Origin of the sequence: Streptosporangium sp. G11 (genome assembly GCF_051192615.1) — a bacterium.
GTDB lineage: Bacteria > Actinomycetota > Actinomycetes > Streptosporangiales > Streptosporangiaceae > Streptosporangium.
Map to the genome: position 1 here is coordinate 1 of NZ_JBPJUQ010000036.1, position 100,380 is coordinate 100,380.

Annotated in this window: 78 protein-coding genes; 42 read left to right on the forward strand and 36 right to left on the reverse strand. The window is 70.4% G+C overall.

Annotated elements, in window-relative coordinates:
- The coding region (locus ACSDR0_RS28450) for a TetR family transcriptional regulator (protein ID WP_435291963.1) at positions 1-683 on the forward strand (683 nt) is incomplete at its 5' end.
- 109 nt (positions 684-792) lie between these two features.
- A complete protein-coding gene (locus ACSDR0_RS28455; protein WP_435291964.1) occupies positions 793-2,367 on the forward strand; it encodes an MDR family MFS transporter in 1,575 nt (524 codons plus the stop codon).
- A gap of 163 nt (positions 2,368-2,530) precedes the next feature.
- On the opposite strand, the gene ACSDR0_RS28460 is transcribed toward ACSDR0_RS28455, so the two are convergent.
- Entirely contained in the window at positions 2,531-4,876 is a 2,346-nt protein-coding gene (locus tag ACSDR0_RS28460; RefSeq protein ID WP_435291965.1) for a HelD family protein, read from the reverse strand.
- Positions 4,877-5,759: 883 nt separating this feature from the next.
- Entirely contained in the window at positions 5,760-6,455 is a 696-nt protein-coding gene (locus tag ACSDR0_RS28465; protein ID WP_435291966.1) for a TetR/AcrR family transcriptional regulator, read from the reverse strand.
- Positions 6,456-6,570: 115 nt separating this feature from the next.
- Here ACSDR0_RS28465 and ACSDR0_RS28470 point away from each other — a divergent pair, with 115 nt between their 5' ends.
- A complete protein-coding gene (locus ACSDR0_RS28470) occupies positions 6,571-7,710 on the forward strand; it encodes an FAD-dependent oxidoreductase (protein ID WP_435291967.1) in 1,140 nt (379 codons plus the stop codon).
- Here ACSDR0_RS28470 and ACSDR0_RS28475 read toward each other — a convergent pair.
- Entirely contained in the window at positions 7,688-7,867 is a 180-nt protein-coding gene (locus ACSDR0_RS28475) for a serine hydrolase (protein WP_435291968.1), read from the reverse strand. The two genes, ACSDR0_RS28470 and ACSDR0_RS28475, sit on opposite strands and share 23 nt — an antisense overlap.
- A gap of 365 nt (positions 7,868-8,232) precedes the next feature.
- The gene (locus tag ACSDR0_RS28480; protein WP_435291969.1) at positions 8,233-8,685 is read right to left on the reverse strand and encodes a winged helix-turn-helix transcriptional regulator; all 453 of its coding nucleotides are present in this window, start codon (positions 8,683-8,685) and stop codon (positions 8,233-8,235) included.
- Positions 8,686-8,762: 77 nt separating this feature from the next.
- Here ACSDR0_RS28480 and ACSDR0_RS28485 point away from each other — a divergent pair, with 77 nt between their 5' ends.
- Positions 8,763-11,012: a molybdopterin-dependent oxidoreductase gene (locus ACSDR0_RS28485; protein WP_435291970.1), complete on the forward strand. Its 2,250-nt coding sequence runs from the start codon at positions 8,763-8,765 to the stop codon at positions 11,010-11,012.
- Positions 11,013-11,632: 620 nt separating this feature from the next.
- Here the strand turns inward: ACSDR0_RS28485 and ACSDR0_RS28490 are convergent.
- Positions 11,633-13,099, reverse strand: coding sequence for a hypothetical protein (locus tag ACSDR0_RS28490; RefSeq protein WP_435291971.1), 1,467 nt, complete (start codon positions 13,097-13,099; stop codon positions 11,633-11,635).
- A 151-nt stretch (positions 13,100-13,250) separates the two neighbouring features.
- Here ACSDR0_RS28490 and ACSDR0_RS28495 point away from each other — a divergent pair, with 151 nt between their 5' ends.
- The 7 genes from ACSDR0_RS28495 to ACSDR0_RS28525 all read left to right on the forward strand — a co-directional run bounded on the left by ACSDR0_RS28495 (position 13,251) and on the right by ACSDR0_RS28525 (position 19,124).
- Positions 13,251-13,913 (forward strand): response regulator transcription factor, encoded by a 663-nt coding sequence (locus tag ACSDR0_RS28495; RefSeq protein WP_435291972.1) that lies wholly within the window; start codon positions 13,251-13,253, stop codon positions 13,911-13,913.
- Positions 13,910-15,025 (forward strand): sensor histidine kinase, encoded by a 1,116-nt coding sequence (locus ACSDR0_RS28500; protein WP_435291973.1) that lies wholly within the window; start codon positions 13,910-13,912, stop codon positions 15,023-15,025. Before ACSDR0_RS28495 ends, ACSDR0_RS28500 begins: the two co-directional genes overlap by 4 nt.
- 136 nt (positions 15,026-15,161) lie before the next feature.
- Positions 15,162-16,325 (forward strand): cytochrome P450, encoded by a 1,164-nt coding sequence (locus ACSDR0_RS28505; RefSeq protein ID WP_435291974.1) that lies wholly within the window; start codon positions 15,162-15,164, stop codon positions 16,323-16,325.
- A gap of 288 nt (positions 16,326-16,613) precedes the next feature.
- Entirely contained in the window at positions 16,614-17,129 is a 516-nt protein-coding gene (locus tag ACSDR0_RS28510) for a TetR/AcrR family transcriptional regulator (protein WP_435292037.1), read from the forward strand.
- 141 nt (positions 17,130-17,270) lie between these two features.
- A complete protein-coding gene (locus tag ACSDR0_RS28515; protein ID WP_435291975.1) occupies positions 17,271-18,164 on the forward strand; it encodes an SDR family NAD(P)-dependent oxidoreductase in 894 nt (297 codons plus the stop codon).
- Between the two features lie 151 nt (positions 18,165-18,315).
- Positions 18,316-18,792, forward strand: coding sequence for a hypothetical protein (locus ACSDR0_RS28520; protein WP_435291976.1), 477 nt, complete (start codon positions 18,316-18,318; stop codon positions 18,790-18,792).
- Entirely contained in the window at positions 18,792-19,124 is a 333-nt protein-coding gene (locus ACSDR0_RS28525; protein WP_435291977.1) for a winged helix-turn-helix domain-containing protein, read from the forward strand. Before ACSDR0_RS28520 ends, ACSDR0_RS28525 begins: the two co-directional genes overlap by 1 nt.
- Positions 19,125-19,166: 42 nt before the next feature.
- On the opposite strand, the gene ACSDR0_RS28530 is transcribed toward ACSDR0_RS28525, so the two are convergent.
- Complete coding sequence (locus ACSDR0_RS28530; protein ID WP_435291978.1) at positions 19,167-20,036, reverse strand: alpha/beta fold hydrolase; 870 nt, start codon at positions 20,034-20,036, stop codon at positions 19,167-19,169.
- A 1,194-nt stretch (positions 20,037-21,230) separates the two neighbouring features.
- Between ACSDR0_RS28530 and ACSDR0_RS28535 the strand changes: the two genes are divergently transcribed.
- The 7 genes from ACSDR0_RS28535 (at position 21,231) to ACSDR0_RS28565 (ending at position 32,185) form a co-directional block, all read left to right on the forward strand.
- Complete coding sequence (locus ACSDR0_RS28535) at positions 21,231-27,890, forward strand: LamG-like jellyroll fold domain-containing protein (RefSeq protein ID WP_435291979.1); 6,660 nt, start codon at positions 21,231-21,233, stop codon at positions 27,888-27,890.
- A 362-nt stretch (positions 27,891-28,252) separates the two neighbouring features.
- The gene (locus ACSDR0_RS28540) at positions 28,253-29,179 is read left to right on the forward strand and encodes an alpha/beta hydrolase (RefSeq protein WP_435291980.1); all 927 of its coding nucleotides are present in this window, start codon (positions 28,253-28,255) and stop codon (positions 29,177-29,179) included.
- Between the two features lie 265 nt (positions 29,180-29,444).
- On the forward strand, positions 29,445-29,609 hold the full coding sequence (locus ACSDR0_RS28545; RefSeq protein ID WP_435291981.1) for a hypothetical protein: 165 nt from the start codon (positions 29,445-29,447) through the stop codon (positions 29,607-29,609).
- A 242-nt stretch (positions 29,610-29,851) separates the two neighbouring features.
- Complete coding sequence (locus tag ACSDR0_RS28550; RefSeq protein WP_435291982.1) at positions 29,852-30,181, forward strand: PadR family transcriptional regulator; 330 nt, start codon at positions 29,852-29,854, stop codon at positions 30,179-30,181.
- Between the two features lie 2 nt (positions 30,182-30,183).
- Complete coding sequence (locus tag ACSDR0_RS28555) at positions 30,184-30,597, forward strand: DUF1048 domain-containing protein (protein WP_435291983.1); 414 nt, start codon at positions 30,184-30,186, stop codon at positions 30,595-30,597.
- Positions 30,597-31,427 (forward strand): ABC transporter ATP-binding protein, encoded by an 831-nt coding sequence (locus ACSDR0_RS28560; protein WP_435291984.1) that lies wholly within the window; start codon positions 30,597-30,599, stop codon positions 31,425-31,427. The genes ACSDR0_RS28555 and ACSDR0_RS28560 overlap by 1 nt, the downstream gene beginning before the upstream one ends.
- Positions 31,424-32,185 (forward strand): ABC transporter permease, encoded by a 762-nt coding sequence (locus tag ACSDR0_RS28565; RefSeq protein ID WP_435291985.1) that lies wholly within the window; start codon positions 31,424-31,426, stop codon positions 32,183-32,185. Before ACSDR0_RS28560 ends, ACSDR0_RS28565 begins: the two co-directional genes overlap by 4 nt.
- A gap of 31 nt (positions 32,186-32,216) precedes the next feature.
- Here ACSDR0_RS28565 and ACSDR0_RS28570 read toward each other — a convergent pair whose 3' ends face one another.
- A complete protein-coding gene (locus ACSDR0_RS28570) occupies positions 32,217-32,444 on the reverse strand; it encodes a hypothetical protein (protein WP_435291986.1) in 228 nt (75 codons plus the stop codon).
- Between the two features lie 198 nt (positions 32,445-32,642).
- Between ACSDR0_RS28570 and ACSDR0_RS28575 the strand changes: the two genes are divergently transcribed.
- From ACSDR0_RS28575 to ACSDR0_RS28595, 5 genes are all read left to right on the forward strand, one after another.
- Positions 32,643-33,851 (forward strand): cytochrome P450, encoded by a 1,209-nt coding sequence (locus ACSDR0_RS28575; protein ID WP_435291987.1) that lies wholly within the window; start codon positions 32,643-32,645, stop codon positions 33,849-33,851.
- A gap of 341 nt (positions 33,852-34,192) precedes the next feature.
- The gene (locus tag ACSDR0_RS28580; protein WP_435291988.1) at positions 34,193-34,897 is read left to right on the forward strand and encodes a ThuA domain-containing protein; all 705 of its coding nucleotides are present in this window, start codon (positions 34,193-34,195) and stop codon (positions 34,895-34,897) included.
- Positions 34,882-35,973, forward strand: coding sequence for a Gfo/Idh/MocA family protein (locus ACSDR0_RS28585; protein ID WP_435291989.1), 1,092 nt, complete (start codon positions 34,882-34,884; stop codon positions 35,971-35,973). The genes ACSDR0_RS28580 and ACSDR0_RS28585 overlap by 16 nt, the downstream gene beginning before the upstream one ends.
- Positions 35,974-36,176: 203 nt before the next feature.
- Entirely contained in the window at positions 36,177-36,581 is a 405-nt protein-coding gene (locus tag ACSDR0_RS28590; protein ID WP_435291990.1) for a helix-turn-helix domain-containing protein, read from the forward strand.
- On the forward strand, positions 36,554-37,372 hold the full coding sequence (locus tag ACSDR0_RS28595; RefSeq protein WP_435291991.1) for a molybdopterin cofactor-binding domain-containing protein: 819 nt from the start codon (positions 36,554-36,556) through the stop codon (positions 37,370-37,372). The genes ACSDR0_RS28590 and ACSDR0_RS28595 overlap by 28 nt, the downstream gene beginning before the upstream one ends.
- Before the next feature lie 129 nt (positions 37,373-37,501).
- Here the strand turns inward: ACSDR0_RS28595 and ACSDR0_RS28600 are convergent, their stop codons facing one another.
- Genes ACSDR0_RS28600 through ACSDR0_RS28615 form a run of 4 tightly spaced genes read right to left on the reverse strand, consistent with a single transcriptional unit; the run spans position 37,502 to position 41,590 of the window.
- Positions 37,502-37,825, reverse strand: coding sequence for a DUF4387 domain-containing protein (locus tag ACSDR0_RS28600; RefSeq protein WP_435291992.1), 324 nt, complete (start codon positions 37,823-37,825; stop codon positions 37,502-37,504).
- Positions 37,818-39,224, reverse strand: coding sequence for an acyclic terpene utilization AtuA family protein (locus tag ACSDR0_RS28605; RefSeq protein ID WP_435291993.1), 1,407 nt, complete (start codon positions 39,222-39,224; stop codon positions 37,818-37,820). Before ACSDR0_RS28605 ends, ACSDR0_RS28600 begins: the two co-directional genes overlap by 8 nt.
- 57 nt (positions 39,225-39,281) lie before the next feature.
- Positions 39,282-40,271: a phosphoglycerate dehydrogenase gene (locus ACSDR0_RS28610; RefSeq protein WP_435291994.1), complete on the reverse strand. Its 990-nt coding sequence runs from the start codon at positions 40,269-40,271 to the stop codon at positions 39,282-39,284.
- A complete protein-coding gene (locus ACSDR0_RS28615) occupies positions 40,268-41,590 on the reverse strand; it encodes an MFS transporter (RefSeq protein WP_435291995.1) in 1,323 nt (440 codons plus the stop codon). The genes ACSDR0_RS28610 and ACSDR0_RS28615 overlap by 4 nt, the downstream gene beginning before the upstream one ends.
- A 70-nt stretch (positions 41,591-41,660) precedes the next feature.
- Between ACSDR0_RS28615 and ACSDR0_RS28620 the strand changes: the two genes are divergently transcribed.
- The 3 genes from ACSDR0_RS28620 to ACSDR0_RS28630 all read left to right on the forward strand — a co-directional run bounded on the left by ACSDR0_RS28620 (position 41,661) and on the right by ACSDR0_RS28630 (position 45,270).
- Positions 41,661-42,395, forward strand: coding sequence for a GntR family transcriptional regulator (locus tag ACSDR0_RS28620; RefSeq protein ID WP_435291996.1), 735 nt, complete (start codon positions 41,661-41,663; stop codon positions 42,393-42,395).
- A complete protein-coding gene (locus tag ACSDR0_RS28625) occupies positions 42,392-43,480 on the forward strand; it encodes a tartrate dehydrogenase (protein WP_435291997.1) in 1,089 nt (362 codons plus the stop codon). The genes ACSDR0_RS28620 and ACSDR0_RS28625 overlap by 4 nt, the downstream gene beginning before the upstream one ends.
- A gap of 116 nt (positions 43,481-43,596) precedes the next feature.
- Positions 43,597-45,270: an FAD-binding dehydrogenase gene (locus ACSDR0_RS28630; RefSeq protein WP_435291998.1), complete on the forward strand. Its 1,674-nt coding sequence runs from the start codon at positions 43,597-43,599 to the stop codon at positions 45,268-45,270.
- A 396-nt stretch (positions 45,271-45,666) separates the two neighbouring features.
- On the opposite strand, the gene ACSDR0_RS28635 is transcribed toward ACSDR0_RS28630, so the two are convergent.
- The 3 genes from ACSDR0_RS28635 to ACSDR0_RS28645 all read right to left on the reverse strand — a co-directional run bounded on the left by ACSDR0_RS28635 (position 45,667) and on the right by ACSDR0_RS28645 (position 47,527).
- Positions 45,667-46,113, reverse strand: coding sequence for a MerR family transcriptional regulator (locus ACSDR0_RS28635; protein ID WP_435291999.1), 447 nt, complete (start codon positions 46,111-46,113; stop codon positions 45,667-45,669).
- A 302-nt stretch (positions 46,114-46,415) separates the two neighbouring features.
- A complete protein-coding gene (locus ACSDR0_RS28640; protein ID WP_435292000.1) occupies positions 46,416-46,793 on the reverse strand; it encodes an SgcJ/EcaC family oxidoreductase in 378 nt (125 codons plus the stop codon).
- Complete coding sequence (locus ACSDR0_RS28645) at positions 46,790-47,527, reverse strand: SDR family NAD(P)-dependent oxidoreductase (protein ID WP_435292001.1); 738 nt, start codon at positions 47,525-47,527, stop codon at positions 46,790-46,792. Before ACSDR0_RS28645 ends, ACSDR0_RS28640 begins: the two co-directional genes overlap by 4 nt.
- 46 nt (positions 47,528-47,573) lie before the next feature.
- On the opposite strand from ACSDR0_RS28645, the gene ACSDR0_RS28650 reads away from it, so the two are divergent.
- Both ACSDR0_RS28650 and rox read left to right on the forward strand, forming a co-directional pair.
- The gene (locus ACSDR0_RS28650; protein ID WP_435292002.1) at positions 47,574-48,182 is read left to right on the forward strand and encodes a TetR/AcrR family transcriptional regulator; all 609 of its coding nucleotides are present in this window, start codon (positions 47,574-47,576) and stop codon (positions 48,180-48,182) included.
- A gap of 626 nt (positions 48,183-48,808) precedes the next feature.
- Positions 48,809-50,236: a rifampin monooxygenase gene (gene rox, locus ACSDR0_RS28655; protein ID WP_435292003.1), complete on the forward strand. Its 1,428-nt coding sequence runs from the start codon at positions 48,809-48,811 to the stop codon at positions 50,234-50,236.
- 115 nt (positions 50,237-50,351) lie between these two features.
- Here rox and ACSDR0_RS28660 read toward each other — a convergent pair whose 3' ends face one another.
- Entirely contained in the window at positions 50,352-51,317 is a 966-nt protein-coding gene (locus tag ACSDR0_RS28660; protein WP_435292004.1) for a helix-turn-helix transcriptional regulator, read from the reverse strand.
- Between the two features lie 52 nt (positions 51,318-51,369).
- On the opposite strand from ACSDR0_RS28660, the gene ACSDR0_RS28665 reads away from it, so the two are divergent.
- The 3 genes from ACSDR0_RS28665 (at position 51,370) to ACSDR0_RS28675 (ending at position 57,936) form a co-directional block, all read left to right on the forward strand.
- Positions 51,370-52,515 carry an epoxide hydrolase family protein gene (locus tag ACSDR0_RS28665; RefSeq protein ID WP_435292005.1) on the forward strand — a complete coding sequence of 382 codons (1,146 nt, stop codon included), beginning with the start codon at positions 51,370-51,372 and terminating at the stop codon, positions 52,513-52,515.
- An 899-nt stretch (positions 52,516-53,414) separates the two neighbouring features.
- Complete coding sequence (locus ACSDR0_RS28670) at positions 53,415-55,163, forward strand: RICIN domain-containing protein (protein ID WP_435292006.1); 1,749 nt, start codon at positions 53,415-53,417, stop codon at positions 55,161-55,163.
- Positions 55,164-55,650: 487 nt separating this feature from the next.
- Positions 55,651-57,936, forward strand: a complete 2,286-nt coding sequence (locus tag ACSDR0_RS28675) for a S8 family serine peptidase (protein ID WP_435292007.1) — start codon at positions 55,651-55,653, stop codon at positions 57,934-57,936.
- Between the two features lie 609 nt (positions 57,937-58,545).
- Here the strand turns inward: ACSDR0_RS28675 and ACSDR0_RS28680 are convergent.
- The 3 genes from ACSDR0_RS28680 to ACSDR0_RS28690 all read right to left on the reverse strand — a co-directional run bounded on the left by ACSDR0_RS28680 (position 58,546) and on the right by ACSDR0_RS28690 (position 61,543).
- Positions 58,546-59,085: an RHS repeat-associated core domain-containing protein gene (locus ACSDR0_RS28680; RefSeq protein ID WP_435292038.1), complete on the reverse strand. Its 540-nt coding sequence runs from the start codon at positions 59,083-59,085 to the stop codon at positions 58,546-58,548.
- A 256-nt stretch (positions 59,086-59,341) separates the two neighbouring features.
- Positions 59,342-60,238 (reverse strand): RNA polymerase sigma-70 factor, encoded by an 897-nt coding sequence (locus ACSDR0_RS28685; RefSeq protein WP_435292008.1) that lies wholly within the window; start codon positions 60,236-60,238, stop codon positions 59,342-59,344.
- Positions 60,239-60,349: 111 nt separating this feature from the next.
- Complete coding sequence (locus ACSDR0_RS28690) at positions 60,350-61,543, reverse strand: NAD(P)/FAD-dependent oxidoreductase (protein ID WP_435292009.1); 1,194 nt, start codon at positions 61,541-61,543, stop codon at positions 60,350-60,352.
- A gap of 249 nt (positions 61,544-61,792) precedes the next feature.
- Here ACSDR0_RS28690 and ACSDR0_RS28695 point away from each other — a divergent pair, with 249 nt between their 5' ends.
- Positions 61,793-62,194 (forward strand): hypothetical protein, encoded by a 402-nt coding sequence (locus ACSDR0_RS28695; RefSeq protein ID WP_435292010.1) that lies wholly within the window; start codon positions 61,793-61,795, stop codon positions 62,192-62,194.
- 80 nt (positions 62,195-62,274) lie between these two features.
- Here the strand turns inward: ACSDR0_RS28695 and ACSDR0_RS28700 are convergent, their stop codons facing one another.
- The 3 genes from ACSDR0_RS28700 to ACSDR0_RS28710 all read right to left on the reverse strand — a co-directional run bounded on the left by ACSDR0_RS28700 (position 62,275) and on the right by ACSDR0_RS28710 (position 68,400).
- Positions 62,275-63,252 carry a hypothetical protein gene (locus ACSDR0_RS28700; RefSeq protein WP_435292011.1) on the reverse strand — a complete coding sequence of 326 codons (978 nt, stop codon included), beginning with the start codon at positions 63,250-63,252 and terminating at the stop codon, positions 62,275-62,277.
- Positions 63,252-63,554, reverse strand: coding sequence for a PadR family transcriptional regulator (locus tag ACSDR0_RS28705; protein ID WP_435292012.1), 303 nt, complete (start codon positions 63,552-63,554; stop codon positions 63,252-63,254). Before ACSDR0_RS28705 ends, ACSDR0_RS28700 begins: the two co-directional genes overlap by 1 nt.
- Before the next feature lie 199 nt (positions 63,555-63,753).
- The gene (locus tag ACSDR0_RS28710; RefSeq protein ID WP_435292013.1) at positions 63,754-68,400 is read right to left on the reverse strand and encodes an nSTAND1 domain-containing NTPase; all 4,647 of its coding nucleotides are present in this window, start codon (positions 68,398-68,400) and stop codon (positions 63,754-63,756) included.
- A gap of 572 nt (positions 68,401-68,972) precedes the next feature.
- Here ACSDR0_RS28710 and ACSDR0_RS28715 point away from each other — a divergent pair.
- Complete coding sequence (locus ACSDR0_RS28715) at positions 68,973-69,623, forward strand: hypothetical protein (RefSeq protein ID WP_435292014.1); 651 nt, start codon at positions 68,973-68,975, stop codon at positions 69,621-69,623.
- A 96-nt stretch (positions 69,624-69,719) separates the two neighbouring features.
- On the opposite strand, the gene ACSDR0_RS28720 is transcribed toward ACSDR0_RS28715, so the two are convergent.
- Positions 69,720-70,760, reverse strand: a complete 1,041-nt coding sequence (locus ACSDR0_RS28720; protein WP_435292015.1) for a LacI family DNA-binding transcriptional regulator — start codon at positions 70,758-70,760, stop codon at positions 69,720-69,722.
- 460 nt (positions 70,761-71,220) lie between these two features.
- Between ACSDR0_RS28720 and ACSDR0_RS28725 the strand changes: the two genes are divergently transcribed.
- Positions 71,221-74,397, forward strand: coding sequence for a family 78 glycoside hydrolase catalytic domain (locus ACSDR0_RS28725; protein WP_435292016.1), 3,177 nt, complete (start codon positions 71,221-71,223; stop codon positions 74,395-74,397).
- A gap of 52 nt (positions 74,398-74,449) precedes the next feature.
- Here the strand turns inward: ACSDR0_RS28725 and ACSDR0_RS28730 are convergent, their stop codons facing one another.
- The 6 genes from ACSDR0_RS28730 to ACSDR0_RS28755 form a co-directional block, all read right to left on the reverse strand.
- Positions 74,450-76,828, reverse strand: coding sequence for a glycoside hydrolase family 3 protein (locus tag ACSDR0_RS28730; protein ID WP_435292017.1), 2,379 nt, complete (start codon positions 76,826-76,828; stop codon positions 74,450-74,452).
- Positions 76,829-77,150: 322 nt separating this feature from the next.
- Positions 77,151-79,739 (reverse strand): glycoside hydrolase family 78 protein, encoded by a 2,589-nt coding sequence (locus ACSDR0_RS28735; protein ID WP_435292018.1) that lies wholly within the window; start codon positions 79,737-79,739, stop codon positions 77,151-77,153.
- Position 79,740: 1 nt separating this feature from the next.
- Positions 79,741-80,568 carry a carbohydrate ABC transporter permease gene (locus tag ACSDR0_RS28740; RefSeq protein WP_435292019.1) on the reverse strand — a complete coding sequence of 276 codons (828 nt, stop codon included), beginning with the start codon at positions 80,566-80,568 and terminating at the stop codon, positions 79,741-79,743.
- Between the two features lie 5 nt (positions 80,569-80,573).
- A complete protein-coding gene (locus ACSDR0_RS28745; protein WP_435292020.1) occupies positions 80,574-81,509 on the reverse strand; it encodes a carbohydrate ABC transporter permease in 936 nt (311 codons plus the stop codon).
- The gene (locus tag ACSDR0_RS28750; protein ID WP_435292021.1) at positions 81,506-82,807 is read right to left on the reverse strand and encodes an ABC transporter substrate-binding protein; all 1,302 of its coding nucleotides are present in this window, start codon (positions 82,805-82,807) and stop codon (positions 81,506-81,508) included. Before ACSDR0_RS28750 ends, ACSDR0_RS28745 begins: the two co-directional genes overlap by 4 nt.
- A 408-nt stretch (positions 82,808-83,215) precedes the next feature.
- Positions 83,216-84,163 (reverse strand): DUF2332 domain-containing protein, encoded by a 948-nt coding sequence (locus ACSDR0_RS28755; RefSeq protein WP_435292022.1) that lies wholly within the window; start codon positions 84,161-84,163, stop codon positions 83,216-83,218.
- 235 nt (positions 84,164-84,398) lie between these two features.
- Between ACSDR0_RS28755 and ACSDR0_RS28760 the strand changes: the two genes are divergently transcribed.
- The 3 genes from ACSDR0_RS28760 to ACSDR0_RS28770 all read left to right on the forward strand — a co-directional run bounded on the left by ACSDR0_RS28760 (position 84,399) and on the right by ACSDR0_RS28770 (position 87,777).
- The gene (locus tag ACSDR0_RS28760; protein ID WP_435292023.1) at positions 84,399-84,746 is read left to right on the forward strand and encodes a hypothetical protein; all 348 of its coding nucleotides are present in this window, start codon (positions 84,399-84,401) and stop codon (positions 84,744-84,746) included.
- 16 nt (positions 84,747-84,762) lie between these two features.
- Entirely contained in the window at positions 84,763-86,910 is a 2,148-nt protein-coding gene (gene helR, locus ACSDR0_RS28765) for an RNA polymerase recycling motor ATPase HelR (protein WP_435292039.1), read from the forward strand.
- Between the two features lie 102 nt (positions 86,911-87,012).
- Positions 87,013-87,777 carry an alpha/beta fold hydrolase gene (locus ACSDR0_RS28770; RefSeq protein WP_435292024.1) on the forward strand — a complete coding sequence of 255 codons (765 nt, stop codon included), beginning with the start codon at positions 87,013-87,015 and terminating at the stop codon, positions 87,775-87,777.
- 129 nt (positions 87,778-87,906) lie between these two features.
- Here ACSDR0_RS28770 and ACSDR0_RS28775 read toward each other — a convergent pair whose 3' ends face one another.
- Positions 87,907-88,803 carry a LysR substrate-binding domain-containing protein gene (locus ACSDR0_RS28775; RefSeq protein WP_435292025.1) on the reverse strand — a complete coding sequence of 299 codons (897 nt, stop codon included), beginning with the start codon at positions 88,801-88,803 and terminating at the stop codon, positions 87,907-87,909.
- Positions 88,804-88,875: 72 nt separating this feature from the next.
- On the opposite strand from ACSDR0_RS28775, the gene ACSDR0_RS28780 reads away from it, so the two are divergent.
- The gene (locus ACSDR0_RS28780; RefSeq protein WP_435292026.1) at positions 88,876-89,775 is read left to right on the forward strand and encodes a dihydrodipicolinate synthase family protein; all 900 of its coding nucleotides are present in this window, start codon (positions 88,876-88,878) and stop codon (positions 89,773-89,775) included.
- A 184-nt stretch (positions 89,776-89,959) separates the two neighbouring features.
- On the opposite strand, the gene ACSDR0_RS28785 is transcribed toward ACSDR0_RS28780, so the two are convergent.
- Both ACSDR0_RS28785 and ACSDR0_RS28790 read right to left on the reverse strand, forming a co-directional pair.
- Entirely contained in the window at positions 89,960-90,622 is a 663-nt protein-coding gene (locus ACSDR0_RS28785; RefSeq protein WP_435292027.1) for a response regulator, read from the reverse strand.
- Positions 90,619-91,746 (reverse strand): sensor histidine kinase, encoded by a 1,128-nt coding sequence (locus ACSDR0_RS28790; RefSeq protein WP_435292028.1) that lies wholly within the window; start codon positions 91,744-91,746, stop codon positions 90,619-90,621. The genes ACSDR0_RS28785 and ACSDR0_RS28790 overlap by 4 nt, the downstream gene beginning before the upstream one ends.
- 212 nt (positions 91,747-91,958) lie before the next feature.
- Here ACSDR0_RS28790 and ACSDR0_RS28795 point away from each other — a divergent pair, with 212 nt between their 5' ends.
- A complete protein-coding gene (locus ACSDR0_RS28795; protein WP_435292029.1) occupies positions 91,959-92,390 on the forward strand; it encodes a DUF6223 family protein in 432 nt (143 codons plus the stop codon).
- Between the two features lie 132 nt (positions 92,391-92,522).
- Here ACSDR0_RS28795 and ACSDR0_RS28800 read toward each other — a convergent pair whose 3' ends face one another.
- The 3 genes from ACSDR0_RS28800 to ACSDR0_RS28810 form a co-directional block, all read right to left on the reverse strand.
- Entirely contained in the window at positions 92,523-93,182 is a 660-nt protein-coding gene (locus ACSDR0_RS28800; RefSeq protein ID WP_435292030.1) for a response regulator, read from the reverse strand.
- A complete protein-coding gene (locus ACSDR0_RS28805; RefSeq protein WP_435292031.1) occupies positions 93,179-94,441 on the reverse strand; it encodes a sensor histidine kinase in 1,263 nt (420 codons plus the stop codon). The genes ACSDR0_RS28800 and ACSDR0_RS28805 overlap by 4 nt, the downstream gene beginning before the upstream one ends.
- A gap of 62 nt (positions 94,442-94,503) precedes the next feature.
- Complete coding sequence (locus ACSDR0_RS28810) at positions 94,504-96,171, reverse strand: FAD-binding oxidoreductase (protein WP_435292032.1); 1,668 nt, start codon at positions 96,169-96,171, stop codon at positions 94,504-94,506.
- Between the two features lie 380 nt (positions 96,172-96,551).
- On the opposite strand from ACSDR0_RS28810, the gene ACSDR0_RS28815 reads away from it, so the two are divergent.
- Complete coding sequence (locus ACSDR0_RS28815; RefSeq protein ID WP_435292040.1) at positions 96,552-97,217, forward strand: maleylpyruvate isomerase family mycothiol-dependent enzyme; 666 nt, start codon at positions 96,552-96,554, stop codon at positions 97,215-97,217.
- Positions 97,218-97,502: 285 nt separating this feature from the next.
- On the forward strand, positions 97,503-97,832 hold the full coding sequence (locus ACSDR0_RS28820; protein ID WP_435292033.1) for a hypothetical protein: 330 nt from the start codon (positions 97,503-97,505) through the stop codon (positions 97,830-97,832).
- Positions 97,833-97,928: 96 nt separating this feature from the next.
- Here the strand turns inward: ACSDR0_RS28820 and ACSDR0_RS28825 are convergent, their stop codons facing one another.
- Positions 97,929-98,915 (reverse strand): hypothetical protein, encoded by a 987-nt coding sequence (locus tag ACSDR0_RS28825; RefSeq protein WP_435292034.1) that lies wholly within the window; start codon positions 98,913-98,915, stop codon positions 97,929-97,931.
- 360 nt (positions 98,916-99,275) lie between these two features.
- A complete protein-coding gene (locus tag ACSDR0_RS28830; protein WP_435292035.1) occupies positions 99,276-99,716 on the reverse strand; it encodes a Rid family hydrolase in 441 nt (146 codons plus the stop codon).
- A gap of 92 nt (positions 99,717-99,808) precedes the next feature.
- On the opposite strand from ACSDR0_RS28830, the gene ACSDR0_RS28835 reads away from it, so the two are divergent.
- A complete protein-coding gene (locus ACSDR0_RS28835) occupies positions 99,809-100,309 on the forward strand; it encodes a MarR family winged helix-turn-helix transcriptional regulator (protein ID WP_435292036.1) in 501 nt (166 codons plus the stop codon).
- Positions 100,310-100,380 lie beyond the last annotated feature (71 nt).

The window sequence follows — 100,380 nt, forward strand, 5'->3', positions numbered from 1 at the left end:
TGAACTCCAGCGCTTACTCACCGCCGTCGGAGCCGGACACGCTCTCAACCTCTACGTCCGGATTTAACAAACCACCGGTAGAGAGCACACACGAGCTCGGCCGAAGAGACCGGAAGAAGCTCGAGACCCGTGCGGCCCTGGAGCACGCCGCCCTGACACTGGTGGCCGAGCGCGGTTTGGCGGGTGTCACGGTGGAGGACATCGCCGAGGCGGTGGACCTCTCCTCACGTACGTTCTTCAACTATTTCCCGTCCAAGGAGGACGCGCTTGTCGGAGCGAGCCCGGCGTCCGCCGCCGAGCTGCGCGAGAGGCTGCAGGCCGTACCCTCGAAGGTGCCGATCCTGGAGGCGCTGCGCCTGATGTCGCGGGTCGAGGCCGAGCACGTCCAGGAACAGCGCGAGCAATGGCTGCTGCGGCTGAAGGTGTTCGAGCAGAACCCGTCACTCCTGCCGCGGCTGGTCGCCAGCGGCACCGAGACCGAGCGCGCCATATCGGCCGCCGTCGCGCACCGGGCCGGCGTCGAACTTGGTACGAGCGGCTATCCCGAGCTGGCCACCGCGGCGGCCATGGCGGCCTTCCGGGTGGCGATGATCCGCTGGAGTGCCGCAGGCGGCCGCCCGGCGCTGGCCGACCTGGTCGACGAGGCCTTCTCCCAGCTCGCCGCCGGCCTGCCCAATCCGTGACCGCCCCGGTCACCGTCCTCTTTCGATCGCCCATGTAAACGTTTCCGTTCAACCGGCGTCCGCGAAAGTCCCGCGGAGTGCCGGTCCTCGCCCGAGAAATTGAGGAAAGATGACATCCACCAGCGCGCAGCCCGAATCCGTGGCCGCGGCGCCCACCTCCAGGAGAAAGGTCCTGCAGGCACTGTCGGGGCTGATGGTGGGCATGTTCGTATCCATCCTGGCCTCGACCGTCGTGGCCAACGCCCTGCCCCGCATCATCACCGACCTGCAGGGCTCGCAGACCATCTACACCTGGATCGTCACCTCGGAGCTGCTGGCCATGACGGCCACGGTGCCGCTCTGGGGCAAGATGGCCGACCTCTACAACAAGAAGCTGCTGATCCAGCTCTCGCTGGGACTGTTCGTGGTGGGCTCGCTGATCGCGGGTCTCACGCCGAACGTGGAGATCCTCATCGTCAGCCGCGTCGTGCAGGGCATCGGCGCCGGCGGCATGACCGCGCTCGCGATGATCGTGATGGCGGCCATGATCCCACCGCGTGAGCTCGGCCGCTACGCCGGCATCTTCGGCGCCGTGTTCGGCGTCGGCACCGTGGCGGGCCCGCTCATCGGCGGCGTGCTCGTGGACACCTCCTGGCTCGGCTGGCGCTGGTGCTTCCTCATCGGCGTGCCGTTCACGATCCTGGCCATCGTCCTGCTGCAGCGCACGCTCGACCTGCCGGTGGTACGCAAGGACGTCAAGGTCGACTACCTGGGCGCCCTGCTGATCACGGTGGGCGTGTCCACCCTGCTGATCTGGTCGTCACTGGCGGGCAACCAGTTCGAGTGGGGCTCCTGGTGGACCGCCGCCCTCGTGAGCGGCGCCGTGCTCATCCTCGCGCTGGCAGCCTGGGTGGAGTCACGGGCGGCTGAGCCGATCATTCCCCTGGCCCTCTTCAAGAACCGCACCGTCGCCCTCGCCACTGTGGCGAGCGTGCTGGTCGGCGTGGCCATGTTCGGCGGCACGGTCTTCCTGTCACAGTACTTCCAGGTGGCGCTCGGCAAGTCGCCGACGGTCGCCGGCCTGATGAGCCTGCCGATGGTGTTCGGCCTGCTGATCTCCTCCACCGTGGCCGGCCAGCTCATCACCAAGTGGGGCCGCTGGAAGGGCTTCCTGGTGGCCGGCGGCGTCGTCATGCTCGCCGGGATGGGCCTGCTCAGCACCATCGACGGCCAGACCGGCACGGTAGTGCTCGGGCTCTACATGGCGGTGCTCGGCATCGGCGTCGGCATGCTCATGCAGAACCTGGTCCTCGCCGCCCAGAACGACGTACCCGCCCACGACCTGGGGGCCACCACCTCGGTGCTGACCTTCTTCCGCAGCATGGGCGGCGCCGTCGGCGTCAGCGCCCTGGGCGCGGTGCTGGCCGGCCGGATCACCACGCTCATGACGGAGAAGCTCGGCCCGATGGCCGCCGCCGCAGGCGGCGACAGCGACGCCGTACCCGACATCTCCAAACTGCCCGCTCCCGTCGTCCGCGTCATCCAGGACGTGTACGCGACGGCCACCGCCGACCTGTTCCTCATCGGCGTGCCGCTCACCGCGCTCGCGCTGGTAGCGGTCCTGTTCATCAAGGAGAAGCCGCTCAACACGCTGTCGGGCGAGGAGCGGCTGGCCCGAGAGCACGCCACGGCCGCCGGTCACTGAGCGGCTCCCGTACGGCGGCGCGCCCGGATCCAGCACCCGGTCGCCCACCCGCGGGCCCGGCACCTGCGTGCCGGGCCCCGCCCCGGGCGAACGATTTTCCACCGCAGCACCTACCGGTCGATGCAGAACCTTTCGCCCAGCCCCATTCTCAGAGCCGGCTTCGTCACCGGGCGAGTTTGGCGAGCATGTCAGGTAGTTCCGCCTCGTGCACCACGGTGAGGCGCCTGGTAGCCCGGGTGACCGCCACGTAGAGATCGTGACCCCCCTTGGGTGACTGGGCGAGGATCTCGTCAGGAGCCACGACCACGACGGCGTCGAACTCCAGTCCCTTGGACTGGGTCACGGTGAGCACCACCACCGGCGTCTCGAGATCGACCTCGGCGGACCCGGTGTGACGCGCGTCAGGAACGATGACGGCCAGCCGCCCTTCGCCGATCGCGGCGAGCTCGGACTCCACCACATCCGCGAACCCGAGGGACGTCTGACGGATGGCGCGAGGCGGAGTCCCGCCGGTGCGGACCGACTGCGGGGGGACCTGGTCAGGAGCCACGGCGCGCAGGACGTCGGCGGCCACGTCCATGATCTCGGCCGGGGTCCGATAATTGATCATCAGTCGCTCCTCGCGCCAGCGGTCCTCGGCATAGGGAGCCAGCACCTCCTCCCAGGTGCGGGCGCCCGCCGCCGATCCCGTCTGGGCGATGTCGCCGACCACGGTCAGCGAGCGGGTCGGGATGCGCCGCATGACCGAACGCCAGGCCATCGCCGACAGCTCCTGGGCCTCGTCGAGGATCACGTGACCGTAGACCCACGTCCGGTCGGCGGCCGCACGCTGGGCGGTGGTCAGTGCCGGGCCGCGGTCGTGGTGGCGTTCGGCCAGGGTGCCGACGTCCAGCAGGTCACTGAGCCTCGCCCCGGCCTCGTCCAGGATCTCGAAGTCGTTGTTGTAGATCAGCACGTCCTTGGCGTAGGCCCGTTCGTCGCGGCGCTCGGCGGCGTTGTCCCGATCCCGTTCCCGATCGACGGTCAGGTCGGAGCCGAGCAGCTCGGCGGCCTCGTCGAGCAGCGGCACGTCGCCCACCGTCCACGGCGCATCCGGCGGACGCAGCAGCTCCCCGGCCTCACCGGCGTCCAGACCCGCCGAGAGCATCGCCTCCCAGTCGGCCAGCAGCTCGCCGACCAGTCGCTCCGGGGTGAGGATCGGCCACAGCTCGTCCATCGCCTGCCGTACCGTCGGCTGCTCCCACAGCACCCGGCACGCCTCCCGCAGCGTCTCCTCCTCGTCGACCCGCATCTCCTCCTCGTCCGGCGGCAGCTCCAGCCACGAGTCGCCGTCGTCAGGCAGCACCACCCCCAGCTCATCCTCATCCGTCAGCCGCTCGTACTGCTCGGCCTCGGCGGTGGCCAGCGCGCGCAGCATGTCGAGCACGAACACGTGCCGGGCCTCGTTGTGCGGGCTGCGCAGCGCACGGGCGCGGTCACGGGCGATGACGCAGGCGCCGTGGCCCACGCGGAGCGTCGTCCAGTCGATCACGACTTCCTTGCCGTCGCGCACCGACGTCCGATTGGGGATCTTGACCTCGAGGTCCCCTTCGGGGACCCGCTGCCGATCTTGTACGGCTTTCGCCATCACCTCGGCCATCCGCAGGTCGCCCTTGATCACGGCCTGAGACGGGCCGTCCTCCGCCGTCGCCGCGATGCCCGGATAGAGCCGCCCGAGCGTGGTCATCACCACGTCGCTCTCGCCGAGGGAGGGCAGCACCTGCTCGATGTAGCGGGAGAACAGGTCGTTGGGCCCGATGATCAGGATACCCCTGCGCTCCAGGACGTCCCTGTGCGTGTAGAGCAGGTAGGCGGCGCGGTGCAGCGCGGCGACCGTCTTACCGGTGCCGGGACCGCCCTGGACCACGAGGGTCCCGTGCAGGCCCGAGCGGATCACGCGGTCCTGCTCGGTCTGGATGGTGGCCACCACCTCGCTCATCTTGCCGGTCCTCGCCCGGCGCAGCGTCGCCAGGAGCGCCGCCTCCCCGACCAGCGACCGGCGGTCGGCGTCGCTTATCCGGTCGAGGTCGAACACCTCGTCGTCGACGCCGACCACGGTCCGGTCGCGGGTGTGCAGGTGGCGGCGCCGTACCAGTGACCCCGGGTTGCCGGGTGTGGCGGTGTAGAACGGGCGGGCGGCAGGGGCCCGCCAGTCGATGAGGACCGGCTCGCCGTCGCCGTCGCGCAACCCGATTCTGCCGATGTAGAGGGTCTCGCCGTCGAAGTCGTCGATCCTGCCGAAGCACAGGCCGTGCTCCACTCCGTTGAGCTTGGCGAGGCGCCTGGCGTACTCGCCGGAGAACACCTCCCGCTCGACCATGCCCCGAGCGGTGCCGACACCGGGACTGCGGTGCGCCTCCTTCAGAGAGGTCTCGGCCCGCTCACGCGCCTCGTCGAGGTGGCAGTACAGCGTGGTGACGTAGGACTGCTCGGCTTCGATCTGAGGGCTTGACACTTGACGGCTCGACATTTCCTTGGTACGCTCCTTTTAATTGGGGGACGTGTTCGCTTTTTTGTGCGAGAGCGCTAAGAAAACGAGTATAGACCGTCCCGTGCGCCGATGCATCGGCCTGGCGTCGCCCGCCGTACAACCCACTGGCTTCGGGCCGCGGACCACCGGATCGTGCGGGCCCGCGACCTGATCCGGATCCAGCGGACGTCCCACCGGCCTGGACGAGGCGTTCGCCCACTGCGGGCGGATCTGCGAAACGTCGCACCTGCTCCGGTTCGTCTCGGCGGTGTTCTCCCGAGCGTGACCCCAGCCCCAGGGTGACGCCCGGAAAGGTTCGGGGCCGCCAGACCGGTTGGCCTGACGGCCCTGTCCGGCCGTTCGATCGAGCACACCGAGCCGCCGTCAGTGGACCGACGAGCGCGCCGCGTGGATCCGTGAAAACGTGTGGTCGGCGTCCGTGCGCAAGACGCACCGGGAAGTGTCGGCATTCCGCCCGGCATGTGCGTGTCAGCCCGGCATGACGACCCACTGCCGGCACGGGCAGTGCGGGCAGTGCGGGCAGTGCGGGCAGTGCCATCGCGCCGAGCCGCAGAGCGGTCGCGAGACCTACCTGACCAACCGCCGCGAGCAGGTCGTTTCCTTTCGGTGGCGGTCTCGGGGCCTCTCCAGGATGCGCCGGGTGCCGCCGACCCGCGCTCCTCCGTCTACCTTGTCCCTGAGGTCGCCGACAGGTAGACGTCCTGTGGAGCACCACGCCTGTGCGACATCCCGACGTGGACTCGTTCCCCCTGTCCATGACCACCGCGCACATCGGCGTGGTCGGCGCCCGGCATCCCCTCGCCGACGCGAAAACGGTAGAGGACCCGCTCGGCGCGCTCGGCCTCGCCCTCAACGCCGTGCATCACGCGGGCGGTCGCGGGTCTGCGGTCGCGTTCAGGCCGTCCAGGAGCAGGTCGAGGCCGGCGATGAACTGGTCGCGGTCGTCGTGGTCGCGCAAGTCCGTGGTGGCGCGCGTCAGGAAGGGGTAGTCGGCGGGGTCGAGCTTTCCCCAGCGTTCGGCGGTCTGGGCGAGGAAGGCGTCGCGGCTGGTGGTCGCGCCGACGGTGGTACCTGGGGCGATGATCTGGGCGCTGACGCCGGTGATGTAGTAGAAGATCGCGGTGGAGACCGCGAAATGCCGCTCGGCGGGCAGCCCGGTTCGTGCGACGAGGGTGCCGATGCGGTCGAACAGGCGCAGCGCGTTGGCCAGTGTGGCGGGCGCGGTGACGTGGGAGGCGGCCCACGAGTGCCGGTCGAGGGCGTCGAAGACGGCGATGGCGAGCGCGCGCAACCCGGTGCCCGCGTCGGCCGCGAGGCCTGGGGCCGCGAGGGCGTGGCCGAGCACCTGATCGGCGGCCAGGGCGACGAGCTCGTCCTTGTTCGCCACGTGCCAGTACAGGGCGCCGGTGCCGGTGTTCAGCCGTTCGGCCAGCAGCCGGAAGGTGAGTCCCCGTTCGCCGTGCTCGTCCAGCAGCGCGACGGCGGCGCCGATGACGATCTCTTGCGAGAGGGCGCCGGCGCGCCCCCCGGCGGGTGCTCTTCCTCGCGTTCGTGGCATGGCCTCATTTTGACACACCATGGAACGATGTTCCATATTGTTTATGGAGCACCGTTCCATATGGGATATCCGGGCAGTTCCCCGGCGCTCCGACCGCACAGAAACGGGAAAGCCCATGAACACCAGCCACCACCCGATCGTCATCGTCGGCGCCGGCCTCGGCGGCCTGACCCTCGCCCGGGTCCTGCACGTCCACGGCATCCCCTCGACGATCTACGAGGCGGAGCCCTCTGCGGAAGCCCGCACGCAGGGCGGCCAGCTCGACATCCACAGGGACGACGGGCAGCTCGCGCTCGAAGCGGCCGGCCTCACCGACGAGTTCCGTGCGATCGTCCACGACGGCGCCGAGGCGTCGCGCGTGCTCGACCAGCACGGCACGGTGCTGCTCGACGACCCCGACGACGGCACGGCGGGGCGTCCCGAGGTGCTCCGTGGAGACCTGCGTCGGATCCTGCTCGACTCCCTGCCCGACCAGGTGGTCCAGTGGGGACGCAAGGTCACCGATGTCCAGCCTCTCGGCGACGGCCGGCACGAGCTGACCTTCGCCGACGGGTCGACCGTGACCAGCGGCCTCCTCGTCGGTGCCGACGGCGCCTGGTCGAAGATCCGCCCGCTGCTCTCCGACGCCAGGCCCGAGTACATCGGCACGACGTTCGTCGAGACCTACCTGTACGACGCCGACAAGCGACACCCCGCGACGGCCAAGGCGGTCGGCGACGGCGCGATGTACGCGCTGACCCCGGGAAAGGGGATCGTCGCGCACCGCGAGGCGGGAGACATCCTTCACACGTACGTCGAGCTGAACCGCCCCGCCGAGTGGATCGCCGGCATCGACTTCACCGACGCCGCCGCCGCGACCGCTCGGGTCGCGGCCGAGTTCGACGGGTGGGCGCCGGAGCTCACCTCGCTGATCACCGACGGCGAAACCGCACCGGTCTCGCGCATGATCCACACACTCCCGGACGGACACCGATGGGACCGCGTGCCCGGGGTGACGCTCCTCGGTGATGCCGCGCACCTGATGCCGCCGTCCGGCGACGGCGCGAACCTGGCGATGTTCGACGGCGCCGAGCTCGCGAAGGCGATCGCCGCGCACCCCGACGACATCGAAGCGGCACTCACCGCCTACGAAGAGGCGCTGTTCCCGCGCAGCGAGTCGGCCTACGCGGACGCGCACGAGGTTCTGGAACTCTGCCTCGGTGACCGCGCACCGTTCGGACTCATCGACCTCTTCAACGGCCCGGGACTCCCATAGCCACGGCCATCCGTGCTCGCAGGTCCGCGCCCATGACCTGCTGCGCATGCTCGCCCGAGGCGGACGGCCCGGTCACCTTCTCGATGATCATGCCTATGAGGGTGAAGTTGGTGTTGGAGTAGGTGAACCTCTCGCCCGGCTCGCCGGTACGCGTCATGGTCGTGTCACGGTCGCGCCGTCGGTCGCGCTGTCGACAGACGGTGACAAGCGGCGGACAACGCGCGCATTCGGCGCCGATCGTGGTTCGGCATGGACGAGCCACGCACCGTTGCAGGCCGAAACCGGCACCGCCGGGTTCGGCGGTCACCTGCCGCGCCGTGGCCCGCGCCACGTCGACCCGCTGGAGAACTCCGCCGGTGCCTCGGACCTCGAGACGGCGCCGACCGCCAGGGCCGCGCCGGCACTGGCCGGCGAGCTCACCGATCGCTCACCGGCGAGGTCGAGGCGTGGTGCTCGTCATCGGGCGACGGTGACCGCGGCCGGTGGTGGCGTCTCAGCCCTCCCCAACGGATGAGGAGACCCTCAGGGGGACACCGCCCGGCCGACCGGAGTCATCTGCCGGGGGTCGATCCGTTCGCCGCAGCAGGGGCAGGTCAGGGCCGGGGCGATGATCTCGCCGCAGCTCTGGTGGCGCAGGGTGAGCGGCGGGCCGTCCTCGCCCGCCATCCAGCGGTCGCCCCAGCCGGCGATCGAGATGATCACCGGATAGAGGTCGAGGCCCTTGGCGGTCAGCCTGTACTCGTGCCGGAGCGGCCGCTCGCTGTAGGGGCGCCGCTCGAGGATCCCGTGCTCGACCAGGGTGCCCAGCCGGTCGGCCAGCAGATGCCGGGAGACTCCGAGGTCGTTCTGGAAGTCCTCGAAGCGCCGGACGCCCAGGAAGGCGTCGCGCAGCACGAGCATGGTCCAGCGGTCACCGATCACCGACAGGGTGCGGGCGATCGAGCAGTCGACGTCCCCGATGTCCTTCCAGCGCATACGAGAAGTCTATTGAGTTCTTTTCCGGAACTGACTAAGTTCCAAAACGGAACTCACTAGGTGTTGAGGGGTTGGTCATGGGCGAGTGGCGGCCGAGCGCCTGCATCCTGTGCGAATGCAACTGCGGTGTCGAGATCCTGGTCGGCCCGTCCGGGTCGTTCGACAAGATCCGCGGCGACAAGCTGCACCCGGCCTCCCAGGGCTACACCTGCAACAAGGCGCTGCGGCTCGACCGCTACCAGAACGGGCGTGCCGAGCGGCTGACCCGGCCCCTGCGCAGGCGGCCCGACGGGACCTTCGAGGAGGTCTCCTGGGAGACCGCGATCGGCGAGGTGGCCGCCCGGCTCGGCGCGCTGCCCGGAGAGTCGATCTTCTACTACGGGGGCGGCGGACAGGGCAACCACCTGGGCGGAGCCTATGCCGTGGCGACGATGAAGGCATTCGGCGCCAAATACCGCTCCAGCGCCCTCGCCCAGGAGAAGACCGGCGAGTTCTGGGTGAGCGCCCGCATGTTCGGCGCGCCGACCCGCTCCGACGTCGAGCACTGCGAGGTCGCGGTGTTCGTCGGCAAGAACCCCTACCAGTCCCATGGATTTCCCCGGGCCCGCACAGTGCTCAAGGAGATCGGCAGGGACCCGGCAAGGTCGATGATCGTCATCGATCCGGTCCGGACCGAGACCGCCGAGCTGGCCGACTTCCATCTGCAGGTACGGCCCGGGACCGACGTCTATCTGCTGACCGCGATGGCCGCCGTCCTCGTACAGGAGAAGCTGATCGACGAGGACTGGCTGGCCGAGCACGCCGACGGGCTGTCCGAGGTCGGAAAGACGCTGTCGGCCGTGCCGGTGAGCCGGTACTGTGCGACGGCCGGCGTCGAGGAGGACCTGGTCCGGGCGGCCTCGCGCAGGATCGCCTCGGCGTCCTCGGTGGCGGTCACCGAGGACCTTGGCGTGCAGATGAACCGCGACTCCACCGTGGTCTCCTACGTCCAGCGACTGCTTTGGCTACTGACCGGCAACCTCGGCAAGCAGGGCGCGCAGTACGCCTTCTCCAACCTGGCGCCGATCGCCCGTGACCGCGGGCACAAGGTCGGTGAGGGGCCGGTCAGCCCGGTCGCCGGAGCGAAGATCATCAGTGGGCTGGTGCCCTGCAACGTGATCGCCGAGGAGATCCTCACCGACCATCCGGCCCGCTACCGGGCGATGCTCGTGGAGAGCGCGAACCCGGCACACTCCCTGGCCGACTCGGTGGCCATGCGTTCCGCGCTGGAGGCCTTGGACCTGCTGGTCGTCATCGACGTCGCGATGACCGAGACCGCGCGGCTCGCCGACTACGTGCTCCCGGCGCCGACGCAGTTCGAGAAGTGGGAGGCGACGTTCTTCAACTTCGACTTCCCGCGCAACATCTTCCATCTCCGCCGGCCGGTCGTGGACCCGCCGGACGGGCCGCTGCCCGAGCCGGAGATCCACGCGCGGCTGGTGGAGGCCTCGGGCGCGCTGACTCCGGAGGTCGTCGAGCCGCTTCGGGAAGCGGCCACCCAGGGCCGCGCGGCGTTCGCCGAGGCGTTCCTGAACCTGCTCGGCTCGCAACCGGGGCTCGCCCGGCTGGCTCCGGTACTGCTCTACCGGACCCTCGGGCCGACACTGCCCGACGGCGCCGCGGCGGCGGCGGTGCTGTGGAGCGCGGCGCACGGCTTCGTCCAGGAGAACCCCGCAGGAGTGAAACGGGCAGGCTACGGCGAGGGCCTGGAGGCCGGCGAGCGGCTCTTCGACGCGATCATCTCCAGCCCGCACGGTCTGGTCACCACCGACGACGTACAGGAGGAGACCTGGCGACGCTTGAAGGGCAGGCGCGTCCAGCTCCACATCCCCGAGCTCCTCGCCGAGGTGGCCGGACTCGCCGACCGGCCCGAACCCGCCGACGACCGGGAATGGCCGTTCGTGCTGTCGGCCGGCGAACGGCGTGCCTTCACCGCCAACACCATCATCCGGGACCCGGACTGGCGCAAACGCGACATGGGCGGGGCCCTGCGGATCGGGATCTCCGACGCCGAACGCCTGGGAGTGACCACCGGCGACCGGGCGGTGCTGACCACCCGGCGCGGCAGCGTCGAGGTCGTCGTGGAACTGACCGACCGGATGCGCCCCGGGCACATCTCGCTGCCCAACGGGTTCGGGGTCGACCATCTGGACCCCGAAGCCGGCCGGGTCGTCACCGGGATCGCGCCCAACGAGCTCACCTCGAGCCAGGACCGCGACCGCTACGCGGGAACGCCCTGGCACAAGCACGTACCCGCACGGCTCGTGGCGCTCGCCGAACCTCGGTGAGGTCGCCCGCCGGGCAGGCGGGGCCCTGACCTTGATCGTCCGGCGGTACGTCGTCATCTGACAGGCTCCCGACCATGGCAAACGCGACCGGGTCGTGCGGCGCCGGCGGATCGGACGGCGTGGCCGCGGCGGCGGCCGGGAACGCCGCGGCCAACGCCATGCTCACGGCCGACGCCGACGCCGACGCCGACGCCGTGAGCGTGCGCGGCCAACGTGGCCGCACCGCACGATCAGACGAAAGATCACGTTGGGACATCGACCCGTTCCTCCGGGTGATAAGTGACTGGGGCATCGACCCGTTCCCCCGGGTGATGGGTGACGCGGACGACCTCACCCTCCAACCCATCGCTCACAAACCGCACACGGCACGCTGTCAGCCACCCGAACCACCGCCGCCGCCTCTCACCACCGGGCGAAAACAGCGCCCCCGGAGCAGCCGGGGTAGGAGGTGGGCGGTGCCGGTGTCCCGGTACACCCGTTCGATCGCCCCGCCCCCGGGTCGGATCGGTGCGCGGCGCCCTTCGAGGTCCGGGCATGTTCCCGGCACTGTCCGAGCCGTATCCCGGGGTGCCGCCGCCGGACGCGCCGAGTGGGGTTCCGCACCTTCGGGCGTGCGGAACCTAACGTGGCACTTTCCCGCGGTGTACGGCTATCGCCGCCCCGAGGGCGAGGGCGGCATATCCACAGGTCACAGCCAAACCTGCCCATGGCGGGAGCGGGTAGTAGCCCCCGAGCAGTGACGGGACCACGTCCACATGCGCGAACGTGGGGACGCTCTGCGTGATCGCGAACCCGGCGGCAGGGGTGATCATCAGCAGCCATGGCCCCAGGCCCGCGGTCGCCAGCAGGTGGGGCACGACGACCAGCGCGATGGCCAGCCCGATGGCGACGACGCCCCGCTTGACCAGCGCGGCGAGGCCCAGAGCCAGTACGGCGGCGGCCGCGGTCAGCACCGCGTAGCCGACGATCACCCGCAGCTCGGTACCCAGGGTGATCGGCTGAATCGGGTTCTGGTTGGCGCGCAACATCGCCAGGCCGACGGGGACCACGACCGCCGAGGTCACCAGCCCCGTCACGAACGCGACCGCGCCGATCACCACGGCCTTGGCCGCCAGGCCGGTCCTGGTCGGCCCGCGCCGGTGATCCGCCGTGAAGAACGTGACCGCCACCACGAGCACCGGAATCAGCCCCACTCCCCCGCCGATCAGCGTGAGGTCGGCGCGCAGACCGCCGTCCGCCGTGGCGGGCCCGATGTCCCCGCCCCCGGTGATGAGGAGCTTGTCGCCGGACTCGACGACCCCGCCCGGGTGATGCGGGGTCTTGCCGTCCTCCTTCATTTTGACGCCGACGTCGTCGCGCCGCCACGAACCGTTCGCGCCCCGCAGCGTGATCCGGTCGAAGGTGGCGGTGGCCTGGGCGAAGGCTTGCGCCATCTCCCACAGGGCGCCCGGCGAGGTGGTGAACATCCCGATCTCGACCGTCTCCGGCAGTCCGGTCAGCTTGACCGTGCCGACCTCGGTCCACGTCTTGCCGTCGCCTGACTCGTAGCCGGTGAGGGTGTCCCCCGCCCTGGTCAGGCGCAGCCACATGGGCCCCCGCACGGGACCGCCGGCCACGTCGTGGGTGAAATCGTGTTGCATCCTCACGCCATGGCCGCCGGTGATCATGACGGCGGCGTACGGCGTGCCTTGCGTGAGGCTCTGCCTGACGAGGAGCCCGGCCTTCGCCCATGGCACCACCCCCTCCTTGACGTTGCGCACCCCCGGTACGGCGTCCGGCTGCCGCATCTGCCCGGTCATGTCCGATACGCGGGCGGTGATGCCGCCGTTCCCCGTGAGCGGCTGGTGCACGAAGTAGTACTTGTCTCTCACCGCCGTGCCGTCGGGCCCCTGCAGGGGCGCGGGGCAGGGGCCCGAGCCCTCACCGGTGTCGCAAACGCTGCGGGCACCCCCGGCGACCAGCAGTCCGAGCGACACGGTGACCAGCACGGAGGCCGCCATGGTGAGCACCCGGCCACGCGCGGTGCGGAACCTGATCCACTCCTCGTGCGGCAGGCGGGGGAATCGGTAAGGCCTGAACGGATTCATGCCGACGGTTGTACGCGGCACCCGGTTCCAGCCGGGTCGCGGCGACTGCGACCCGGCTGGAACCGGGGATCTGACATCGTTGATCCATGGCACCTCGACCCGACGGCCGGTTCGGCCGCTCCGCCCGCACGACGACCGGCGACGAGTGGCGATGAGAGTCCTCGTCGTCGAGGACTTCGAGGTCCTCGCCCGCTCCGTCGGAACCGGGCTGCGCCGCGAGGGCATGGCCGTCGACGTCGTCCTGGACGGAACCGCCGCCCTCGACCGCCTGGCCGTCACCCGCTACGATGTGGTGATCCTCGACCGCGACCTGCCCGGCGTCCACGGGGACGAGATCTGCCGGCGACTGGCCCACGGCCGCTGTGAGACCCGCGTACTGATGCTCACCGCCTCCGGCACGATCGAGGACCGCGTCGACGGGCTCAGCCTCGGCGCCGACGACTATCTGCCCAAGCCGTTCGCGTTCGCCGAGCTGGTCGCCCGCGTCCGTGCCCTGGCCCGCCGCGCCACCCCGCCGCTGCCGCCCACCCTGGCATGCGGGGACATCGCCCTCGATCCGGCCCGCCGTATCGCGTTCCGGGCCGGTCGGCGCCTTGAGTTGAGCCCCAGGGAGTTCGCCCTGCTCGAATGCCTGCTCGCCGTACCCGGCGTGGTCATCTCCGCCGAGGAACTGCTCGAACGCGTCTGGGACGAGGCCGCCGACCCCTTCAGCAGTGCCGTCAAGCACACCATGCACCGGTTACGGGCCAAGCTCGGCGACCCGCCCGTGATCGAGACCGTCCGCGAAGGCGGCTACCGCATCGGACCGTCATGATCTCCCGGACGCTCACCAGAAGGTCCCTGCAGACGCGCCTCGCGCTCGCCTACGCGGCGGGCATCTACACCGCCGGGGTCTTCGTGCTCGTACTCGTCGCCGTCCCGCTCGCCAGCGTCCAGGTGACCACCCCCGAAGGTCACCCCTCATCGAGCGCGATCACCGAAACCGGACCCGGGATCGGTCTGCCCCAACTCCTCACGGGATCCGCCGTCGCCCTGGTCGTTCTGATTCCCCTCGCCCTGGCTCTCGGCTGGTTCGTCGCCGGCCGGTTCCTGCACCCGCTGCGCGCCATCACCGCCACCGCCAAAATCATCTCCGCCGGAAACCTCCACCGACGCCTTGACCTCGGCGAGCCCACGGACGAGCTGACCGAACTCGGCCACACCCTCGACGACCTGTTCGCCCGCCTTCAAGCCTCCTTCGACGCCCAACGCCACTTCGTCGCCAACGCCTCCCACGAGCTGCGCACCCCGCTCGCCGGCCTGCGCACCCTCCTCGAAGTCGCCCTCGCCGACCCCGATGCCGACGTCGAGGCCCTGCGCTCGGCCTGCCGGGAGGCCGTGGCCCTGGGCGAACACCAGGAGCGGCTCGTCCAGGCACTGCTCGCCCTGGCCACCAGCGAGCGCGGCGTCACCCGCTGGGACACCCTCGATCTCGCCCACGTCGTCGAAGGAGTGCTCGCCTCCCGCCGCGACCAGGCGAAGGAGACGGGCATCGACCTCGCCGAACACCTCACGCCCGCGGTGACGGCCGGGGACCCGAGACTGATCGAAAGCCTCGTCGCCAACCTCATCGACAACGCCATCCGCCACAACCACGCGGACGGGCATGTGGAGGTCACCACCCGGACCTCCGGCACGCGGGTGGCCCTCACGGTCACCAACAGCGGGCCGGTCATCCCCGGCGACCGGATCCCATCCCTCTTTCAGCCCTTCCAGAAACTGGCGCCCGAACGTCACGGCCGCCGCGACGGCTACGGCCTCGGCCTCGCCATCGTCAATGCCGTCACGCACGCTCACCACGCCGCCCTCACCGCCGGCGCACGCCCCGAAGGCGGCTTGTCCGTCACCGTGCGGTTCGCGCACGGATCTCATCCGAACCATCCCTGACCTCGGGGGACGACTGCACGAGGGCGGCACCTGTCACCCTCACCCAAGCGCTGGACGGCGGTACCGCGGGGGTTGCGCGGGGCGGGCCAGGACGGGATCTTGCATGGGTAACCGATTTCCCCCTCAGGAGACAACCATGTTGCCCCTCCATATGCGCCGCCGGGAGTTCGATCCCGACCCCGAACTGGCCGCCGTCCGCGAACAGCCGGGCCTGCAACGGGTGCCGACGCCCTACGGCCGCGAAGCCTGGCTGGTCACCCGGTATGACGACGTGCGTGACGTGCTCAGGAACGCCGAGCTGTTCAGCTACGGCAGCGGCATAGCCCTGCCGCCCATGAGCGAGGAGCAGGCCAGGCGGTTGCGCGCCGGCGCGCTGCTCATGATGGACCCGCCCGACCACACCCGCTTACGCCGCATGCTGACCCCCGAGTTCACGATGCGCCGCATCCGCCGCCTGGAGCCCCGCGTCCGCGAGATCGTCGCCGATCACCTGGACGCGATGGAACGCACCGGCGCCCCGGCCGACCTGATCTCCGAGTTCGCCACACCGATCCCGTCGCTGGTCATCTGTGAACTGCTGGGCGTGCCCTACAAGGACAGGGAGGCCTTCCAGGCACGTACCCGGTCGATCCTCGACTTCAACCAGCCACCGGAGGCGCGCGGGAAAGCCCAGATGGAGGCCTCCATGTACATGGCCGAGCTGGTCGGCCGGGCCCGGGTCGAGCCGGGCGAGGACCTGCTCGGCATGCTCGTCCGCGAGCACGGCGACGGGATATCGGACGACGAGCTGGCCGGCATCGGCGGTCTGCTGCTGGTGGCGGGCCACGAGACGACGGCCAGCATGATCGGCCTGGGCACACTGGCCCTGTTGCGCCACCCGGACCAGCTCGACCTGGTGCGTGCCGATCCGGACAGGGTCGGGGGCATGGTCGAGGAGCTGCTCCGCTGGCTGACGATCATCCACCAGGGCGCCACCAAGGTCGCCTCGGCCGACACCGAGATCGCGGGCGTGCCGATCGCGAAGGGCGACGTGGTGGTGGTCTCGCTCCCGGCCGCCAACCGTGACCCGGCGCTGGCCGAGGACCCCGACCGCTTCGACATCCAGCGGCCCGACATGCCCCATGTCGCCTTCGGTTACGGCGCGCACCACTGCATCGGCGCGCCACTGGCCCGGATGGAGATGCGGATCGCCTTCCCCGCCCTGTTCGACCGGTTCCCCGGGCTGCGCGAGGCCGGGGAACCGGAGTTCCGTTCGTTCAATGTGGTGTACGGCCTGACGACCTTCCCGGTCGCCTGGTAACACCCCGGCCCGCTCAGCCGCCCGGCTGAGCGGGCACGTCGGTCGCCGGCCGGCGCGGGTCCGGCCGGCGTACCCGTCGAGGCTGTGACGCACCGCCTGGTCCAGCGGGTGCCGCGCGCTGATCACCTCGCGCTCCCGGTGCGGCCGGCACCTGCGCGACCTGGCCGGCCCGCGGCCCGGTGGCCGGCCGGGCGACGCTCAGCGAGCTTGGCCTAGGCTGGGCTTGTGACACCCAACGCTGAGCGGGGGACGGCGCTTCGCGCGGACGCCGCGCGCAACCGCGCGCGGGTGTTGCAGGTCGCCAGGGAGCAGTTGGCCATAGGTGACGACTCGCTCATGCTGAACACCATCGCCCGGCTCGCGGGAGTGGGCGTCGGGACCGTGTACCGGCATTTCCCCAACCGGCACGCGCTGCTGGAAGCACTGTTGGCGGAACGTTTTCAGCAGCTCGTCCGTGAGGCGCAGGCCGCGGCGGCCGACAAGGATCCGCTCGCGGGTCTGCACCGCCTCCTGCATTTCGCTCTCGGCCGCGCGCTGGACGATGCCGGGTTCGCGGCGGTGCTCGGATCCGCCAGCGACGCCGACGCGCAGACCTCGGCGATGAAGGCCGAGCTTGACCGTGCCGTCGCGGAACTGCTTGACCGCGCTCGCCGCGCGGGGGCCATTCGCCGCGACATCGAGGCGGACGATGTCCGCCGCCTGCTCTGCGGAATCGAGCACGCGGTCCGCTCCGGCGACGATGACGCCAAGCACGCGGAGATCTACCTCGACGTTCTCCTCGAGGGTCTTCGCCCTCCGCGTTGACGGCGGTCCGGAACTCCCGGCTCGGAGGTTCGCCGTCGCACGCCCGGCCTTTCTAATCGGATGGCTATCCGCTTATGCTACGGTACGGACCAGAAAGCGGATAGCCATCCGATTAGCGACCTGCCGGCGAAGGGCGAGACCATGAGCAAACGGGCTGTGGTGACGGCGGGGACCGGGGGAATAGGCCTGGAGACCGCGACGGGGCTGGCGGCGATCGGTTACGCGGTGACCGTGGTGGGCCGGAACGCCGAGCGGGGCGCCCGCGCGGTCGAGCGGATCGACGCGGTCACGACCGGCCCGGAGGCGAGGTTCGTCGCCGCGGACCTCGCGTCGCTCGGTGCCGTACGAGCGCTCGCGACCCGCCTCGCCGGGGAAGGCCCCTTGGACGTTCTGGTCAACAACGTCGGGGCGATGTTCGCGGACCGGCAACAGACGGTGGACGGGATCGAGGCGTCGTTCGCCGTGAACCACCTTTCCCCGTACCTGTTGACCGAACTGCTGCTGGAACCGCTCCGAGCCGGAGGGCCGAGCCGGATCGTGAACGTCACCTCAGGTTCGGTCCGGGTCGCCAAACGCTCCTTCGGCGCCGTCGAGCCGCCGGGCGGCTACTACGGCTTCCACTGGTACGGCCGGGCGAAGCTCGCCAACCTCGCCTACACGCTGGATCTGGCGGAGCGGCTGCGGGGCACGGGCATCTCGGTCTTCGCGGCCGATCCAGGCGGCGCGGCCACCGAGATGACCGACGGCACCATGCGGTCGCCCAGGATCGTCTCACCAGGGCTGCGGCTGCTGTGGCCGCTGGTCCGGCGAACCTTCGAACGCGCCACGTCCGGCTCCGCGTCAGTGGCGGCACGGCCGTCGATCCTCGCCGCGGCCGACGCCTCGCTCGACGGGCGGACCGGCCTGGTCATCGGGCCCGAGGCCCGTCCCGTCACCCCCTTCGCCCCTGCCGCCGACCCACGAACGGCCAAGGCCGTCCTCAGGCTCAGCCGGCGGCTGGCCCCGCTCACTCCGCCGGCCGGCGTGACCGCCTGAAGTGAACCGCCGCCGGCGGCGGTGCGTGAACCGGAACCCGGGCGGCCACCGCGGAACCGGCCGGAACGTCGTCGCGGGACCCTGCTTTCCTATGAGGAAAGCAGGTGCTACTTTCCTCATAGGAAAGTAGCCCGACGACCAAGGACGCCCCATGAACGTTCAGGACGCGCAGACCACCCTCCAGGACATACGCCGCCTGCAGGACAGGACCCGCGACGAGCTCGTCCGCCACCTCGTCGCCCTCCCCTACATGGCCCTCATGTCCGTGGGCCTGTTCATCGGGTACGCCTCGATCGACATCCCGGACCCCTGGAGCGATCTCGCTCTCGTGCTCGGATTCGGCCTTTTCGTAGTGATGGTGTTCGTGCAACATCTCCGCATGTGCGTGGCCTCGGTGCGCCCGCGCTCCATGGGGCTGTCCGACCGTATGGAGCTGCTGTTCTACCTGGGCTGGGCGGCCATCCCGCTGCTGCCCTTCCTCGCGTCCAGGTGGGCGGCCGAGATCCTCGACCTGCCCATGAAGAACACGGTCGCCGCGGCCGTCACGGCCCTGGCGTACGTCGCGGCCACGCCGCTGCTCCGCGGGGTCGCCAAGTCGATCATGCAGCGGCAGGACGGGCGAGGCTGATGGACCCGTCCTTCGACGAGTTCCTGCACGTCCCGGCTCGGCTGTCGATCGTGGCGCTGCTGGCGCCGGCCGGCTGGGTGGACTTCGGCTTCCTGCGCGACGCGGTCGAGACCAGCGACTCGGCCCTGTCCAAGCAGGTCTCCGCGCTGGCCGGCGCCGGCTACGTCGCGGTGCGCAAGACGCGGGACGACGGCACCCGGCGCACCCACGTACGGCTCACCCAGGAGGGCCGGGAGGCCTTCCAGCGGCACGCGGCCGCCCTGGAGCGGATCGTGGAGGCCGCGCGCACCCCGGTGGAGCGGGCGGCCGCACCGGACGTGAGAACCAGATGACCCGCCCGCGGCAGCCGGACGAGGCCCGAGCGTCCCGGGCCCTCACTTCGAGGCCCGGAGCACGAGAGCACGTATCTCCTTCGTGATGATCTCAGGCGCCTCCACCGGCACCATGTGCCCGCTGCCCTCGGCCCACACGTGCCTGCCTTGGGGAAGCGACCGGGCCAGCCGCTGATGGCTGGCGGCGATCTGTGCCCGCATGCCACCGGAGCGGCTCCTGCCGGTGCCCGCGGAGATGAGCGTGACGGGGACATCGGGAAGTGCTCTGCCGTCGCTCACCTGCCGCAGCATGCGGAAACCCTCCGCCAGGTGCCGTGCCTCGGCCCGGTGGGCGCGAAGGGCGGCCGCGGTGAACTCCTCACCGCGCATCTCCTCGATCATCTCGGGCGGGAACCGCCCGTACAGGCGGCGCCCGGCCAAGGCTCCCATGATCCCAAGCCTGGCCAGGGGAACGGTGAGGAGATTGCTCACGGCACCGGCCACGGCGAAGGCCGTGCTGGAGTAGAAGTCACAGTCCTCGGCGGCCTGGTCCACCAGGACCAGACCCACCACCAGCTCGGGACGGCGGTAGGTGAGCAGATGGCAGATCGGCCCTCCGAGGCTGTGCCCGACCAGGACGCACGGACCACCGCCGACGGCGTCGAGCAGGTCTTCCAGATCGTCGACGATCCGGTCCAGGACGCGAGGTGCGCCATCCGGTCGGCTGCGGCCGAATCCCGCACGGTCGTAGGCGAGCGTGCCGGTGCTCCGTGCCACCTGTCGCTGCACCAGGCCCCAGATCGTCCGAGAACCGCTGCCGCCGGCCTCGAACACGACCACGGGACGGCCGCTGCCCGCGGTGACGTAGTGCAGTCTGCGGCCGTCACGCGTAGTGGCGTGTCCCGGTCTTCCGAAAGCACTGGGCTCAACCATGATCAGGATCCCCTGACTTGCGACGGTGAGATCACACTAACGACAGAAGCACAGGAAGCGGTCGCTCTGGGATCGAGGAACGCGGGGGCAGCCGTCAACGGTGAGTCGATGTCGCCGAAGCCGTCGCCCGAGACGATGACGAGAGCGCCGTTGAGCTGACGCCGGGCGACCGCGCGGTCCCACGGGCGTCTGGTGAGGAAACCGCCCGGCTCCGCGAGGTCGGCTTGATGCGCACGTTCCGTTACCACCGAAAGTGAGCCAGAGCCGAAAGAGAGACAGAGCCGAAGGAGACAGAGCCGTTTACTGGACAGGCCCTTCAAACTAAGAAATACCCCTTGGGTCCCCTGGGCTCTCTGTTCGTCTAGCCGGTTGGGTGAAAACGAGGAGAATCGGGTTGTGCCTGGCAGTCGTACAGGACCTGCACCCGCTCAGGGGCCATACACCGTGCAAGGTCACAGTGGCGGCGCGATAACGGATCTTCACCGAGATCCAGGGTGCCCGCCGATGCCGGTCCACGGTGGCCTCGATGGTTGTGCCGTACACGGGCGCACTGCCCGTTGGTGGAACGGGTATCGGCAAGGCGCGGATTACGACCGGTGGGCGATCCCTTATTACGGACCGACCGAGGCGCCGTGAAACCATAAGAAATCCGCATCGAAACGGCCGCCTCTCTTACATGGTATCGGCCGCGCCCCATACGGAAAAAGGTCAGGCCATATTTCTGGCGACAGTTGAAATAGCAAGGGTCGCGAGTCAACGACGCGGAAATCGCGACCGAACCAAAAATCGGCGCGGCGCACTCAAACTTTCTGTTGTTATTTGCCACGCCATGTGATGTCTTAGTTGATGGTTCGTGTTGGGCTGGCGGTATCGGCGGGATGTACATCGCTGTCGCCTATACGCGCCTCGGTCCTACGAAGAGAGGGAGTCAAGCTGGGGGGTGGTGTCTGTCTGCCCAGGTGATTGGGCAGAAGCTCTACAGAGCCGTCGGGCATGGGTCGCACACGTCGGCTCACGGCGCCGGCGTGTGGTATTCGAGCCGTTGTTGCGCGCACCCTCGACAGGCACGCAAATCCAATTCTTTTGCGTGGGCGTGTTCACGCATGCATTCAATCCGGCCGCACCATGTTTTGTTTTGTGGTGCGCGGATGTCTTCACGTGTTTCTCAGGCGTCAATGGTCAGGAGTTCTCTTCGTGCACGACAAAAACCTGGTGAAGGTCTACAAGGACCGCGAGTACACCTCCACGACGATGGTCCGCCACGACGGCATGGTCGTCGCCTTCGCGGTGGGGGCCGACCGGCGTATCTACTACAGCGTGCTGAGCCTGGATCAGGCCGACCGGGCGCGGGGAGCGCTGGATGCGGCCTACTGGAACAGCGACCCGGGACTGCTGCCCTTCCCCACCGAAATGGTCGAGGTGGGCACGGAGACGCCGCTGACGGCGGTCATGCCGACGGTGAAGAGGCGCGGCTCGGTGGAGGCGTCGTTCTCGGAGAAGCTGCTGCCGGGAGAGGATGATCCGTTCCTGTCGACGACGGCTCGGCTGACCTCTACCTTCCCCATCCAGGTGCTCTCCGACGGCCGGCACATCCTGGTGTTTCGCCAGTCGGTCGCGGCCGGTGACTCGGGGTCGGTGTACAAGACGAGCGGGGGCCTGTGGTCGGGGGACTCGACGCGCAAGGACTACACCCTGGTCGGCGAGGCCAAGGTCGCCGCAGCCGACTCCGCGTTGCTGTGCGACCGGTTCGTGCTGGTCGGCGCCGAACTCAAACCGGTCGTAGAGGCGCGCTACCAGCGCAGCCGCAGCCGAATCGCCCCCGCTTCGGGCGGAGACACACTCGGCACCCGCGACATGGAGGGGCGGCTGTTCTACGAGCCAACCATGAATCTGTCGTTCGCGGGCAAGCTCAGCGGCGGGATCTTCTCGGCGTTGTCGCTGCCGACCGCGATCTCGGGGTTCTCGCGCTGGCAGATCTTCACCGCCGACGACGCCGGCCTCCTGCACAGCTACAACCTGGAGCAAAGCCCCGAAGGGCTGTTCAACGTCGCCGGCACCCAGCTCTACACCAGTCCCGACCCCAAATTCGCCGGCTCGGTGCTGGAGCGGGCCCCGGGCATCGACTCCCACACCGGGAAACTGCTGGTGCCGGTGCGCCCACCGCAGAACCGGGGAGGCACCGCGCTGCGATTCGACAACACGGCCGGCGCCCCGGTCATCGCGGGGAAGACCTCCACGGCGGTGACCGCCGGGCCGTACACGATGGAGGCCTGGATCAAGCCCGCCACCGCCACCACCACCGGGCTCATCGTGGGCCGCACCGACACGACCGGTTTGGCCACCCCGGCCTATCTGAGCCTGACGGCCGACGGCAAGCTGCTGTTCGGCCACGGCTCTCAGACCCTCACCTCCACCTCGGCGGTGGCGATGGGCGCCTACTCGCATGTGGCGGCGGTCTTCGACGGATCACAGATGCAACTGTTCCTCAACGGCGTGGCCGCAGGGACCCTGGCCACGACCGTGAAGGTCGAGGTCACCTCCCAGCTCCTGGTCGGCAAACGGGTCGTCTCGGGCCCGGCGCCGGCCGATCCCTTCCACGGCCATATCGACGAGGTGCGGATCTGGACGCTCGCCCGCGCCGATTTCTCGGCGCGCGGGCAACGGCCGGCCGGCACCGAGGCCGGACTGTATGCCTACTTCCCCTTCGATGAGGGCACCGGCACCACGGTGCACGACCGCGGTGCCAACAAGTTCGAGGGCACCTTCGCCACCGGCCCGGTGTGGACCGATTCGGACGCACCGTTGTTCGACGGCCCCGGGGTGAGCCACCAGTCGTTCTCGATCACCGGGCGCAAGGTGGTCCTCGGCCTGACCGCGACCTTGTACTACCAGCAGCACCCGGCGGTGACGGGATACAACCACACGCCGTCGCCGGAGAAGGGCCAAGCGCGGGTCTTGCTGGCCTTCGCCACCTCCGGGCCGCCGCCGACGGGTGAGCCGACCGGCCGCTCCTACGTGGCGACCTTGGACTTCGCCCTGTCGAAGGAGGGGAAGCTCGCCACAGCGCCGGCAGTGATCGATCTGACCTGGGTCGGTACGGCCGACCCCACCAAGGACAGCGACAAGCTGCGGGCCGCCCAGGAGGCCGTCACCGCGGCCCGCGGTCAGCTCTACAACGACCAGGCGCTGGTAGCGCGTCTCCCGGCCACCGTGGCGCGGTTGGGGCAGCTCAACGACGAGCTCCACGGCGGCATTTACAGCATGAACGCCCAAAGCAAAGTCCTGGGTCCTGCCGGTAATCGGGGTCGGGAAGTGAAGGCGAGAGTAGAAGCCGAGGCGGCAATCCTGCTACCCGAGTACGTGAAACAGATCGACGCCACAAAACGGCTCGGGGCGGACAAAGCGGCCCTGGAGACGGCACTCAACGCGCAGGCCACGCTGACCGGAGGGCTGCTCGGCGCGGCCGAGGCGGTCTTGGCGATGCCCAAGGTGTGCATCGACCGCTCGGGCTTGACCGTGCTGGGCGCCCTGTTGTCGGTCGCCTGGACGAGTCACGCCCCCGCGCTGCTGGACACCTCCACCGGTGAGGTGGCGCTGTACTTCCGCGGTGGGGAGGGCCAGTTCTTCGCCGTCTACTACGCCACCACCATCTCCTCGGCCGTCAAGCAGATCGCCGTGACGGGCGGCACGCTGCGCCTGTCCGGCCGCGATGTGGCGATGAAACTGGCCGACTTCGACGTGAAGGTGACCGCGACCGGGACCGGCAAGTGCAAGGTGGAGGTGAGCCGGGGCACGACGATCGAGACGTTCCCATCGGTCCCCGATCGGGCCGACCTCCTGGCCGCGGTGCTGAACGGCTCGGCACGAGGATCGGCCCTGGGGACGATTCTGTCGGTCCAGGACAAGACCGTGACACTGACCGAACCGCTGACGAGCACCCTGGTGGCGGGCTCGGTCATCATGGTGGGCGAGGACAGCTGCACCGTCGCAGGCGGGCAGTCGGGGTCGGCGCAGATCACTCTCACCACCGCCCCCCTCACCGCCGGCACGGGCGCCAGGGTCCGCATCGCGGCCTATGACTACACGCTGGCCTCGTGCAACGTGGCCGGCACGTCGCTGGCTCACGGCTCGCTGCTGGTCAGCGGCTACGCCGGGTCCCTCACCGCGTCGGTGCCCGCGGGAACCGCGTCCAATCTCAGCGAACCGCTGGGGCCGCGCTGGCACGGTGACGCGCCGGGACGGGCGTTCTCCTTCGACAGCGCCCAAAAGCACCGCCTGGAACTGACGAGTACGGCGAACATCTCCGCCCTGGCCGCGGCCGGGAACCTGACGCTCGAGGCCTGGGCCAAGCCGACGTTCGTCGACGGCTTGGACACCATCCTGCACACCGATGTCGGCGACACCTGGTACGCGCTGGGGGTGGAGAACGGCACCCGGACCAACGGGGAGTCCGGCTACGTGATCAACGTAAACATCAACAAGCAGGCCTTCCGCAGCTCCGAAGTGTTCCCCCTGACGGAATGGGCGCATCTGGCGGTGTCGTTCGAGCAGGACTGGGCGATCCAGATGGACGGCACCGGCTACCTCAACGCCGGCGGCGCGGGCGGCCTGGACCTCGTGGACGACCTGACCATCGAGGCGTTCGTCAAACTCGACTCCATCGGTGCCAAGCAGGGGCTGGTCGGCAAGGGTACGTTCGGCGCCGGCAACCACACCGCCGTCCCCTACTGCCTGTATGTGGACACCGACGGCCGCCTCGCCTTCACCTTCGAACCCGGCTCCGGCTCGGATGCGGCGAAGGTCTACAAGTCGACGACGGCCCTGACGGCGGGCACCTTCAACAAGGTCGCCGTCACCCGCAAGAACCCGACGGGTACGACGACCGAGGTGGAGATCTGCTTCTTCATCAACGGTAAGAAGGTCGGCGACTCGCAGTGGTACGGCGGTGCCAAGCCCGTGGGCAACGACGCGCCGGCCGAGCTGGGCCGGATGATGGTGGGCAAGACGGCCTCCGGCCTGAAGGGCACGCTGTCGGAGGTGCGGATCTGGACCGTCGTCAGAAACAGTGCCCAGATCGGCGTGCCGATCACCACCAAGGCCTCCGGCCTGGCCGCGTGGTGGACCTTCCCCGAGAGCAAGGGCTCCCAGACCAAGGACCTGTGCGGCTCCTACCCGGCCACGCTGCACGCGGTGACCCGCGTCCGCACCCCCGACCCCGACGGGAACCGGTTCACCTTCTACCGCAACGGCAGCCCCGTCCCCTCGGAGAAGACGATCTCGACGACGTCGAGCGTGGTGCGGCCCACCTCCCCGCGCTCGGTGGTGGCCGACGGGTTCACCGGCGATCTGGACGAGATCCGGGCGTGGCGCACCGCCCGCACCCAGGAGCAGATCCTGGACAACATGTTCGGCCGCGTCCGCGGCGACCGCCAGGACCTGCTGGCCTACTATCCCTTCGATGCCGACGACACCGTGGCCGGGGTGGCGGTGAAGGACGCCGGCCTGAGCGGCCATCACCTGACCCAGTCGACGCCGGCCCCCAAGATCGTGCTGTCCACCGCGCCGATCTCCACCGACACCGCCCAGATCCGCTCCGCGCTGACCGGCATCCGCACCGCCTTCCACACTTTGATCGCAGCCACCCCGGCCGCCACCGAGTACGGCGACATCCAGCGCCTCACCGACGACTCGCTCATCGGGGTGCTGAAACGGGCCTACACCTACCTGCAGGCCGACAAGTCGTGGGTGCTCAACACCGGGTACAAGGTCGGCGAGCTGACCACCACCTGGGTGGGCCAGGCCCAGTTCGACCCGCAACTGATCGGCTACATCGAAGGCGCCCCGCCGATCCCGTCGGAGAACCTCATCGCCGGCACCGCCGACGACTACAAGGGCGCCTCCTCGGTCGCCTTCGTCCAGGCCGACAACGTCGTCAACGCCCTGTCGTCGAACAAGAACAACAGCATCGACACGTCCGCGAAGGTGAAGTTCGAGATAGCGACCGCCCAGAGCATCTGGACCGTCGCCGCCCCCCTGGGCGCCGGTACGGCACAACCCCTGGCCGAAGCCACCTTGGATCTCGGGCTCAACGTCGAACTCAAGTACGCCAACACCTGGAGCAACGAGACCAAGGTCTCCCAAGGCACCAACACCACCCGTACCAGCAAGGTCGAACTCACCGGTGGCTGGGAGGACCCCGACCCGACCAAGCAGGTCAACCCCACCGCCGGGCGGCGCTGGGTGCCGGCCAACACCGGGTTCGCCGTGGTGCAGTCCGAGACCGCCGACCTGTACGCGCTGCGTCTGGTCCACAGCGGCGCCCTGGTCGCCTACCGGATGCTGCCCAGCCCCGACATTCCCCGCGACTGGAACCTGATCCCCTTCCCGATCAACCCCCGCTACACCAAGCAGGGCACCCTGGACGGCGTCGTCGGCTACGCCAAGCACGAGACGGGCCCAGGACTGCGCGCCTTCCCCGACCCGCACTTCCCCAAGGCGGGCCAGGGGGAGCGCGGCGAGTTCAGCTACTACCGGCCGGTGGAGGCCTACCGGATCAAGAAGCGGATCCAGCGCGAACAGCAGCAGCTCCAGGGCTTCTACGAATCGGTGTCCACCGAGACCCACGCCCCCGACCCCACCCACGGCCAGGCGGCCAAGGTACTGAACGGCATGATGGGCGGCACCGGCGCAGAGGTCACCCAAGGCGGCAACCCCGAGGCCGGACGCGCGGCCACCCGGGCCGCCTCACGCCGCAACATCGTCAACACCTACGTGTGGACAGCCGCCGGCGGCTTCTTCGCCGAGACCACCGGCACCACCGACCAGGTCACCGAGACCACGGCCGGCTCCTTCACCTTCACCGCCGCCATCGGCTGGAGCGAAGTCGGGGGCTTCGCGATCGGCAACGTCGGCGCCAAGTTCGGCTTCGAGTCCACCACGACCACCGGCTACAGCGTCACCCGCAGCAAGTCCAAGGACGCCACCCGCACCTTCAGCCTGGACGTCACCTGCGCCCCCGGCAACCGGCTGCAAAAACACAACGGCGACACCCCCCTGTTCGACGCCGACGGCAAACCGATCCTGGTGCCCGGCCGCGTCGACGCCTACCGCTTCATGACCCTCTACCTCGACACCACCACCGACAACTTCGAGGACTTCTACGGCAAGGTCATCGACCCCGAATGGCTGGAGCGCGGCAAGGACCCCAACGCGCTGGCGCTCAAGCGCGCCCAGCAATCCGACCGCAAACCCCCCTGCTGGCGCATCATGCACCGCGTCACCTTCGTCAGCCGCGTCCTGGACACCGCCACCACCACCCCGTCCCTGGCCCAGGCCATGGGCGCCCTCGGCATCACCAGCGATTATGCGCTCATCCACCGCCTGCAGCCCTACCTGACCGGCGCCACCGGCGACTTCAACGCGTTGAGCGGGGCAGCCAAAACCGCTCTGGCCACGCACTTCGCCAGCCTGGTCCCCTACGCCGAGACCATCGTGGGCCGCCTGGCGGCCTACTACAACCTCCCCCCCGACACCCTCGCCCTCACGCCCGCCGCACCGGCGCCCGTGAGCACCCTGACCAGCACCACCAAGTCCGTCGCCAAGGGGACGAACTTCACCGTCCACTACTCCACCCCGGCCGGCACCGTCAGCGCCAAGAACTGGATCGGCCTGTATCCGGTCGACAAGAAGCCCTCGGAGGTGGAGGCCCTCGCCTGGGGATATGCCCCTGGGGCCGACGGCACCCTCGCCATTCCCACCACCGCCCTGCCCGGCCCGGGAACCTACGCGGCCTGGTACCTCCACAACGACGGCTACACCGCCCTGACAGGCGTACTCATGTTCACCGTGACATGACCCATCGTCATTGACGAGCCACCTGCGGCGCCGGGCGACCTCGCCCGGCGCCGCAGAATCGATTCGCCGCAACCTGCTCACATCGGAAAACGTCCCAGCTGACGTGGCAGACATCCAACGGCTCATGCAGATCACCGGGCATGGCCACGCTCATTGCCAGCAGTACCGCACCCGAGGCGTCATGCGCCGTAACCAGCACTCCCAAGACTGAACCGTGCCGTGATCGATGGAGGCTCTGATGTCCCGGGTTCGGCCCGAACCGGCCGTCACCCGCGACGACGGCAGAGGATAATCGCGTCGGCCGGTCGCCGTTGAGGGCCGCGCCGGAACAGGGCCATCGAACAGAACATCGGGGGACGCTCATGCAGCTGGGGTTGAAGAGCCTCATCGACACGGAGCTCGCGGCACACGTCGAAGAGTGCCGGGCGGCCAATGCCGTGTCGGGGGGCGCGAAGGGTCCGAGCACCCTTGACGAGCTGCGGGAGGCACGAGCCAAGCGGGATGCGGTCTCATCACATTCCGGCTCGTCGGCTGTCGGGCAGGTGGTCGAAGCCGCCGGCCGGCGAGTGCCCGTGAGAATCCTCGCTCCCGGCGGCACCGTGCCGCGCGGCGTCTATCTGGACATCCACGGTGGTGGCTTCTACATGGGGTCGGCGGCGCGGGAGGACGCGCGCAACCAGCGGCTCGCGGATGCTCTCGGAATCGTCGTCGTGAGCGTGGACTATCGACTCGCTCCCGAACATCCCTGGCCGGCCGCGCCCGACGACTGCGAAGCGGCGGCACTGTGGCTCATCGGGCAGGCCGAGGCTCGCTTCGGCACCACACGGCTGGCGATCGGTGGCTTCTCGGCGGGAGCCACGCTTGCCATGACGACGCTGCTGCGCCTGCGCGATCGCGGTATCGTCGGCTCGTTCGCCGGTGCCGCGCTGCAGTTCGGCACGTACGATCTGAGTGGTCTGACCCCTGCGGGCCGGTTGATCGCCGACGAGTACTTCATTCAGGCCTACGCCGGTCATGTGATCGATCGCACCGTCCCGGACATCTCCCCGGTCTATGGTGACCTGCGCGGCCTGCCTCCGATTCTGATGGTCGTCGGCGGCCTGGACGTCCTGCTGGAGGACAACATGGCCATGGCGGCCCGAGTTTCGGCGGCCGGCGGCGAAGTCGACCTTCGGATCTACCCGGAATCGCCGCACGGCTTCACCTCCCGTTCGACGGGCATGGCCAGAGCCGCGCTGCGCGATATCGAGTGCTGGCTCGCGGGCCGCTTCTCCGCGGCGTCCGGCTGACGTCGGTCGTCGACGACTCGACGCGCGTCACCGGCCGGCTCCGAGCTCGGCCACGGTAGATGATCGGCCGATGGCCATGTGAGACTCGCCGTGCGGGGCCCGCGAGCGGCTCCACCGCGGGCGTGACGTCGCCGAAAAACCGGACGTCGGCCGGGACGAGCCGGCGCTGTCGTCGAATCGGCGGGCGCCTCCGGCCGCGCCCGCCGCTGACAGCCGCCGGTGTGTCGTCCGCGGGAACGCCTCACGGGCGTTGCAGCATGGATCCGTGAGTGATCAGGAGCTGCCCCGGCAGGACTGCGCCGCGACGGTGCTGGCCGGTCCCACGACCGTCATCGACGCCGGTGGCCTGCGCGTCGTCGTGGACCCGACCTTCGACGACCCCGGCCCGCACGGCTACCTGACCGTCCTGACCGACCCCCTTCAGCGGTGACGAAAACCTCACCGACCAGGCACAACACGCTCGCCCGTACTTGATGGCAGCTTCAACGGCAGGCCGTCCTCTCCCGGATGGGTGCCGGTGGGCTCGCTCGCGAGCGGTGATCAGGCCGCCCGCACTCACACGCCTGCGGTCCCGGCCCGCACCTCAGCTATTCAGTGTTGCTATGTACCAGTAGTCAGTGTTACTTTGTACCGGTAGTCAGCGACACCGAGTAGCCGAAGGGAGGTGTTTCCATGGGCAAGCAGGTGACGGAGATGCTCAAGGGAACGCTGGAGGGCATCGTCCTGGCGATCCTGTCCGGCCGGCCCGCGTACGGCTACGAGATCACGGCGTGGCTGCGGGACCAGGGCTTCTCCGACATCGCCGAGGGCACCGTCTACGCGCTGCTGGTCAGGATCGAGCGGCGCGGTCTCGTCGACGTGGAGAAGATCCCGTCCGAGAAGGGGCCGCCGCGCAAGGTGTATTCCCTGAACGCTCAGGGACGGGAGTATCTCGAAGAGTTCTGGAGGACCTGGAGCTTCCTCACGGAACGGCTCGAACAGCTCCGCGAAAGAGGGAATTAGACATGGACACAGGGTCGAACGAGCCGAAGAGCCGCTACCGGCAGTATCTAGAGGTGGTCACCGGGCCACTGGAGGACAAGAGGCGCTGGCGGCAGTACAAGGCGCGCGTCAAAAAGCTTCCCGAGAACTATCGCACGGCGGCCGAAGCGCTGGAGCGGTACCTGATGCACTTCGGGCCGGGGGACGGCGCCGACGCGGCTTCGATGTACGAGGACCTTGCCGATCTGTTCGAACAGAGCGTGGCGGACGGAACCTCGATCCGGGAGATCTTCGGGGAGGACCCCGTGGAGTTCGTCGAGGCGTTCATGCAGAACTACTCGGTCGGCCGGTGGATCAGCCGGGAGCGGGAACGGCTGACCAGCGCCATCGAGCGCGCCGCCGGCGAAGACACCGGAAAAGAAGAGAGGACCGTCTGATGACGGCACAGCAAGCCCAGGTGATCCATGTGCGGGGCCTGGAGAAGTCGTACAAGGAGCTGCGGGTGCTGCGCGGCGTGGACTTCGACGTGGCGCGGGGCAGCATCTTCGCCCTGCTCGGCTCGAACGGGGCGGGCAAGACCACGGTCGTGAAAATCCTGTCCACGCTGCTCAAGGCCGACGCGGGCACGGCCCGCGTCGGCGCCTTCGACGTCGCCACGCAACCGGCGAACGTGCGGGAGTCGATCAGCCTCACCGGGCAGTTCGCCGCCGTCGACGAGATCCTCAGCGGGCGGGAGAACCTCGTGCTGGTCGCCCGGTTGCGGCACCTCAAGAACCCGGCCGTCATCGCCGATGACCTGCTCGACCGTTTCTCGCTGACCGAGGCGGGCGCGCGGAAGGTGTCGACGTATTCGGGCGGCATGCGCCGCCGCCTCGACATCGCGATGAGCCTCATCGGCAATCCGCCGGTCATCTTCCTCGACGAGCCGACGACCGGGCTCGACCCCCAGGCGCGCATCGAGGTGTGGCAGACCGTCAGGGAACTCGCCGACCAGGGCACGACGGTGCTGCTCACGACGCAGTATCTGGACGAGGCCGAACAGCTCGCCGACCGGATCGCGATCCTCCACGAGGGCCGGATCATCGTGAACGGCACCCTGGCCGAGCTCAAGCAGCTGCTCCCGCCGGCCAAGGTCGAATACGTCGAGAAGCAGCCGACCCTCGAGGACGTCTTCCTCACCCTCGTCGGCACCGCCGGCAAGACGGCGAAGCCGGCAATGGCCGCGACGTCGACACCGACCAACAAGACGGACAAGGAACGACGATGACCAGGCATTTCCTCGGTGACACCGCCGTCCTGCTGGGACGATCCCTGCGCCACATCACGCGCAGCGTGGACACCATCATCACGACCGCGATCACGCCGATCGCCATGCTGCTCTTGTTCGTCTACGTGTTCGGCGGCGCGATCGACACGGGGTCGGTCTCGTATGTGAACTACCTGCTGCCCGGCATCCTGCTCATCACGGTCGCCTCGGGCATCGCCTACACCGCCTTCCGGCTCTTCCTGGACATGAAGAGCGGCATCTTCGAGCGATTCCAGTCCATGCCGATCGCGCGGTCGTCCGTGCTGTGGGCGCACGTGCTGACCTCGGTGGTCGCCAATCTGATCTCGCTCGTGGTCGTCGTGCTCGCCGCCCTGCTCATGGGCTTTCGCTCGGCGGCGGGAGTGCTGGCGTGGCTCGCGGTCGCCGGCATCCTGATCCTGTTCACCCTGGCGTTGACATGGCTCGCCGTCATCGCCGGCCTGTCCGCGAAGTCCGTGGACGGCGCGAGCGCGTTCTCCTACCCGCTCATCTTCCTGCCGTTCATCAGCTCGGCCTTCGTGCCCACCGACACCATGCCCGGCCCGGTACGCGCCTTCGCCGAGCACCAGCCGGTGACCTCCATCGTGAACGCCATCCGCTCCCTGTACACCCAGCAGCCGGTCGGCACCGACATCTGGACCGCCCTGGCCTGGTGTGTCGGCATCCTCATCGTCGCGTACGCCTTCGCCATGGTCGCCTACCGCCGCAGGATCGCCTAGGGCCGTGTCGATCGAGTCCCCCTGATCCAGATCAGCGTGGCGGAGAGGCGGATCGCGGCACGGGCGCCGTGACGAAGAACAGCACTTTCCCGGCTCGGCTCGCGCCGCCGGTCAGAGGGTTCCAGAAGATCCGCGCGAGATGAGCACCAAGCCGCCGGCGGACCACCCGGAGCACGCGCGGCAGCCGCTGATCGAGACCCATGTGAGTGACGAACGGCTCCAGGCCGGCTTCGCCGGGCCGCGGCCCGATGGTCGCCACCGCCGACGAACCTCGGGCCGGACACTCCCGATGTCCCGGTGGCCGCTCCCACCGCGGAGGGCATCGCCCCCAGCGTCATCGCGGCGACTTGTGGCCCGTACAAGGGCTGACGCCTTCCGGTCGATTGATGGTCATCCTGAATGCGACGCGCCTTTCGAGCAGCACCAAACACGTACTATCGCGAAAAGAGGAGAAGTCATGAATGAATCCCCCCACACCGTCACGACGCTGCCGACCGCGCGTCAGCCCGGCTGTCCCTTCGACCCGCCCAAGGAGCTGATCGAGGCCCGCGAGCACGGCCCCATCAGCCGTTTCCCCTTCCCCGACGGGCACCAGGGCTGGCTGATCACCGGCTACGACCTGGTCCGGTCGGTCCTGGCCGACTCGCGGTTCAGCTCACGCAAGGAGCTCATGCGCCACCACCCGCTGATCGACTACGGCGACATCGAGGTCCCCCCGGCGCCGCCCGGCGAGTTCCTGCTCATGGACGAGCCACGGCACGGCCGCTACCGCAAACCGCTGGTGGGCAAGTTCACCGTACGGCGGATGCGGCTGCTCACCGAGCGCGTCGAGCAGGTCACCGCCGAGCACCTGGACGCCATGGAAGAAGCCGGGCCGTCGGCGGACCTGGTGACCGCGTTCGCCAGGCCCATCCCCGCCGTCATCATCTGTGAGCTGCTGGGCGTGCCGTACGAGGACCGGGGCTTCTTCCAGGAGAACATCGACAAGTTCCTCGGCGGGGAGGTCGGCGACGAGGAGCTGATGGCGGCCTACATCGCGACCCAGCAGTACCTCGCCGAGCTGGTGGTGGCCAAGCGCGCCAACCCCACCGACGACGTGCTCAGCGACCTGCTCGACAGCGACCTGACCGACGAGGAACTGCAGGGGATGGCCCTGATCCTGCTGTCGGCCGGGTTCGACACCACCGCGAACATGCTGGCGCTGGGCACCTTCGCGCTGCTGCGCAACCCGGCGCAGCTGGCGGCGCTGCGCGCCGATCCCGGGCTCACCGACGGGGCCGTGGAGGAGCTGCTGCGGTATCTGAGCGTCGCCAAGCAGTTCCACAGGGTCGCACTGGAGGACGTCGAGCTGGGCGGCCAGAGCATCACGGCCGGCTCGACGGTCATCCTGTCCCTCAACACCGCCAACCGCGACCCCGGGCGCTTCGCCGACCCCCACGTGCTCGACATCCGGCGCCAGGACGGCGGGCACCTGGCCTTCAGTCACGGCATCCACCAATGCCTTGGCCAGCAGCTGGCCCGCGTCGAGCTGCGGGTCGCCTTCCCCGCCCTGCTCAACCGCTTCCCCACCCTGCGCCTGGCCGTACCGGCCGAGGAGGTCGCCCTGCGGCCGGAGACCGCGGACATCTACGGGGTCAAGAGCCTCCCGGTCACCTGGGACGCGTGACCAGGAGGCGGTGACGGGCGGGGGCGCGTACGGCCGCGGTCCGGGCTGAGCGGCTTCCGGACCTTGTGCCGGATCGTCGTGCGGCGCGTCCCGGACCGCCACGCCGGCTCGGGCACACCTTCGGCGAACACGGTCCGGACAGCGGCCACCCCCGCGCCGTCAACGGTGTCCGATTCCATCGGCTGATGGGCACACGCCGAGGCCGTACGCGAGGTCGCCGCCCTGCGGGCGTGAAGTACCCGGGCCTGGGCCATCGCGGATGGTGTCCGCGCAGCACTGGTGACCTGGGGCGTGAAATGTGAAGATTGCAGTCATTTGCTCCTTGATCGATAGGTGAAGGCATGACAGGCGATCACGCGCGCAGGGCTCTGGTGGTCCGGGGCGGCTGGGAGGGGCACGCCCCGGTGGCCGCCACCGAACTCTTCGTCCCCTTTCTCCAGAAACACGGGTTCGAGGTGCATCGGGCGGACTCCCCCGCCCCGTACGCCGACCCCGCGTTCATGTCCGGTGTCGACCTCATCGTGCAGTGCTACACCATGGGCACGATCGAGCCGGACGAGCTGCGCGGGCTCGAGGCCGCGATCCGCGCCGGTACCGGGATGGCCGGCTGGCACGGCGGCATCGCCGACTCCTTCCGCGGCTCCTCCGACTACCTGCACCTCATCGGCGGGCAGTTCGCCTGCCATCCCGGCAAGGACCCGGCCGGGCGGGACGGCTCCCAGGCCGACAACTTCGTCCCGTACACCGTCACCGTGCTGCCCGAGGCCGCGACCCATCCGATCACCGCGGGCATCGCCGACTTCGACCTCGTCACCGAGCAGTACTGGGTGCTGACCGACGACTACATCGACGTGCTGGCCACCACGACCCAGAAGGTCCGCCCGTGGGACCCCTGGCACAGGGAGGTCACCTCGCCGGCGATCTGGACCCGCGGCTGGGGCGACGGAAGGATCTTCGTCACGACCCCGGGACACGACCTCGGCGTCCTGCGCGACGACAGCGTGCGCACCGTCATCGAAAGGGGAATGCTGTGGGCCAGCCGGTGAACGTCGGCGTCGTCGGGTGCGGGTTCATCTTCGGCCAGTACGTCCGGAGCATCAAACGGCTGCCGGAGCTGCGGCTCGTCGCCGTGGCCGATCTGGACCTCGAACGGGCGAGGGAGGCGGTGCGGGGGTATCCGGATGTCGAGGTGCTGGGCGTGGCGGAGCTCATGGCCGATCCGCGCGTCGACGTCGTGCTGAACCTGACCGTCCCCGCCGCGCACGCCGAGATCACGCTACGGGCCATCGCGGCCGGCAAGGACGTCTACTCGGAAAAGCCCCTGGCCGCGACCACCGCCGACGCCGCGCGGGTGCTGCGCGCGGCCGCCGACGCCGGGGTGCGGGTGGGCTGCGCGCCCGACACCGTACTCGGCACCGGCACGCAGACCGCGCGCAAGGCGATCGACGACGGCCTGATCGGCAGGCCGGTCGCGGCGACCGCGACCATGATGACGCCCGGCCATGAGCGCTGGCACCCGAATCCCGACTTCTACTACGCTCCCGGCGGCGGCCCGCTCATGGACATGGGCCCGTACTACATCACCAGCCTGGTCACGCTGCTCGGGCCGGTGACGACGGTCATCGGCGCCGCCAGCCGCACCCGGGCCAGGCGGACCGTCGGCACCGGCCCCCGTCGCGGCGAGGAGGTCCCGGTCGCCGTCGACACCCACGTCACCGGCGTGCTGGTCCACGCGTCGGGGGCGCTGTCCACGCTGGTGATGGGCTTCGAGGGAGCGGCCACCGGTGCGCCCCACATCGAGGTGCACGGGGAACGGGGCTCGCTCTCCGTCCCCGACCCGAACCACTTCGACGGCCCCGTGCTGCTGGCGAGGATGGGCGAAGAGGACTGGGAGACCCTCCCCGCCACGGCCGGCCATGTCGAGGCCGGGCGCGGTGTGGGCCTCGCCGACCTCGCGACGACCCAGGCGGGCCGGGAGTCCCGCGCGGGCGGAACGCTGGCGTACCACGTGCTCGACATCATGGAGTCCCTGCTGTCCTCGGCGCACTCCAGGACGGCGGTGACCGTCACCAGCACCTGCGAGCGACCCCGGCCCGTGGCCTTCAGCCCGGCCTCGCGTTGAAGCGACGGCTCACCTGTGAGGCCACGCGAGAACGCATGGGAGGTGGGGGACAAAGGATCTCCCGCCAAAAGGGGCATGCCGATCGTGGCGGGTATCCACCTTCTCGCCGTCCCGGTTTCGGTGCCAGGCCGGGTTTCGCCGGGGAGTCCTGTTCGGGGTAATGACACGGCCCCCCACGTGGCCGCCGTGGAGGTCGGCGCGGTGTGAGACTGAAAACATGGGACGCCAGCACACCACCGGCAGCGGCGACGCGGAGCTGGGCCGGTCCCTGCGCGCCCGCCGCACCCAGACCAGCCCCGGCCAGGTGGGCCTCACCGTCGGCACCGGCCTGCGCCGCACCCCGGGGGCTGCGCCGGGAGGAGCTGGCCACCCTCGCCGGGATCAGCATCGACTACTACGTGCGTCTTGAGCGCGGCAAGGAGGTCCGTCCCAGTCCCACGGTGCTCGACGCCCTGGCGCGCACCCTCCGGCTCGACGACCAGGAACACCAGCACCTGCGCGAGCTGGCCGTTCGCGCCGCCCGTTATGCCTCCGAGCCCCCGCCGACGGCACCGCCCTGGTCGAATCGGCCACCAGTGACATGGGTCCCGGCACCTACACCTCCATGACCCAGGTCGCCGCCGACGCCCTCGGCCTGGCCGTACGCGCGGTGACCTTCCGGCTCGACGACACCATCATGCCGCCGGCCCCCGTGCACGGCGGCTCACTGACCATGTCCAGCGTCGGATCCACCGTCCAGGACGGCTGCGACAAGCTGCGCCTGCAGGCGATCCGGCTCGCCGTCGAGGACGAGAGGTCCCCGCTGCACGGCGCCGCCGCCGGCGACGTCATCGTCCGCGAGGGCCGGCTCCACCTGAAGGAGAACCCCGGACGCGGCGAGACCTACCGCCAGCTCCTGGCCCGCAACAACCGCACCCACCTCGAAACGCTCGGCTCCTACACCCCGGGGCGCCCCCAGTCCTCCATGTACGCCTACGGCGCGGTGTTCGCCGAGGTCGCCGTCGACCGTCGGCTGGGCCTGGTGCGGGTACGGCGGATGCTCGGCGTCTACGACGCGGGCCGCATCATCAGCCCCAAGCTCGCCGACAGCCAGGCCATCGGCGGCATCGGCGCGGCCCTGCTGGAGCACACCGTCACCGACCCCCGTGACGGCGAGACGACGACGGTGTTCGCGATCAACCGCTCGACGGACCGGCCGATGTCCCTGCGAATCGACGCCCGGGCGCTCGGCGGGGCTCGCATCGTCGGGGCCACCACGCTCACCGACCGCGACGTCTACGCCGGCAACACCGCCGACGCCCCCGACCGGATCGCTCCCCGCCCCAACCTCGACGTCCGGCACGACCCGATGACGGTCCTGCTGCCCCCGGTCTCCTGGAACGTGATCAGACTGGCCTGACGGCGCAACGGGGCCACGACCGGCGGGACATGCGCGGCTCGGCCGTGCCCGCGTCCGAACGCCCGAGTGTCCACACTCACGGCTCCGTCACCCCACCGCCGCCTGGGATGACCGTCGCCGTGTGGGCTCTCATGCGGGCACGAGTGCCGCCAAGGGGACGTGGTGCTGGCCCGCGTGGATGTCCCGATCGCGCAGGCTGCCCTGGGCCACCGGCCGGGGAAACGAGATCTTCACGACGTTGAGGGCGGGGATACGGAAGATCTGGATGTCCGCCGGGTCGAGGTCGTACAGCCGCGCGACGACCTCCTCATTGATGAAGTCCTCGTCGGCGACGGTCGCGTAGTCCTCCGCCGTACGCATGAAGAGTTCCATGGTGACCCAGAACGGGCCGGCGTTCTTCGAACGGACCTCCAGGGCCAGTTCGCCCAGCGTGGGTCTGCGGTTGTCAGTCACGGGAGTCACCCTCGGCAATCTCGATGCGGAACATGTCGGTGGGCTCGTCGACGTCCACGACGTGGTTGAGCACGAACTGGTAGGCCGGACCGCGCTCGCTCTCGGCCGGCGAGGTGGCGAAGGCCAGGCTGGGCAGGTAGTCCATGTCGGGGGTCGGGAGATGGAGCATCAGCGGGTTCGCGATCTTGGCGATCGCGGTGGCCGTGGCCTGGTCCGGGGCGTTGACCAGCATCATCACTCCGACCTCCCGGGGCGGCCCGGCCGCCGGGTCGATGCTCCCCAGCACGGCGTTGTACCCGTAGGGACGGATGTCCACGGCGTACTCGGAGGGTTCGAGATCCAGCGTCTGCCGCACGCGCCCGGCGAGGATCTCGTACATCAACGCGACCCACTCCTCGATCCGGGCGAGGATGCGCGGATCCCGGATGGCGGTGAAGGACATGGTCTCGTAGCCCGTGACGCGGGCTCCTTCGAGTTTGATCGTGTACTGGTCGGCGAGCTCGAAGCGTGACCCCTCGACGCGCACACGGCGGTCGTCCAGCGCGGTGTAGATCGCGTCGGAGACCACCAGCGTGCCCGCCGGCTCTCGCATCCGGAACGGGTTGACCGTCTCGTAGAGCATGTGCGCAGCCACCGACGTCGTCGTGCACGCGGCGGCCGGGTCCAGTGGCTCGATGGTGAAGCCGCCCTGGTCGATGGTGGCGAGGACACCGCCTGTGCGCGGATTGGTGGTGCACTGCCCGCCACACTCAATGATCTTGGATGCGTGCCAGGTGGGGCCCGCCGGCATGCCCTTCATCAACGGGTACGCGGCGGCGACGGCGGTGTCGGTGGCCCGGCCGGCGAGCACCACGTCGGCCCCTGCCTCCAGGGCCTCCACGATGGGTTCGTGGCCCATCATGCCGACGATGTGGCTGCAGTCGTCCAGCGTGGCGGCGTCCAGGTCGCCCATCGGCGCCAGAGGGTGGACCCGTCCCTCGTTGAGCCTCTCCTTCAGGGCGGCGGCCGTCTGCTCGCTGTAGATGCGGGCGACCCTCAGGTCCAGGCTCTCCTCCCTCAGGATTCCGTCGACGATTCCGGCGACCCAGTCGACGCCGGAGTCGGTGCCGCTCGTGCCGCACGAACCGACGATCAGCGGAATGCCGGCGTCGGCCGAGGCCCGCAACAGGATCCGCAGGTCACGGGCGACGGCCGCGGCGGTCGTCTTCGCCGTTCCCGAGCCCAGATAGTACGGCCCGGAGTCGGTGGAACCACCGTCGACGGCGATCACGTCGGCCCCGAGCTCGATCCCTCGAACGATCGTCTCCGGCGGGAACCCCGCCCCGAGCATTCCGCTGGGAGTCAGGACCCTGACCGTCTCCCGCGGAACGCGGTCCTCGGTCGCAGGCGTACTCGTCATGTCGTCCTCATCTCTTTGGTGATCACTGGTCGTACCGCCGGCTCCGCGACGCGCCGGTCATGCCACCCCCGGCCGGGCGGGCGGGAGCAGGTGCGCGTTGAGCGAGGATCGGGGGCGTCCCCGCAGGGCGGCCACCAGTTCACGGGCGCCGTCGAGCCCGGCGGCCCGCCGGGCCTCGGCGGTCTGCCCGGCCAGGTGGGAGTAGACCGTGATGCCGGGTGTGTCGCGCAGCGGGCTGTCCGCCGGGAGCGGCTCGGTGCCGGTGACGTCGAGGGCGGCACCGGCGAGCCGGCCCGCGCCCACCGCGGCGGCCAGTGCCGTCTCGTCGACGATGGCGCCGCGGGCGGTGTTGATCAGGTGCGCCGTCGGTTTCATCCGCGCGAGCGCGGACGCGTCGATCAGGTGCCGGGTGGTCGATGTGAGCGCCGTGTGCAGGGAGAGGAAGTCCGCCGTGGCCAGCAGTTCGGGAAGGTCCACGAACCGTACGCGGGCGCCGCGGCGCAGGCTCTCCGGCACGCCGGTCGTGCAGAGCACCGACAGCCCGAAGGCCTGGGCGAGGGGCACCACGGCCCGGGCCGACGCGCCGTATCCGAGGAGCCCGAGCGTCTTGCCGCGAAGCTCGTGACCGTCCTCGCGCGGCCAGCGGCCGGCCTGGACACCGGCGGCGACCGGCACCAGCCGGCGAGCCTGGGCCAGCAGCAGGGCCATCGTGTACTCGGCCACGGCGTTGGCGTTGACGCCGGGCAGATTGCTCACCGAGACGCCCGCGCGGGTCGCGGCCGCGACGTCGACGGAGTCATGGCCCACGCCGGTACGCACCACCGCGCGCAGGACCGGGACACGCGCGAACACCTCGGCCGTCATCGGCTCGCCGGCGATCAGCGCGCCCTCGCAGCCGTCCAGGATCGCGATGAGGTCGTCACGCTCGCGGGCTCCCCGCAGCGGGCGGTGCCGGGTGGTGAGGCCGGCGTCGCGCAGGAGGCGGTCCACCTCGTCGCCGGGCACCAGGTAGTCGGTGGTGATGAGGACGGTGGGCCGGGTGCTCATCGGGCGCCCTCCCCCACGGTGCCCGCGCGCCGGAGCCGGTCGACCCGGATGACCAGCAGTACGGCGACGGCGGCCAGGACGGCGATGTGCAGGAGCATCAGACGCCATCCCGTCATGTCGACCGCCAGGCCGACGAGGGCCGGTCCGGCGAATCCCCCGGAGGCCCACCCGACCGTGTACAGGCCGGTGTACGCGCCCAGGACGCGGCTCGACGGAGCCAGGTTCCACAGCACGACGACCGCGTTGATCACGAACCCGGCGGCGCCGACCGTCGCGAGGCACAACGCCACGACGGTGACCGTCGGGGTCGGGACGACGGCCCCGAGGATCGTGCCCGCGACGAAGACCGTTATCCCGGTGGCCATGACCCGCAGCCGCCCGAAACGCTCGGCGAGCAGCGCGGCGGGGAAGGCGGCGAGGATGAAGGCGATCCCGCTCGGCAGCGTCAGCCCGCCCGCCTCGCCGTCGGACAGGCCGAGGACCTCCACGCCGTAGGGGGTCATCAGGGAACGCGAGGCGAACCACGCTCCCCCGAAGACGAACACGGCGACGATCAGCAGAAGCCGGCTCCGGTCGGGAGCGAACACCAGGTCGCCGACGACGGTCCTCAACCTGACCTTGACGTCCGTGTCGCGCGGCCCGGTGGCCGCCGACGCCTCGTCCTCCGCGAGGGCGGCCCTGTAGGCCGGCGAACGGCTGTCGCGCACCCGCCAGACGAGCACCGCCGCCGCCACCAGCATGAGGCCGGCCGGGACGGCGAAGGCCAGTTTCGGGTGGTCGTCGACCAGCAGCAGGCTGACCAGCGCGGCCACGATGGTCGTCAGCGCCGAGGCGATCTTCACGACGGCGTTCGCCCGGCTCCGGCGCGCGGGTTCGATGAAGTCGGGCATGAGCGATTCGCTGACGGGTTTGAAGCTGTTCATCACCAGCGCGTAGAGGAAGATCACCAAGATCAGCCAGGCCAGTGACGTCGCCTGCGGGATGAGCAGGAACAGCGCGGCACCCACCGGCATCAGGACCGCCAGGTACGGGATCCGGCGCCCCCAGGCGGTCCGGGTGTTGTCCGACCGGTTGCCCATGTAGGGCTGGATGAAGATTCCCAGCAGGTTGTCCATGCCCATGATCAGGCCGATCACGGCGGCACTGGCGACGTGGTCGCGCAGCAGTTCGGGCACCCGATTGTCGTAGAAGTTCCAGGTCGACTCCTGGGCGAACACCGCCAGGGCCACGTAGAACGTGATCCTCCCGGTGCCGGCCGAACGGCTTTCGGCTCGCGTTGCGCTGGCCATGGCGTCCTCCTCGAATGTGGCAGCAGTCACACTAGTTGCTATAGCAAAAATGTCAACGCATAGCGTCTGGCTATGCCATTGCCGCTGTTATCATGGGCCCATGATGGTCAAGTCGACGACGGACCAACCCCATGCACGCGGCGAGACCCGAGCCGATCTCGCCTACCAGACCCTCCGGGAGGCGATCGGGACCGGCGCGATGCGCCCCGGCCAGAAGGTGACCGAGCGGGGCCTGGCCGAGCAGCTCATGGTCAGCCCGACACCGGTGCGCGAGGCACTGCTCCGGCTCGAACACGACGGACTCATCCAGCGCACGGGCCCCCGGACGGTCGTCGTGGCCGACATCGCCGAGCGCGCCATCGACGACCTCGCCGAGGTCGAGATAGGTCTGCGGGGCCTGGTGGCCCGGTTCGCGGCCAGAAACGCCGCCCCCGAACAGCTGGACGTCCTCGACGCGATCCTCGACGCCGCCGACGACCTGCTGATCGTCATCATCACCCGGCACCGGAACGGCGAGAACGTCGACCGGCACCTCGCCTCGCTGCTCGACCGGATGCAGGAGTTCAACGAGACGGTGAACGCGTGCGCGGCCAACCCGATGCTGATCCGGCTCCTCGAACAGTCCCAGGTCTTCTCCCAGCCCGAGCGCCGGGCACTGCGCCTCGAGAAGATCGCCGCGGACGACCGCTTCGGGCTGGACCGCTACGCCGGTCACCGCGCCCTGGTGCGCGCCCTGCGGCAGGGCGACTCGGCGACCGCGGAACGGCTGGTCATCGAGGACGCCCAGGGCGGGCTGGCGGCACTGAGAGCACGACCCCGCGGGAGGAACCGATGACAGCGCCCTCGTACCGGATCGCCGTGATCCCCGGCGACGGGATCGGCACGGAGGTCGTCCCCCAGGGGCTCCGGGCACTGGAGGCGACCGCCGGGGTGTTCGATCTCGACCTGCGGTTCGACCACTTCGACTTCGCCAGCGCCGCGTACTGGCAGCGCCACGAAACGATGCTGCCGCCCGGCTGGCAGGAGATCCTCGGCTCCTACGACGCCATCTTCTTCGGCGCCGTGGGCTGGCCGACGGTCGTCCCCGACCATGTCTCGCTGTGGGGCAGCCTCCTGCAGTTCCGGCGCACGTTCGACCAGTACGTCAACCTGCGTCCCTGCCGGCTGATGCCGGGCGTCCGCAGCCCCCTGGCGGGCCGCGAGCCCGGCGACGTCGACTTCGTCGTCGTCAGGGAGAACACCGAGGGCGAGTACTCCAGCATCGGCGGCCGGATCTTCGAGGGCACCGAGCGCGAGACCGTCCTGCAGGAGACGGTGATGACCCGCGTGGGCGTCGACCGCGTGCTGCGGTACGCCTTCGAACTCGCCGAACGGCGGCCGGCCCGGCACCTCACCTCGGCGACGAAGAGCAACGGCATCTCGATCTCAATGCCCTACTGGGACGAACGGGTCGAGGCGATGGGAGAGCAGTTTCCCGGAGTCACCTACGACAAGTGCCACATCGACGCGCTGGCGGCGAACTTCGTCCTGCACCCGGACCGGTTCGACGTCGTGGTGGCCAGCAACCTCTTCGGCGACATCCTCTCCGACCTGGGCCCCGCCTGCACCGGCACGATCGGCATCGCCCCGAGCGCGAACATCAACCCGGACCGGACCCACCCGAGTCTCTTCGAACCGGTCCACGGCTCCGCACCCGACATCGCCGGCCGTGGCATCGCCAACCCGATCGGGCAGATCTGGTGCGCCTCGATGATGCTCGACCACCTCGGGCACCCCGACGCCGGCGCGCACCTGCTGGGCGCGATCGAGGACGTCCTCGCGGCGGGCCCGGACGAGGCCCCGCTGACCCCCGACCTCCACGGCCGGGGCACCACCCTGGAACTGGGGCAGGCGATCGCCGCCCAGGTCGCCGCCACATAGTGATCAGGCCGGTCGCGTAGTGATCGGGCCGGTCACGTAATGATCAGGCCGGTCGCCTTACCATCAACACGCCCCCTGACGGGACCGACGGGGTGCTCGAGCAAGGGAGTACCGCCATGGACGCGGACGTCATCATCGTGGGCACGGGCCTGTCCGGGCTGGTCGCGGCGCAAGAGCTGACCAGCCGGGGCCGGAAGGTGGCGCTGGTGGATCAGGAGAACGCCGCCAACCTGGGAGGGCAGGCGTACTGGTCGTTCGGCGGGCTGTTCCTCGTGAACTCGCCCGAGCAGCGCCGCCTGAGGGTCAAGGACTCCTTCGAGCTGGCATGGAGCGACTGGCAGGCGAGCGCGCGGTTCGACCGCCTGGAGGACGAGGACGTCTGGGCCGCGCGCTGGGCCCGCGCGTACGTCGACTTCGCCGCGGGTGAGAAGCGGTCCTGGATAGACGCCCACGGCATCAAGCTGACGCCGGTCGTGGGCTGGGCGGAGCGCGGTGACCTGCGTGCCGACGGTCACGGCAACTCCGTGCCCCGGTTCCACGTGGCCTGGGGCACGGGAACGGGCGTGGTGGGCCCGTTCATGCGCGGCGCCGAACAGGCGGCCGGCGCGGGACTGCTGACGTTCCACCACCGTCACCGGGTCGACGAACTCGTCGTCCAGGACGGCGCCGTCACGGGGGTGCGTGGAAGTGTCCTGATGGACGACTCCTCGCCGCGGGGGGTGACCTCCAACCGCGAGGTAACCGGTTCCTTCGAGCTGACGGCGCAGGCGGTCATCGTCACCAGCGGCGGGATCGGCGCCGACCACGACCTGGTGCGCCGCTACTGGCCCCAGCGGCTGGGCACCGCCCCACAGCACATGATCACGGGTGTGCCGGCCCACGTGGACGGACGGATGCTGGCCATCAGCGCCACGGCGGGGGCCCGGATAGTCAACGAGGACCGGATGTGGCACTACACCGAAGGCGTGCGGAACTGGGACCCCGTCTGGCCCGGGCACGCGATCCGGATCCTGCCGGGACCGTCGTCGATGTGGTTCGACGCGCTGGGCCGCCGCCTGCCGGCCCCGTACCTGCCCGGCTACGACACCCTCGGCACTCTCAAGTATCTGCGCACCACCCCCGACATCGCCGGATACGACCACTCGTGGTTCATTCTCACCCAGAAGATCCTTGAGAAGGAGTTCGCGCTGTCGGGCTCGGAGCAGAACCCCGACATCACCAGCGGAGACCGGAGGGCGGTGCTGCGGAACCGGGTCTTCGGCAAGGGCGCGCCCGCTCCGGTGGACGCCTTCAAACGGCACGGCGCGGACTTCGTCGTCGCCACCACGCTGGACGAGCTGGTGGCGAAGATGAACGGCCTGACCGACGAGGCACTGCTCGACGCCGGCGAGCTGCGCCGCCAGATCGTGGCCCGTGACCTGCAGGTCGGCAATCCCTACAGCAAGGACGCCCAGGTGCAGGGCATCCACAACTCACGACGCTTCCTCGGGGACCGGCTCAGCCGCACCGCCACGCCGCACCGCATCCTGGACCCGCAGGCCGGTCCGCTGATCGGGGTCAAGCTCCACGTCCTGACGCGCAAGAGCCTCGGCGGCATCCAGACCGACCTCGATTCCCGCGTCCTCGGCGTGGACGGCGAACCCGTCGGCGGCCTGTACGCGGCTGGAGAGGCGGCCGGATTCGGAGGTGGCGGCGTCCACGGCTACAACGCCCTGGAAGGCACCTTCCTCGGCGGCTGCCTGTTCTCCGGCCGCCAGGCCGGCCGCGCTGCCGCCCAGGCGGTTTCGTAGGATCACCAGGCCCCGACGACCGCCGGCCGGTGCGGCGCGCACGGGGAAACGGGGGCATGCGGCGGAGTCGGTAACCGTGACGTGCTACTCGAAGAAAGGGCGGAACCCCTTCGGCCAGGAGTCCGCCTTTCCCTGCGGATCAGAAGGCCGGGGGTTCGAGTCCTCCCGGCCACGCACAGCCGAGAAGGCCTGCGACCAGGGAGAACATGGTCACAGGCCTTCCTGTTTTTAGATCGTTCCGCTGTCGGGCCAACAGGATGGCTCCTCAAGGTCCCATAGCGCGGCAGAGGGCCGGCACTGTGGCGGGAGGCTTCTGGCGGATCGCACGCTCGTGGCCGATGCGGACTCCGCGGAAAAGTACTCGCGTAGGTCCCTCGCCATCCGCGCCCACGCCCGTCAGGAGTGACCCTCCGGGATTCCGTCGCCGCTCTGCGGAGCGGTGCACGTGATCGGGCCTGTGGCGCCTTCGGCCAGTTGCTCGGTGTACGCGCTGACCTTGTGGGTCACCATGCCGAGAGATTCGGTGAGCTGTTCGATCTGCGCGGCGACCTGTTCCTGGTGTTGCCGCAGGAGGGTCAGCAGGTGCTCTTCGTTGCCCGCGCCCCGCCTCACGACGTCCGCGTACTGGCGGATGGCGGGCAGCGGCATGCCGGAGGCGCGCAGGTTGACGCAGAGGTGGAGCCACTCCACGTCCTTGTCACTGTAGACGCGCCGGCCGCCGGGGCCCCGCCGTACGGGGGCGGCCAGGACTCCCTCACGCTCGTAGAAGCGCAACGCGTGGACGCTCAGGCCGGTGCGTTCGGCGACCTGCCCGATGCTCAGGCTTGGGTTCGTTTCCGACATGAGGCCAAGGTTAGGGCTTGATCTAGAACCGGCTCCAGCTCGTACGCTCCGACGCACGCCCATCCCGCCCAATGCGCTGCGGGGTCGTCTCCGGCCGCATAGTCACGCCCCGCCGCGAGGCCATGGACAAGCGCTTCCCCGGTCCCCTACAGGCGGTGCTGTCGGGCGACCGAACCTCGGCTACGTGCTGGGAGCGGCTTGGCACCGGTGGAACGATGCCGGGTACCGCTCCCAGCACGTAGCCGAGGTGGTGGCTCGTGGCCATGACGCTTGCCCCGGCCGGGTTTCAGGTGCGTCCTTTTTCAGCCTGTCGGCTTCAAGGAGACGTGGTAGTGACCGACGAGCCACCGGTCGCCGGCGCGTTCCAGGACCATCGTCACGTGACGGCGAACGAGCTCCCCGTCGGGGAACGTGAAGTTCGCGGCGGCGTAGCCGGTGATCACGTCGTTCGCCGACCGGCGCGCGTCGATGATCTCGTAGTCGACACTGAGACCCACGGGCTGGCTGTCGTAGTACTCGACCACCGCGGCGCGCCCTTGGGACGGCTCCGGGTGGCCGCCCTGGAACAGCGCGTCCTTGGCGAACACCGTCCCGATCTCGGCGGGGTCGTGGACGTCGATGCCGTGCTTCCACACGGCGAGGACGTCGGCGAAGATCGTCTCGTTGCTCCTGTCGCTCATCGGCCTGCGCTCTGTCCGCCGTCGATGTGCAGGAATTCGCCGGTGACCAGCGGAGCCCGCTCAAGGTAGATCACGCCGTGGGCGACGTCCTCGACGGTCCCGGCCTTCTTCATCGGGTGGTACTGGGCGAGCTGCTCCGGGGTCGCGCCGCCCTGAAGCGGGGTGGCGATCATGCCCGGGGCGACGGCGTTGACCCGAATGCCGCGGTCCGCGTACTCGATGGCCAGCGACTTCGTGGCCGCGGCAAGACCGCCCTTGCTCACGGAGGCGAGCACCGAGGGAATGTCGGAGCGAGCGGACTCGACCAGGGTCGTGGTGATGTTGACGATGTGGCCGCCACCTTGCCGCAGCATCGGCTCGATGACCTGCTGCGTCAGGTAGAAGAAGCCGCCGACGTTGATGTTCAGGACGTTCTTGTAGTCCTCGGGCGTGTAGTCGGTGAACGGCTTCGCGACGAAGATGCCCGCGTTGTTGACCAGGGTATCGATACGTCCGAAGCGGTCGAGTGCCGTCTTCACGATCCTCTCCGCGGTAGCGGGGTCGGAGATGTCGCCGGGCACAGCGGCCACCTTCGGGTCATCGCCGCTTTGGATGGAGCGGGAGTTCGCCACCACGGCGTACCCGATCTCGCGATACGCAGCCACCAGACCTGCGCCGATGCCCTGCGATGCGCCGGTGATGATGGCGACGCGCTGATCTGACATGTCTTGCTCCCTTAGTAGACGGTCGGTCAACTACCGACGAGTCACAGTTATAGCCGACCGGTCGTATAATGACAAAATGGGTCGAACGTCAGATGCTCGAGAGCGGATCCTCACCGCCGCTACCGACCTGTTCTCCCTGCGCTCCTACGGCTCCATCGGAGTCGCGGAGATCTGTGCGCAGGCGGGAGTGCCGAAGGGTAGCTTCTATCACTTTTTCGAGTCCAAACAGGCACTCGCGCTCGAGATCATCGACCTGCAGTGGGGCTCGCAGCGCGGCCGGTGGCAGCGGGTCCTCGATGGCGATGGATCGCTGGTGGGCCGGCTCAAGGAGCTGTTCGCGTTCACGGTGGAGGTGCAGAACCTGTCACTGAGCGAGGCCGGCGTGGTCTGCGGATGCATCTTCGGCAACCTGAACCTGGAGCTGAGCGCAGGCGATGACCCGATGAGGGAGAGGCTGCGCGCGATCTTTGATGAGCAGGTTCATATGATTCGCCGTTCGATCGAGGCGGCTCAGGCGTTGGGCGATGTGCCGGCGATCGACGCGCGAGGCGCCGCAAAGTCGATCGTCGCCCAGATCGAGGGGACGGTCATGTTCGCCAAACTCTTCAACGACCCGGGACAGCTCGACGAGCTTTGGGCCAACAGCCTGCGCCTGCTAATGGTCAGCGAGGCCCAAGAGGTCTGATGAAAGTTCATTCCGTCGTCACCCTCCGTATCGTGAGGCACGCTTGCGTGCCCTTGGTGCGGCGCTGAAACCACGCAGATACGTCAAGAAGTAACGTCACCACGCTTCTGGTGACCGAGGACGACGACCGGTGATCGCCGACCGCGACTTCCCGGCTACTCGACGACTTACGACAGTGCGCCGACACACTGATGTGGAGCCATACCGCTACCGCAGCAAGATCTCGGTGCTGCGTCGTGACCGCCTGGCCGGCGTACGGGCGGTGCATCGCCGTACGCGGCACGTCACCGCTTCGGGAGGAACTTGTCCGTCCGCAGTGGACGACAAAAGGGAAAGGCAAGGAGATTACTCACTCCCTGCCACTTTCAACGTATACCGCACCGGGGGTCTTGCGGCAAGACCCGGGTCGTGCTGCAGAATCGTCGGCCGAGGCCAGAACCTGCGGAAATCAGGGGTTCACGGAGCAGGTGCTCTTTGTCGATCGGTTCATAGAGCACGCGGGACGTCGGACCGCCGGTGAGACTCACGGTGCGGTTGCGGGCACCCGGCGCGGAAGCGCGGAAGCGCCCGCCGCCCGGCTACGTGGAGCAGCTGGCCGAAACACGACCTTGTCGAACGGGGGGTTCATGATTGACGTGATCGTCGCCGGTGGCGGACCGACCGGCTTGATGCTGGCCGGCGAGTTGCGGCTGCACGGCGTGCACGCGCTCGTACTGGAGAGGGAGGCGGAGCCGACCAGGCATGTCCGCGCGCTCGGTCTGCACGTGCGCAGCGTCGAGGTGATGGACCAGCGCGGCCTGCTGGAGCGGTTCCTCGCGCTCGGCCGGCGGTTCACGGTCGGCGGTTTCTTCGCCGGCATCGACAAGCCGTGGCCTGACCGGCTGGACACCGCGCACGGCTACGGCCTCGGCATCCCGCAGACCACCACCGAGCGCCTGCTGACCGAGCACGCCATCGAGGTCGGCGCCGAGATCCGGCGCGGCTGCGAACTGGTCGGGCTGAGCCAGGACGAGAACGGGGTGACCGTCGAGCTGGCCGACGGCACGCAGCTGCGCTCGCGCTACCTCGTCGGCTGCGACGGCGGCCGCAGCACGGTGCGCAAGCTGCTCGGCGTCGGCTTCCCCGGCGAACCCGCCAAGGTCGAGACGCTGCTGGGCGAGATGGAGCTGACCGAGGATCCGGCGAGGGTTGCCGCCATCGTCGCGGAGGTCCGCAAGACTCAGCTGCGGTTCGGCGCCATCCCCCTCGGGGACGGGGCGTACCGCGTCATCGTGCCCGCCGAGGGGGTGGCCGAGGACCGCTCGGTCCCGCCGGCCCTCGAGGAGTTCAGGCAGCGGCTACGGGCCTTCGCGGGCACCGACTTCGGCGTGCACTCACCGCGCTGGCTGTCCCGCTTCGGCGACGCCACCCGGCAGGCCGAGCGCTACAGGACCGGCCGGGTGCTGCTGGCCGGCGACGCGGCGCACATCCACCCGCCGACCGGCGGGCAGGGGCTCAACCTCGGCATCCAGGACGCGTTCAACCTCGGCTGGAAACTGGCCGCCGAGGTCGGCGGCTGGGCTCCGGAGGGGCTGCTGGACAGCTACCACGCCGAACGGCATCCGGTGGCGGCCGACGTGCTGAACAACACCCGCGCGCAGATGGAGCTGATGTCCCTGGAGCCGGGCCCCCGATCGGTGCGCAGGCTGATGTCGGAACTGATGGACTTCGAGGAGGTGAACCGCTACCTGATCGAGAAGATCACCGCGATCGGGGTGCGCTACGACTTCGGCGAGGGGCATGACCTGCTCGGCCGGCGGATGCGGGACGTGGAGCTGAAGCACGGTCGCCTCTACGAGCTGATGCGCGGCGGCCGCGGGCTGCTGCTCGACCAGACCGGCCGTCTCTCGGTGGCGGGCTGGGCGGAGCGGGTCGACCACGTCGTCGACGTCAGCGAGGAACTGGACGTGCCCGCGGTACTGCTGCGTCCGGACGGCCATGTGGCGTGGGTCGGTGAAGACCAGCAGGAGCTGCTCGGCCGGCTGCCCAAGTGGTTCGGCGCCGCCGCCGGCTGAGCGCGCCGCCGCCAGCTGAGCGCGCGATCGTGGCTCGAACGGGCGGTCGTGGCTCGAACGGGCGGTCGTGGCTCGAACGGGCGGGACCCGCGGCCCGTCGCCGGGCGCGGGCTTGTCAGGTGGGCGTGTGATGCCGGGCCGCGTCGACGAGACGGGCGCCGAGCGTGCGGATGTGCCGGATGAGTTCGGGCGGTTCGTGCACCGTGAACGGGACGCCGAGCTGCGCGACCCACATGGCCAGCTCGTCGAGGGAGTTCGAGCCGGTGCTGAGGACGCATGCGCCGTCGCCGGCCGGTTCGACCACCGCCATCGTCGGCGGCATCCGGGCGGCGACGACATCGGCCGGGGCGTGCACCGTGAACCGGCCGCGGTAACGGTAGGGGTCGACGGAGATCCGCTCCGAGACGTAGAGGACGAGGTCGGCGCCGGGCGGCTCGCGGGGTGTGAAGCGTGGCCCGTTCGGGGTGCGCAGGCGCAGCCGGTCGACGCGGAACGTACGCCAGTCGTCCCGGCCGGTGTCCCACGCCAGCAGGTACCAACGACGGCCCGAGTTCACCAGCCGGTACGGCTCGGCGGTGCGGCGATCCCCGGTGCCGTCGTGGGAGCGGTAGTCGAACCGCAGGCTTTCCCTGCCGCGGACGGCCGCGGCGATCGCGGTGAGCACGGCCGGGTCCACGCCCGCGGCCGGGACCACCAGCGGGACCGTGACCGACCGCAGGTCGCCGACACGTTGCCGGAGCCGGGACGGGAGGACCTGCTCAAGCTTGGCGAGAGCGCGGACCGAGGTCTCCTGGATGCCCGCCACGCTGGAGACGGCCGCGGTGCCGAGCCCGATGGCGACCGCGACCGCTTCGTCGTCGTCGAGCAGCAGCGGCGGCAGTCCGGCGCCGGCGCCGAGCCGGTAGCCGGCTGTGCCCGCGGTGGCGTGCACGACGTACCCGAGTTCGCGTAGCCGGTCGATGTCGCGGCGGATCGTGCGGGACGAGACACCGAGCCGTTCGGCCAGCTCGGCGCCCGGCCAGTCCCTGGGGGTCTGCAGTAGCGACAGCAATCGCAGCAACCGCGCCGACGTCTCCAGCATGACGCCGATCCTAGGACCGGAACCGTCCTAACCCACACCTACCTTTACAGACATGAACGACGACACGCGAATTCACCCGTTCCAGGTAGACATCCCGCAGGCGCAGCTGGACGACCTGCGCGACCGGCTGGCAGCGACCCGCTGGCCGGACGAGCTGCCCGGTGTGGGCTGGTCCTACGGGGTTCCCGTCGGCTACGCGAAGAAACTGGCCGAGTATTGGCGCACCGGTTTCGACTGGCGTGCCGCCGAGGCGCGGCTGAACACCTTTCCGCAGTTCACGACCCGGATCGACGGGCAGAACATCCATTTCCTGCACGTCCGCTCGCCCGAACCCGACGCGCTGCCGCTGATCATCACGCACGGCTGGCCGGGCTCGGTCGCCGAGTTCCTGAAGGTCATCGGCCCGCTCACCGACCCGGTGGCGCACGGCGGCGACCGGTCCGACGCGTTCCATGTCGTCGCCCCGTCAATTCCCGGGTTCGGCTTCTCCGGTCCCACCACCGAGACCGGCTGGGACCTGCAACGGATCGCGCTGGCGTGGGCGGAGCTGATGGACCGGCTCGGCTACCGGCGATACGGCGCGCAGGGCGGCGACAGCGGCTCGGTCATCTCGCCGATGCTCGGCCGCGCCGCGCCGCGGAATGTCGCCGGCGTGCACGTCAACGGCGCGCTCGGGTTCCCGACCGGCGACCCGGCCGAGTTCGAGGGGCTCACCCACGCGGAACTCGCCCGCCTCGGCCAGTACCAGGACCAGGACCGGGCCGGCTACGCGATCATCCAGGCGACCCGGCCGCAGACCCTCGCGTTCGGGCTGCACGACTCGCCCGCGGCTCAGCTGGCGTGGATCGTGGAGAAGTTCAAGGAGTGGACCGACCCGGCCCGCGAGCTGCCCGAGGACGCGGTGGACGTCGACCAGATGCTCACCGACGTGAGCATCTACTGGTTCACCGGGACCGCCGCCTCGGCCGCACGCCTCTACAAGGAAGGCCAGAAGGGCTGGGGGGCGGTGGCCGAGTACTCGGCGCTGCCGCACGGCGTCGCCGTCTTCCCCGGCGACGCCGGAGTCCGGCGGATCGCCGAGCGCGAGCACGATGTCGTGCACTGGTCGGAGTTCGAGCGCGGCGGCCACTTCGCCGCGATGGAGGCACCCGACCTGCTCGTCGAAGACATCCGGGCCTTCTTCCGCCTCCTGCGGTAAGCCCCTGTCGCTCGCACGTCGGCCGGCTCCCGCGCACCGGCGTACCCGGCGGGAGACCGCGAGGCGGCGCCCGGCACGGAGAGGGCGTCGAAACGCACCGCCGAACAGGAGCGGACCGACGCACGGGCGTCATCGGGGTCTTCGGGAACGGCGTCGAGGCGATCCCCGATCGTGGCCTCCAGCTCGCCGGGCGTGCCCGGCGTCGGGATCGGACAGGGTCGCCAGGATGCGCACCACGATCGTCTCCCCGCCCCACTGGGCCCCGGTTCCTCTCGGGACGCTCAGGCCCAGACCTCACGACGCGTGGGTGCCGCTGAAGGACCTGCGCAGCCCCTCGGCGACCACGACCGGATCTCCGCGCGATGAAACGTACATGACGGCCCCGGAGCCGAAGGGGTCCCGGCGGGGCACCTCGCGAGGTGGGCGCCTTGTTGACCCCTGCCGGCCCCCCGGGAGATCGCCACCTCTTGACGCCGGAAAATGTTTGCGTTAACACTTGCCGGAAACCCCACGAAAGCCCTTTGTAACCCCAGTGACCCACGCCCTTGTTTGTTAACGTTAACATCCCTGGGGAGACGCGAACATGGTGGGCATCACCCCCGGCGTGACGGCCGGCGCCATGGTCACCCCTCGGGTCGCACAGGTCGCGGGCGGATCGGCGGATTCCCGCGCCGCCCCGGCTCACCGGGGGCCGCGTCCGCCCCCGCCCGCCTGCTCAGTGCGCCTGCTCCGTCCGGCGGCCGTGGCCGCCGCGACGTGTCCTGGACCGAACGCGGCCGCATGGGCTCGGTGAACCAGTGAGTCCGGTGAGTCCGGTGAGTCCGGTGAGCCCGCTTCCGCATCGCTGACGCGGATCCCTCGGAACCCTGTCCCATCCTCCTCCCTCAGGAGCACCCCTCATGTCCCGAAGAAAGGGCATCATCGGCGCGATCTGCGCGCTTCTCATCAGCCTCGGCTGCCTGGCCGGGATCACGGCGCCCGCCCAGGCCGTGGGCGAGACGACCTTCCGCAACCCGCTGCTGGCCAACGGCGCCGACCCGTGGCTGCAATACCACGCGGGCAACTACTACCTGGCCACCACCACGCGGAACTCCCAGCTGGTGATGCGCAAGTCACCGACCCTGGCCGGTCTGCGCACCGCCACCCCGCAACACGTCTGGTCGGAGACCGCCGCCGACAGCTGCTGCAACTTCTGGGCCTTCGAGTTCCATCGGCTCAACGGCCCCAGCGGCACCCGCTGGTACATGATGTACACCTCCGGGGCGAATGGAACCCTCGACCGCCAGCACCTCACCGTGCTGGAGAGCGCCGGTGACGACCCGATGGGGCCCTACACCCTCAAGGGCTCGCCGATGCCGACCACCTGGAACATCGACGGCTCCTACCTGCAGCTGAACGGCCGGCTCTACCTGCTGTGGTCGGAGTGGCAGGGGGCCGACCAAAGCCTGTGGATCGCCCGGATGACCAACCCCTGGACGATCACCGGTTCCAAGGTCCTCATCTCCAGGCCCACCCACTCCTGGGAGACCGTGGGCGGGCGCACCAACGAGGGACCTGAGGTGCTGCAGCGCAACGGCAGGACCTTCATCGTGTACTCGGCCAGCTCCTGCAACACGCCGGACTACAAGCTCGGCATGCTGACGCTGACCGGGAGCGACCCGCTCAGCGCCTCGTCGTGGACCAAGGCTCCCAATCCGGTCTTCCAGCGCGGCAACGGCGTGTACGGTCCCGGCCACAACGGCTTCTTCACCTCCCCTGACGGCACCGAGAGCTGGATCGTCTACCACGGCAACGCCTCCCCCGGCGACGGCTGCGGAAGCACCCGGTCCACCAGGGCGCAGAAGTTCACCTGGAACTCCGACGGCACCCCGAACTTCGGCGCTCCGGCCTCCACCGGTACCGACCTGCCGGTGCCCTCCGGCGAGCTCGGCCCGATCACCACGGCGGTGAGGGGGGCCGCGTACACGCTCGTCAACCGCAACAGCGGCCTGTGCCTGGCCACCACCGGCGGTTCCACCGCCGACGGGGCCAACGTCGCCCAGCACTCCTGCTCCGGTACGGCCGCCCAGTGGGTGCTGGACTCCACCGCCGACGGCCACCACCGCCTGGTCAACAAGCAGAGCGACAAGGCCCTCGAGGTGGCCGACTGCGGCACCGCCGACGGCACCGACGTCCGGCAGTGGGCCTGGCTGAACAACGCCTGCCAGCAGTGGCGGCTGCAACCGGTCGGGAACGTCGCCGTCACCAGCGTGCAGAGCGGCAAGGTGCTCGACGTCGCGGACTGCTCGACCGGCAACGGCGCGAACGTCCGGCAGTGGCCCTGGCTCAACACCGCCTGCCAGAAATGGACCTTCGCCCACACCGACAACGGCTACTACCGGATCCATCCCACCCACAGCGGCGCCAGCTGCCTGATCGTGAACGCCGCGTCCACCGCCGACGGTGCCGACGTGGTGCAGGGAGCCTGCTCCGGCAACAACTCCCAGTGGCGACTGGAGGTGCTCACCGACGGCTCGGTCCGGTTCGTGGCCCGGCACAGCGGCAAGGTCCTGGACCTGGCCTCCTGCGGGCTGGCCGCCGGGGCCGAGATCGCACAGTGGGCCTGGCTGGACAACATCTGCCAGCGGTTCGCCATCAGGGCCGCCTGAGCGTTCGGAACGCCGGGTGCCCGGCCCGTCTGGGCCGGGCACCCTCTCCGCGTGGCCGCCGTCCGTGATCGGCGGAGCGTTGAAACGCGCGTGCCGGAGAGAGCGGCATCGGGACCGGGCCTCGTGCCGCAAGGGCGGCGACGGCTTCGACGGTCGTCGTCGGGCGCACGGCGCCGCCGCTCGTCCACGAGAACTCCGTAGTCGGCCGATGCCCTACCTAACTTCTCATTGCAAGAAACAAACAAATTTACGCAGAATTCATATGATAAAACGGAATAAAGGGATAAATGGGGTCGCGATCGGGGAGCTAGATCGTTAAGGTGTGGGACGTAATCCCCCGGATTCCGGGTCTGTCCGGGCTGAGGCGCTACCCGGATGTTCCGTACGGCACCGCGTGAGCCGTACGGAGCTTTCACCGTCCCTGCGGCTTGTTCTGAGATGCCGCCGGACGTCCCCCTAGGAAAGGACCTCTCCTTTGTCGCGATTCATGCGGCTTCTGCATGCCCTGGTGGCGGCTACCGTCGCCATGCTCCTCGTCTTCTCCTCCAACGCCGCCCACGCGGGCGGCCCGGCGAACACACCCGTGGCGGCCGAGCCCACCCCGCCGCCCAAAATCCCGGCAGCGGTCCGGAACAGCGTGGCCGACGGCCGCGTCGGCACCTTCTGGGTGCGCCTCGCCAAGCGAGCGGACCTCGGGACCGTAGCGGGGAAGAAGACCCGCGCGGGGCGGGCCACGGAGGTGATCCGCATCCGCAAGGACGTGGCCGGCTCCTCCCAGAAACGGGTCATCACCACCCTGCGCGCCGCCCGCGCCGACTTCACGTCGTTCTGGATCTCCAACACGGTCAGGGTGACCGGTGGCAGCGCGCTGCTGGAGCGGCTTGCCGCGTTGCCCGAGGTGGCGAAGATCGAGGCGGACGTCCCGGCCTTCCTCCCGAAACCCGTCGTGGCCCCACGGGCGCAGGCCACGGCGGCCGGTGTCGAGTGGAACGTCAACAAGATCGGCGCCGACCACGTGTGGGACGAGTTCTCCAATCGCGGCCAGGGCATCGTGGTCGCCAACATCGACAGCGGCGTCCAGTGGGACCACCCCGCCCTGCTCGCCCAGTACCGGGGAAACTCCGGCGGCAGCGTGAACCACGACTACGCCTGGTTCAACCCGACGGGAGGGTGCCCCACGGCGGCGCCGTGCGACACTGACGGGCACGGCACGCACACGATGGGGACGATGGCCGGAGACGACGGCGACACGAACAAGATCGGTGTCGCTCCCGGGGTGAAGTGGATCGCGGCCAAGGGATGTGAGGGCACGACCTGCTCGGCGGCCGACCTGCTGGCGGCCGGTCAGTGGATGCTGGCCCCCACCGACCTCGCCGGGCAGAACCCCCGGCCCGACCTGGCCCCCGACGTGGTGAACAACTCGTGGGGCGGCCCGGGCTATTCGGAGTGGTACGCCGACGTCCTGTCGTCCTGGGTGCAGGCGGGCATCTTTCCCGCCTTCTCCATCGGCAACGACGGACCGGCCTGCGGGACGGCGGGCTACCCCGGCGGGCTCATCCAGGCCTACAGCTCGGCGGCCTTCGACGTGAACGACGTGATCGCGCCGTTCTCCAGCCGGGGTGACGGCGCCTCCTACATCAAGCCGGACATCGCCGCCCCCGGGGTGAACGTGCGTTCCTCGGTGCCCGGGGGCTACGCGGGCTACAGCGGAACCTCCATGGCCTCCCCGCACACGGCGGCGACGGTGGCCCTGATCTGGGCGGCGGTGCCGTCACTGCGCGGCAACATCGACGCGACCCGGGGAATCCTGGACTCCAGCGCCGTACCGAGGCCCGACACCTCCTGCGCCTCCGCCGGGACGACCAACGAGGTCTGGGGGCACGGCAAGCTGGACGCCTACGCCGCCGTGACACGGGCCATGTCGGGCGTCATCGCGCCCGGAACCGAACTGCCGCTGCTGATGGGCTACAACAGGTCCCTGCCCGGCACCGACGGGCACTGGGGCTTCTACTCGGTCGACCGCGACCCGGCCACCTACTGGGAGGTGCCGGCGACCGTGAGTTCGGTGTCGATCAACTATGCCTTCGACGGCGGCCGCCGCACGACGGACAAGGTGGTGGTGCAGCTCCCGGCCGGCGAGCCGGCCCGGACGCTGACGATGTCGGTCCAGGCGGCCTACGAGGGCACGGTGGACAACGTCACGGTGAGCCCGCCGCAGACCTACAGCTTCAACCCGGCCACCGGCAACAAGGTCACGATCACCTTCCCGCCGGTCTACGGGTGCTGCCTGTCGCTGAGCTTCCCGAGCGGCCCCTGGTCGCCGACCATCAAGATCGCCGAGGTGCAGGCGTTCTCGGCGGCCGGTAAGAACGCGGCCCTCGGCCGGCCGGTCCAGGGAAGCGCACAGCCCGGATACGGCACGGCGAACACGGTGGACGCCAACCTCTCCACCTACTGGGAGAGCGCCAACAACGCCTTCCCGCAGTCCTTGACCGTGGATCTCGGCGCGACCTGCCGGATCCATCAGGTGGAGATGGCGCTGCCGCCGTCGTGGGGTGCCCGCACCCAGACGCTGTCCATCGAGGGCAGCACGGACGGCGTCACCTACAAGCCGATCGTCGGATCGCGGGCGTACACCTTCAACCCGGCCTCGGGGAACGCCGTGGCGACGAGCTTCAACATCGCCGCCGTACGGTACGTCCGGCTGGTGTTCACCGCCAACACCGCATGGCCTGCCGGCCAGCTCTCGGAGCTACGGGTTCTCGCCTCCTGACCCACGCTCCCGCCGGGTGTCCTCCACCTCGTGGAGGACACCCGGACGCGTTCGAGGCCTTCTTCGGCCGGCCGGCCGTCATGGGACGAATTCCTCGGAACGTCGCCAACGTCGTGGCCGAGACGAGCGCCCCGTCGGCCGGCCGCGCCGGAGGGTGGCCGGGTGTCGAGGACAACCATGTGGATCCCACGGCCAGCCCGAATTCGAGTCGAGCACGACCGAGCTACTGGGTTCTAACCTGCCGCCCCACATCGTGCGGCCACCAATTAAAAGAAACTCTTATCTCATATACATCATTTTCGATATTGCGTTATGGCGATAATTGTGACCACAAAAATATAGGAAATCGCATAGACTGGAACCGGGTAGAGTAAATCCCCCCACTTGAGTCGGCCATTCGAAATAAATATGAATACTGCATAAACAACACCCATCACGAACAGCTGGAAAATTCCCAGCCAAAACATTTTCCTCAAATATCTAGACCTAGACTCGCCGCCCACAACGCCTCCGGCCAATTTGCAGGAAGGACTGAATTTCTGCCGTCGGCGTCACGATTCACCGACGGCGGGAACAGGTCAACCTGTCAGGATCGTCGCTTCTTTAAATCTATTTTGAACCGCCGCCGGCACCAACTAGTCGAGAGCCGACCGGCCCGCCCTTCAGGTGTCCGACATAAATAGCTTCGGGGTGAGTTATCTTCCCCTTCGGGGGATCCTGCCACCGGTGGCTCCATACCCCTGTTCCGAAGACCCCTCCGGGTCTCCACTGAACGATCAGTATTTTGCCTTCCCGGTAATGTAGGTTGACAATCCCTGCTACAACTGACGTTATGCCGGCCGCTACTGCCCCACAGGCGATCTTGGATCTTGTTTCCTTGAAATCACCGCACAAGGCGGCGGCGCCGCCGACTATCACGTTGACGGCAGCCGGCAATCCAAGCTCTTTGATGAATTTCGTCTCTGCGGGAGAGAAGACAAAAGTGAATGTGTTCTTTTTCCAGTCAAGATAGACGCCGAACATGCCGTTGATGTCGGAGCAGTTGATTGGGTCTGCGAAACAGTATTCGTAGGCATTGGCCGATCCTCGCACGGCGGGATGGACCTGCAGGAAGCGTGCTGTAACGGGATTGTACCGCCGAACCCCCATCAGGATCACTCCGCCGAGGGCACCGGCTGATCTTTGGCGGACTGGTGGCCTGGGCGACGGTGTTGCTGGGGCCCGGGGTGTTGGTGAACTCCAGCCAGGGCGTCTGATCCTTGGTGTAGGTCAGGGCGATGTTCTGCCCGGCGTGCTCGCAGGACTGCCCGGACCGCTGGTGGCGGAGGCGCTCACGGGGCTGCCCGGACCGACGACGAGGGCCGCCAGTAGCAAGAGGGCCGGCCGGGTGTTTCACCGCCGGCATTCATCGCAGGGTGAGCGGGGTCTCGGATTCGACGCGGGTCAGCTTCTCCGGGTTGCGGACGTAGTAGAGGCCGGTGATGCGGGCGTCCTCGACGCGGACCGCCATGACGCCGTCGATCTCGCCGTCGAGGTGTACGACGAGCGCCGGGTTACCGTTGACCACGGTGGGAGCGATGGTGAACGTGCCTTCGGCCCTGCCGAGACCACCGATGACCATGCGGACCACCTTCTCGGCGCCGATGACCGGCCGTAGCGCGGCATGCTTGACACCGCCGCCGTCGCCTATGAGGACGACCCGAGGGGCGAGCACGTCAAGGAGGCCCTGCGGGTCCCCGGCTTCGAGCGCGCGCCGGCACGACTCCAGAACCGCTCGGGTCTCGCTCGGGGAGACCACCTCGCGCGGTCGGCGGGCATCGACGTGCCGTCGGGCGCGGTGCGCGATCTGGCGGACGGCCGCGAGGCTCTTGCCGACGGCGGCCGCGATCTCGTCGTAGCCGACGTCGAAGGCCTCGCGCAGCACGAAGACGGCGCGCTCGGTCGGCGACAGCGTCTCCAGGACGAGCATCAGCGCCATCGACACGCTCTCGGCGAGCTCGACGTCCTCGGCCACGTCCGGCGCGGTGAGCAGCGGCTCGGGCAGCCAGGAGCCGACATACGCCTCCTTGCGGCGCCTCATCGTACGCAGCCGGTTGAGCGACTGCCGGGTCGTGATCCGCACCAGGTAGGCGCGCTGGTCGCGAACCTGCTCCGCGTCGACCTTGACCCACCGCAGCCAGGTCTCCTGGAGGACGTCCTCGGCGTCGGCCGCCGATCCGAGCATCTCGTACGCGACGGTGAAGAGCAGGTTGCGGTAGGCGACAAAAGCCTCGGTCGCCGCGCTGGTGGCGTGGTCGCTCATCTCTCGCCCTCACTCCTTCGCGGCCCCGGTGTCCGGCGGCCTTCAAGTGTGCATCCACGACAAGTCCTCTTTCGCCCGGGCCGATCGCGAATGCCCGACCGGGCTGCCCGTTCAGCGGGTGGCCGGCGCCTCGCCGCGCCCGGCCCGCAGCAGCTGCCGGCGCCTGTCATCCTTGGCCCAGGCCGGGAAGTCGAGCGAACCGGGCCTGCGTGCCTGGTACGCCAGCTGCCAGAGGACGCTCCTGCAAATGAACTCCTTGAGCTTCGCGCCAGGGCGGCCTCCGATGTGGAACCTCATCGCGACGTCGTTCCTGTGGGCGAGCTGGAAGATGCCGGTCCGGCGCCCCAGGCTGATGCACTGGGCGACGAACGCCAGGGCGAGAGGCGCGGGGTGCTCGCCCGCGATCCGGCTGAGCACCGTGTCGGCGGCGTGCGGGCCCAGCTGAACCGCGGCCTGGCAGCTCATCCGGAACGGCAGGTCCGACGGTGCCGCCGAATCGCCGGCCGCGACGATGCGCACGTCGTCCACGCTGGTCAACGTCTCGTCCGTGCGCAGACGGCCCAGGGCGTCGGTGCTCAGCCCGCTGCTCGCGGCCAGGTCCGGCACGCCGAAGCCGGCGGTCCAGATGGTCACCGTGCTCGGCAGCTCGCGGCCGTCGCCGAGCCGCACGGCATCGCGGGTCACGGCCGTCACCGTCGCGCCGGGGCCGTCGAGCACGGTCACCCCGAGTTCGGCCAGCCGCCTGGCGACCGAGCGTCGCCCCCGGGGGTGCAGGTACGGGCCGAGCACCTCGCCGCACACCAGGGTCACGGCGCGGCCGGCCTCCGCCAGCTCGGCGGCGGTCTCGATGCCGGTCGGACCCGCCCCGACCACCGTCACCGCGGCCGTGGCGGGAGCGGCGTCGACGACAGGCCGCAGCCGCCGCGCCTCCTCCAGGGTGGCGATCGGGTAGGCGAACTCGGCCGCTCCGGGCACGCGCGGGTCGGCGCTGCCACTTCCCACCGCGTAGATCAGGTAGTCGTAGCCGACCGTGCCGCCGGTCGCCAACGTCACGCCGCGCCCGGAGGCGTCGATCCGTGTCACGGTGTCGACGACCAGCTCGACGCCCTCGGCCAGGACGTCGCGGTAGTCGACGACCGCGTCGTCGGACCCGCCCACCAGCTGGTGCAGGCGGATCCGCTCGACGAAGCTCGGGCGCGGGTTGATCAGGGTCACCGTCACGTCGTCGCGCCGGGTCAGGCGATTGGCCGCCATGACGCCGGCGTATCCACCGCCGATCACGACGACATCGGTGTTCTCGGCCATGAGGTCTCCTTCGTTCCGGGGGTTCGGTCACAAGACACCGCGTGAACGATCGTTGTGACAGCGTGTGAGGCAGATCACTCCGCGGGTGCGGGCTCGGCGGACCCGTCCGTCCCGGACGAGCGCGCGGGCAACGCGTAGACCCGGCGACCGACTGACCTGGGAGCGCGCTGGGGCCCGGTTCTCATCGTCGCGGCGCTGGGCGTTCACACCTGGCTCTACCGGACGTGGCCCAAAGCAGGGCATGCCGATGTGCCGTCGTCCCAGGTGATCCTCGACCTGGCGGGCATCGTGCCGGCCACGGCCGTCCTGTGGCTGTCGTGCCGGTTCATCGTCATGCGCCCCCGGCCTGTGCGCGCCGCCGACCTCGGTGAGGCCGACGACGGGATCCGGGCGAGCTCGCTGCAGACCGTCAGCGGGGCGGCGGGGACGGCCGCTCGCGCCTACCGCGAGCTGGAGGCCGCGGGCTACCTGCGCGGCCGGGCGGGCCGGGGCACCGTCGTGCACGACATCCCCCACCTCCCCGAGACCGAACGCACCACCCGCCTCGCCGACGCCGCCCGCGCCTACGCGGCCACGGCCCGCGAACTGGGTGTCGACGCCGACGTGGCCCTCGGCGTTGCCCGGCGCCACCTCACCGATCCTGCCGGTTGACCTGGGCACCGCTCCTGCCGCGAGGTTCGCCGGTGATGGCGTGGTGTCAGGACTCGCGTGTGTCCGGTGGGGCCGGCCTCTCACGTCCGGTGCAGGCGGCGGCCGGTGGCGGCACCGAAGACACCGAACGGGAGGCTCCACAGCGGGAGCAGGGCCAGGACGACGATGGCGTTGGTGAGGTTCTCGCCGATCCTGACGCCCTCGTCGATCGCGAAGACCAGGTCGCCGTACCGGTGCAGGTGCAGTGACAGAGGCAGTCCGATCGCGAACACCAGCAGCCCGCCGTACACCACGGCCGAGAGCGCGGCTCGCACTCCCGCGCCGAACGATCTGGCGCGCGCGGCGACCAGCGCGGCGACGGCGAAGACCACGGCGGGGGCGAGCAGGACGTAGAGCGGCAGTCCGCCGTTGGAGGTGTCGGCGTACCCGAGGACGGCCAGCGTGAAGACCACGGCCAGCGACAGGGCGGCCCCCGCCACGAGCCGGCTCGGGGGCGGCAGCAGCCCCGCCCACAGGCTCACCGCCAGGGCCACCGCGAACTGCACCGACGCCGTGACGGTCATCTCGCCCGCCGGAATACGGTAGGCGGCCAGCGCGTACGCGGCGAGACAGACGCACCCGACGACCCCTGCCAGCGTGACCACCGCACCCGCACCCGCACCCGCCGGCGGGCGGGTCACCAGGGCGACCACACCGGCGAGAACCGCGAACGTCACCGCGAAGACGCGCAACCCCGGCAGGGCGTACCCGGCCGCCACTCCGGCCGCGGCCGCCGCCACGGCGAACGGCACCCGGCCGCGGGCGATGTGCGGCGAGGACAGCGTGGCCGCCACGCAGCCGAGCGCGAAGCGCCGACGTGCTCCCGGCTCGGCGATATGCGCCAGCTCGGCGCTCATCGCCCGGCCCCAGTCGCGCCGTTCGGCCGGCAGCACGGCGGCGGCCACGGCGACCAGCCGCCCCGGCCCGTCGAGCCCGGCCCCCGGCCGGTTGCGCCACAGCATCCACAGCGCGACGGCCATCGGCGTCAGGAACATCGCGACGTTGAAGACCTTCGTCATCACGCCCACCTCGTCACCAAGACGCCCTGCCCGGGCTCGGCGGCGAGCTCGGCCGCGAGCACCCGGCCGGGGCCGGTCAACCGGTAGAGGTGGCGCGGCGGCCGCCCGGGCGGGGCCTCGCTCTCCCACGTGGTCTCCAGCAGACCCCGATCCGCCAGGCGCATCAGGATCGGGTACATCGATCCGGCCTTGAGGCCGAGCACCTGGCACAACTCGTAGCCGTACCGCCAGACGGCGGGGGCCTCGGCCAGGGCGAGCAGCACCTTCCTGGTCTGCGCCGACGGACGTCTCTCACGCGTCATGACAAAACTCTATATAGATAGAGTTAGTGCATCAAGGGGTGCCGGCAAGACTCGCGCCATCGGCCGCACACGACGCCCCCGATCGCGCGAGCGCCTCGCGGATCAGCGCCGCGCCCTGGTCGAGAGGCGCACGCGAGCGCTTCTTCCAGTCGGCGGCGACCACGACACCGTCCCCCGGATGACGCGGTACCACGCATTCCTACCGGGCGGGTGGGCAACTTCGTCGATACAGCTCGCCGGGGAAGTACCGCTGCCATTCCTGAGGGGTGAATCCTCGGTGCGCGACGCCACAGACCGCTCGCGGGAGATCGGGCGGCAACCCCACATCCCACAAACGCACCGTCCGGTAGGTGCCTGAGGCCACGCGTGAGCCGTCCGGGCTGAAGGCCACCGACCACACCTCGACATCGTGGCCGTTCAGCGAGGCACCGGTCTGCTTGTGAGTGGTCGCGTCCCAGATCCGTACCGTCCCGTCGTCTCCCGCCGAGGCCAGGCGCGAGCCGTCCGGGCTGAAGGCCACCGAGTTCGCCGCGCCGTCGTGGCCGGTCAGCGAGGCACCGGCCTGTTTGTGAGCGGCCAGGTCCCAGATCCGCACCGTCCCGTCCTGCCCCGCCGAGGCCAGACGCGAACCGTCCCGGCCGAAAACCACCGACCACACCTCACCGTCATGACCGGTCAACGAGGCACCGGCCTGCTTGCGGGTGGTGAGGTCCCAGATCCGTACCGTCCCGTCCTGCCCCGCCGAGGCCAAGCGCGAACCGTCCCGGCCGAAGACCACCGAGTTCACCGCGCCGTCATGACCCGTCAGCGAGGCACCGATCTGCTTGCGGGTGGCCGGGTCCCAGATCCGTATCGTCCCGTCGGCTCCCCCCGAGGCCAGACGCGATCCGTCCGCGCCGAAGGCCACCGAGTTCACCGCGCCGTCATGACCGGTCAGCGAGACGCCGGCCTGCTTGCGGGTGGTGAGGTCCCAGATCCGTATCGTCCCGTCGGTTCCCCCCGAGGCCAGACGCGATCCGTCCGCGCCGAAGGCCACCGAGTTCAAGTTCACCTCACCGTCATGACCGGTCAGCGGGACGCCGACCTGTTCGTGAGTGGCCGCGTCCCAGATCCGTATCCTTCCGTCCTGTCCAGCCGAGGCCAGGCGCGAGCCGTCCGCGCTGAAGGCCAGCGAGGCCACCATGCCGTCGTAGCCGGTCAGCGGGCGGCCGGACTGTTGATGGGTGACCACGTCCCAGATCCGTATCGTCCCGTCGGTTCCCGCCGAGGCCAGGCGCGAGCCGTCCGCGCTGGAGGCCACCGACCACACATCACCGTCGTGGCCGGGCAGCGGGCCGCCGGACTGTTTACGGGTGGCCAGGTCCCAGATCCGTATCGTCCCGTCATCTCGCGCCGAGACCAGGCGCGAGCCGTCCGCGCCGAAGACCAGCGACCACACCGAGGAGTCGTGGCCGGGCAGCGGCGCGCCGGACTGTTCACGGGTGACCGCGTCCCAGATCCGTATCGCCCCCCCGGCTTTCCCCGAGGCCAGGCGTGAGCCGTCCCGGCTGAAGGCCACCGACCACACCGCGCCGCGACTGCCGGTTCGCAGGGTCGCACCGGACTGCTTGCGGGCGGCCGTGTCCCAGATCCGCACCGTCGAGTCGTCTCCCCCCGAGGCCAGGCGCGATCCGTCCGCGTTGAAGGCCAGCGACCACACCGGACCGTCGTGGCCGGTCAGCGGGCCACCGACCTGATCGTGAGTGGCCACGTCCCACAGACGCACCGTCCCGTCGTATCCCGCCGAGGCCAGACGCGAGCCGTCCGGACTGAACACCACCGAAGCCACCAGATCGCCGTGGCCGGTCAGCGAAGCGCCGGCCTGTTCATGAGTGGCCACGTTCCACAGACGCACCGTCCCGTCCTCTCCCCCCGAAGCCAGACGCGAGCTGTCCCGGCTGAAGGCCACCGAGCGCACCGGGCCGTCGTGGCCGACCAGCGGGCCACCGACCTGATCGTGAGTGGCCACGTCCCACAGACGCACCGTCCCGTCCTGCCCCGCCGAGGCCAGACGCGAGCCGTCCCGGCTGAAGGCCACCGAGCGCACCGCACCGTCGTGACCGGTCAGGACGGCGCGTGCGGACCGGCTGAGCAGGTCGGCCATGCTCGCCCGCGCGTCGTCGGTCCGGGAGATCGCCCACGCCGCCGCGGCGAGTCGCGCCGAGGTCACCGGATCCCCGGGGAGGGACTGGCTGTAGACGGCCGTCTGGCGGGAGAGGAGATCGGCGCGCTGCCCCTCTGCCAAGGTTCGTTGCCGCTCGGCGTCCTGGCCGAAGCGCACGGCGACCACCGCCGTGATGATCGCGACCACCAGCAGCCCGGCCAGCATCGAGAACACGGCCTGCCAGCGGCGCCGGGTGCGGGTCGCGGCGCGGACCCCGGCGTCGAGGAAGGCGTCCGCGGAACCGGTAAGGCCGAGGTAGCGGCCGGGGTCGGCGTGCCAGCGCGCGACGGCACCGCGGGCGGCCTCCAGCCGGATCCCGCGGTAGAGGAAGGAGGTGTCACGGCCGGCGTCGTCCCATTCGGCGGCGTCCTGCAGGATCTCCCCGTGCAGGACGCGGTCGGCCTGGTCCTCGGCCATCCAGGAGCGCAGGCGCGGCCATACGGTCACCAGGACGTCGTGGGCGAGTTCGACCGTACCGGCCGCGGTCAAGGCCGAGAGCGTCGCCGGAGCGTCGGGGAGCGCCTCGCCGGCGGCATCCGCGATGGTGGTGTCCGGCGCCCCGGCCGGAGCGGGAGGGCCGATGACCATCAGCCGGGCCGCGGCGAAGGCCTCGACGACCTGGCGGGCCGGCTCGGGGGGCTCGGGCTCGCACAGGGCGGCCAGCTCGCCCCAGTGGGCGCGGCGCCGGGTGACCTGCCCGTCGGCGGCGGTGAGCGTCAATGCCACGATGACGCGTTTGGCGATCTCCCGCTGGCGGGGGCTGAAAGCGGTGTAGGTGTCTTCCGCGGCGTCCTGGACGGCGGAGGCGACGCCACCGGAGCGGTCATACCCCTGCCGGGTCAGCCGCCCGCCTTCCCGGTTGTGCCAGGTGCGCGCCATCGCCATCGACAGCAACGGCAACGCCCCCACCACGCCGGCACCTGGCCCCGCGCCCGGGACTTGGGGGTGGCCTGCCAGTTCACGCACCACCTGCTCGGCCAGGCCGTCCTCCACGCTCAGCCCGGCCGCCGCGGCCGGGCCGGTGATCGCTCGCTGTAACTCCTGCCGGCTCATCGGGCTCAGCACGAACACCCGCTCCTCCAGCGCCCGCGCCAGCGCCGGGTGGGCGGCGCACCGGTCGACGAAGTCGCCACGCACCGCCAGCACCACCACGGCGGCCGGTTCCTCGCCGGAGCGACCGTTGCACGGATGACCGGTACCGCGCGGGCCCGCGTCTCGCGCGCCGGTGCCCACCGGACCCGTCCCGGTGGCGACCGCCTCCAGCGCGGTCACGAACGCCTCGGCCTCCTCGGCCTGGTCGCCGGGGCCCAGGGTGAACAGCTCCTCGAACTGGTCGACGACCATGACCAGCCGTCTCGGGCCCGCACCGGTCGCGCCGTGCTGGTAGCGGCGGATCGCCTCGGCGGCCAGGATCTGCCGAGCCCGCGTCCTGGCCCGGGCCGGATCGTCGCGCAGTTCCGCCAGCACGGCGTCGGGATCGGCGCCGCATCGCACCGCCAGCTGCACCGCCAGCTCCTGCAGCGGCCGCGCCCCCGGGGTGAAGGTCACCTGCGGCCAGGACGCCCCGCCACCGGGATCGTCCGGGGGCGTGGCCGCCAGGGCGGGCAGCAGCCCGGCGTGCAGCAGCGAGGACTTGCCCGCCCCCGACGCCCCGGTCACCACGATCAGCCCCTCGCCGCCCAGGTGGGCGGTGACCATCGCCGCCAGCCGGGCGGTGGCCTGGCCCCGCCCGTAGAACACGCCCGCCTGGGCCGGGCCGAACGGCGCCAGCCCTTGATACGGGCAGCCGTCCGTCCACACCGGGTCGCCGGCCCCGGTGTCCGATGACGGGCCCGGCAGGGCGGGGAGGCGGCGCTCCAGGGCGCTCAACTTCTCGCTCAGCTGCTCGCGCATGGCCACCAGCAGGGCTTCTTGCCGTTGGCGCTGCGTGCGGTCGAAGCGGTGCTCGGCGTCCTGCCGGTACAGGCTCCGCTGAAGCCGGCCGGCCGCCGCGTCCAGCCGCCCCAGCATCGGCGCCAGCACCGCCGTCTGCCGGCCGAGCTCGGCGAACCCCGCCACCATCTCCTCCAGCAGCAGGGCGTCACCGTGGGCGATCGCTTCGCCGATCACCACCTGCGTGGCCTGGAGTTCGCTCAGCACCACGGCCAGCGTCTCCGCCAGCGTCTCGGCGCGAGCGCCACCGGCTTGCAGGATCTCCTCCAAGCGGGCGGCCAGCTCCCGCTCCACCTGCTCCACGCGTCCAGCCAGATCAGCGGCGAAAGCCGTATCACCGGCGGCGCCGGGCGGGCCGCCGGGAGGCTGGGCGGCGGCCTGCGCACCGTCTCGCGTTCTGGCGCGGGCGGCGATCAGGGAGGCGCCGATGACATCGGACAGCAGGTTCGCCCCGACCGACCCGACCACGCTCATCCCGGCCAGCAGCACCGCCGGCCCCGGCGCGACCACGGCCAGCGGAGCCAGCGCACCGGCGCACAGACCCGCCAGCAGCGCCCGCGGCGTCGCCCATCCCAGCCCCTGCGCGGACAGGGCGGCCGCCTGGCGCGCCCAGCCGCGCGCACCGTCCTGGGCCGCGGCGACATGTCCGGGCGACAGACCGTGGCCACCCGGCTGGGGCGGCGTGGGCCGCTGCTCGCCCTGTCGGTCCACCCGCTGCTCCTGACCTCGCGGCACCGCGCCTGAACATCGGGTGGCGACATCGGACTGCGGAGCAGCCCTCCGGCACCATCGGCATCCAAGGACTTATCGGCCCAACGTTGCCGAGCGCTACCTCATCTCGACGAATCGTTATGGCCCCGCGGTGGAGACCGCAGGTGCCGACGTGGTCGGGGATGGCGTTGATCTGCCCGATTTCCTGGTCACCGGCGGGGAGTTCGAGGAGTTCGCCCAGGTGGAAGCCGGTCAACACGGTCTCCCCTCCCCCACGCGCTCCATCGTGGACGACCATTCAGGGGGAGGCCCTGATCCCCGATGTCCGTCACGGCGAATCAGGCCCAACCGGCCACGGCGCCGGGGACCGCACCCGCGGGTGGCCACGACCGGGCCCGTACCAGCGTGGCTCCCTCCGCGGTGCACCACAACCGACATAATCGAGACGATCGACCCGGTCAGGATGCGCACGCGATGCCCTCATCCAGGTCGTCCCAGGCAGGTCTCCCTCCACCGACCCCCATGTCACGTAACGACCGTACAGCGACCCGGGCGTCCGGCAGGAGGAACGTATGCGTCTCGTCATACGCATCGCAGTGGCCACCACTTTGACGGCGGCCCCGAGCACCCCGCCCCGGCCGACCGTCCCGCCCGCTCCCACCCCCATCGCCACCGCGACCACCAATGCGACCGCGACTCCCACCCCCGTCGCCACTGCGGCTCCCGTCGCCACCGCGACTCCCACCCCCGTCGCCACCGCGACCACCAATGCGACCGCAACCGCGACCGCGACCCTCACGACCAGGACCGACCACACGGTTTCGCTGCCTCCGCTGGGCGGCAGGAACACCATCCCCCCGGCGTTGAAAAAGGTCCCGTCGCTCCGTGTCCTCCCCCTGTGGCCCCGCCAGGCCAGCCATGTCCGGATATTCGTGCACTGCCCTCCGAAATCGAATCACGCGATCATCGGCTCCACCGCGTTCAACCTGAAGGGGTCGAGACGCATCTACCGGGAGGTGGGGCTGGGACTCTCCGACCGGGGACTGGGGCACCGCGCCGCGTCCATCTCCTACTACGCCCTGCCGGGATTCCACAAGGCCTGCCTGAAGTGCGTGAAGGTCACGATGAACCAGGAGACCCGCATCAGGCGGATCCGGGTGCTCGGCCGGGACTCCACCCCCCTCTACGTGCGAAGGTTCAGCATCTGGCAGTTCTTCGACTAGTGCCCGGTTCCCTCGAAGCGGGTGGACCAGACGACGTCGACGGCGGCGAGGGCCGGGGTCCGGGCGTGCGCGGCGGCTCCCGCGACGCCCGGACCGTCAGAGGTCGCCGGGGGGCGGGGCCGTCGAGCGGCGAGTGACCAGCCTCGGCGTCACGGAGAAGCGCACCGCCGACATGCGTCCTTCGACGCGTTCCAGCAGCAGCCGTCCCGCCGTGCGCCCCATGACGGCCCCGTCCTGGTCGACGCTGGTCAGCGCGATGTTGGGCAGGGCCGCGAGGAGCGTGTTGTCGTAGCCGGCGATCGAGACGTCGCCGGGAACCGACAGGCCGGCCTCGTGGACCGCGGCCAGTGCGCCGATCGCCGCCTGGTCGGCGCCGGCGAAGATCGCCGTTGGACGCGGGGAGCGGCTCAGCAGCTCGCGTGCCCCGTCGTAGCCGCCCTTCTCGTGGTAGAAGGCGGTCGCGATGGCGATCTCGTCGCCCAGGCCGTGCTCGCGCATGACGCGCTTGTAGGTCTCGGCCCTGATGATGTGCAGCAGGTCGTCGGGCTGCGCGATGCTGTTGTCCTGGTGGGTGATGTGGGCGATCCGGCGGTGCCCGAGCTCGATCAGGTGGTTGACGACCGCTTCGGCGCCGGTGTCGTCGTCGTCGAAGACCGAGTCGTAGGCCGTCGATCTCTCGTGCCGCGCCAGCACCACGGTCGGCGTCTCCTGCGCCACCTCCTCCATCCGCGTCTTCGAGGCGAGGGGGGCGACCATGATGATGCCGTCCACCTGCCGGTCCACCAGCGCGTCGACCGCCTGCCTCTCGGCTTTGCGGGTGACGCCGCCCTGAACCATGATCGGCTGATAGCCGGTGCCGTCGAGTTGCTCGCAGAGGCCGTCGAGGATGTCGGCGAAGAACGGGTTCCTGATGTGCGGCAGCACCATGCCGATCGTGAAGGTGCGCCCGCGCATCCCCCGGGCGGTGGCCTGCGGCCGGTAGCCCAGCTCCTCGATGGCGGTCTGGATCCGGTGTTTCGCGGCCGGGCCGACCCCGCCGGCGTTGCGGATCACCTTTGAGACCGCCGTGGTGGAGACCTGGGCGTGGCTGGCCACATCGGCGATCGTCACTCGGCGGCGTCCATTGCGCGCGACCATCGAACTCCTTCCGGGAGGTGTCCCCCGATTGTACGAGGTCAGCGCGATACCCGTATGGGTAACGTTACCCTTTTGCCTTTGCCTTCGCCTCCTCTGACATGCATGGAGAGTCGGGGATCGTTGCCGGAATCGACCTTGACGCCCGGCCCGGTAACGCCTACGTTAACGACATCGAGGTTGTGTTAAAACGTTTCAAAACCCCCTGGAGCGGCGTTGTGAAGTCCTCACGACCGCGTCTACGCCCGACACCCCCGATCATCGCCACGACGGCCCGGCGGGCGGCCGGCGCCACGACACCGATCCCCGAAGACGCCTTCCCGGCCCGTCGCGACCGGTCGCGCGCCCGGCCCGCGTGATCGCGGTTCCGGAGCGCCGTCTTTCGACTCCCGCTTCCCAGCACCCCCTCATGGCCGAAAAGGAGCAACCCGTGTCGTTCGGCAAGCGTTGGATACACGCAGTGATGGCAGCAGCCCTGGCGGTGCCGTGGTCGGCGTGGTCGGCCACTCCCGGCCTGGCCGCCACCGCGCTCAACCGGGCGGGCGCCGTCGAGGTCACCGATCTGAGCGTCGACGGGCGCTACGACTCCCCCCTGGGCCTCGACGATCCGCGTCCCACCCTCGGCTGGCGGATGGCCGAGCTTCCGCGGGCGAAGTCTCACCCCTGCCACCGTCAATCCGCGAAGATCCCCTGCCCGGGCGACAGGCAGACCGCCTATGAGGTCCAGGCGGCCGAGAACACCAAGAAGCTGGAGGCGGGTTCCCTGCTCTGGACGACGGGCCGGGTCACGGGCTCGCGGCAGAGCGTGGTCTTCGGCGGCGCCCTCGCCTCGCGCGGCACGGTCGCCTGGCGGGTGCGGGTGTGGGACGCCGAGCGGCGGCCGTCGCAGTGGTCGCGACCGGCCACGTGGTCCATGGGACTGCGGCAGAGCGACTGGGGCGACGCCCGATGGATCGACCACCCGGAGCGGGCCGAGACACAACCCCTGCCCGTCTTCGCCCGCCAGTTCCGCGTGCCGCGCGGCAAGAAGGTCACCGACGCGCGCCTCTACCTCTCCGGTGTCGGGTTGCACCACGCCACCGTGAACGGCAGGGAGCTGACCGACGAGGTGCTGGCCCCGGGCAACTCCAACTACCAGCTCTCCGCGGAGTACCGGACCTACGACGTCACCCGCGCCGTGCGCGACGGCGACAACACCATCGGCGTGGAGCTCGGCAACGGGCCCGCCTACGTGCGCCGTAGCGTCACCAACCCCGCGGTGGGCCGGAACGCGCCCTACTCCTGGTGGCAGAGCCAGCTGAAGGGCAGCGGGACGCTGGCCGCCGGCGCCCCGGCCGGGACGACCAACGTCAAGCTGGACGGCGTCACCGGGTACCACGTCGGCGGGACCGTCAACATCGACACCGGAGACGGCGGCGAACGGCTCGAATCCCGCGTGATCACCGAGATCGGCACGGCCGGGGCCGACGGCACCGGGATCACCTTCACCCCCGGCCTCTCCGGCGCCCACGCCGCGGGGGCGCGGGTCACCGGCTCGGGCAACAACATCGCCGCCAGCGACCCGTCCGCCGGCGCGGCGGTGACACCGCGCCTCATCGGCCGCCTGGAGATCGGTTACGCGGATGGCAGCAGCGACGTGATCGTCACCGACCGGTCGTGGCGGACCGCCCTGGGGCCGCTGGTCACCGATGCCTGGTACTCCGGATCCGACTATGACGCCCGGCGCGAGCAGCCCGGCTGGAACGAGCCTCGCTCGGACCTGAGCCCGGCCGCGAAGCGGCGGGACGGCTCCGCGATGGGCTGGACCGCCGCGGGCATCGCCCCGCCGCCCAACCTCGCGACCAAGCTGGTGTCCAGGACGGCGGAGCCCATCACCGTCCAGGAGGAGCTGACGCCGGTGTCCGTCACCAATCCGGTCCCCGGCACCTGGGTCTTCGACTTCGGCCAGAACTTCGTCGGCTGGCCGGAGCTGCGCCTGGGCCAGGTCCCCGCCGGCACGACGGTCAAGCTGGCCCTGGCAGAATCCCTGCGGCCCGACGGGACCGTGGACCAGGCCTCCCTCATGGGAGGCGGCGGTTCTCGCGGAACCGACCTCTTCACCACCTACACGGCCTCCGGGGCGCGTCAGGGCGAGTCCTGGCACCCGAGCTTCACCTACTTCGGCATGCAGTGGGTCCAGGTGACGGGCCTGCCGCCGGGATACACGCCCACGCGCGAGCTCCTCACCGGCCTGCGCCTGCAGGCCGACACCCCCATCGCGGGCGGGTTCCGCAGCTCGAACGAGCGCGTCAACCGCATCCACACGATGGCCCGCTACTCCTTCGCGAGCAACATCATGTCCGTCTTCACCGACTGCCCGGGACGCGAGAAGCTCTCCTACCCCGCCGACTACACCATGCCGATGGGATCCATCCACCGCGACTTCGAACTCGCCGCCTACATGCGCACCACCATGCGCCATCTCGTGGAGGGCCAGTCGATCGCCGACACCCCCATGGCCGGCAACGTCGCGCTGAAGACCCCGGTCTACGACTGGGGTTACTCGGGCCGCTTCGGCGACGAGATCAACTGGGGCAACGCGATCGTCTTGATCCCGTCGTTCCTGTACGAGCTGTACGGGGACACCCAGACGATGGCGACGTACTACGACCAGATGGTCAGGTACGTCGACTACATCCGGCGGGAGAAGGTCGGCACCGGTCCCGACGCGCACATCGTCAACGCTGCGCTGGCCGACTGGGTGGCCGCCGACCAGACGTCGGGTCGCATCACCGGCACCTGGGGCTACTACGTCATGATCGGCAAAATGGCGGTCATGGCCGAACGCACGGGCCACGCGGCGGACGCCCAGACCTACCGGCGACTGGCCGCGGACATCAAACAGGCCTTCAACGACGCCTTCTTCAACGAGACGCTCGGACGCTACACCGCCAGCGGCGACGCCGGAACCGAGGGCGCCACGCAAACGGCCCAGGCGCTGGCGCTCGACGCCGATCTGGTCCCCGAGGGAAGGCGGCCCGGCGTCCTGGACGCCCTCGTCGAACTCGTCCGCGCCTTCCACCCCAACGGTGAGGGCCCGCACCTCAGCGGAGGCACCATCGGGCTGGCCCCCATCATCAGGGCCTTGGCGCGGGGTGACCGCGACGACGTCCTGTGGGAGGTCCTGCAGCAGAACGACCAGCCCGGCTACGGGTACTTCATGGAGTCCACCCCGGCCAACCCGAACGGCATGACCACGATGGGCGAGCGGTGGACGAGAGGCGACTCGAAGAACCACATGATCCTCGCCCAGATCGAGGAGTGGTTCCACGCCGACGTCGCCGGAATCCGGATGGCCGAGGGCGGCACGGCCTACGGCGCGCTGGTCTTCCAGCCCAAGCCCGTGGGTGACCTCCGCTATGCCCAGGGAAGCTACAGGACGCCGCACGGCGAGGCGCGCAGCTCGTGGACGAAGTCCGATCGGCGGTTCGAGCTGAAGGTCACCGTTCCCTCGAACACCACCGCCGAGGTGCGGCTGCCCGTCGCCGGCGGCTGGAGCGCGCAGGCTCCCGCCCGGGCCACCCACGTACGGGCCGAAGCGGGTTACGCGATCTACACCGTCCCCTCGGGAGACTTCACCTTCACCTCGGCCAGGAGATAGGCGAACGGGCCCCGGCCGACCGGCCGGGGCCCGCACCCGTTGACGCCGGGATCTACTCGATCACGAGCCGGACGTCGTCCAGGGAGTGCGATACCTCGATCGCGTGCTCGCCGGGGATCCGGCGCCAGCCCTGGTCGGTCCAGCTCTCGTAGGCCCGCCCGGGAATCTCGATCACCGCCTCGGCCGTCGCGCCGGGAGCCGCCTCGGCCACCGCGAAGCCGGCCAGCCAGCGTCTGGGCCGGTCGGCGTCCTCTGCCACGGGACGCAGGTAGACCTGGACCACCTCGCGCCCTGCCCGGTCGCCGGTGTTGCGCAGCCGGACCGTCACCCGGTCACCGTCGCGCCGCGCCTCCTCGTAGGCCCAGCTCGTGTACCCCTGCCCCGAGCCGAACGCGAAGGCCGGGGCGAGGACCGACCGTTCCCAGCCCCGGTAGCCGATGAAGATCCCCTCCTCGTACGGCAGCGTGCCGGCCTCGGGTGTGACGTCCACGACCGGGCAGTCCTCCAGAACGACCGGCCACGTCGTGGGCAGGCGTCCGCCGGGCTCGGCGTGGCCGAGGAGCACGTCGGCCAGCGCGTGGCCGCCCTCCTGGCCGGGGAACCACGTCAGCAGGATCGCCGCCACCTCATCACGCCACGGCATCTCGACCGGCGCTCCGGCGTTCACGACGACCACGGTGCGCGGGTTCGCCGCGGCCACCCGGGCGACGAGCTCGTCCTGGCGTCCGGGCAGGCGCAGGGAGGAGCGGTCGAAGCTCTCGCTCTCCACCTCCTTGGAGGTGCCCACCACCACGACGGCCACGTCGGCCGCGGTGGCGGCCGACACCGCCTGCGCCAGCAGGGCCTCGGGGTCGCCGGCGGCCTCGGGGGCGCGGTGGCCGAGGGCGAAGACGACCGCGGGAAACACTCCCCCGCCCAGGAGCGGCGGAGCGGTGTGCAGCAGGCTGACGGTGACCCGCCGGCCGGCCACCAGGTCCACGGCGTGCTCGCGCTGCGGCGGCAGGAAGATGCCGCCGACCGGGTCGGACGTGTCGGCCAGGGGGATGTCGCCGTCGAAGAGCGTCGCGCCGTCCACGGTGAGCCGATAGGTTCCCGCACCCTCCACGCCGAACGAGTGAGTGCCCGGGGCGGGCGCCGTGAACGTCCCGGTGATCTCCACGGAGTGGACGCGGGCGGCGTCCAGCCCGGCGGGCAGCTGCCCCATCCACATGATCACGCCGTCCGGGAGGGGGAACTCGGCGAGGACGTCGCCGCCGGCGTCCCGGACGATCGCGGTCAGCGCGAAGCCGTCCCTCGCCGGCTGGAAGCGGGCGCTCGGGTCCGCGCCACGCGCGTAGGTCACCCGCGCGCCCGCCGCCAGCAGTCCTTCCAGCGGGGAGACGGCGTGCTCGGGGTAGACCTGCGCGCTGCCGCCGCCCATGACCCGCGCGTCTCTGGCCAGGCCCCCGATCAGCGCGATCGTCGTCGCGGGCGGCACCGGCAGGACGCCGTCGTTGCGGAGCAGGACCGCCGAGCGCGCCGCCAGCTCCCTGGCCAGCGCCCGGCCGTCCACCTCGTCGAAGGTCCTCACGGCCGGTTCGCCGAGCGCCCCCACGCGGGCGGCCAGGGTCAGCACCCGCCGGACGTGCTCGTCGACGACGGCCTCGGCCACCTTCCCGTTTCGCACGGCCGCCGCCAGCGCGTCGCCGTACACCGTGCGCGGGCCCGGCATCGCCACGTCGAGGCCGCCGAGCGCCGCCCGCGCGGTGTGCCGGGCGGCGAACCAGTCCGAGACGATGACGCCGTCGAAGCCCCACTCGCCACGGAGCACGCCGTTCTGCAGCGCGTCGTGCTCGGTCATCGTCGGACCGTTGACGCTGTTGTAGGCGGCCATGACGCCGTACGGGGTGGCCTTCTTGACGATGTGCTCGAAGGGGGCCAGATAGAGCTCGCGCAGCGCCCGCTCGCCGACCAGGACGTTGACGCTCATCCGGTCGGTCTCGGAGTCGTTGGCCACGAAGTGCTTGACCGTGACGCCGACGCCGCCCTCCTGGACACCGGTGACGTAGGCGGCCCCGATCTCCCCGGTGAGCAGCGGATCCTCGGACAGGCACTCGAAGTGACGCCCGCCGAGCGGGCTGCGGTGCAGGTTGACGGTGGGCGCGAGCAGGACGTGGACGCCCTTGCGCCGCGCCTCGGCGGCCAGCAGGTTCCCGGCCCGGCGAACGAGGCGGACGTCCCAGGTGGCGGCCATCGCCGTGGGGCTCGGCAGCGCGACGGAGGAGTCCGCTCCCCGCCACTCGGTTCCGCGCACGCCGATGGGACCGTCCGAGACGACCAGCGAGGACAGCCCGATCTCCGGCACGGCGGGCAGGGACCAGGTGTCCTGGCCGGCCAGGATCCGGGTCTTGGTCTCCAGGTCCAGCTTGGCCACAAGCTCATCGATGATCATCGTCGGCCGGCTCCAGGTGCTCTCGGGGGGTGGGGGTGGTCCGGCGCGGCCGGGCGCGATGCGAGACGGTGCCCCATCCGTGGCCGGCTCCGGGAAGGACGTCCACTTCCGCGGCGCCGTCGTGGTGGTCGAGGCGGGTATGCGAGACGGGCGCGATGCCGTCCCTGTCACCGTGGATGATATGTGCGGGGCCGTCACGGGTGCGAGATCGGTGATGTCCCCGGCGAGGCCCGGGCCCGTCCGGTGGCCGCCGGCGTCGAGGCCGGCACGCGCGCCGCGGATCGCGGGGTGAGCCCGTCGCGGGGGAGGTCGTGGTGGCGGGTCATCGCGCCGCCTCCTCGCAGGCGCCGTGAAAGACGTGCCGCCCCGCGCCGATCTCGATGGCGTGACCGGGGTCGGCGGGCAGGTGGACGGCGGCCGTGGTGTTCGCGGGCACGACGACCACCAGCGTGAGCCGGTCGCCGGTTCGTTCCCAGCTCACCTCGGCCCGCCCGTAGGGGGTGTCGTGGTGGGCGCGGGCGCCGGTGAGGCCCCCGCCGGGGCGGGGCCGCACCAGGATCCGGCGGTAGCCCGGGGCGGCCGGGGCCAGGCCGGCGACGGTGCGGTGCATCCAGTCGGCGACCGCGCCCAGGGCGTAGTGGTTGAACGAGGTCATCTCGCCCGCGTTGACGGAGCCGTCGGCCAGCATGCTGTCCCACCGCTCCCAGATCGTGGTGGCGCCCATCGTCACCGCGTACAGCCAGGAGGGGCATTCGGTCTGCAGCAGCAGCCGGTAGGCGTCGTCCACGGCTCCGGCGTCGGTGAGCGCGTCGCAGATCAGCGGCGTCCCGACGAATCCCGTGCCGATGCGATGGCCGCCTGAGCGGACGAGCTCGGTCAGGCGTTCCCCGGCGTGCGCGCGGCGTTCCGCGCCGTCGAGCAGCCCGAACCGCAGGGCGAGGGCGTAGGCGGTCTGCGAGTCGCCGGCCACCTTGCCTTCGAGGGTCGCGTACGCGGTGTCGAAGGCGGCCCTGACCCGCCCGGCCAGTTCCCGATAGCGGGTGGCGTCGCCGGCGTCGCCCAGCAGGTGGGCGGTCTCGGCGACCAGATGCGCGGAGTGTGCCAGGTAGGCGGTCGCGACCAGGCCCGGATCGGTCTGCGCCTCGAAGGGCCGCTCGGGGGGCGCGGTGGGGTCGAGCCAGTCGCCGAGCTGGGGTCCGGTGTCCCACAGGAACCTCTCCCCCGCCAGCTCCGCGACCTGGTCCACCCAGGCGGTCATGCTCGGATACTGCGCGCGCAGCAGGCCGAGGTCGCCGGTACGCCGGTGGATCGTCCACGGCACCACGACCGCCGCGTCGCCCCAGGCGGCCGTCGGCAGTGCCTCGGTGAACGGTTCGAGCGCGATCCAGGGCACGAAGACGGGGACCGTGCCGTATTGGCCGTGCTCGGCGCTCAGGTCGGCCAGCCAGGAGGTCAGCGGGCCGGCGCAGTCGTACAGGAAGGCGGCGCTGGGGCCGAAGACCTGGATGTCGCCGGTCCAGCCGAGGCGCTCGTCGCGCTGCGGGCAGTCGGTGGGCAGGTCCACGAAGTTGCCGCGCATGCTCCACGCCACGTTCTCGTGCAGGCGGTTCAGCAGGGGGGCCGAACAGGTGAAGTCGCCGGTGCGGCGCATGTCGGTGTGGCAGACGACCGCGACGACGTCGCCGGGACGCAGTTCTCCCGGCCAGTCGTCGACCTGGGCGTAGCGGAAGCCGTGGACGGTGAAGCGCGGCTCCCATTCCTCCGTTCCGCCGCCGCGCAGGGTGTAGCGGTCGTGCGCGGCGGCGCCGCGCAGCGGTCGCAGCGCCAGGGCGCCGCCGTCGAGGACCTCGGCGTGTCGCAGCGAGACGGTGTGCCCGGCCGGGCCCTGGACGCGGATGCGCAGCCGGCCGGCGACGTTCTGGCCGAAGTCGAGGATGGTCTCCCCGTCGGGACCGGTGAGCACCTCCACCGGGGAGAGGGTCTCGATCCGGCGCACCGGCGGCCCGGTCGGGGCGACCAGCAGCGCCGGGTCGTGGTCGAGAACATCGGCGCTCAGCCATCCGGAGTCGTCGAAGCCCGGCCGCGACCACCCGTCCGGCAGCAGGCGCGCGTCGTGGGACTCGCCGTCGTAGAGTCCGGCCGCGGTGACCGGGCCGGGCGCGCAGCGCCAGTTTCCGTCGGTGACCACCACGTCGGTGCCGCCGTCGTCGTAGGTGATCTCCAGCTGGGCGATCAGGGCGGTGCGGTCACCGTAGAGGGCGGACCTGCCGCCGCCGAAGCCGAGCCTGCCCCGGAACCAGCCGTCGGCCAGCGTCGCGCCGATGGCGTTGCCGCCCTCGCCCAGCAGCTCGGTCACGTCGTGGGTGCGGTAGCGCAAACGGTGGTGGTAGCTGGTCCACCCGGGCGCCAGCACGTCGTCGCCGACGGGGGCGCTGTTGATCTCGATGTCGTACAGGCCGTGGGCACTGACGTACAGGCGGGCCGAGGCGACGGGCGCGCGCAGCGCGAAGCCGAGACGGAGCAGCGGCGCCGGGCCGTCAGGGTCGCCCAGCAGCTCACGGGGTGGCGCCGCCGCGCCCGCCCGCCACTCGGCCGGATCGAGCAGTCCGGCCTCGGCCCACGACCACGGGCTCCAGTCTCCGGCCGAGCCGTCGCGGCCGTGGACTCGTACCCGCGCGGCGCGCCGTTCGCGAGACCTCAGGGCCGCCCCCGGCCACGGCAGGAGCACCGACTCTCCCGACTCGACGAGACCGGTGGCGGTGCCGTCGCTGGTCTCGATCTCGTACGCGCGCTGCGACCAGCCGGGAATGTCGGTACGGATGATCCAGGACAGCCTGGGTGCGGGTTCCCCGATGCCCACAGGGATGCGGTGATGTTCGAAGGTGACCGGTTCGACGTTCAGGAAGGTCATGTCATCCCTTGAGGGCGCCGGCGGTCATGCCGGCGACGATCTTGCGGTTGAAGAAGACGAAGAGCAACAGCGGGGGGATCGTGATGAGCACGATGTCCATGAACAGCAGGTTCCACTGGGTGCTGTACTGGTTCTGGAAGTTGTAGAGGGTGACCTGCACGGTGGCGTTGTCGTCGCCCGGCAGGAAGTACAGCGGGTTGACGAAGTCGTTGAAGATGGCCACCGACTGGGTGAGGATCACGGTGATCGTGACCGGCCGGAGCAGGGGGAAGATCACGCGGAAGAAGAGCGTGAAGCCGCCGCAGCCGTCGATCATGGCGGCCTGGTCCAGTTCCCGGGGAATGGCCGCGATGAACGCGCGAAACAGCAGCATGGCGTACGCCAGGCCGAAGGCGACCTCCACCAGGATCAGCCCGGGGAGCGTCTTGAACAGGCCGATCGCCTGCAGCAGCCAGATGGTCGGCACGATCGCCGGCGGGATGATGAGCCCGGACAGCACCAGGAAGCCGGCCACCGCGCTGACCTTTCCGGCGCGGCGTTGCAGGACGAACGCCGCCATCGCGGCGGCGATCACGATGAGCGCGACCGAGGCGACGGTGACGATCGTGCTGTTGACGTAGGCGCGCAGCAGCACGTAGTCGCGCGCCTCGATGACCTCGATGAGGTTCGCCACGATCGGCCAGTTGGTCGGCCAGGCGAAGTCCAGGTCGGCCGACTGCACGTCGTCCTTGAACGCGGTCAGCAGCATGAACGAGAATGGCACCAGGAAGATCACTGTCGCCAGGACCAGGGCGAGGCCCTCGGCCCCCGCCCTTTTGAACGCTCTCATAGGGCTCATAGGGCGACCTGTTTCTTGCCGAGGTAGTAGTTGAGCGGGACGACGATGACGGTGACGACGACGAACAGCAGCACGTTGCCCGCGGTGGACAGGCCGAAGAAGCCCGCCTGGTACTGCTTGTAGATGATCGAGGCGATGACGTCGCTGGTGAAGCCGGGTCCGCCGCGCGTCATCGTCCAGATCAGGTCGAACGAGCGCAAGCCCCCGATGAACGACAGGATGATCACCGAGTAAGTGGCCGGCCAGGACAGCGGCAGGGTGACGTGCCGGAAGCGGTGCCAGGCGTTGCCGCCGTCGACGGCGACCGCCTGGTGGTATTCCTGCGGGATGGACAGGATGCCGGCGATGTAGATGACGGTGGCCAGGCCGACGCCCTTCCAGACGTCCACCAGCGCGACCGACAGCAACGCCGTGGTCGCGTCGCCGAGCCAGTCGGGCCCGGAGACGCCGACCACTGCAAGGGCTCTGTCGACCAGGCCGGTGTCGGGCCGCAGCAGCGCGCTGAAGGTGATGCCGACGGCGACCGTGGAGACCAGCACCGGGAAGAACACGACCGAGCGCAGGAACCCGCGCAGCCGCAGCCTGCTGGTGAGCAGCACGCCGAGCGCCATCCCGAGCACGACCTTCAGGCCGCTGGTGACGACCGCGTAGACGAGCGTGTTCTGAAAACCGACGCGCAGGTTCTGCTCGGCCAGGAAGTCCCGGAAGTTGTCCAGTCCGATGAAGGTGCTGTCGAACAGCGTCCACCGGGTGAGCGCGAAGTAGAAGGCCATCACCGTCGGGATGAGGAAGATCGCCACGTACACGACGGCCGCCGGGACGTACAGCGCCAGGGGGTAGGCCGCCTGGTGCCTCCCGCGGCCGGCGCGGGCGTGCCGTTGCCGGGTGGCCGGGCCGGGCCCCTCGCGGGGCCCGGCGTTCTGCGTGGTCACCACCCCGGGAGACCCAGCTGCTTGGCCTGCTTCTCCACGTCCTTGTCGTACTGGGCGGCACCCTCGGCGGGCGGGGTCAGCCCCGAGCCGACGGCGACGGTGATCTGCTCCAGCGAGGGGCCCTTGATGGGCGACAGGAACTCCAGCGCCGGAGCGGTGGCGCCCTTGTCGATGTAGGTCTGCAGGTCCTTGACCACCTGGAGGACGTCGTCGGGAAGCTTGGCGCCCTTGACGCGGTAGGGGCCGGCCGGTTGCACGGCCGCGGTCACGGCGTCGGCGCCGGCCGGTGAGGCGACGAAGGCCAGGAACTTCTTGGCCGCGTCCAGGTGCTCGGTGGTCTTGGCGATGTAGATCGCGGGGGGCTCCCACACCGTCGCGCCGTGCTTGGCGGGGTCGTCGCCGGGGACGCCGAAGAAGCCGACGTCGGTGGCTGTCTGCGGGTAGGTGGCCAGCAGGGGCGGCAGCAGGGTGCTGAGCATCGGGTAGTGGGCGCCCTTGCCCTCCACCAGCATCTTCAGGCCCTGGTCGAGGGTGGCCGAGCCGAAGCCCTTGTTGGCGTAACCCTTGGCGTGCACGTCCGCGAGGTGCTGGAAGCCGCCCAGCGCGGCCGGTGTGCCGGCGAACTTCACCGTGCCCGCGGTGTAGTCCTGGGCGAAGCTCGGCACCGCCGCCTGGATGTTGTAGTAGTCGGCCAGTACGAAGATCTGTGAGGTCCAGGTGTCCTTGAACGTGGTGATCACCGGGGTGATCCCGTCCGCCTTGATCTTCTCGTTGTTGGCCGTGAACTCGGCCCAGGTCGTGGGCACCTTCAGGCCGAGCCTGTCGTAGACCTTGCGGTTGTACAGGATGCCGCCACCCGCGAGCGTGGTCGCCGGCACGCCGTACACCTTGGCCTGCTGCGTCACGACCGGCAGGTAGTCCTCCTGGACGCCTGCCAGGACGGGGTCTCCGGTGAGGTCGACGAGGGTCTGGGCCGGGTTCAGCGCCTGCAGCAGTGAACCGGAGTTGTACCAGAAGACATCGGTCATCTCGCCGGTGGACAGCCGGGTCTTGACGACGTTGTCGCCCTCGCTCCCTCCCGGCTGCTGCTCCATGTCGATCTTGATGGTGGGGTTGGCCTTCGTGAACGCGTCGACCAGCGCCTTGGAGGTGTCCACGATCGCCTGGTCGCTTCCCGTCATGAAGGACAGGGTGACGGTGCCGTCGGCGGCCGGTGCGGAGCCTGAGCCGCAGGAGGCCAGAGCCGCCGTCGCGAGAACGGCGACGGCCGTTCCGAGCGTGCGGTGCGAGGTCTTCATAATGCCCCTCTGGGTAATTGAATCGTTTTAAGCGACTCCCCGATGCGGTTAACGTAGGCGTTACATGAATGGGCGTCAAGAGTCATTTGGGTAACGGTACCCCTGCTAAATAGCAGCTCAGGCTATCAAGAGCATGATCTTTTAGGTACCGTTATTCACCTTGACCAGCAAAGGGCCCTCAAGGGGGAAACCGGTGAGCCGTTCCTCGGGGGCGTTGGAGCGCCTCGCGCCGCGCCGAGATGGACAAGGCGTTCCCCGGCCCGCTCGACGCCCTGGTCACGCCCCAGGCGCAAGGGGTGTCGACTTCCGGTTCCGCCTCGGCGACGTAGGTGGCGCGCACGGCCGCCGGCGCCTCGGACGGCCTGGCGTGTCCGCCGTACAGGGTCCTCCACGACCTGTCCGGAAAGGTCACGCGAACCAGATGATCGCCTGCCCGTGCGACCGGGTCCAGGCGAGCGGCGTCCCGTCCAGCACGAGGACGTGCGGCGCCCCGCCAGGCGGCTCGGGCAGCGCGTCGTAGGGCAGCGCGTCGTAGGGCAGGACGTCCGGGCTCTCGTTCGCGATCCAGTGCCCGGGCAGCCCGCGTACCACCTCGGTGAACGCCTCCCGCCGCGGCGCGGGCACCTGGTACATCACCGAGGTGTGGAAAACCACCAGCGTCGCGCCGGCCGGCGCCTGCGCGGCCAGCGCCGGCAGGTCGTCCACCAGGTCGCCGCGCACGAGCAGCGGCGGCTCGGCCGCCGCGACGGCCGCCGCGGCCCGCAGCCGGGCGCGGCGGTGCGCGTGCTCCGGCCAGATGAGGGCGTCGAGCCACGCGAGGTCCGCGGAGTCGCTCACATCGAGCGGGTTCAGATCCAGGCCGGCCCGCCACACCACATCGGGTACGCCGGGCGGCGGCGCCACTCCGATGGCCGCGCACTCCAGGACCGGTTCGCCGGAGCCGACCACGTGCTCGCCGTAGCGGTAGGCGTACCGGTCGGGGTAGAGGCACAGCCCGGCGGACGCGCCGACCTCCAGCAGCGCGAGCGGCTGTGGCAGCGCGGCGAGCACCGGCAGCAGTACGGCACACCGCCCGGCCTCGTTCGTCTGCGTGGCCCGGGTGCGCATCTCCGCCTCGATCGCCGGCCAGTTCGCCACCGTGTAGTCGTGGAACGCGGCCGGATCCTCGACCGCGCCACCGAGGAACCGTACGACGCCGAACAGCAGGTTCGGCTGCCGCTTGATCGGTGGAAGTGTGCCGAGCAGGGCGAGCACCTCGTCGTCGCGGGAGACCGCGAGCGACAAGCGCTCGTACGTCGGCGACACGCCGTGCGCCTCGCGCGCGGCGAACTCGGCGTACCTCGCGGCAGTCGTCATGTCCGAATCATCGCGCGGAGGGCCGCCAGGGGGTTCGTCCACAGCGGACGATTAGGGGAAAGGGGAGTATTCACTCCTTTCCACTCTCAACGTATAGCGCACCGGGGGGCTTGCCACAAGACCCTGGTCATGCCCCAGAATCGTCGGCCGAGGCCAGAACGGACGAAAAAACGGGGGACGCGAAGTGCGTGTGTTGTTGTCGACGTATGGGGCGCGAGGGGACGTCGAACCGCCGGTGGCAATCGCGGCGCGGTTGCGGGAACCCGGCGCGAAGGCGCGGGTGCGCGCGTCGCGGGACGAGGGGTTCGCCGACCGGCCGGCCTGCCTGGGCGCCGGCGCGGCACACGACGGTCCAGCTCCGAGCTTCGAGTCCCTGCCGGCCGCGCTCAAGGCGGCCCTGACCCCCCGGACCCGCGCACGGGCGAGGGCCGTGGCCGGCGCGATCCGCGCCGATGGGCCGGCGGTGGCCGCGACGCCGCCGTTCGACGCGACCAGCAGGGAAGGCCGCCCGATCCCGCGTGACCACGCGGGATCGCCGAGCCGGGAAAGCGCCTCGTCCACCTCCTCCGATCGGAGCCGATGACGTGGACCCCCTTGACGTGAATCCCCTGACCACCAGCGCGTTCGACCTTCCCGCCCACCTCTCCCCCAAGGCCGGCCCGGCGCTGATCGCCGGCGACGAGCGGCACTTCGCGGCCATCGCGCAGAGTCTTGAGCGGTCGATCGCCGACCTGTCCGGCCGCCTCGACGCCGAGCGCAAGGCGCCCGGAGGCCTGGGCAGGCAGGCGATGGACCGGGACATGCAGATCCACCGGCTGCCCGCTCGCCTGCGCGCGCTGCGCCGCTTCGGCCTGGACCTGTGCCTTGGACACATGGTCGGCGCGGACGACCCCGAGCCCGTGTACATCGGACGGCTCGGCCTCACCGACAGCGAGGGCCGCCGGCTGCTGCTCGACTGGCGCTCCCCCGCGGCCGAGCCGTTCTTCGGAGCCACCCACGCCAACCCGATGGGGCTGGCGAGCCGCCGCAGGTATCGCTGGACCCGCGGCCGGATCAGCGACTACTGGGACGAGGTGTTCACCTCGGACGGGTTCGAAGGGCACGCCGCGCTCGACGACCAGTCCGCCTTCATCGCCAGCCTGGGCGGCAACCGGTCGGCACGGATGCGAGACGTGCTCAGCACCATCCAGGCCGACCAGGACGCCATCATCCGCGCGGGATCTCGCGGCGCCCTCGTCGTCGACGGCGGTCCGGGCACGGGCAAGACCGTCGTCGCCCTGCACCGCTCCGCTTACCTCCTCTACTCCGACCCTCGCCTCGGCCACCACCGGGGCGGCGTGCTGTTCGTCGGCCCGCACCAGCCCTACCTGGCCTACGTCGCCGACGTCCTCCCCAGCCTCGGTGAGGAGGGCGTGCGGACCTGCACCCTGCGCGACCTCGTCGCCGAGGGAGCCACGGCGGCGATCGAGCCCGACCCGGACGTGGCCCTCCTGAAATCGTCCGCGAACCTGGTGAAGGCGATCGAGACCGCCGTCAGGTTCTACGAGAACCCGCCCACCAAGGGAATGACGGTCACGACCCACTGGTCCGACATCCGGCTGAGCGCCGACGACTGGGCCGAGGCGTTCGAGGCGGCGGAACCCGGCACCCCGCACAACGAGGCGCGCGACCAGATCTGGGAGGAACTGCTCACGATCCTGGTGGACAAGGACGAGAGCGACGCCTCGCCCGACCTGCTCCGCAAGTCGCTGCTGCAGGACAGGGAACTGCTCACGACCTTCAACCGCGCGTGGCCGCTGCTCGAAGCGGCCGACCTCGTCGGAGACCTGTGGTCGGTACCCGCCTACCTGCGGTTGTGCGCCCCCTGGCTCGGCCCCGACGACGTCCGGAGGCTGCGGCGCGCGGACGCCCAGGCCTGGACGGTGTCCGATCTGCCGCTCCTGGACGCGGCACGGCAGCGGCTCGGCGACCCGGAGGCGTCACGGCGCAGGCGCCGGAACAGGGCCTCCGTCGCCGCCGAACGCGAGCAGATGGCCAAGGTCGTCGACGCTCTACTCGAGGCCGATGACGACGGTGAAGGGGCGGTGACGATGTTGCACGGACAGGATATAAAGGACGCCCTGGTCGACGAGGCCGCACTGTCCGGCACCGAACCGGACCTGCTCGCCGGCCCGTTCGCGCACATCGTCGTGGACGAGGCCCAGGAACTGACCGACGCTGAGTGGCAGATGCTGCTGCTCCGCTGCCCGTCCCGGAGCTTCACCATCGTCGGGGACCGCGCCCAGGCCAGACACGGGTTCACGGAGTCGTGGCGGGAACGGCTCCAGCGGGTCGGGTTCGACCGGATCGACCTGGCCTCCCTGAGCGTCAACTACCGGACGCCGGGGGAGATCATGGCGGAGGCCGAGCCGGTCATCCGGGCCGCGCTCCCCGACGCCAACGTGCCCACCTCCATCCGCGGTGGCGACGTCCCCGTCGTACACGGATCCGCTTCGGATCTGGGCTCGATCCTCGACACCTGGCTCGCCACGCACGCCGAAGGGATCGCCTGTGTCATCGGCGACCCCACGTTCCAGGCGACGTCCCGCGTCCGGTCGCTGACCCCGGAGCTGTCGAAGGGGCTCGAGTTCGACCTGGTCGTCCTCATCGACCCGGAGGCGTTCGGCGAGGGCATCGAGGGAGCGGTCGATCGCTACGTCGCCATGACCCGGGCGACCCGGCGACTCGTCATCCTCACGAGTCCCTGACTCCGGCCGGGACCTCGTCGAGCCGGTGCGGGTGGGAGGTCATCGATCGGGCCGAGCGATATCGACATGCCACCGGACGGGGGGTCGCCTAAGGTCTACCGGATGACGCTCTCCCATGACGTGGCCGGCGACGGCCCCGCGCTGGTGCTGTTGCATTCCGGGGTGTGCGATCGGCGCATGTGGGATCCACAGTGGCCGGCCCTGCTCGATGCCGGATACCGGGTGGTCCGCTGTGATTTCCGTGGGTTCGGCGAGTCTCCGGTGGCGGACCGCCCGTACAGCGACGCCGAGGACGTCGTGGATCTGCTCGGGAGCCTCGGCATCGAGCGGGCGGCGCTGGTGGGGGCCTCCTACGGCGGGCAGGTGGCCATGGAGGTGGCCGCGCGCCGGCCGGACGCCGTCACGGCCCTGGTGCTGCTCTGCCCCGCTCTCCCCGGGCACGTGCCCGGGGAGGTGCTGCGATCCTTCACCGAACGAGAGGAGGCGCTGATCGAGGCCGGTGACATCACCGGGGCCGTTGACCTGAATGTGGAGACCTGGCTGGGCCCCGAGGCCGACGACGCGGTTCGGGAGCGGGTCCGCCGGATGCAGCGACGCGCATTCGACGTGCAGCTGGCCGCGGAGGAGGAGTACGCGCCGGCCGAGGCGGAGGTGGATCTTTCGCTGATCGAGGCCCCGTGTCTGGCCCTGTTCGGCGGCCACGACCTGGCCGACTTCCGGGAGATCGCCGCCCGGCTGCCGGAGCGGCTCGCCGACGCCCGTCACCGCGAGCTGCCCTGGGCGGGTCACCTGCCCAACCTGGAACGGCCCGCCGAGGTGACGGACCTGCTGATCAGCTTCCTGCGCGCGACGGTCCCGGCCCGCTGAGCGGGCCCGGCCTGAGGACGTCCGGCAGGGCGATCATCCGGGTCGTGGCGGCCGGAGTGACCGACACCCCTTGAGCCGACGGAGGTTCCTCGTCGTCGCGGCGAACTCGCGACGGCACCGCGGTCGTTGTCAGGTTTCGAGCCCTGCGGGGACGGCGGCGCGCATGGCGGCGGTGACGGTGGCGACGGCGGGGTGCGCGTCGGCTCCGGCGCGGTGGGCGGTCATGGTCCGCCTGCGGATCGGCATCCGGGTCAGCACCACACCGGGTGGCGGATTCACCGCGCCGAGCTGCGGGATCAGCGCGACTCCCTGTCCGGCGGCGACCAGGGCCAGCACGGTGGCGAACTCGTCGATGTGATGCCGGACGCGCGGGGTGAAACCAGCGGCCTGACAGGCTCGGATGGTCATCGCGTGGCAGGCCGTGCCCGGGATCGCCGTGATCCAGGGCATGTCCACGCAGCCGATGATCACCTGGCCACCGGAGGTTTCCATCGGAGCGGCCGACGCCAGATAAACCGATTCGCTGCACAACGGCTGGGTGGCCAGGCCTGGTTCGGCCGGCTGAGGGACGAAGTCGTAGTCGTGGATCAGCGCGAGGTCCAGGCCACCGGCGCGCAGCGCGTCGGCGACGTCGGCCGGATCGATCTCCGAGACCATCGGCTCCAGGCCAGGGTGCTCGCGGGCGAGGGCGGTCAGAGCGGCCGGGAGGATCGCCCTCGCCGCTGTCGGAAAGGTGCCGACGCGCAGTGGGCCGGACAGGCCGTGGCGGGCGTCGACCAGATCGCCCGCGGCCTGTTCCAGGCGTTGCAGGATCGCCTCGGCGTGACGGGCCAGGGTCTGCCCGGCGGGGGTCAGGCGCACCCGTCGCCCGGTCCGTTCCAGCAGCGGCACGCCCGCCTCACGTTCCAGGACGGCCAGTTGCTGGGAGACCGCCGAGGGGCTGAAGGACAGCGCCTGGGCGACGGCGGCGATCGTGCCACGCAGGGCGAGTTCGCGCAGCAGGCGCAGACGACGGACGTCGAGCATCGGCTCAGCTTACGCTGGAACCCACAAAGGCGAACTGGACCCGCACAAGGCAGCTGGGACACGCTGGTGACCATGACCTTGAACACCGTCCTCCGCGGGATTCATGTACCGCTGATCACGCCGTTGACCGCTGACGGCCGGATCGCGATGGACGCCCTGGAGCGGCTCGCCCACGATGTCCTGGCTGCGGGCGCCACCGGGATCGTCGCGCTGGGAACGACCGCCGAGGCCGCCACCCTCGACGAAACCGAGAAGCTCGCGGTCATCGACGTGTGCGCCCGGGTCTGCCGCGAGCATGACGCGACCCTGATCATCGGCGCGGGCGGCAACGACACCCGGGGCAGCGCGACCGCCCTCGCGCGGCTCGCGGTGTGGCCGGACGTGACGGCCGCGCTGGTCCCCGTGCCGTACTTCACCCGGCCGACGCCCCCCGGCGTGCTGGCGCACTTCACTCACCTGGCGGCCACCAGCCCCGTGCCGTTGATCGTCTACCACGTCCCGTACCGCACCGGACAGCAACTCGACGCGGCCTGCCTGCACGCGTTGGGCCGGCTGCCGGGAATCGTCGGGGTCAAGTACGCGGTCGGTGGCATCGACTCGCATGCCATGGAGTTGCTCGGCGACCTTCCACCCGGCTTCGCCGTCCTGGCCGGTGACGACATGTTCGCCTCACCGTTCCTCGCGCTCGGCGCCACCGGCGGCATCCTGGCCTCCGCCCACCTGGCCACCGGACGGTTCACCGAACTGGCCGCCGCCTGGCTCAGCGGGGACCTCCCGCGGGCCCGGGAGCTCGGACACCGCCTGTCCGCCCTGTCGGCCGCCGCGTTCGCCGAACCCAACCCCACCGTGATCAAGGGCGTCCTGCACGCCCAAGGCCGCATCCCCACGCCGGACGTGCGGCTGCCGCTGCTACCCGCCAGGCAGGGCACGATCGACCAGACGCTCGAGCGGCTCGCCGGCCTTCGGGCGTAGCCCGGATTCGCCGACATCGCCGACGAGCCGCGCGGGTGTGAACGATCGGGGACGGGCCCAAGGCACTGTTCGACCAAGATGGGTGAGCACGCAGAAGCGGACCTCGTCGCGCGGGGCGTCGGTGTCCCATTCCGCGCGGTCCGGCACGTCATCGGCGGGCAGGCCCGCACCCGGACCGTGGACGTCAGGAGGTGCGCGGGGTTACCAGGCCGGATTCGTAGGCGAGGACCACGAGCTGGGCGCGGTCACGGACATGGAGCTTGGCCATGGCCCGGTTGATATGGGTTTTCGCGGTCAGTGAGCTGATCACCATGCGGTCGGCGATCTGGTCGTTGGACAGGCCCCGCGCGACCAGGGCGACGGCCTCGCGTTCGCGGTTGGTCAGCTCTTTGAGCTCCGCGCCGGTGCCGAGGTGGAGCGGCTGGGCGACGTACCGGTTGATCAGCTTGCGGGTGATCGACGGTGCGAGCAGGGCGTCACCGCGCGCGGCGACGCGTACGGCGTGCAGGAAGTCCTCCGGCACGATGTCCTTGACGAGGAATCCGGCCGCGCCGGCGCGCAGCGCGTTGAAGACGTGTTCGTCCAGGCCGTAGTTGGTCAGGATGACGACGTGCACCCCGGCCAGGGCCGGGTCCGCGGCGATGCGCCGGGTCGCCTCGATGCCGTCGACGACCGGCATCTGGATGTCGATGAGCGCGATGTCGGGCAGGTGTTCCCTGGCCAGGGCCAGCCCTTCCTGCCCGTCGGCGGCCTCGGCCACCACCTCGATGTCGTCCTCGAGGTCGAGGAGCGCGCGAAATCCGCTGCGAATGAGCGGCTGGTCGTCGACCAGCAGGACACGGATCACGACGTTCGGTCCACGGGGAGTTCGGCCTGGACGGTGAAGCCGCCCTCGTCGCGCGGTGCCGCCCGCAGGCGGCCACCGAGGGCGGTGACTCGTTCGCGCATCCCCAGCAGCCCGACGCCGGGCACCGGGGCGGTGTCCGGTGTGGCCTTGCCGTCGTCGTCGACGCGTATCGCGAGGGCGTCGGGACGGTAGTCGATCCGGACCGACGCCGTCGCGGCGGCGGCGTGACGGGCGACGTTGGTCAGCGACTCCTGAACGATCCGGTAGACGGTCCGGTCCACCGCGGCCGGCACGTCGTGCCGCCGTCCCTCGATCGTCAGCGTCGCGTCCAGGCCGGTCGCCCGAGCCCGTTCCACCAGTTCCTCGACGTGGTCGAGGCCGCGCGGCGGGGTCGTGTCGTCGTCGCGCAGCGCCTCCAGGGTCGCTCGCAGCTCCCGGGTCGCCTCACGTCCGGCCTCCTGGATCGCCAGCAGGGCCTCCGGCACCTGCTCACCCCGCTTGCGGGCCACGTGGACGGCGACCTCGGCCTGCACCTTGATGATCGAGATCTGGTGGGTGAGCGAATCGTGCAACTCCCGCGCGATGTGCAGCCGCTCCTCGTCGGCGCGGCGCCGCGCGGTCTCCTCCCGGGTGCGCTCGGCCTCGTCCGCCCGCCGCTCGGCCTGGCGCAGCGCCTCCCCCGCGGCGCCGGCCGCGACCAGCCAGGCCAGCTCGAGGGCGCCCCGGGCCTGCGCGAACGCCTCGCCCGTGTCGTGCAGGCCCGAGGCCAGGGCCGCGAGGGGGAGGGCGGCCAGCATGGTCACGCTCGCCACCACCGTGACGGTGCGGTGCCCCGCCCGTACGGCGGCGTACACCGCGAACAGGTACGCGACGGCGGGCACGTCGAAACCGGCCGCCTGGTAACCCGCCGCGCACAGCCCGGTGAGGACCAGGACGGGAACCGGAGCCCGGCGGCGCGCGGCCAGCCCCAGGCCGCCGGCCGCCAGCAGCGCGTAGCCGAGCAGGTCGAGATCCGTGGCGGGGGGCCGCCCGGACAGCCCGGTGACCAGCAGCGTCGCCGCCACGCCGACGGCGATCGCCCAGTCTCCGACGTCGGCCCGGACACCGGACCACCTTGTGCTCATGCGCGCACCCTAACCGGATGTCCGCGCGGGCGACTCCTGCGCGCGGATGATCGTCCGGCTACCGCGCACGCGGTACCTTCGCGGCTCCTGCGGCGCCCGCGGCAGCCGGCTGCGGTGTCGGCGGCAGCGCGAAGTGCCCGCGTCCGCTGGACGACCGGCGGCGGGTCCAGCGGACATGATCGGGCCACGTCCAGTCGTAGGAGGAGCACCTCATGTCCGTCCGTCACCTGCCTGCCGCCGCCGCGGCCGCCCTGCTCGGAGTTCTGCTTGCCACACCGGCCGCCGCGCACGCCTCGGTCCAGCTGGATCCCGTCAGCGCCTACGCCCTGACCTCCGGGCGTCTGTGGTCCCTGGTGGGCGCGCTGCTGGGGCTGGCCGGTGTGGTCGTCGGCGGGCTGGCCCTGGCCCGCTCCACCGGTCGTATCAGCACCGGCACCGGTACCGGCACCGGGAGGAAGGGGGCCGTGGTGGCCCTGGTGGCGGGGCTGATCGGTACGGCCCTCGGCGGGCTGGTCGTGGCCGCCGCCGACGGTGGTCCCGGCACCGGTTACGGGATAGTCGGGGGCTTCGTGGCCCTGGTGCTGGGGCTGATCGCCATGGTCCTCGGCGGGCTGGCCCTGGCCCGCTCTCGCCGCGCCGCCTGAACAGCCGCACTGCCTGAACAGCCGCACTGCCTGACCGGCCGACCCGCTGACCGCGGCCCACCGCCTTCCGTCCGGCCCGCTTCCCCTCTCCGGTGGAACGGGGCCGGATGCGAACGCCGGGCCGTCGGGCCATCAGGGCTGTTCAGGCGTTCGCGGGACGAGCAGCCCCCGGTTGAACGCCTCGCTGACGGCGGCGGCGCGGTCGTTCACCCCGAGCTTGGCGTAGATGTTCAGCATGTGGGACTTGACGGTGGCCTCGGTGAGGAACAGCCTGGCCGCCGCCTCCCGGTTCGTGGCTCCGGCCGCCACCAGCTGGAGCACCTCGACCTCGCGCGGGCTGAGCGGCCCCGGGGCCGGCCGGCGTACCCGGCTCATCAGCAGGGCCGCCACCGACGGTGCGAGCACCGCCTCGCCCCGGGCCGCCGCCCGGACCGCGCGCAACAGCTCGTCGCGGGGAGCGTCCTTGAGGAGGTATCCGGTGGCGCCGGCCTCGATCGCGGGGAGCACGTGGCCGTCGGTGTCGTAGGTGGTCAGCACCAGCACGCGGGCCCCGCTCGCCCGCTCGGCGAGCTCCCTGATCGCGCTCACCCCGTCCATGCCGGGCATCCGCAGGTCCATGAGGATCACGTCCGGACACAAAGCCGAAGCCAGCCGGACCGCCTCGGCTCCGTCGGCGGCCTCGCCGAGCACCTCGAACTCCGGGTCGCGGGCGAACATGCCGCTCAGCCCGTCCCTGACCACCGGGTGATCATCCACGATCAGCAGCCCGATCGGGCCGGCGGGTCGGCTCACGCGTACACCTCCGCCCGCCTGGCGGGAACGCGGGCCGAGATTCCCGTGCCGGTGCCCGGCTCCGACTCGACCTGCAGCGTGCCGGACAGGCTCTCGACCCGTTGCCGCATCGCGATCAGGCCGAACCCGCCGCGATCGGCCCGCGGACCGTCGGCGGCGGCGGCGTCGAGCCGGGCCGGGTCGAAGCCGCCGCCGTCGTCGCGGACGTCCAGGGCCGCCTCGTGCTCCAGGTACGACAGCGTCACCCCCACCCTGGTCGCCCCCGCGTGCTGGGCCACGTTGGCCAGTGCCTCCTGCGCGATCCTGAGCAGCGCGGCCTCCGCCTCGGGCCCGATCGGCCGCGCCGTACCGGTCGTCGTGACCTGGACGGGGATCTCGTGCAGCGCCGACCAGCGCTCGGCGACGCCCGCCAGCGCCTCGCCCAGCCGCGCCGATCGCAGCGGCTCGGGACGCAGCGCGTGCACCGACCGCCGCGCCTCCGACAGGCTCTCCCTGGCCAGCTTGGTCGCGGCGGCGACGTGCCCGCGCCACCCCGCCGGATCGTCGCCGGCGTGCTCGGCCGCGCGCAGCTGACTGACGATGCCGGTGAGCCCCTGCGCCAGGGTGTCGTGGATCTCCCGCGCCATCCGCTGCCGCTCGTCCTGCACGCCGGCGTTGCGTGCCTGCACCAGCAACTGCTCGTGCAGGGCCGCGTTCTCCGCCATCGACGCCGCCAGTCTGCGGTTCGCCTCGCGCGCCTCGCGCAGCGCACGCTCCCGCTCCTCGTTGCGCCGGGCGCCGCGCCGGGCGTACCAGGCGAAGGCGCACATGGGGACGACGTTCGCGGCCACGACGGCGCCGTAGGTGATCAGGCCGACGACCGTGGTCTTGTCCACGTCGTACGCCTGCGCCGTACCCGCCACCACCGCCACCGCGCCGACGCCGACCGGCTGCCACGGCCAGCGCAGCACCCGGAAGGCGAAGATGTACGCCGCGGGGGTGAAGAAACCGAACCACGGATTCCTGATCACCAGAATCGCCGTGAGCAGGATCAGCACGGTGAAGAACACGGCCATCACCGGCACGCGCTCGCGCCAGGCGGGACGGAGCGTGAAGACGCCCAGCATCCACGCCGCCACCAGCGCGCACAGGACCAGGTCGACGAGCGGGGACGCGCCCGCCGAACGCTTGACGACCACGGTGAGACCGGCCAGAGGCGCCAGCAACACGTACGGCCCGACGGTCATCGCCACGGGCCACCGTGCCGCTGGATCGCTCACCGGTGTCCTCTCCCCCGCCCCATCGGACAATCTAGCCTCCACGTCGGCACGCCCTGATGCGATCAGCCGGCCTGGGGAGGCTCGACGGCCAGGGCGTGCCGGAAGACGTCGCGCGGGTCCCACCGGGCCTTCACCCGCTGGAGGCGTGGGTAGTTGTCCTTGTAGTAGAGCCTGTGCGCGGACACACCCGAGGTGTTCCACGCCGGGTCGGCCAGGTCGGCGTCCGGGTAGTTGATGTAGGAGCCGTCGTTGACCTCGCCGGGTACGGGCACGCCGCCGGTGTCGGCGTACACGTCGCGGTAGAGGTCGCGGACCCAGGCGAGGTTGGCCGCGTCGTCCGCTTCCTCGCCCCAGGTCGTCTGGTAGATCGCCTTCATGACCACGTCTCGCTGGGCGATCGCGGTGGCCCCGGGCGCCACCGCGCGGACCTGGCCGCCGTAGCCGACGAGCAGCATGGCGGAGTTCGGGCCGCCGGTGGAGTTCGTCAGGTTGCGGTAGACGGCCGCGAGCTGGGCCTCGGTGAACGAGCGTCGCAGGTAGCCGGCCTTTATCTTGTACCGCCGGGTGATCACGTCACCCGGCTCGCCGCTGCCCGGCCAGGTCATCCGGTGCAACCACGGCATCGTCCGCCGGATGTCGAGCACCGGTGTGAGGTCGACGCCGGCGGTCACCGCGGACACGAAGTCGGTCACCATGCCGTCGGCGTCGGGGATGTCCGCGTCGATCTGCACGGCCAGCATGACGGTTCCGCCGGCGCGGTGCGACGGCTGGAGGATCCCGTACAACCCGGCGTACGGGGAGCCGGGCGCGCTGTTGCGCTCGTGCCAGGTCCCGAAGTTGCGCAGCAGTCCGGTGAGCGCCCGTTCGGTCATGTGCTCCCAGGACCAGAAGATCACGCACTGCGACATCCGCCGCGGCGCCGCCGGCAGCAGCCGGGACGGGTCGGTGCCGGTGGCACCGGGCGAGCGCAACCAGTACCGGGTGACCACGCCGAAGTTGCCGCCGCCACCACCGGTGTGCGCCCACCACAGGTCGCGGTGCGGGTCGTCCGGCTCACGGGTGGCGACCACCGCGCGGGCGGTGCCGTCGCGGTCGACCACCACGACCTCCACGCCGTACAGGTGATCCACCACCGAGCCGTACCGCCGGGACAGCGCGCCGTACCCGCCTCCCGCGAAGTGCCCACCGGCCCCCACCTCCGGGCAGCTGCCCCCGGGGATCGTCACGCCCCAGCCTTTGAACAATGTCCGGTACACGTCCCCGAGGGTGGCTCCGGGCTGCACGGCGAACGCCCGCCGACCGGCGTCGTAACCGACCGCGTCCATCGGAGCGAGGTCCAGCAGCACCCGCACCGCCGGATCGGCGGTGAAATTCTCGAAGCAGTGCCCGCCACTGCGCACCGCGACCCGCCGGCCGGACCGCACCACCTCCGACACCGCGCGCACCACCTGGTCGGTCGACCCGACCACCCGGATCTCGTCCGGCCGGCCCGCGAACCGGAAGTTGTTGCCACGCAACAGGCTGTCGTAGCGAAGGTCGCCCGGCCGTACCGTCACCGGCCCGAACCCCGTCGCCTCCGATGCCGCGGCGGCGGCACCGGTGTCCCACGTGGCGGCCGCCCCGGTACCCAGCGCGGTGACCGCCGCGGCACCCGCGCCGGCGAGCAGTCCCCGGCGACTCACCGCCGCATCGTCCGGCGTGCTCGTACTTCCACCGCTCATCTCTGGCATGTGTCTCGCTCCTTCTCGGCCGGGGTCGTCAGCCTTTCAATCCGGCGGCAAGGAGCACATCAACCCATATCCTGAATCGGCGGCTGAAGGCTCCAATCCTCCGAACGGCTGATGCGCCCCACCGAACGGCTGACCGTCGGCCGGTGCCTTGGCCACGGGTCAGGCGTGTGGTCGTCGCGGCCCGGAGTACGGCCGCCGGCTCCGCGACCTTGAGGGCCGCGATCGCCGGCGACCCGAAAGGTCACCACGACAACCGAGATCGCCCGCGAAAAGACCGCTCACGAGCGACGATTCCGCCCCGTGGCGAGAGTCCCACCTTCTGACCACCCTTACCGACAGCCGCGAGGACTCCCATGACCCACGACGACACGCCGCCTGAGATGACCGCCCCGGGACCGAAGGCGGACCCGCGCCGCGCGTCCGACCTGTGGCCACTGATCCACGCCGAGCGAGCGGCCCTGGCGTCCGACCTGGCGAATCTGACCGACGAGCAGTGGGCGACGCCGTCGTTGTGCACCGGGTTGACCGTGCGCGAGGTGCTGGCGCACCTCACCTCGGCGGCGGGCCTCACCCCGGTGCGGTGGCTGGCGGGCGTGATCCGCTGCCGGTTCGACTTCGACAGGCAGGTCGCCATGCGGCTTGCCGAGCAGCTGGGCGCGACCGCGGCCGAGACGCACGACAGGTTCCGCCGCGTCGTCATGAGCACCACCAAACCACCTCTGCCGACCGTGGCGATGCTGGGCGAAACGATCGTGCACGCGGAGGACATCCGGCGACCGCTGGGCATTCGCCGCGACTACCCGATCACGACCCTCACCCGGCTGGCCGAGTACTACCAGGGCTCCGACCTCGTCGTCGTCGCCAGGAAACGGATCGGCGGCCTGCGACTCGTCGCCGGCGACGGCCCCTTCACGACCGGCTCAGGTGCGCTCGTATCCGGCACCACCCTGGCACTCACGATGGCCATGACCGGGCGTACGGCGTACTGCGACGAACTCGGCGGCGACGGTGTCGCGATCCTGCGCGACCGCATGAAGATGACATGACCCGGGGCGGCCGCCGCTCCGGGGAGCGGGCCTGACGCTTCGCCGAGGCAGGAGCGAACAGCCTCGACGGCCCGGAGCGGCTCGCGAGCACGGACATCCTCGCGATGGGGCAGCACCACCACATCGGCGAGGTGTGCCACAGCGCCCGAATCGCACGGATTCGGCGTGCGGCGCATCGGGCGATGTCCGGTCAGGCGGCCGGGTCGCCGGGCGCGGTGGGGCCGGGCGCGGTAGGGCCGGTGGCGGTGGCCACGGACACCGGCCGGGCTGCTAGAACTGTGGGCCATGAATCATGACGGGGACGCGGGCGTGTCCGGCTCGCTGGCGAAGGTGCTCGCGGACGTGGCCGCCGAGCGGGTGGCCCAGGACGAGCGGTTCGGCATGCAGGTCCTGCCCGACGGCACGGGCGCCGGGCACAGGATGGCCGAGTCCGTCCTGGCCAGGCGCGAGACGGAGACGGCGGCCGAGGGCGGCACGCTGACCTGGCGGCACATCCTGATGGAGGAGGTCCTTGAGGCCTTCGCGGAGAGCGACCCCGAGCGGTTACGCGCCGAGCTGATCCAGGTGGCCGCGGTCGCCGTGAAGTGGAGCCAGGCGCTCGACCGCCGCCCCTGACGACCGCGTCGGGTCACCCGCGCCAGGCAGTGGATGGACCGTCCACCCCGGCCTCCCCGCGCCGGGGTCCCAGGCATGTCGTTCACCGGCGGCGGATCACCGCTTCGTCAGGCTGCCGACGCTGAGCACGAGGTTTCCGCCGCGTTCGTCGACACCGGCCATGACCGACGCCTGGTGCCCGCCGTCACTCGCGATCGTCCAGAACGTGAGCGTGGTGGTACCCAGCGCGGTTTCGCAGGTCTGGACGGCCGGTTCGAGCCTGGCCGTGTTCCCGCGCGCGGCCAGCGTCCAGTCACATCCGTTCTCGGTCCGGGCCGTCACGATGTTCTTGTGGCCGCTCGTGAACGTGACGAGACCCTGCTGCGGTGTCTGGACGGTCCGCACCTGACCGTCGGGGTCGGTGTAGCGGGTGGTGAGAAGGTTCACGCGGGACCGCGGGTCGGAGGCGTCGTACCGCCATGCTCCCGGAAAGACCTTCCGCGCCTGGGCCCAGGCGTCCTTCCCCACCCTGGTACGGCTGCCCTTGTCGAGACGGAACTCGTAGTCGCCGTTCGGCTGGTGGCTGACGGCCTCGATGGTCTCCCGCTCACGGTCCCCGGACACGGTGACCGACCATCTCGTGATGGTGTACGCCGAACCGATGACGCGGTTGAAGCAGTTCTGGGATGGCGGATTCAGCTCCAGCGAGGTGGAGCGCACCGCGAACGTCCACGTACATCCCTGATCCGTGCGCCCCACGATCCCACCGCCGGCCGCCTTGGAGAACGTGATGTCCCCGATCTGCGGGACGTGGAGCGGCGGGATCGGGCGGCAGTTCGTGCCGGTGTCGGGGCAGCTGATGACCGCGATGTTCCGCATGCTCTCGCGTACGGGCTGGTCGTAGTTCCACGTCCCCAGATACCGGTGTGGGGGCGGGTTTCCGGTCTGCGCCCGAGCCTGCCCCGGTCCTGCGACACCGATGACCATGGCGATGGCGATGGCGATGGCGGTCCAGGTCGCCAGGCTCGGGGACAGGGCGGCGACCGGTGACACCGGACGCGACGGCAGGCGCCGACGCCGGGCCGTGACACGCGTGTCGAGCATGGGATGCCTCCTGTGCGGGTATGCGCTGGAACGGTGACGAGGGCCACCGCGAGGGGCGACGCCGGGCACTGTCCCGCGCCCGATGCGATCAACCGCAGACCAGCACTTTACGGACGAGCCGCAATCCGCTCATCAGCGCCGCGTCTCATCTTCGGAGTACTCCACGTAAGGTAGCTCGGCCGAATCCTCGTCCCGGCGCCGTATTCACACGACCGGTCCGCGCGGCCTCCCCCGCGACCGGCCGCCCGCCGATCCCCGTGGCCTGACCCGCGACACGATCCGGCGCGAGATCACAGCCGTACCGGCCCCGGGCGGCGCTCACGAACCCCTCGGCCGGGGTGGGCGGCCCGGCGCCCCGGATCACGCCGGGACCACGGTCACCTCGGCATGGCCGATGACGGCGGTGACGCGGACCTCGACGCGCATCTTCGGGGCACCGAGGGCCGCGACACCGATCTCGGTCCAGATGGGCGAGCGGTCGCCCATGCGCTCGCGAAGCTGCTCCACCATGACGCGGTTGTGGACCTCTCCGATGAACTCGGCGGAGTCGGGGACGTGGTAGGAGTTCACGGCGATGACGTCACGCCAGGTCGCGCCGACCTGGGCGAGGGTTCGCCCGACGTTCTCGAAGACCTGGACGATTTCGTCTTCGAGGGCCTCGGGAAAGTTCCAGTCGTCGTCCCATCCGCCTTGACCCGAGGTCTCGACGCGGTCGCCGATTCGAACCGCCTGGTTGTAGTGCATGTTGGCCAGCTGCGTCTCGCCGTACCCGGGCGTGGCGAAGAACTCCGGCTTGATCATGGTGGCCCCTCCGAGTTGACTTCACGTGTGAAGTGAACGTATCAGGCTTTCACTTCACGCGTAAAGTCACGGTCGCTCGGTATGGTGCCTTTATGGCCATCACCGCGACCCCGAACCCCGGCGAGGATGCCCCCGACGAGACGCTGTGGCTGACCGCGGACGAGAAGGAGGCCTGGACCGGGCTGGTCTCGCTGGTCCTGCTGCTACCGGGGCGGCTGGAGTCGCCGCTGCAGCAGCAGGCCGGCCTGACCCTCTTCGAGTACCTGGCCCTCAGCCACATCTCGGAGGCCCCGGAGCGCCGCCTGCGGATGAGCGAGCTGGCCTATCTGGCCAACGGCTCCCTCTCGCGCCTGTCCAACGTCGTCAAGCGGTTCGAGCAGCGGGGCTGGGTGGAGCGTTCACCCGACCCCGATGACGGCAGATACACCGTCGCCGCCCTCACCGACGCCGGCTACGGGGTGGTCGTCGCCGCCGCGCCCACGCACGTGCGCGCGGTGCGGCGACTCGTGCTCGACCCGCTCACCGCCGCCGACCAGCAGGCCCTGGCCCGCATCGCCGCCAAGCTGCGGGTGCGGCCCGTCGACCTGGCCTAGACGAGAAGTTCCGAAGTATCGGCGCGGCTGATGGTTGGCTGCGCCGGGTTGACCGCTTGCGGCCCGCCCGT

Bases quoted from the DNA above. Each gene is read 5' to 3' on its own strand.
- ACSDR0_RS28640 (WP_435292000.1), bottom strand. From the start codon at position 46,793: ATGAGCGACAGGAGCAACGAGACGATCTTCGCCGACGTCCTCGCCGTG.
- ACSDR0_RS28490 (WP_435291971.1), bottom strand. From the start codon at position 13,099: ATGAATCCGTTCAGGCCTTACCGATTCCCCCGCCTGCCGCACGAGGAG.
- ACSDR0_RS28605 (WP_435291993.1), bottom strand. From the start codon at position 39,224: ATGACGAGTACGCCTGCGACCGAGGACCGCGTTCCGCGGGAGACGGTC.
- ACSDR0_RS28475 (WP_435291968.1), bottom strand. From the start codon at position 7,867: ATGACGCGTACCGGCGAGCCGGGCGAGAGGTTCACCTACTCCAACACC.
- ACSDR0_RS28690 (WP_435292009.1), bottom strand. From the start codon at position 61,543: ATGGCCGAGAACACCGATGTCGTCGTGATCGGCGGTGGATACGCCGGC.
- ACSDR0_RS28795 (WP_435292029.1), top strand. From the start codon at position 91,959: ATGTCCGTCCGTCACCTGCCTGCCGCCGCCGCGGCCGCCCTGCTCGGA.
- ACSDR0_RS28650 (WP_435292002.1), top strand. From the start codon at position 47,574: ATGGGTCGAACGTCAGATGCTCGAGAGCGGATCCTCACCGCCGCTACC.
- ACSDR0_RS28540 (WP_435291980.1), top strand. From the start codon at position 28,253: ATGCAGCTGGGGTTGAAGAGCCTCATCGACACGGAGCTCGCGGCACAC.
- ACSDR0_RS28670 (WP_435292006.1), top strand. From the start codon at position 53,415: ATGTCCCGAAGAAAGGGCATCATCGGCGCGATCTGCGCGCTTCTCATC.
- ACSDR0_RS28620 (WP_435291996.1), top strand. From the start codon at position 41,661: ATGATGGTCAAGTCGACGACGGACCAACCCCATGCACGCGGCGAGACC.
- ACSDR0_RS28470 (WP_435291967.1), top strand. From the start codon at position 6,571: ATGAACACCAGCCACCACCCGATCGTCATCGTCGGCGCCGGCCTCGGC.
- ACSDR0_RS28735 (WP_435292018.1), bottom strand. From the start codon at position 79,739: ATGACCTTCCTGAACGTCGAACCGGTCACCTTCGAACATCACCGCATC.
- ACSDR0_RS28790 (WP_435292028.1), bottom strand. From the start codon at position 91,746: ATGAGCACAAGGTGGTCCGGTGTCCGGGCCGACGTCGGAGACTGGGCG.
- ACSDR0_RS28595 (WP_435291991.1), top strand. From the start codon at position 36,554: ATGGGTCCCGGCACCTACACCTCCATGACCCAGGTCGCCGCCGACGCC.
- ACSDR0_RS28810 (WP_435292032.1), bottom strand. From the start codon at position 96,171: ATGCCAGAGATGAGCGGTGGAAGTACGAGCACGCCGGACGATGCGGCG.
- ACSDR0_RS28770 (WP_435292024.1), top strand. From the start codon at position 87,013: ATGACGCTCTCCCATGACGTGGCCGGCGACGGCCCCGCGCTGGTGCTG.
- ACSDR0_RS28525 (WP_435291977.1), top strand. From the start codon at position 18,792: ATGGACCCGTCCTTCGACGAGTTCCTGCACGTCCCGGCTCGGCTGTCG.
- ACSDR0_RS28555 (WP_435291983.1), top strand. From the start codon at position 30,184: ATGGACACAGGGTCGAACGAGCCGAAGAGCCGCTACCGGCAGTATCTA.
- ACSDR0_RS28550 (WP_435291982.1), top strand. From the start codon at position 29,852: ATGGGCAAGCAGGTGACGGAGATGCTCAAGGGAACGCTGGAGGGCATC.
- ACSDR0_RS28485 (WP_435291970.1), top strand. From the start codon at position 8,763: ATGGGCGAGTGGCGGCCGAGCGCCTGCATCCTGTGCGAATGCAACTGC.
- ACSDR0_RS28665 (WP_435292005.1), top strand. From the start codon at position 51,370: ATGAACGACGACACGCGAATTCACCCGTTCCAGGTAGACATCCCGCAG.
- ACSDR0_RS28660 (WP_435292004.1), bottom strand. From the start codon at position 51,317: ATGCTGGAGACGTCGGCGCGGTTGCTGCGATTGCTGTCGCTACTGCAG.
- ACSDR0_RS28835 (WP_435292036.1), top strand. From the start codon at position 99,809: ATGGCCATCACCGCGACCCCGAACCCCGGCGAGGATGCCCCCGACGAG.
- ACSDR0_RS28575 (WP_435291987.1), top strand. From the start codon at position 32,643: ATGAATGAATCCCCCCACACCGTCACGACGCTGCCGACCGCGCGTCAG.
- ACSDR0_RS28500 (WP_435291973.1), top strand. From the start codon at position 13,910: ATGATCTCCCGGACGCTCACCAGAAGGTCCCTGCAGACGCGCCTCGCG.
- ACSDR0_RS28820 (WP_435292033.1), top strand. From the start codon at position 97,503: ATGAATCATGACGGGGACGCGGGCGTGTCCGGCTCGCTGGCGAAGGTG.
- ACSDR0_RS28610 (WP_435291994.1), bottom strand. From the start codon at position 40,271: ATGAGCACCCGGCCCACCGTCCTCATCACCACCGACTACCTGGTGCCC.
- ACSDR0_RS28460 (WP_435291965.1), bottom strand. From the start codon at position 4,876: ATGTCGAGCCGTCAAGTGTCAAGCCCTCAGATCGAAGCCGAGCAGTCC.
- ACSDR0_RS28750 (WP_435292021.1), bottom strand. From the start codon at position 82,807: ATGAAGACCTCGCACCGCACGCTCGGAACGGCCGTCGCCGTTCTCGCG.
- ACSDR0_RS28495 (WP_435291972.1), top strand. From the start codon at position 13,251: ATGAGAGTCCTCGTCGTCGAGGACTTCGAGGTCCTCGCCCGCTCCGTC.
- ACSDR0_RS28530 (WP_435291978.1), bottom strand. From the start codon at position 20,036: ATGGTTGAGCCCAGTGCTTTCGGAAGACCGGGACACGCCACTACGCGT.
- ACSDR0_RS28680 (WP_435292038.1), bottom strand. From the start codon at position 59,085: ATGGGGGTTCGGCGGTACAATCCCGTTACAGCACGCTTCCTGCAGGTC.
- ACSDR0_RS28830 (WP_435292035.1), bottom strand. From the start codon at position 99,716: ATGATCAAGCCGGAGTTCTTCGCCACGCCCGGGTACGGCGAGACGCAG.
- ACSDR0_RS28715 (WP_435292014.1), top strand. From the start codon at position 68,973: ATGCGTCTCGTCATACGCATCGCAGTGGCCACCACTTTGACGGCGGCC.
- ACSDR0_RS28560 (WP_435291984.1), top strand. From the start codon at position 30,597: ATGACGGCACAGCAAGCCCAGGTGATCCATGTGCGGGGCCTGGAGAAG.
- ACSDR0_RS28675 (WP_435292007.1), top strand. From the start codon at position 55,651: ATGCGGCTTCTGCATGCCCTGGTGGCGGCTACCGTCGCCATGCTCCTC.
- ACSDR0_RS28730 (WP_435292017.1), bottom strand. From the start codon at position 76,828: ATGATCATCGATGAGCTTGTGGCCAAGCTGGACCTGGAGACCAAGACC.
- ACSDR0_RS28505 (WP_435291974.1), top strand. From the start codon at position 15,162: ATGTTGCCCCTCCATATGCGCCGCCGGGAGTTCGATCCCGACCCCGAA.
- ACSDR0_RS28635 (WP_435291999.1), bottom strand. From the start codon at position 46,113: ATGTCGGAAACGAACCCAAGCCTGAGCATCGGGCAGGTCGCCGAACGC.
- ACSDR0_RS28520 (WP_435291976.1), top strand. From the start codon at position 18,316: ATGAACGTTCAGGACGCGCAGACCACCCTCCAGGACATACGCCGCCTG.
- ACSDR0_RS28720 (WP_435292015.1), bottom strand. From the start codon at position 70,760: ATGGTCGCGCGCAATGGACGCCGCCGAGTGACGATCGCCGATGTGGCC.
- ACSDR0_RS28625 (WP_435291997.1), top strand. From the start codon at position 42,392: ATGACAGCGCCCTCGTACCGGATCGCCGTGATCCCCGGCGACGGGATC.
- ACSDR0_RS28465 (WP_435291966.1), bottom strand. From the start codon at position 6,455: ATGCCACGAACGCGAGGAAGAGCACCCGCCGGGGGGCGCGCCGGCGCC.
- ACSDR0_RS28825 (WP_435292034.1), bottom strand. From the start codon at position 98,915: ATGCTCGACACGCGTGTCACGGCCCGGCGTCGGCGCCTGCCGTCGCGT.
- ACSDR0_RS28815 (WP_435292040.1), top strand. From the start codon at position 96,552: ATGACCGCCCCGGGACCGAAGGCGGACCCGCGCCGCGCGTCCGACCTG.
- ACSDR0_RS28480 (WP_435291969.1), bottom strand. From the start codon at position 8,685: ATGCGCTGGAAGGACATCGGGGACGTCGACTGCTCGATCGCCCGCACC.
- ACSDR0_RS28455 (WP_435291964.1), top strand. From the start codon at position 793: ATGACATCCACCAGCGCGCAGCCCGAATCCGTGGCCGCGGCGCCCACC.
- ACSDR0_RS28725 (WP_435292016.1), top strand. From the start codon at position 71,221: ATGGCAGCAGCCCTGGCGGTGCCGTGGTCGGCGTGGTCGGCCACTCCC.
- ACSDR0_RS28740 (WP_435292019.1), bottom strand. From the start codon at position 80,568: ATGAGAGCGTTCAAAAGGGCGGGGGCCGAGGGCCTCGCCCTGGTCCTG.
- ACSDR0_RS28580 (WP_435291988.1), top strand. From the start codon at position 34,193: ATGACAGGCGATCACGCGCGCAGGGCTCTGGTGGTCCGGGGCGGCTGG.
- rox (WP_435292003.1), top strand. From the start codon at position 48,809: ATGATTGACGTGATCGTCGCCGGTGGCGGACCGACCGGCTTGATGCTG.
- ACSDR0_RS28755 (WP_435292022.1), bottom strand. From the start codon at position 84,163: ATGACGACTGCCGCGAGGTACGCCGAGTTCGCCGCGCGCGAGGCGCAC.
- ACSDR0_RS28515 (WP_435291975.1), top strand. From the start codon at position 17,271: ATGAGCAAACGGGCTGTGGTGACGGCGGGGACCGGGGGAATAGGCCTG.
- ACSDR0_RS28700 (WP_435292011.1), bottom strand. From the start codon at position 63,252: ATGACGAAGGTCTTCAACGTCGCGATGTTCCTGACGCCGATGGCCGTC.
- ACSDR0_RS28685 (WP_435292008.1), bottom strand. From the start codon at position 60,238: ATGAGCGACCACGCCACCAGCGCGGCGACCGAGGCTTTTGTCGCCTAC.
- ACSDR0_RS28565 (WP_435291985.1), top strand. From the start codon at position 31,424: ATGACCAGGCATTTCCTCGGTGACACCGCCGTCCTGCTGGGACGATCC.
- ACSDR0_RS28630 (WP_435291998.1), top strand. From the start codon at position 43,597: ATGGACGCGGACGTCATCATCGTGGGCACGGGCCTGTCCGGGCTGGTC.
- ACSDR0_RS28775 (WP_435292025.1), bottom strand. From the start codon at position 88,803: ATGCTCGACGTCCGTCGTCTGCGCCTGCTGCGCGAACTCGCCCTGCGT.
- ACSDR0_RS28780 (WP_435292026.1), top strand. From the start codon at position 88,876: ATGACCTTGAACACCGTCCTCCGCGGGATTCATGTACCGCTGATCACG.
- ACSDR0_RS28705 (WP_435292012.1), bottom strand. From the start codon at position 63,554: ATGACGCGTGAGAGACGTCCGTCGGCGCAGACCAGGAAGGTGCTGCTC.